The organism is Acidovorax sp. Leaf160, assembly GCF_001424265.1.
Lineage (GTDB): Bacteria > Pseudomonadota > Gammaproteobacteria > Burkholderiales > Burkholderiaceae_C > Paracidovorax.
Genome location: NZ_LMOV01000004.1, coordinates 1 through 94,838 on the forward strand (window position 1 = coordinate 1; position 94,838 = coordinate 94,838).

General features: G+C 69.7%; 81 protein-coding genes, 2 pseudogenes and 1 riboswitch. Of the genes and pseudogenes, 40 read left to right on the forward strand and 43 right to left on the reverse strand.

Annotated elements, in window-relative coordinates; translation table 11 throughout:
* The 3 genes and pseudogenes from ASF94_RS03715 to ASF94_RS03725 all read right to left on the reverse strand — a co-directional run.
* Window positions 1-297: pseudogene (locus ASF94_RS03715) on the reverse strand (peptidoglycan-binding protein); the annotation flags it as partial.
* Between the two features lie 89 nt (window positions 298-386).
* A complete protein-coding gene (locus ASF94_RS03720; protein ID WP_056661775.1) occupies window positions 387-1,166 on the reverse strand; it encodes a class I SAM-dependent methyltransferase in 780 nt (259 codons plus the stop codon).
* A gap of 222 nt (window positions 1,167-1,388) precedes the next feature.
* Window positions 1,389-1,787 carry a hypothetical protein gene (locus tag ASF94_RS03725; RefSeq protein WP_056661778.1) on the reverse strand — a complete coding sequence of 133 codons (399 nt, stop codon included), beginning with the start codon at window positions 1,785-1,787 and terminating at the stop codon, window positions 1,389-1,391.
* 530 nt (window positions 1,788-2,317) lie between these two features.
* Between ASF94_RS03725 and ASF94_RS03730 the strand changes: the two genes are divergently transcribed.
* The 3 genes from ASF94_RS03730 to ASF94_RS03740 all read left to right on the forward strand — a co-directional run bounded on the left by ASF94_RS03730 (window position 2,318) and on the right by ASF94_RS03740 (window position 4,527).
* Entirely contained in the window at window positions 2,318-3,085 is a 768-nt protein-coding gene (locus tag ASF94_RS03730; protein WP_082492964.1) for an extensin family protein, read from the forward strand.
* Between the two features lie 102 nt (window positions 3,086-3,187).
* The gene (locus tag ASF94_RS03735; RefSeq protein WP_056661781.1) at window positions 3,188-4,189 is read left to right on the forward strand and encodes a J domain-containing protein; all 1,002 of its coding nucleotides are present in this window, start codon (window positions 3,188-3,190) and stop codon (window positions 4,187-4,189) included.
* Window positions 4,186-4,527: a chaperone modulator CbpM gene (locus ASF94_RS03740; RefSeq protein ID WP_056661784.1), complete on the forward strand. Its 342-nt coding sequence runs from the start codon at window positions 4,186-4,188 to the stop codon at window positions 4,525-4,527. The genes ASF94_RS03735 and ASF94_RS03740 overlap by 4 nt, the downstream gene beginning before the upstream one ends.
* A 144-nt stretch (window positions 4,528-4,671) precedes the next feature.
* On the opposite strand, the gene ASF94_RS03745 is transcribed toward ASF94_RS03740, so the two are convergent.
* The 6 genes from ASF94_RS03745 to mnmG all read right to left on the reverse strand — a co-directional run bounded on the left by ASF94_RS03745 (window position 4,672) and on the right by mnmG (window position 10,484).
* Entirely contained in the window at window positions 4,672-5,631 is a 960-nt protein-coding gene (locus ASF94_RS03745; protein WP_056661787.1) for a ParB/RepB/Spo0J family partition protein, read from the reverse strand.
* A 20-nt stretch (window positions 5,632-5,651) separates the two neighbouring features.
* A complete protein-coding gene (locus tag ASF94_RS03750) occupies window positions 5,652-6,221 on the reverse strand; it encodes an alpha/beta hydrolase (protein ID WP_056661967.1) in 570 nt (189 codons plus the stop codon).
* Window positions 6,222-6,265: 44 nt separating this feature from the next.
* Window positions 6,266-7,063, reverse strand: a complete 798-nt coding sequence (locus ASF94_RS03755; protein ID WP_056661789.1) for a ParA family protein — start codon at window positions 7,061-7,063, stop codon at window positions 6,266-6,268.
* A gap of 63 nt (window positions 7,064-7,126) precedes the next feature.
* A complete protein-coding gene (locus ASF94_RS03760) occupies window positions 7,127-7,741 on the reverse strand; it encodes a LysE family translocator (RefSeq protein ID WP_056661792.1) in 615 nt (204 codons plus the stop codon).
* A gap of 80 nt (window positions 7,742-7,821) precedes the next feature.
* Complete coding sequence (gene rsmG / locus ASF94_RS03765) at window positions 7,822-8,502, reverse strand: 16S rRNA (guanine(527)-N(7))-methyltransferase RsmG (RefSeq protein ID WP_056661794.1); 681 nt, start codon at window positions 8,500-8,502, stop codon at window positions 7,822-7,824.
* Window positions 8,499-10,484: a tRNA uridine-5-carboxymethylaminomethyl(34) synthesis enzyme MnmG gene (gene mnmG, locus ASF94_RS03770; RefSeq protein WP_056661797.1), complete on the reverse strand. Its 1,986-nt coding sequence runs from the start codon at window positions 10,482-10,484 to the stop codon at window positions 8,499-8,501. The genes rsmG and mnmG overlap by 4 nt, the downstream gene beginning before the upstream one ends.
* A 378-nt stretch (window positions 10,485-10,862) precedes the next feature.
* On the opposite strand from mnmG, the gene gstA reads away from it, so the two are divergent.
* Entirely contained in the window at window positions 10,863-11,471 is a 609-nt protein-coding gene (gene gstA / locus ASF94_RS03775) for a glutathione transferase GstA (protein WP_056661799.1), read from the forward strand.
* Between the two features lie 45 nt (window positions 11,472-11,516).
* Here the strand turns inward: gstA and ASF94_RS03780 are convergent, their stop codons facing one another.
* The 3 genes from ASF94_RS03780 to tauA form a co-directional block, all read right to left on the reverse strand.
* Window positions 11,517-12,452 carry an ABC transporter permease subunit gene (locus ASF94_RS03780; protein WP_156382418.1) on the reverse strand — a complete coding sequence of 312 codons (936 nt, stop codon included), beginning with the start codon at window positions 12,450-12,452 and terminating at the stop codon, window positions 11,517-11,519.
* A complete protein-coding gene (tauB, locus tag ASF94_RS03785) occupies window positions 12,442-13,245 on the reverse strand; it encodes a taurine ABC transporter ATP-binding subunit (RefSeq protein ID WP_056661806.1) in 804 nt (267 codons plus the stop codon). The genes ASF94_RS03780 and tauB overlap by 11 nt, the downstream gene beginning before the upstream one ends.
* A 70-nt stretch (window positions 13,246-13,315) precedes the next feature.
* Entirely contained in the window at window positions 13,316-14,365 is a 1,050-nt protein-coding gene (tauA, locus tag ASF94_RS03790; RefSeq protein ID WP_056661808.1) for a taurine ABC transporter substrate-binding protein, read from the reverse strand.
* Between the two features lie 336 nt (window positions 14,366-14,701).
* Between tauA and ASF94_RS03795 the strand changes: the two genes are divergently transcribed.
* Window positions 14,702-15,832 (forward strand): alkene reductase, encoded by a 1,131-nt coding sequence (locus ASF94_RS03795; protein ID WP_082492965.1) that lies wholly within the window; start codon window positions 14,702-14,704, stop codon window positions 15,830-15,832.
* Between the two features lie 176 nt (window positions 15,833-16,008).
* On the opposite strand, the gene ASF94_RS03800 is transcribed toward ASF94_RS03795, so the two are convergent.
* Both ASF94_RS03800 and ASF94_RS03805 read right to left on the reverse strand, forming a co-directional pair.
* A complete protein-coding gene (locus tag ASF94_RS03800; protein WP_082492966.1) occupies window positions 16,009-17,487 on the reverse strand; it encodes a sensor histidine kinase in 1,479 nt (492 codons plus the stop codon).
* A complete protein-coding gene (locus tag ASF94_RS03805; RefSeq protein ID WP_056661811.1) occupies window positions 17,484-18,212 on the reverse strand; it encodes a response regulator transcription factor in 729 nt (242 codons plus the stop codon). Before ASF94_RS03805 ends, ASF94_RS03800 begins: the two co-directional genes overlap by 4 nt.
* Window positions 18,213-18,392: 180 nt before the next feature.
* On the opposite strand from ASF94_RS03805, the gene ASF94_RS03810 reads away from it, so the two are divergent.
* The 6 genes from ASF94_RS03810 to ASF94_RS03835 all read left to right on the forward strand — a co-directional run bounded on the left by ASF94_RS03810 (window position 18,393) and on the right by ASF94_RS03835 (window position 27,552).
* Complete coding sequence (locus tag ASF94_RS03810; RefSeq protein WP_056661815.1) at window positions 18,393-19,778, forward strand: TolC family protein; 1,386 nt, start codon at window positions 18,393-18,395, stop codon at window positions 19,776-19,778.
* An 80-nt stretch (window positions 19,779-19,858) separates the two neighbouring features.
* Complete coding sequence (locus ASF94_RS03815; RefSeq protein ID WP_056661818.1) at window positions 19,859-21,070, forward strand: efflux RND transporter periplasmic adaptor subunit; 1,212 nt, start codon at window positions 19,859-19,861, stop codon at window positions 21,068-21,070.
* Complete coding sequence (locus ASF94_RS03820) at window positions 21,067-24,168, forward strand: efflux RND transporter permease subunit (RefSeq protein ID WP_056661821.1); 3,102 nt, start codon at window positions 21,067-21,069, stop codon at window positions 24,166-24,168. Before ASF94_RS03815 ends, ASF94_RS03820 begins: the two co-directional genes overlap by 4 nt.
* A 426-nt stretch (window positions 24,169-24,594) precedes the next feature.
* Complete coding sequence (locus ASF94_RS03825; RefSeq protein WP_162244626.1) at window positions 24,595-25,224, forward strand: TRAP transporter small permease; 630 nt, start codon at window positions 24,595-24,597, stop codon at window positions 25,222-25,224.
* Between the two features lies 1 nt (window position 25,225).
* Complete coding sequence (locus ASF94_RS03830; protein WP_056661826.1) at window positions 25,226-26,491, forward strand: TRAP transporter large permease; 1,266 nt, start codon at window positions 25,226-25,228, stop codon at window positions 26,489-26,491.
* Between the two features lie 68 nt (window positions 26,492-26,559).
* Window positions 26,560-27,552 carry a TRAP transporter substrate-binding protein gene (locus ASF94_RS03835; protein WP_056661829.1) on the forward strand — a complete coding sequence of 331 codons (993 nt, stop codon included), beginning with the start codon at window positions 26,560-26,562 and terminating at the stop codon, window positions 27,550-27,552.
* Window positions 27,553-27,654: 102 nt separating this feature from the next.
* Here the strand turns inward: ASF94_RS03835 and ASF94_RS03840 are convergent, their stop codons facing one another.
* On the reverse strand, window positions 27,655-28,332 hold the full coding sequence (locus ASF94_RS03840) for a GntR family transcriptional regulator (RefSeq protein WP_056661830.1): 678 nt from the start codon (window positions 28,330-28,332) through the stop codon (window positions 27,655-27,657).
* A 227-nt stretch (window positions 28,333-28,559) separates the two neighbouring features.
* Between ASF94_RS03840 and ASF94_RS03845 the strand changes: the two genes are divergently transcribed.
* Window positions 28,560-29,504, forward strand: a complete 945-nt coding sequence (locus ASF94_RS03845; protein WP_056661834.1) for a dihydrodipicolinate synthase family protein — start codon at window positions 28,560-28,562, stop codon at window positions 29,502-29,504.
* Window positions 29,505-29,664: 160 nt separating this feature from the next.
* Here ASF94_RS03845 and ASF94_RS03850 read toward each other — a convergent pair whose 3' ends face one another.
* Entirely contained in the window at window positions 29,665-31,314 is a 1,650-nt protein-coding gene (locus ASF94_RS03850; RefSeq protein ID WP_056661837.1) for a methyl-accepting chemotaxis protein, read from the reverse strand.
* 131 nt (window positions 31,315-31,445) lie between these two features.
* The gene (locus tag ASF94_RS03855) at window positions 31,446-33,914 is read right to left on the reverse strand and encodes a cation-translocating P-type ATPase (RefSeq protein ID WP_056661840.1); all 2,469 of its coding nucleotides are present in this window, start codon (window positions 33,912-33,914) and stop codon (window positions 31,446-31,448) included.
* 134 nt (window positions 33,915-34,048) lie between these two features.
* Between ASF94_RS03855 and ASF94_RS03860 the strand changes: the two genes are divergently transcribed.
* Both ASF94_RS03860 and cueR read left to right on the forward strand, forming a co-directional pair.
* Window positions 34,049-34,246 carry a heavy-metal-associated domain-containing protein gene (locus tag ASF94_RS03860; protein WP_056661843.1) on the forward strand — a complete coding sequence of 66 codons (198 nt, stop codon included), beginning with the start codon at window positions 34,049-34,051 and terminating at the stop codon, window positions 34,244-34,246.
* The gene (gene cueR / locus ASF94_RS03865) at window positions 34,243-34,737 is read left to right on the forward strand and encodes a Cu(I)-responsive transcriptional regulator (protein WP_056661846.1); all 495 of its coding nucleotides are present in this window, start codon (window positions 34,243-34,245) and stop codon (window positions 34,735-34,737) included. The genes ASF94_RS03860 and cueR overlap by 4 nt, the downstream gene beginning before the upstream one ends.
* Before the next feature lie 106 nt (window positions 34,738-34,843).
* On the opposite strand, the gene ASF94_RS03870 is transcribed toward cueR, so the two are convergent.
* A complete protein-coding gene (locus ASF94_RS03870) occupies window positions 34,844-35,509 on the reverse strand; it encodes a TetR/AcrR family transcriptional regulator (protein WP_056661849.1) in 666 nt (221 codons plus the stop codon).
* 126 nt (window positions 35,510-35,635) lie between these two features.
* On the opposite strand from ASF94_RS03870, the gene ASF94_RS03875 reads away from it, so the two are divergent.
* From ASF94_RS03875 to ASF94_RS03910, 8 genes are all read left to right on the forward strand, one after another.
* Window positions 35,636-36,517: an ABC transporter ATP-binding protein gene (locus ASF94_RS03875; protein WP_056661852.1), complete on the forward strand. Its 882-nt coding sequence runs from the start codon at window positions 35,636-35,638 to the stop codon at window positions 36,515-36,517.
* Complete coding sequence (locus tag ASF94_RS03880; protein WP_056661855.1) at window positions 36,517-37,395, forward strand: branched-chain amino acid ABC transporter permease; 879 nt, start codon at window positions 36,517-36,519, stop codon at window positions 37,393-37,395. Before ASF94_RS03875 ends, ASF94_RS03880 begins: the two co-directional genes overlap by 1 nt.
* 90 nt (window positions 37,396-37,485) lie before the next feature.
* Window positions 37,486-38,523 carry a branched-chain amino acid ABC transporter permease gene (locus ASF94_RS03885; RefSeq protein ID WP_056661860.1) on the forward strand — a complete coding sequence of 346 codons (1,038 nt, stop codon included), beginning with the start codon at window positions 37,486-37,488 and terminating at the stop codon, window positions 38,521-38,523.
* A 24-nt stretch (window positions 38,524-38,547) separates the two neighbouring features.
* Window positions 38,548-39,747, forward strand: coding sequence for an ABC transporter substrate-binding protein (locus tag ASF94_RS03890; RefSeq protein ID WP_056661863.1), 1,200 nt, complete (start codon window positions 38,548-38,550; stop codon window positions 39,745-39,747).
* Between the two features lie 175 nt (window positions 39,748-39,922).
* Window positions 39,923-40,741 (forward strand): ABC transporter ATP-binding protein, encoded by an 819-nt coding sequence (locus ASF94_RS03895; protein WP_056661865.1) that lies wholly within the window; start codon window positions 39,923-39,925, stop codon window positions 40,739-40,741.
* 174 nt (window positions 40,742-40,915) lie between these two features.
* Window positions 40,916-42,715 carry a long-chain fatty acid--CoA ligase gene (locus ASF94_RS03900; protein WP_056661868.1) on the forward strand — a complete coding sequence of 600 codons (1,800 nt, stop codon included), beginning with the start codon at window positions 40,916-40,918 and terminating at the stop codon, window positions 42,713-42,715.
* Window positions 42,716-42,844: 129 nt separating this feature from the next.
* Complete coding sequence (locus ASF94_RS03905; RefSeq protein WP_082492967.1) at window positions 42,845-43,681, forward strand: enoyl-CoA hydratase/isomerase family protein; 837 nt, start codon at window positions 42,845-42,847, stop codon at window positions 43,679-43,681.
* Between the two features lie 114 nt (window positions 43,682-43,795).
* Window positions 43,796-44,986, forward strand: a complete 1,191-nt coding sequence (locus ASF94_RS03910; protein WP_056661870.1) for an acetyl-CoA C-acyltransferase family protein — start codon at window positions 43,796-43,798, stop codon at window positions 44,984-44,986.
* 135 nt (window positions 44,987-45,121) lie between these two features.
* On the opposite strand, the gene ASF94_RS03915 is transcribed toward ASF94_RS03910, so the two are convergent.
* The 3 genes from ASF94_RS03915 to ASF94_RS03925 form a co-directional block, all read right to left on the reverse strand.
* Window positions 45,122-45,370 (reverse strand): DUF3297 family protein, encoded by a 249-nt coding sequence (locus ASF94_RS03915; protein ID WP_056661873.1) that lies wholly within the window; start codon window positions 45,368-45,370, stop codon window positions 45,122-45,124.
* Window positions 45,371-45,463: 93 nt separating this feature from the next.
* Window positions 45,464-48,202 (reverse strand): methionine synthase, encoded by a 2,739-nt coding sequence (metH, locus tag ASF94_RS03920; protein WP_082492968.1) that lies wholly within the window; start codon window positions 48,200-48,202, stop codon window positions 45,464-45,466.
* Window positions 48,203-48,242: 40 nt separating this feature from the next.
* A riboswitch (S-adenosyl-L-homocysteine riboswitch) is annotated at window positions 48,243-48,349 on the reverse strand.
* Window positions 48,350-48,414: 65 nt separating this feature from the next.
* The gene (locus ASF94_RS03925) at window positions 48,415-49,185 is read right to left on the reverse strand and encodes a hypothetical protein (protein WP_056661876.1); all 771 of its coding nucleotides are present in this window, start codon (window positions 49,183-49,185) and stop codon (window positions 48,415-48,417) included.
* A 202-nt stretch (window positions 49,186-49,387) separates the two neighbouring features.
* On the opposite strand from ASF94_RS03925, the gene ASF94_RS03930 reads away from it, so the two are divergent.
* A complete protein-coding gene (locus ASF94_RS03930) occupies window positions 49,388-50,047 on the forward strand; it encodes a cysteine dioxygenase family protein (RefSeq protein ID WP_056661879.1) in 660 nt (219 codons plus the stop codon).
* Window positions 50,048-50,103: 56 nt separating this feature from the next.
* Here the strand turns inward: ASF94_RS03930 and ASF94_RS03935 are convergent, their stop codons facing one another.
* Together ASF94_RS03935 and ASF94_RS03940 are read right to left on the reverse strand one after the other, a co-directional pair.
* The gene (locus ASF94_RS03935; RefSeq protein ID WP_056661882.1) at window positions 50,104-51,504 is read right to left on the reverse strand and encodes an aminotransferase class V-fold PLP-dependent enzyme; all 1,401 of its coding nucleotides are present in this window, start codon (window positions 51,502-51,504) and stop codon (window positions 50,104-50,106) included.
* Window positions 51,504-52,415, reverse strand: a complete 912-nt coding sequence (locus ASF94_RS03940) for an amino acid ABC transporter substrate-binding protein (RefSeq protein WP_056661885.1) — start codon at window positions 52,413-52,415, stop codon at window positions 51,504-51,506. Before ASF94_RS03940 ends, ASF94_RS03935 begins: the two co-directional genes overlap by 1 nt.
* Before the next feature lie 192 nt (window positions 52,416-52,607).
* On the opposite strand from ASF94_RS03940, the gene ASF94_RS03945 reads away from it, so the two are divergent.
* A complete protein-coding gene (locus ASF94_RS03945; protein ID WP_056661979.1) occupies window positions 52,608-53,534 on the forward strand; it encodes a LysR family transcriptional regulator in 927 nt (308 codons plus the stop codon).
* Here the strand turns inward: ASF94_RS03945 and ASF94_RS03950 are convergent.
* A complete protein-coding gene (locus tag ASF94_RS03950; protein ID WP_056661888.1) occupies window positions 53,529-54,920 on the reverse strand; it encodes a PLP-dependent aminotransferase family protein in 1,392 nt (463 codons plus the stop codon). The two genes, ASF94_RS03945 and ASF94_RS03950, sit on opposite strands and share 6 nt — an antisense overlap.
* Window positions 54,921-55,084: 164 nt before the next feature.
* Between ASF94_RS03950 and ASF94_RS03955 the strand changes: the two genes are divergently transcribed.
* Window positions 55,085-55,318: a hypothetical protein gene (locus ASF94_RS03955; protein WP_056661891.1), complete on the forward strand. Its 234-nt coding sequence runs from the start codon at window positions 55,085-55,087 to the stop codon at window positions 55,316-55,318.
* 40 nt (window positions 55,319-55,358) lie between these two features.
* On the opposite strand, the gene ASF94_RS03960 is transcribed toward ASF94_RS03955, so the two are convergent.
* The 3 genes from ASF94_RS03960 to ASF94_RS03970 form a co-directional block, all read right to left on the reverse strand.
* Entirely contained in the window at window positions 55,359-56,144 is a 786-nt protein-coding gene (locus tag ASF94_RS03960) for a transglutaminase family protein (RefSeq protein WP_056661894.1), read from the reverse strand.
* Between the two features lie 113 nt (window positions 56,145-56,257).
* Entirely contained in the window at window positions 56,258-57,289 is a 1,032-nt protein-coding gene (locus ASF94_RS03965; protein WP_235505253.1) for a tripartite tricarboxylate transporter substrate binding protein, read from the reverse strand.
* Between the two features lie 72 nt (window positions 57,290-57,361).
* A complete protein-coding gene (locus ASF94_RS03970; protein WP_056661897.1) occupies window positions 57,362-58,618 on the reverse strand; it encodes a muconate/chloromuconate family cycloisomerase in 1,257 nt (418 codons plus the stop codon).
* Window positions 58,619-58,732: 114 nt separating this feature from the next.
* Here ASF94_RS03970 and cynR point away from each other — a divergent pair.
* Window positions 58,733-59,653: pseudogene (cynR, locus tag ASF94_RS20645) on the forward strand (transcriptional regulator CynR); the annotation flags it as partial.
* Here cynR and chrA read toward each other — a convergent pair.
* Complete coding sequence (gene chrA, locus ASF94_RS03975; protein ID WP_082492969.1) at window positions 59,646-61,106, reverse strand: chromate efflux transporter; 1,461 nt, start codon at window positions 61,104-61,106, stop codon at window positions 59,646-59,648. The pseudogene cynR and the gene chrA overlap by 8 nt on opposite strands.
* Before the next feature lie 377 nt (window positions 61,107-61,483).
* Between chrA and ASF94_RS03980 the strand changes: the two genes are divergently transcribed.
* Both ASF94_RS03980 and ASF94_RS03985 read left to right on the forward strand, forming a co-directional pair.
* On the forward strand, window positions 61,484-62,410 hold the full coding sequence (locus ASF94_RS03980) for a DMT family transporter (RefSeq protein WP_056661899.1): 927 nt from the start codon (window positions 61,484-61,486) through the stop codon (window positions 62,408-62,410).
* Between the two features lie 41 nt (window positions 62,411-62,451).
* A complete protein-coding gene (locus ASF94_RS03985) occupies window positions 62,452-62,970 on the forward strand; it encodes a hypothetical protein (RefSeq protein ID WP_056661902.1) in 519 nt (172 codons plus the stop codon).
* 20 nt (window positions 62,971-62,990) lie between these two features.
* Here ASF94_RS03985 and ASF94_RS03990 read toward each other — a convergent pair whose 3' ends face one another.
* The 8 genes from ASF94_RS03990 to urtA all read right to left on the reverse strand — a co-directional run bounded on the left by ASF94_RS03990 (window position 62,991) and on the right by urtA (window position 70,960).
* The gene (locus tag ASF94_RS03990) at window positions 62,991-64,019 is read right to left on the reverse strand and encodes an aliphatic amidase (protein WP_056661906.1); all 1,029 of its coding nucleotides are present in this window, start codon (window positions 64,017-64,019) and stop codon (window positions 62,991-62,993) included.
* A 58-nt stretch (window positions 64,020-64,077) separates the two neighbouring features.
* Window positions 64,078-64,443 carry a zinc ribbon domain-containing protein gene (locus ASF94_RS03995; RefSeq protein WP_056661909.1) on the reverse strand — a complete coding sequence of 122 codons (366 nt, stop codon included), beginning with the start codon at window positions 64,441-64,443 and terminating at the stop codon, window positions 64,078-64,080.
* A gap of 13 nt (window positions 64,444-64,456) precedes the next feature.
* Complete coding sequence (gene fmdA / locus ASF94_RS04000) at window positions 64,457-65,683, reverse strand: formamidase (protein ID WP_056661912.1); 1,227 nt, start codon at window positions 65,681-65,683, stop codon at window positions 64,457-64,459.
* A 22-nt stretch (window positions 65,684-65,705) separates the two neighbouring features.
* Window positions 65,706-66,395, reverse strand: coding sequence for an urea ABC transporter ATP-binding subunit UrtE (urtE, locus tag ASF94_RS04005; RefSeq protein ID WP_026432495.1), 690 nt, complete (start codon window positions 66,393-66,395; stop codon window positions 65,706-65,708).
* 262 nt (window positions 66,396-66,657) lie between these two features.
* Window positions 66,658-67,401, reverse strand: a complete 744-nt coding sequence (urtD, locus tag ASF94_RS04010; RefSeq protein WP_056661915.1) for an urea ABC transporter ATP-binding protein UrtD — start codon at window positions 67,399-67,401, stop codon at window positions 66,658-66,660.
* Window positions 67,402-67,428: 27 nt separating this feature from the next.
* Window positions 67,429-68,646: an urea ABC transporter permease subunit UrtC gene (gene urtC / locus ASF94_RS04015; protein ID WP_056661918.1), complete on the reverse strand. Its 1,218-nt coding sequence runs from the start codon at window positions 68,644-68,646 to the stop codon at window positions 67,429-67,431.
* A 43-nt stretch (window positions 68,647-68,689) separates the two neighbouring features.
* Window positions 68,690-69,604 carry an urea ABC transporter permease subunit UrtB gene (gene urtB, locus ASF94_RS04020; protein ID WP_056661921.1) on the reverse strand — a complete coding sequence of 305 codons (915 nt, stop codon included), beginning with the start codon at window positions 69,602-69,604 and terminating at the stop codon, window positions 68,690-68,692.
* A 111-nt stretch (window positions 69,605-69,715) separates the two neighbouring features.
* Window positions 69,716-70,960 carry an urea ABC transporter substrate-binding protein gene (urtA, locus tag ASF94_RS04025; RefSeq protein ID WP_056661924.1) on the reverse strand — a complete coding sequence of 415 codons (1,245 nt, stop codon included), beginning with the start codon at window positions 70,958-70,960 and terminating at the stop codon, window positions 69,716-69,718.
* Between the two features lie 271 nt (window positions 70,961-71,231).
* On the opposite strand from urtA, the gene ASF94_RS04030 reads away from it, so the two are divergent.
* From ASF94_RS04030 to ASF94_RS04040, 3 genes are all read left to right on the forward strand, one after another.
* Window positions 71,232-74,693 carry an ATP-binding protein gene (locus ASF94_RS04030; protein WP_056661927.1) on the forward strand — a complete coding sequence of 1,154 codons (3,462 nt, stop codon included), beginning with the start codon at window positions 71,232-71,234 and terminating at the stop codon, window positions 74,691-74,693.
* Window positions 74,680-75,603: a response regulator gene (locus ASF94_RS04035; RefSeq protein WP_056661930.1), complete on the forward strand. Its 924-nt coding sequence runs from the start codon at window positions 74,680-74,682 to the stop codon at window positions 75,601-75,603. Before ASF94_RS04030 ends, ASF94_RS04035 begins: the two co-directional genes overlap by 14 nt.
* Before the next feature lie 333 nt (window positions 75,604-75,936).
* Entirely contained in the window at window positions 75,937-77,079 is a 1,143-nt protein-coding gene (locus ASF94_RS04040) for a sensor domain-containing diguanylate cyclase (RefSeq protein WP_056661932.1), read from the forward strand.
* 82 nt (window positions 77,080-77,161) lie between these two features.
* Here the strand turns inward: ASF94_RS04040 and ASF94_RS04045 are convergent, their stop codons facing one another.
* Complete coding sequence (locus tag ASF94_RS04045; protein WP_235505254.1) at window positions 77,162-78,103, reverse strand: LysR family transcriptional regulator; 942 nt, start codon at window positions 78,101-78,103, stop codon at window positions 77,162-77,164.
* 125 nt (window positions 78,104-78,228) lie between these two features.
* On the opposite strand from ASF94_RS04045, the gene ASF94_RS04050 reads away from it, so the two are divergent.
* A complete protein-coding gene (locus tag ASF94_RS04050) occupies window positions 78,229-79,092 on the forward strand; it encodes a class III extradiol ring-cleavage dioxygenase (RefSeq protein ID WP_056661935.1) in 864 nt (287 codons plus the stop codon).
* 76 nt (window positions 79,093-79,168) lie between these two features.
* Here the strand turns inward: ASF94_RS04050 and ASF94_RS04055 are convergent, their stop codons facing one another.
* Window positions 79,169-79,675, reverse strand: coding sequence for a PACE efflux transporter (locus ASF94_RS04055; RefSeq protein WP_156382419.1), 507 nt, complete (start codon window positions 79,673-79,675; stop codon window positions 79,169-79,171).
* A gap of 72 nt (window positions 79,676-79,747) precedes the next feature.
* Here ASF94_RS04055 and ASF94_RS04060 point away from each other — a divergent pair, with 72 nt between their 5' ends.
* The 4 genes from ASF94_RS04060 to ASF94_RS04075 all read left to right on the forward strand — a co-directional run bounded on the left by ASF94_RS04060 (window position 79,748) and on the right by ASF94_RS04075 (window position 84,926).
* Window positions 79,748-80,644: a LysR family transcriptional regulator gene (locus ASF94_RS04060; protein WP_056661938.1), complete on the forward strand. Its 897-nt coding sequence runs from the start codon at window positions 79,748-79,750 to the stop codon at window positions 80,642-80,644.
* Window positions 80,645-80,868: 224 nt separating this feature from the next.
* Window positions 80,869-83,037, forward strand: a complete 2,169-nt coding sequence (locus ASF94_RS04065; protein WP_082492971.1) for a TonB-dependent siderophore receptor — start codon at window positions 80,869-80,871, stop codon at window positions 83,035-83,037.
* Between the two features lie 173 nt (window positions 83,038-83,210).
* A complete protein-coding gene (locus tag ASF94_RS04070; protein WP_082492975.1) occupies window positions 83,211-84,128 on the forward strand; it encodes a PPK2 family polyphosphate kinase in 918 nt (305 codons plus the stop codon).
* 144 nt (window positions 84,129-84,272) lie between these two features.
* A complete protein-coding gene (locus ASF94_RS04075) occupies window positions 84,273-84,926 on the forward strand; it encodes a DUF4197 domain-containing protein (RefSeq protein WP_056661940.1) in 654 nt (217 codons plus the stop codon).
* A gap of 83 nt (window positions 84,927-85,009) precedes the next feature.
* On the opposite strand, the gene ASF94_RS04080 is transcribed toward ASF94_RS04075, so the two are convergent.
* The gene (locus tag ASF94_RS04080) at window positions 85,010-85,954 is read right to left on the reverse strand and encodes a LysR family transcriptional regulator (protein ID WP_235505255.1); all 945 of its coding nucleotides are present in this window, start codon (window positions 85,952-85,954) and stop codon (window positions 85,010-85,012) included.
* Between the two features lie 78 nt (window positions 85,955-86,032).
* Here ASF94_RS04080 and ASF94_RS04085 point away from each other — a divergent pair, with 78 nt between their 5' ends.
* The 4 genes from ASF94_RS04085 to ASF94_RS04100 all read left to right on the forward strand — a co-directional run bounded on the left by ASF94_RS04085 (window position 86,033) and on the right by ASF94_RS04100 (window position 90,337).
* Window positions 86,033-87,037, forward strand: a complete 1,005-nt coding sequence (locus tag ASF94_RS04085; protein ID WP_056661944.1) for a tripartite tricarboxylate transporter substrate binding protein — start codon at window positions 86,033-86,035, stop codon at window positions 87,035-87,037.
* Window positions 87,037-88,071, forward strand: coding sequence for a hydroxyacid dehydrogenase (locus tag ASF94_RS04090; protein WP_056661947.1), 1,035 nt, complete (start codon window positions 87,037-87,039; stop codon window positions 88,069-88,071). Before ASF94_RS04085 ends, ASF94_RS04090 begins: the two co-directional genes overlap by 1 nt.
* Window positions 88,068-88,811 (forward strand): RraA family protein, encoded by a 744-nt coding sequence (locus ASF94_RS04095; RefSeq protein WP_082492973.1) that lies wholly within the window; start codon window positions 88,068-88,070, stop codon window positions 88,809-88,811. Before ASF94_RS04090 ends, ASF94_RS04095 begins: the two co-directional genes overlap by 4 nt.
* A 224-nt stretch (window positions 88,812-89,035) precedes the next feature.
* The gene (locus ASF94_RS04100; RefSeq protein WP_056661951.1) at window positions 89,036-90,337 is read left to right on the forward strand and encodes a Glu/Leu/Phe/Val dehydrogenase; all 1,302 of its coding nucleotides are present in this window, start codon (window positions 89,036-89,038) and stop codon (window positions 90,335-90,337) included.
* A gap of 188 nt (window positions 90,338-90,525) precedes the next feature.
* On the opposite strand, the gene ASF94_RS04105 is transcribed toward ASF94_RS04100, so the two are convergent.
* From ASF94_RS04105 to ASF94_RS04120, 4 genes are all read right to left on the reverse strand, one after another.
* Window positions 90,526-91,791: a hypothetical protein gene (locus ASF94_RS04105; RefSeq protein WP_056661955.1), complete on the reverse strand. Its 1,266-nt coding sequence runs from the start codon at window positions 91,789-91,791 to the stop codon at window positions 90,526-90,528.
* Window positions 91,792-91,937: 146 nt separating this feature from the next.
* Window positions 91,938-92,786 (reverse strand): hypothetical protein, encoded by an 849-nt coding sequence (locus ASF94_RS04110; protein WP_235505256.1) that lies wholly within the window; start codon window positions 92,784-92,786, stop codon window positions 91,938-91,940.
* Between the two features lie 210 nt (window positions 92,787-92,996).
* Window positions 92,997-93,578 carry a cytochrome b gene (locus ASF94_RS04115; protein WP_056661958.1) on the reverse strand — a complete coding sequence of 194 codons (582 nt, stop codon included), beginning with the start codon at window positions 93,576-93,578 and terminating at the stop codon, window positions 92,997-92,999.
* A gap of 65 nt (window positions 93,579-93,643) precedes the next feature.
* On the reverse strand, window positions 93,644-94,207 hold the full coding sequence (locus tag ASF94_RS04120; RefSeq protein ID WP_200933014.1) for a TetR/AcrR family transcriptional regulator: 564 nt from the start codon (window positions 94,205-94,207) through the stop codon (window positions 93,644-93,646).
* Window positions 94,208-94,838: the final 631 nt, after the last annotated feature.

A 94,838-nucleotide genomic window follows, 5' to 3' on the forward strand; every position in this document is an offset into this window, starting at 1 on the left:
TCGTTGCGCAGGATGGTGTACCAGCCGGCGTCCTGGTTCTCGACGAGGGTCGTTGCGCAGGATGGTGTACCAGCCGGCGTCCTGGTTCTCGACGAGGGAGACGGTGCCGAGGGGGGCGGCGCACTTTTGCAGCTCGCTGCTCTCGCCGGAGGCACTGGCGCCGCCGGCAGCGCCGGTGGCGACGGTCTTGGCGTCGGGGCTGCCCATGCGCATGTTGGTGGTCTCGCAGCCGGCCAGCAGCAGGGTGGCGGCGCAGGCCGTGGCCAGCAGGGTGAAGGTGTGCGTCTTCCGGGTCATGATCGATTCCTCTGATGGTGTTGGAATGTCTTGGTGAAAAGGTAGGCCGGCAGCCGCCGGGGCCTGCGGTCAGGCCGGGCGCGGCGGCATCATAGCCCTGGGCCGGGGCCACTCCCCCGTCGGCCCGGGCCGGCAGCAGCCTGGCCGACGCGGTACAGCCAGACGCGTTTGGCGCCGGGCCCGCCCTGCAGACAGGCGTCCGCCACCCGGCCGGGCACCTCGAACTCCAGGCTGACCAGCCAGCTTCCGGACGCCATTTCGGCCTCGGCCTTGGTAGCAGCGCGTTTCATGCTTTCCGGCCGTTGGAACAGATAGACGAGCGCATAGCCGCTCCAGCCGGCCGCCCAGATGTCGCCGCGCCGCACGCGCGCCCAGGGGCAGCGCAGCGCGCACAGGGCCCGCAGCGGCCAGCTCCATTCCAGCCCGTGCAGGCGTGCCTGCGGATAGGCCCTGCGCAGCGCGATCAGCCCGTCGCCCAGGCCGCAGCCGGCGTCCAGCACGGGCGCATCGGGCGGCAGGGGCGCCAGCGCGGCCAGGCCCTGCAGCGCCCCGCGCGGGGTGGGAAAGAGCGGCGCGTCGCGCCAGGCATTGAGGGGATAGACCAGCAGCAGCAGGGCCAGCGGCACCAGCCAGGCCCAGGCCGGCACGCCGGCGGCAGCGCCGGTCAGCGCGAGCGACAGCGGAAACCCCGCCGCGATCAGCCCGCGCCGCCACCAGCCCTGCCCCAGCAGGCTGGCCGCCGTGCCCAGGGCGCAGGCCAGCGCCAGCGCGAAGGCGGCGGGCAGCCAACGCTGCAGGCCGGCGTAGGCCAGCCAGGCGGCACCCCAGGCCAGCAGGGCCGGCAAGGGCCAGGGCAGCCAGCGGGTCATGGCCGGGGGTTTCCGGGCAGGCGCAAGGGCATGGGTAGGGGGCGGTCGCGGTGGAGGCGCATTTCCAGTGACCGGTCAGCTGATCGCTCGGCAGGTGCTTCGGTGCGCTGCATTCTAGTGAGGAGGAGTCTGGCATTTCGCCGCGAGGTTCTGGTGCGGTTGTCCGCTTCATCAGGGGCCTGCCTGTTTCCAGGACGAGCCATAGAAAATGTGCTGCATCCCTCAATCCGGCTTCGACTTGAACATCCTCCCAACGTTGTCATCGATAAATGGCAGCGCGAGAGCAACCCCCCAACTCGCGGTGGCAATAAGCGTCAAAGCCTGAGCCCAGGACGAACTGATAAATACTATTTGACTGCTTAATATGAAAGCCAGAAAACAAGCAGCGGTAATGAGATTGAGCATCGGCGCCCACGATAAAAATCTCATGGATCCGTAGAGCCCTGCGATCGCGCCCAAGATCGTGAGGACAAGAAAAAGGATCGTTTCGCCGTCGAGCGGAGCGGGGTGTCTTCCGCTGTAAGGGTACGCAAGCAGACCGAAAATCGAATCAATCCGAGCCGAAAGATGAAAAAGGATGAAAGACATGGCAACGAGTATCCGGTAGCGGTTTTTTGTCATGTCTTCCCCTGCTCTTGTGCAATTTGCAGGCAACCTTAACGGGGTTGTACAGCGATCATGCCGGATGAGCTGCGGATTATTGATGCCATGACAAATCACCACATTTGTGGAGGATGGCGGAGCACCCCAGCAGCGTCCGGGGGCAAAGCAGAAGCAGCGTGGAAACGGTCGCGGGGGAATAGCCTTGCAACGATCGTTCATGCCACAGGCTGAACCGGTTCTTCAAAGCGGCTCAAAGCACCGGGCAATGCGGTTCGGGCGTGCGCGTACCGCCCGATCCGGCGAGTCACGCCAGAAGGATGGTCTGAGCCGCCCTTGGCGCGGTGCATTCCAAAGCCGGCTTCTTGCTGACAGGCTGCGGCGCGGCTGTCCGCCCCGGTGTACGCGCCGCTCCGCCCACAATCGACCGCATAGCCACCGGACCGCCTCTGTGCCCCACCCCCTCCTTTGCCCCACCTTGCCGATGCCTCGCTCGCACCGCAGGCTCCGCATGCGGGCGTTCCGGGTGCCGGCTGCGTCGTGCCCCGTGCATGACTGACCCCGCCGTTCGATCCGCAAGAGGAGTCGGCCGCCTGTTCGGCGCGGCGCTCTTCAGCCTCGCCTGCGGCCTGATCGTCGGCTACCTGGGCGGCTGGGTGCCCGTACCGCCGCGTTGGGACCCGTTGGCGGCGCTGGACGTGACCGAGACGCCGAATATGCTGACCCCGTTCAAGATGCGCCGCACGCGCGCCGACCCCGACCAGTGCCTGGCCGCGCTGCGTGTGTCCGGCCTGCGCTTTTCTGCCGTGCCCGACCGTGCGCCGGTGCAGGGCTGCGGCTTCACGAACGCGGTGCGGCTGGAGGCCGGCCACCGCGTGCAGTTGAGCCGTGCCACGGTGCTCAGCTGCCGCGCCGCGCTGTCGTTCGCGCTCTGGGAGCGGCACGACCTGCAGGACGCCGCCCGTGCCGAGCTGGGCCAGGAGGTGCGCCGCATCGACCACCTGGGCAGCTACGCCTGCCGCGACGTGAACACCGGCGACGGGCGCGGCACCGGCCGACGCAGCCGCCATGCCACGGCCGATGCGCTGGACGTGAGTGGGTTCACGCTGTCCAATGGCCGGCGCATCCAGCTGCTGAGAGATGCGCCCCAGCCGTGGGAAGACGCCCAGGCGCTGCAGCGCGACCCGGTCGCCCGGTTTCTGCACGCCGCGCATGCGGGCGCCTGCCGCCGCTTCGACGGCACGCTGGGCCCGGGCTACAACCGGGTGCACCGCGACCATTTCCACCTGGAAGCGGGCGGCTGGCCCATTTGCCGCTGAGCCGATTGCGGCGTCGGCCGACTTGGCGGGCGCGGCGCCCTGCTCCACCATGCAGGCGATCCGTTCGCATCTCCTTCCCTCCACCTCCCTCATCGGAACACCATGGACTTCAAGGATTACTACAGCGCCTTGGGCGTGGACCGCAAGGCGTCGGCCGACGAAGTGCGCAAGGCCTATCGCAAGCTGGCCCGCAAGTACCACCCCGACGTCAGCCAGGAGGCCGATGCCGAGGCGAAGATGAAGGAGGTCAACGAGGCCTACGAGGTGCTGCACGACGCCGAAAAGCGTGCCGCCTACGACGCCCTGGCCGATCGCGTGGCCAGCGGCGCTGCGCACGGCTCAGCAGGCCGATCGGGCGGCACGCAGGGCTTCACGCCGCCGCCCGGCTGGGACGAGGGCTTCGACTTCAGCCGCGCCCGCCATGGCGGCACCGCCGGCCCGGCCGACGATGCGGACTTCAGCGATTTCTTTTCCTCCCTGTTCGGCGCGGCCCAGCGCCGCCAGGCACAGCAGCGCCAGCCGCGCATGCGGGGCGACGACCAGCATGCGGCCATCGAGGTGGACCTGCCCACCAGCCTGCGCGGCGGCGAACATACCTTGCAACTGCAGGCGATGGAGCTGGACGACGACGGCCAGCCGCAGCTGGTGCAGCGCACGCTGCAGGTGAAGATTCCGCCCGGCGTGCGGCCGGGCCAGCTGATCCGGCTGGCCGGCCAGGGCCTGCCCGGGCACGGCGGCGAGCCGGCGGGCGACTTGTTCCTGGAGCTGCGCCTCACGCCCGATGCGCGCTGGCGGGTCGAGGGGCACGATGTGACGATGAAGCTGCCGGTGACGCCCAGCGAGGCCGCCCTGGGCGCGCAGGTGCGGGTGCCGCTGCCCAATGGCGACGAGGTGGAGGTCACCGTGCCGCCCGGCTCCCGCCCCGGGCGCCGGCTGCGGCTGAAGGAACGCGGTTTTCCGGGCGCGACGCCCGGCCACCTGTACCTGGAACTGGAGCTGGCGCTGCCGCCCGCCGATTCCGACGCGGCCCGCGCGGCCTATGAGGCGCTGGCCCGCGCCAGCGCAGCCTTCAACCCCCGCAGCGCACTGGGAGCCTCCGCATGACCGCCACGACCTATGTTCGCCACACCAGCGTCACCATCACGCAAGCCCACCCGGTGGATGATGCCCACCCGCTGGGCACGATCGAACTGGCCCGCGCGGCGGGCGACCGCGAGGAATGGGTGGTCGCGCTGGTCGAAGCCGGCCTGATCGCGCCCGCCGTGCCCGGCGCGCCGCAGGCGCAATGGGTGTTCGACGGCGAGGCCCTGCGCTGCGCGCTGCAGGCGCGGCGGCTGCAGCGGGACTTCGACGTCGGGCTGGATGCGGCAGCGCTGATCATCGACCTGCAGCGCGAGGTGCGGCGGCTGCGGGCGCTGGTGGGGACTCGGCAGACGCCTTGAGCCCCATCGGCGCGGCGGGGGCCCTACCGGTCCGGGAAGAAAAGTCCGTCCCGGCTGGGCTGATCGAAGCCAAGGCGGGCAGCGGGCAGAGCCCTTCGGCCAGGCTCAGCGCAATCGCGGTTGAGCGGCTGAGCGGCTGACGCCCTATTTCCGCAGCCGGTCGATCAACCCGTTCAGCGCTTCCAGCGAACCGAACTGGATCGCCAGCTCGCCCATCTCCTCGGTCTGGCCGCCACGCTTGACGCGCTTCTTGATGCGCACTTCTACCTCGGCCATGAGCAGGTCGGACAGCTCTTCTTCCACGCGCTTCACGTCGCCCGACTTGGCGGCGGCATCCTTCTTGCCGGCGGCGCCGGAGGGCGCCAGGCCGAAGTCGGCGCCCAGCTTCTTCACCAGCGCTTCGGATTCACGCACCGACAGCTTGCGCGCGGCGATCTGGTTGCCGGCGGTGATCTGGGCGGCGCGGTCCAGCGCCAGCAGGGCGCGGGCGTGGCCCATGTCCAGGTCGCCGGCCATCAGCATGGACTGCACCGGCTCGGCCAGGTTCAAGAGGCGCAGCAGGTTGCTGGCGGCGCTGCGCGAGCGGCCCACGGCCTGCGCGGCCTGCTCGTGGGTCAGGCCGAATTCGCGGGTCAGGCGTGCCAGGCCCTGGGCCTCTTCCAGCGGGTTCAGGTCTTCGCGCTGGATGTTCTCGATGAGCGCCATGGCGGCGGCGGACTCGTCGGGCACGTCGCGCACCAGCACCGGCACCTCGGCCAGGCCCGCCAGGCGCGAGGCGCGGAACCGCCGCTCGCCGGCGATGATTTCGTACTGGCCGGCGTTTTCGCCCGTCGTCAGGCGCCGCACCAGGATGGGCTGCATGATGCCTTGGGCCTTGATGGACTCGGCCAGCTCGTAGAGCGCGCCTTCGTCCATGCGGGTGCGGGGCTGGTAGATGCCGGGCACCAGCGCGCTCAGGGGCAGCGTGGTGGGCGTGCTGCTGTTGGCGGCGGGCGCGTCGGGCGTGGCGGCGTTGGCGGCCGGCGCCGGCAGGGCGTCGGCGACCTTGGGGCCGAGCAGGGCTTCGAGTCCGCGGCCGAGGCCCTTGGGTTTCTTGGTGACCATGGTGGTTGTTGTCGTCGTCTTCAATTCGGAGGGTTGTTCTTCAATTGCGCGTCCGGGGCGTCCAGGGCTTGCAGCAGCTCCAGCCCCTCGGCCCAGTCGCCCAGGCCCGATTCGGCGTTCAGATGGCCGCGTGCGCCGGCGTCGTGCAGCCGTGCGCCCCAGGCGTCGGCCAGGGTCTGCGCGCGGTCGAAGCGGCAGTAGGGGTCGTCACGGCTGGCCACCAGCACGGCCGGGAAGGGCAGCGGCTGGCGGGCGATGGGGCTCCAGCCCGGCAGCAGCGGCGCGACCTCGGGGCTTTCGACGTCGCCGGGAGCGACCAGCAGCGCGCCCCGCACCCGGTGCGCATTGCGCGAATGCGCGGCCCACCAGGCGGTGAGGATGCAGCCCAGGCTGTGCGCGACCAGCACGACCGGGCCATCGGCATCGACCACGGTCTCTTCGAGCCGCGCCGACCAGTCGCCACGCAGGGGGCGCATCCAGTCGTGCTGTTCCACGCGGTGAAAGCCGTGCAGGGCCTCCCAGCGGGTCTGCCAATGGCCTTCGCCAGAATTCTGCCAACCGGGCAGGATCAACACACGGGACGGCTCCATCATGGTCATATGCTCACTTATTGATAGCTATAGGTGCTTATTTTTCAAGCGCTGGGGGCTGTTTTGGCATTCAATCCGGCCTGCACCCGCCGCACCATTTCGCGTGCGAACTCCACGAAGGCCTGGCTGCCACGGGCGTTGGGGTCGAACACCACGCCGGGCAGGCCGTAGCTGGGCGCTTCGGCCAGGCGCACGTTGCGCGGGATGACGGTGTCGAACACCTTGTCGCCGAAATGGTCCTTGAGCTGGGCGCTGACCTGCGCCTGCAGCGTGATGCGCGGGTCGAACATCACGCGCAGGAGGCCGATGATCTGCAGGTCGCGGTTGAGGTTGGCATGCACCTGCTTGATGGTGTTGACCAGATCGGTGAGCCCTTCGAGCGCGAAGTACTCGCACTGCATGGGCACGACCACGCCATGGGCGCTGCACAGGCCGTTCAGCGTGAGCATCGACAGGCTGGGCGGGCAGTCGATGAGCACGAAGTCGTAGTCGCCGTCCACTTCGGCCAGGGCGGCCTTCAGGCGGCGCTCGCGGTGTTCCAGGGTGACCAGCTCCACCTCGGCCCCGGCCAGTTCGCGGTTGGCGCCCAGCACGTGGTAGCCGCACTGTTCGGCATTCACGGCGGCTTCCTGGATGGACGCCGACTCGAGCAGCACGTCGTACACCGTCAACTCCAGCGCGCGCTTGTCCACGCCCGACCCCATGGTGGCGTTGCCCTGCGGATCCAGGTCGACCAGCAGCACGCGCTGGCCTACCTTGGCCAGCCCGGCGGCCAGGTTGACGGAGGTGGTCGTCTTGCCGACGCCGCCCTTTTGGTTCGCGATGCAGAAGATCTGGGCCATGGCTTGCGGGTGCTTTTCAGGAGAGAGTGCGAAAACGGGAAACGCGAGAGAAAAAAACGAAAACTACTTGGACAACGCCAGCTTCAGGCCGAAGCCGATCAGGAACACTCCTGCCGTCTTCTCCAGCGCCCGGGCCACCGCCGGGTGCGCGCGCATGCGGGCCGCCAGGTGGTGGGTGAGCAGGACGACGACGAGGCCGTAGAGGAACGTCAACGTGGCGATGGTGGCAGCCATCACGCCGAAGGTCAGCAGGCCCTGGTGCTGGACCGGGTCCACGAACAGTGGAAAGAAGGCCATGTAGAACACGATGGCCTTGGGGTTCAGCAGCGTGATGAAGGCGCTCTGGCGGAAGTACTGGCGCGGCTGGATGGTGATGGCGGGCGCATCGCCCGGCTTGGCGGTGAGCAGCTTGTAGCCCAGCCAGGCCAAGTAGGCCGCGCCCAGCCACTGCACCGCGTGGAACGCCGCCGGGTAGGCTGCAAGCAGCGCCGCCACGCCGGCAACCGCCAGCCACATCAGCACCTGGTCGCCCGCGATCACGCCCATGGTGGCGGCCAGGCCGGCGCGAATGCCGCCCTTGCCCGTGGAGGTGATCAGTGCAAGGTTGCCGGGCCCGGGAATGGCGAGGAACAGGACGATGGCCGCGACGAAAGCCCCGTAATCAGCAATACCGAACATCGAACACCCCCGGAGCGCAAAAGGATGCCGAGTTTACGCGACCGCCCTTCCGAAGCGACCCGGTGCGTCGTTTGCGCTGGTCAAGCGGCGGTAACAGGGCGCATCCAGACGATGCAGCGTTCGGCGTCCAGGCCCGGGACGGCCAACGGTTCCACGTGAAACACCGACACGCCGGCAGGCAGCGCGGCCAACTCATCGGCCGGATGCTTGCCCTTCATCGCCAGCCACACGCCGTCGTGCGACAGGGCCGCGCCGGACCAGGTGGTGAAATCCGCCAATGACGCGAAAGCGCGGCAGCTGACCACGTCGAAGGCCTGTGTCAGGCTCTCCACCCGGGCATGCAGGCCATGCAGATTCGGCAGGCGCAGCGTAGCCGCCGTCTGCTGGATGAAGGCCGCTTTCTTGGCAACGGTATCGACGCAGCTCACATCCAGCTCCGGGCAGCAAATGGCGAACACGACGCCGGGCAGGCCGCCGCCGGAACCCACATCCAGCAGCCGCAGACCGCCGCCCTGCCCTGGCCCCTGCATGCGCTGTTCCAGATGGCGCTGCAGGGGTCCTACGGCCGCCAGGCTGTCGAGCAAGTGGTGGGTCAGCATCTCCCCAGGATCGCGCACCGAGGTCAGGTTGTAGACCTTGTTCCACTTCTGCAGCAGTGCCAGAAAATCGAGCAACTGGCCGTGCTGTGCGTCGGTCAGATCCAGGCCCAGCGTTTGGATGCCCTGCTCGAGCGGTGCCCGTAGCAACGCGTGGGCGCTCATGCCGCCGCCTCGGTCGCATCGGCCGTGGCTTCGGCCGCCTGCCCGGCGAAGCCCTTGAAGCCACTCTTCTTCAAATACACCAGCAGCAGCGAGATGGCAGCGGGCGTGACGCCCGAGATACGGGAGGCTTGGCCGAGCGTCTCGGGGCGGTGCTTTTGCAGTTTCTGCCGCACCTCGATGGACAAGGCGGGCACCTGCAGGTAGTCGAGTGCGGACGGCAGGCGCAGCGTTTCGTAATACGCCGCACGCTGGACCTCGTCCTTCTGGCGATCGATGTAGCCGGCGTATTTGGCAGCAATCTCCACCTGCTCCAAAACGGGGGCAGTCAGGTCGCCAAGTGTTTCACGTGAAACGTCGGGCGAGCGGTACTTGCCCTCATCCAGAGTCATCAGGCTTTGGTAGGCCACGTCCGGACGGCGCAGCAGGTCGAACAGGTTGTATTCATGCTCGATGGCCTTGCCCAGCACGCGTACGGATTCGGTAGAAGGGAGGTTGCGTGGGTTGACCCAGGTGCTTTTCAGGCGCTCTGTTTCACGTGAAACAGCGTCGCGCTTGCGGCTGAACGCGTCCCAGCGTGCGTCATCCACCAGGCCCATGCGGCGCCCTGCTTCGGTCAGGCGCATGTCGGCATTGTCTTCACGCAGCTGCAGGCGGAACTCCGCGCGGCTGGTGAACATGCGGTAGGGCTCGGTCACGCCCTTGGTGATGAGGTCGTCCACCAGCACGCCCAGGTAGGCCTCGTCGCGGAGCGGCAACCAGGCGTCTTCGCCCCGGCATTGCAGCGCAGCGTTGATGCCGGCGAACAAGCCCTGGGCCGCAGCCTCTTCGTAACCGGTCGTGCCATTGATCTGGCCGGCAAAAAACAGGCCGTTGATCTGGCGCGTCTCGAAGCTGCTCTTGAGCGAGCGCGGGTCGAAATAGTCGTATTCGATGGCGTAGCCCGGCCGCAGGATGTGCGCGTTTTCCAAACCGCGCATGGACCGCACCAGGTCGTACTGCACATCGAACGGCAGGCTGGTGGAGATGCCGTTGGGGTAGAACTCGTGCGTGGTCAGGCCCTCGGGTTCCAGGAAGATCTGGTGGCTGTCCTTGTCGGCGAAGCGGTTGATCTTGTCTTCGACGCTCGGGCAGTAGCGCGGGCCCACGCCCTCGATCTTGCCGGTGAACATGGGGCTGCGGTCGAAGCCGGAGCGGATGATCTCGTGCGTGCGCTCGTTGGTGTGGGTGGTCCAGCACGGTACCTGGCGCGGGTGCATGGCCGCATTGCCCATGAAGCTGAACACGGGCACCGTGCCCTCGTTCACGCCGCCGGGCATGCCGTCACCGGGCTGTTCTTCCAGCTGGCTAAAGTCGATGCTGCGGCCATCGATGCGCGGTGGCGTGCCGGTCTTCAGGCGTCCTTGCGGCAACTGCAGTTCCTTCAGGCGCGCCGACAGGCTCACGGCGGGCGGGTCGCCTGCGCGGCCGGCGGCATAGTTGTTCAATCCCACATGGATCTTGCCGTCCAGGAAGGTGCCGGCCGTCAGCACCACGGTGCGGGAGCGGAAGGCAATGCCGACCTGCGTCACCGCGCCCACAACCCGGTCGCCCTCCACCAGCAGGTCATCGACGGCCTGCTGGAACAGCCACAGGTTCGGCTGGTTTTCCAGCATGCGGCGGATGGCGGCCTTGTAGAGCACGCGGTCAGCCTGGGCGCGCGTGGCGCGCACGGCCGGGCCCTTGGAGCCATTGAGAATGCGAAATTGAATGCCGCCTTCATCCGTGGCCAGGGCCATGGCGCCGCCCAGGGCATCCACCTCCTTCACCAGATGGCCCTTGCCGATGCCGCCGATGCTGGGGTTGCAGCTCATCTGTCCCAGCGTTTCGATGTTGTGCGTGAGCAGCAGCGTCTTGCTGCCCATGCGGGCGGCAGCGAGCGCGGCCTCGGTGCCGGCATGGCCTCCGCCGACGACGATGACATCAAATTCCTGGGGGTACAACATGCAACTGCTCCGAAACCTTGAACACGGGGAGCGGCCCGATGGCGGAAAGAGCGCACGCCGGGCCGCCAGCGGGCGCCTTGCCCGCCGGGCCGGCAGCATGCCGGTGACAGGTCGGGACAATGGGATCTGAAAAGGGGAAGGCCGGGATTTTCCCATGCCTGCCCTTGGCGCGCCACCTGCGCGCACCATCCCCTGCCCTGGGGGAGGGACAGGACTGCGCAGGCGATCCAGCACGTCGGCTCCCGCCGTTTGTTTCACGTGGAACACTGGCTGGCCACCACCGGTGGCCCTCACCTTCCGCGGCATCCTGGCCGACAGCGCCGGTCGGTGCTTCGCTAGTAGCATGGCAGGCTTGTTCCACTGTCTTCCGACCTGACCATGAAGCTCTACTACAGCCCTGGCGCCTGCTCGCTGTCGCCGCACATCGCCCTGCACGAAGCCGGCCTGGCGTTCACCCCCGTGCTTGCGAGCACCAAGAGCCACAAGCTGCAGGATGGCACGGACTTCTACGAGATCAACCCGCTGGGCTACGTGCCCGTGCTGGAACTCGACGACGGCACGCGCCTGCGCGAAGGCCCGGCCATCGTGCAGTACATCGCCGACCAGGCTCCGCACAAGAACCTGGCCCCGGCCAACGGTACGCTGGCGCGCTACCGCCTGCAGGAGTGGCTGAACTTCATCGGCACCGAATTGCACAAGGGCCACAGCCCGCTGTTCCAACCCAGCACGCCGGATGCCTACAAGTCGATCGTGCGCGAGAAGCTGATGTCGCGTTTCCAGTGGCTGGACGGCCAGCTCGAAGACAAGGACTACCTGCTGGGTGAACACTACTCGGTGGCGGATGGCTACCTGTTCACCGTGTGCAGCTGGGGCAAGCACGTGGGCGTGGACACCTCGGGCCTGCCGAACCTGCAGGCCTATCTGGCCCGCGTGGGCGCGCGCCCGGCCGTGCAGGCGGCGCTCAAGGCCGAGGGCCTGCAGAAGTAAGTCCCTTCCTGGGCTTCGGTCAGAAACGGCGGGCCTGCCTGGGTTTCAGGCCCGGCCCTTCCAGGGCACCGCGCGGGCTTCGATCCAGCGCAGGCCGGCATCGAACGCCCAGGCCACCAGGCCGATGACGAGGATGCCGGCCACCACCAGGTCGGTGCGCAGGAAGTTGGAGGCATTGAGCACCATCTGCCCGATGCCCACCGTCGCCGCCACCATTTCGGCCGCGACCAGCGTGGTCCACCCGAACCCAATGGCGATGCGCAAGCCGACCAGGATCTCCGGCAGCGCGGCCGGCAGGATCACGTGCCGCACCAGCTGCCAGCGGCCCGCTCCCAGCGACAGCGCCGCATGGATTTGCTCCACGCTTGCACTGCGCACGCCGGCCCGGGCGGCGAGCGCGATCGGGGCGAAACACGCCAGGTAGATCAGCAGGATCTTCGCCGTCTCGTCGATGCCGAACCAGATCACGATGAGCGGCAGATACGCCAGTGGTGGCAGCGGCCGGTAGAACTCGATGGGCGGATCGAACACGCCGCGCGCCACGCGGCTCACGCCCATCGCGATGCCCACGGGCACCGCCGTGGCGGCCGCGAGCGCGAACGCGCCGAAGACCCGGATGGTGCTCCACTGCAGATGCCGCCAGAGTGGCTCCCCGCCCTGGATATTTCCCTCCCAGGCATCGCGCAGGGCATGCAGCACGGCCTCGGGCGCAGGCAGGAAGAGCGGCTTGACCCACTGCTGCTGCGTGGCCAGCCACCAGAGCAGCGCCAGCGCGACGATACAGGCCACGCTCAGGCCCCGGCTCGGCCCCTGGCCCGGCAGGCGGTACGGCGCCACGGCGCGCAGGGACGGTGATGGCGACAGGGACGGTGACGGCGACGGCAAGGCCCGTGCGGGTGCCTGCGTCGAAGCAGTCCCGCTCTCTCGCCGCGGCTGCGCAGCCAACCGGTGGGGCGATGGCATCAAGGCTTCATCCGGCATGGTCGTGCTCCGGCAGCCGGGCTGCGGGTGACCAGGGCACGGGCGGCGCCACGGCATCCAGTACCCGCTCGCGCCAGCCGATGAACGCGGGGCTGGACTTCACGGCCCGGGCAGGCTGGCCTGCCAGGAACTGCCGGTTGAAATCCAGCGCATGCTGCTGCGCGATGCGGCCGGGGCGCGGTGTCATCACGATCAGGCGTGAGGCGAGGAACAGCGCCTCTTCCACGTCGTGGGTGATGAAGAAGATCGTTTTGCCGGTGCTTTGCCAGAGCCGCAGCACCAGCTCCTGCAGCGATTCGCGCGTGAAGGCGTCGAGCGCACTGAAAGGCTCGTCCATGAGCAGCACCTGCGGGTCGCTGGCCAGGGCACGGGCAATGCCCACGCGCTGCTGCATCCCGCCAGAGAGCTGCCAGACGGACGCCTGGGCAAAGCCTTCCAGCCCCACCTGCGCCAGCCGTTCGCCGGCCAGCCGCAGACGTGTTTCACGTGAAACACCGCGCAGCCGCAGGCCCAGCGCCACGTTGTCGATCACGTTCAGCCAGGGCATGAGCGCATGCTTCTGGAAGACCACGCCGCGCTCGGCACCCGGCCCCGTCACCGGCCGGCCATCGAGCGTGAGGGTGCCGGCGGAGGGCTCGGTGAAGCCGGCCATGCAATTCAGCAGCGTGGTCTTGCCACAGCCAGAGGCCCCCAGCGCCACGACCAATTCACCCGCGTCAATGTCGAGGTCGACGCCCTGCAGCGCCGGATGATCGGTGCCTTCGTAGCGCACGCTTACGCCGCGCAGAGACAATGCGCCGCCACCCGCGCAGCCACTGCTTCCTGCACGGCCGGCATGGCTGCCAGCGGCGTTCGCGCCCTGCTCAGCGTGCACGCTGCACCCATGTGGGATTCACGCCCACTGCGTAGTCGGGCAGCACGGACTGCACCGTCCCCTGCTCCTTCAGGAAGGCGGCCGTCGCGGCCAGCGACTTCGCCACGCCCGAATCCTGGGCCCCGCCCAGCCACTGGCCGCCGGCCTGCTCGGCCGGCGGCACGAAGGCGTAGAGCGCCAGGCTGGCGGGCACCGCCTGGGCTTCGGCGCCGGACCATTTCGCGATCGACTTCACGGGGGCGGCATCCGCCGTCCACGCGGCCTTGTCTGCGGCATAGGCCTTGTCGGCGTCGGCCAGCACCTGCACGAACTGCGTGAGGAAGGCATCGTGCGTGCGTGCGAATTCCTTGTTCACGGCCAGCGCGTCGAACGTGGCCTTGCCCGTTCTGGCCGCGATCTGGCCGGAGGTGGCGAGCACCTTGCCGCTCTGCTTGACCTTGGCGAGCACCGGGTCCCAGACGAAGGTGGCGTCGATGTCGCCCCGCTCCCAGGCGGCCAGGATCTCCGGAGGCCGCAGGTTGACGATGCGCACCGCCTTGGGATCGATGCCTGCATCCTGCAGCGCCACCAGCGCATGGAAGTGCGTGGTGGAGACGAAAGGCAGGCCGATCTTCTTGCCCTTCAGGTCGGCCAGCGACTGCACGCCCGAGCCGTTGCGCGCGACCAGCGCTTCCGCATCGTGGATGTTGTCCAGCACCCAGAAGACCTCGATCGGCACGCCCTGCGACAGCGCCGCCGCGACCGGGGACGAGCCCGCTTCGCCGATCTGGATCGCGCCGGAGGCCAGCGCGCGCACCACCTCGGCCCCGCTGCCGAGCTTGCGGTAGGTCACCTGGTAGCCGGTGCGCCGCTCGACCTCCTTCGTCTCCTGCGCATGGCGCCAGGGCACGACCATGTCCTGGTAGCCGATCACCACTTCCTTCCTGGCCTGCGCCAGGGCAGCGGTACTGCACAGCAGGCTGCCGGCAAGCATCAAGGCAGCGCCCTGCAACGTACGGCGGCGGGTGGACGGTGCGCTCTGGTCCGGCGGAAATGGCATCTGGATGACCCCTTTGTGGGATGGTTGTGGAGGAGTGGTGGTGCAGAAGGAAAAGCCAACCCGACGGGGGCCGGGCCGAGCCATCTTAGGAAGCGCCTTTCCGGCGGCGAAGTGCCGTTTGCGCGCATGACCATGCGGAAAACAGATAAGCCAAAAGCTGCGAGAGGACGGCCGCACGCCATCGGCTGCTGCGATTTCGCTAGCACGGCTCGCATATCCCGTCGCGGCGCAGTCCCACTGCAGGAAATCGGCAAACGCGGTAACGTCGCTTCCTGCCGTGAAAGGGCCCGGTCCGGGCCCTTGACCCACCCCCGTTTTGCCAAAGAGGTACTTCCCTTGTCCACTACGCTTTTCGATCCCGTCCAGGCCGGTGACCTGCAGCTCGCCAACCGCATCGCCATGGCGCCGCTCACGCGCAACCGCTCGCCGAATGCCGTGCCGAAGGACATCACCGCCACCTATTACGCCCAGCGCGCCACTGCAGGCCTGCTCATCACCGAAGCCACCGCCATCAGCCACCAGGGTCAGGGCTATGCCGACGTGCCGGGCCTGTACGGCAGCGATCAGCTCGATGGCTGGAAGAAGGTGACGGCCGCGGTGCATGAGCGCGGCGGCAAGATCGTCACCCAGCTCTGGCATGTGGGCCGCATCTCGCACGTGGACCTGCAGCCGGAGGGCGGCCAGCCCGTGGCGCCGTCGGCCATCACGGCCAAGGCCAAGACGTATCTCGTGGACCGCGACAGCGGCAAGGGCCAGTTCGTGGCCACCTCCGAGCCCCGTGCGCTGGATGCGTCCGAGTTGCCCGGCATCGTTCACACCTACGCCGCAGCAGCCCGCAACGCCGTGGAAACCGCTGGCTTCGACGGCGTGGAGATCCACGGCGCCAACGGCTACCTGCTGGACCAGTTTCTCAAGACCGGCGCCAACCAGCGCACCGACGACTACGGCGGCAGCATCGAGAACCGCGCCCGCCTGCTGCTGGAAGCGACCCGCGCCGTGGTGGACGCCATCGGTGGCGGCAAGGTCGGCATCCGCCTCTCGCCCGTCACGCCGGCCAACGACATCAGCGACGCCGATCCGCAGCCGCTCTTCGACTACGTGATTCGCCAGCTGGCGCCGCTGGGCCTGGCGTATGTCCACGTGATCGAAGGCGCCACGGGTGGACCGCGCGAAGTGGACGGCCGTCCGTTCGACTACGAGGCCATCAAGGCGGCCTACCGCGAAGCCGGTGGCCAGGGTGCCTGGATGGTGAACAACGCCTACGACCGCGCGCTGGCCATGGAGGCGGTCGAAAGCGGCCGTGCCGACATCGTCGCCTTCGGCAAGGCCTACATCTCCAACCCCGACCTGGTCGAGCGCCTGCGCAAGGATGCTCCGCTGAACGAGTGGGACCAGTCCACGTTCTACGGCGGCGGCGAGAAGGGCTACACCGACTACCCGACGTTGCAGCAGTCGAAGCAGGGCTGATGCCCGACACGGGGGGCCCCCACGAGGCGCCGCCCGATCCCCCAAGCCAGGCGGGCGACTGCCTGGCTTTTTTCATGGATCGGAATCCAGGGGTATGTGGGCCGTCAGCCATTGATCCGACTGGGTAGATTGCTATCGAAAAATGAGCAAATCGCCGCGAATGCTCCGATACGGGCTCAGGCTGGCTGCCGCACCCATACCATCCCGGCGCGCAGCCCCTGCCCGCCCGGCCCCGGGCCCAGCATCAGCCGGGCACCCAGCAGTTCCGCGTAGCGCGCCATGATGGCCAGGCCCAGGCCGGCGCCCTGCCCTAGGCGCTCGCCCTCGCGGCCCTGGGCCCAGCGCTGCATCAGATCCGCACGCTGGGTACGGGCGATGCCGGGGCCGTTGTCCACCACCGCCAGCGTCACGTTGCCCGCGCCGGGGGCGCCGTCGTCGTCTTCTTGGGTGATCTCCACCGTGATGCGCGGCGGCGGGCCGCCTTCGGCCGGGCGGCCGTAGCGCAGCGCGTTGTCGATCAGGTTGCCCAGCACGCCTTCGATCAGCAGCGCCTGGCCCTGCACCACCACGGGGTGTTCCAGTCCGCGGGCGCCCAGATCCACCCCGGCGGCATCGGCGCGTGGCAGGAAGCGCAGCACGGCTTCGCGCGCCAGCTCGTCCAGCGCGACCGGCTCGCGCGGCACCGCACCGCGCATCTCGTCGGCCAGCGCCAGCGCCAGCAGCTGGTCCACCAGGTGGCTCGCCCGCGCCTCGCTGGCGGCCACGCCTGCCAGCTGCTCGTGCCACACCGCCGGGTCCTTGTGCGAGAGGCCATATGCCGCCAGCGCCCGGATGCCTGCCAGCGGCGTGCGCAGCTCGTGCGCCACGTTGCCGGCGAATTCGCGCTGCGCCCGGACGCTCTCGGCCACGCGCGCCAGCAGGCCGTTGACGGCACCTTCCAGGCGTTGCAGGTCCCGCGTGGAAGCCTGCAGCGCGACCGGCTCCAGCCCGCGCGCATCGCGCTCGGCCAGCGCGGCCTGGAACGCCGCAAGCGGCTGCAGGTCGGCCTGGATGGCGCGCCGCAGCCACCAGGCCAGCGCGCCCAGCAAGACCAGCTGGGACACCACCGAATACAGCAGCACGCTGCGCAGCATGGCGCTGCGCGCATGCACCGTCTGCGCGGTGATGACCTCGAAGACCTGCGGCTCGCTCACCTGCACCCGTACCGCGCGCAGCGCACGCCCCCGGAAGTTGATGTCCGAGAACCGGTAGGCCTCTCCCTCCCGCGGTGGCGGCGCCGGCAGGCTGGCATTGCCCGACAGCACCGACCCGTCCGGCAGCACCACGGCGAAGTACACCGTCTCCACCTGATCGAACAGCACCGACTTCAGCTCGCGCGATGTCAGCGCCAGATCGAGTGCCCCGCCCTTCAGCCGCACATTCGCCGCGATGGCGTAGGCGTCGTCCAGCAGGGCGCGGTCGAAGGCGCGTTGGGTGAAGCCGTTGGCCACCAGCACCGAGATCGCCGTGCCCGCGAACCAGGTGAGGGCCAGCGGCACCAGCACGTGGCGCAGCAGGCGGGCGCGCAGCGACGGCGGCTCGGCAGGTGGCGATGCCGCAGCGCCCGGCGCGCGCGGGCTGTGCTCCGGCGCGGCGGCAGGCCGGCCGGGGTTCATGCGGACTCCTGCGGCGCGTCGCCGCCAGGGGCTTCGCTGCCCGCCTCCTCCAGCATGTAGCCCAGGCCGCGCAGCGTGCGGATGCCCGCCCCGCTGCCCTGCAGCTTCTTGCGCAAGCGCGAGATGAAGGCCTCCAGCGCGTTGTCGCCCAGCGTGTCGTCGAAGTCCGAGAGCTTGTCCGACAGCGTCCGCTTGCTGACCACGCGGCCCGGCGGGGTCATCAGCTCCCAGAGCACCTCGAATTCGCGTGCGGGCAGCTCGAACGGCAGGCCGTGCATGGTGAAACGGCGCGCCCGCCGGTCCAGCACCAGGGTGCCTGCGCGGGTGCGGTCGTCCGTGCCCTGCGTGCGGCGCACCAGGGCGCGCAGCCGGGCTTCCACCTCGGCCAGGTCGAACGGCTTGCCCAGGTAGTCGTCCGCGCCCGCGTCCAGGCCGGCGATGCGCTCCTCGGTGCGGTCGCGGGCGGTGAGCACCAGCACCGGCGTGCGGTCGCCCCGCGCGCGGGCCGCGCGCAGCACCGTGAGGCCGCTGCCCAGCGGGCTCGCCGCACCCGCGTCCTGCGGCAGGTTCAGGTCCAGCAGCACGGCGTCGAACGGCTGCACCTTCCAGAAATGGTCGGCCTCGGCCAGCGTGGCGGCCGCGTCCACGCGGTGGCCGGCATCGGCCAGGCTGCGCTGCATGACGCCGCGCAGCACGGCATCGTCTTCGACTACGAGGATGCGCATGGGCAGGGAGCGAAAAGCGGTGAAGAAATGAAGACAAGCACAGCGCCGGAGAGGCGCGGCCGGCGGCATCCGCCGCACCGTGGCGCGGACACCGCATTGTGTCTCGGCCGGGGCGCCCGCAGGCTCGGCGGTCAGGCCGTGGTCAGGCCGTGGTCAGGCTGGGCGGCGGATAAACATGCCATGCGCTCCCATCCTCCCTTTTCCACCCGGCGTGCCGGTGCCGTGCAGCGCCCGGCCGCCTCCCGCATCGCGGCAACCCTGCTGGCCTGCGGCGGTGTCTTCGCCGCCTGGCCGGCCGCACAGGCCCAGCCGGCCGCGCCCGCCGCCCTTGCGCTGCCCGTGCCCACGTCATCCGCGCAGCGCGGCGCCGCCTGGACGCTTGCCCAGGCGCTGGCCGCCGCACGCGACAACAGCGAGGTCAGCCAGGCCCGCCAGGAACTGGCCGGTGCGCGCGCCGACGTGCTGAGCGCCGACCATGCCCCCCTGCCCTCGCTGACCACCAAGGCCAGCTCCATCGACCTGCAGCACGGCCCCGGGCCGGGCAACGTATTCACGCGCAAGCGCATCGACAAGTCCATCGGCATCGACTGGACCTGGGAGCGCGGCGACAAGCGCGCGCTGCGCAAGAAGGCGGCGGAGAGCACGGCCAACGCCGCCGAGGCCGATGTGGCGGACACCCAGGTGCAGCAGCTGCAGGCCGCGCTTTCGGCCTACTACGACCTGCTGGCCGCGCAGGAGCGCCTGACCGAGGTGGCCGCCATCGAACGCAGCCTGGGGCAAGTGGCGGGCATGGCCGACCGGCGCGTGAAGGCGGGCGACCTGTCGGCGCAGGACGCTTCGCGCACCCGCATCGAGGCCGAGCGCGCCCGTGCCGACACGCGCGCGGCCGAGCAGGCGCGGGACGATGCCGCGCTGGCCCTGGCGCAGGTCACGGGCAGCACCGGCAGCCGCCTGGAGGCGGTGGACACGCCCTGGCCGGCCCTGGACGGCGACCGCCCCGCCACCGACGCCCACCTGGCGGACTGGGCCGAGAACCGCGCCGACGTGCGGGCCGCCCTGGCCCGTGCCCAGGCCGCCCAGGCGGCGCTGGACGGTGCCAACGCGCTGCGGAAATCCGACTGGACGGTGGGCGCCTCGGTCGATCACTACCCCGGCACCTCCACCCGCCAGGTCGAGCTGCGCGTGCAGATCCCGCTGCAATGGGGCTACCAGTACCAGGGCGAGATCGGCCGCGCGCAGGCCGACTACGCCCGCGCCCAGGACGCGCTGGAGAACACCCGCCGCCTCGCCCTGCTGGACCTGCAGCGGCTGCGCCAGACGATGGACAACGCCGCGCGCCGCGCCACCGACTACGACCAGGGCGTGCTGCCCCGCGCGCGCCAGGTGGCCGACAACGCCGAGCTGGCCTACCGCAAGGGCGCCATCGCCCTCACCGACCTGCTGGATGCGCAGCGCACCCTGCGCGCCACCGTGCTCGACGCCCTGGCCGCCCGCGCCGACTACGCCAAGGCGCGCGGCGCCTGGCTGCTGCGCACGCAGCCGCAGCTGCTCACCGGCATGCCGTGAGCGCGGGCCGCGCCGCCGCAGCAGTCCCCTCCGCACTCGCCTTTTTCCGACCCCGTATGCCTTCCCGGACCTTCCCGACCATGATGGTGCAACACCCCTCCCCTTCCACGCGGCGCCGCGCCGTGCGCGGCCTGGTGGCCGTCGCTGCCCTGGGCGCCGCCTGCGCCCTGCTGCCCGGCTGCGGCAAATCCGGCGCCGATGCCGCCGCCGCACCGCCCGAACCGGCACCGCCGGTCATCCAGTCGGGCCAGCTGCGCTTTCCCTCCGGCCATCCGCAGCTCGCCCTGCTGGGCACGGTGGACGCCCACGCCGCCAAGGACATGGCGGTGGACCTGCCCGCCCGGCTGGTCTGGAACGAGGAGCGCACCCAGCGCATCTATCCGGCCTTCGCCGGCCGCATCACCAGCATCCAGGCCGACCTGGGCCAGCCGGTCAAGGCCGGCGCACCGCTGGCCCTGCTGGCCTCGCCCGATTTCGGCCAGGCCCAGGCCGACACCGCCAAGGCGCAGGCCGGCCAGTCGCTGGCGCAGCAATCGCTCAAGCGCCAGCGCGAGCTGTTCGAGGCCGGCATCATCGCCCGCAAGGACCTGGAGCAGGCCCAGGCCGATGCGGCAGGCGCCCAAGCCGAAGTGGCCCGCGCCGCGGCCCGCACGCGCCTCTACGGCAGCGCCAGCGGCGTGAACCAGCAGCTGGCCCTCTCGGCCGGCATGGGCGGCGTGGTGGTGGAGCGCAACCTCAACCCCGGCCAGGAAGTGCGGCCCGACCAGTCCGGCCCCGCGCTCTTCGTGGTGACCGACCCGACCTCGCTCTGGGTGCAGATCGACGCGCGCGAAAGCGACCTGGCCTCGCTGCGCCCCGGCGACCCGATCGCGCTGCAGGTGCCGGCCTACCCCGGCGCCACGTTCACCGGCAAGGTCACGGCCACGGCCGATGCCATCGACCCCGGCACGCGCACGATCAAGGTGCGCGGCGTGGTGCCCAACCCCGACCGCCGGCTGAAGGCCGAGATGCTGGCCACCGCGCGCGTGCAGGAAAGCCGTGCCGGCGGCGTGATGGTGCCCGCCACCGCCATCGTGCTCGACGGTGTCCAGCACGTGGTCTACGTGCGCCGCGAGCCCGGCGTGTTCGAGCCGCGCAAGGTCGAGCTGGCCCAGGAAGGCCCGGCCGAGGTCATCGTGGCCAGCGGCCTGCAGCCCGGCGATGCCGTGGTGAACCAGAACGCGCTGCTGCTGTCCCGGCAGTTCCAGTCCATGACCGAAGACGCCGCCGCCGCGAAGAAGACGACCCCATGAAGCGCCTGATCCATTACGCGCTGCACCAGCCGCTCTTCATCGTGCTGGGCACGCTGCTGTTCGCGCTGGCCGGCGTCATCGCCTTCAAGAACCTGTCGGTGGAAGCCTTCCCCGACGTGACCGACACGCAGGTCACCGTGATCGCGCTCTTTCCCGGCCGCGCGCCGGAAGAAGTCGAAAAGCAGGTCACGCTGCCCATCGAGACCGCGCTGGCCGGCCTGCCCAACTCCATCCGCGTGTTCTCGCACACGCAGTTCGGGCTGTCGTTCACCGTGGTCACGTATGACGACGCGGCCAACGTGAACATCGTGCGCCAGCAGGTGGCCGAGCGGCTCTCCACCATCGACCTGCCGCAGGGCGTGCAGGCCGAGATCGCGCCCAACGCCACGCCGGTGGGCGAGATCATGCGCTACCGCCTGAAGGGCGACGGCCTCACCACCACCGATATCCGCACCCTAGAAGACTGGACGGTGGAGCGCGCGCTGCGCCAGGTGCCCGGCGTGGCCGACGTGGTCGCCATGGGCGGCGCGATCAAGCAGTACGAAGTGCAGCCCGACATGGACAAGCTGCGCGCGTACAAGGTGAGCTTCCAGAACCTGCTGGACGTGCTGGGCCGCGGCAACGCCAACGCGGGCGGCAGCTACGTGGCGCAGGGCGCGCAGCAGTACACCATCCGCGGCCTGGGCCTGCTGCGCTCGGCCGAGGACATCGGCCGCATCGTCGTGGCATCGCGCAACGGCACGCCGGTGCTGATCCGCGACATCGCCCAGGTGCGCATCGGCGCCGTGCCCCAGCTCGGCGTGGTGGGCCAGGACCAGGACGACGACATCGTCACCGGCATCGTGGTGATGCGCAAAGGCGAGAACCCGAGCGTGGTGCTCAAGGGCGTGAAGGACAAGATCGCCCAGCTGAACGAACGCGGCCTGCCGCCGGGCGTGAAGATCGTGCCCTTCTACGACCGCACTTGGCTCATGGACAAGACCCTCACCACCGTGTTCCACAACCTGGTGGAAGGCGCGCTGCTGGTGTCGCTGGTGCTCTACATCTTTTTGTCGAACCTGCGCGCCAGCCTGGCCGTGGTGGTCATCATCCCGCTCGCGCTGCTCTCCACCTTCATGGGCCTGAAGATCATGGGCGTGCCGGCCAACCTGCTGAGCCTGGGCGCGATGGACTTCGGCATCATCGTGGACGGCGCGGTGATCGTGATCGAGAACATCATGCACCGCCTGGCCGAGCGCGGCGAGAACATGGACGAGCGCGACCGGCGCGACACCATCATCGAAGCGGCCGGCGAAGTGGGCCGGCCCACGCTCTTTTCGATGCTCATCATCATCGCGGCGCACATCCCCATCTTCGCGCTGCAGCGGCACGAAGGCCGCATCTTCCAGCCCATGGCGCTGTCGGTCACCACGGCCCTCATCGGCTCGCTGATCTTCTCGCTCACGCTGGTGCCGCTGCTGGCCTACTGGCTGCTGCGCCGCAAGCTACCCCACGGCGACAACCGCGTGGTGACGCGCGCCAAGCGCATCTACGCCCCGGTGCTCGACTGGGCGCTGGAGCGCCGCCGCACGGTGGTCGTCATCGCGCTGGCCGTGTTCGGCCTGGCCATGGTGGCGGCCGCGCGCCTGGGCTCGGAATTCCTGCCCGAGCTCGACGAAGGCACGACCTGGGTGAACTTCAGCCTCTCGCCCAACGTCTCCACCGCCGAGGCCTCGCGCATCCTGCGCATGGCGCGCAAGGCGCTGCTGTCGGTGCCCGAGGTGCGCACCACCGTCTCCAAGGCCGGCCAGCCCGAGGACGGCACCGACCCCAAGACCATCTCCATGGCCGAAATCTTCGTGGACCTCAAACCCGAGGACCAGTGGCGCGCCGGCATGACGCGCGCGAAGATCACCGAGGAAATGGGCCGCGCGCTCTCCGCCATCCCCGGCATCGACCCGGCGTTCTCGCAGCCCATCCGCGACAACGTGCTCGAATCGATCTCCCAGATCAAGGGGCAGATCGTGATCAAGCTCGCGGGTGACGACCTGGTGGAAATGAAGCGCATCACGGAAGAGATCGCCCGCGAGGTCAAGCAGGTGCAGGGCGTGGCCCGCGCCGAGATCGACCGCGAAGGCCAGGTGCCGCAGCTGCTGATCGACATCGACCGCGACCGCGCTGCGCGCTACGGCCTCAACGTGAGCGACATCCAGGACGTGATCGAGGCGGCCCTGGCCGGCAAGGCCGCCACCAACCTCTGGGAAGGCGAGCGCAAGTTCGCCGTGGCCGTGCGCCTGCCCTCGGACGAGCGCACCATCGCCAACCTGCCGCGCACGCCCATCGCCACGCCGGACGGCGGCTATGTGCAGCTGGGCGATGTCGCGAAGATCCGCGAAAGCTCGGGCGCCATGAACATCGCCCGCGAGGCCGGCCGCCGCACCACGGCCATCGGCATCTTCATCGCCGGGCGCGACATGGGCTCCGTCGTGGCCGACATGAAGTCGCGCGTCGAGAAGAACGTGAAGATCCCGGACAACTACCAGGTCAACTGGTCGGGCGAGTTCGAGAACCAGGAACGCGCCATGAAGCGCCTCTCGGTGGTCGTGCCCATCTCGCTGCTCTTGATCTTCGTGCTGCTGTTCGACGCCTTCAAGTCGGTGAAGATGGCCTCGCTCATCCTGCTGAACGTGCCCCTGGCGCTCATCGGCGGCTTCGTGGCGCTCTGGATCTTCGGCATCCCGCTGTCGGTGTCCGCCGCCATCGGCTTCATCGCGCTCTCGGGCCAGGCCGTGCTCAACGGCGTGGTGATGCTCTCGGTCTTCCAGCAGCTGCAGGCCGGCGGCGCCAGCGTGGTCGAGGCCGTGCGCCAGGGCTCCATGCAGCGCCTGCGCACGGTGCTCATGACGGCGATGCTGGCCATGCTCGGCCTCCTGCCCATGGCGCTCTCGCACGAGATCGGGTCGGAGACGCAGCGGCCCCTGGCCATCGTGGTCATCGGCGGGCTGGTGACGGCCACCATGCTCACGCTGGTGGTGCTGCCGGCGCTCTACGTGGCCTGGTTCGGGCCCAGGAAAGGGCAGGCGCCCGACCCGGTGGCGCCCGGCGTCGGCGTGGCCTGAGCCCCGGCGTTCATCGCCCTAACGCCCGGACCGATCCGATCGGTCCGGGCGTTTTTCTTTGGCACGGCGCGCGGCCGTCGAGGCTGCCTTCGCCTTTGCCTTCGTCCGGCGGCAGCCCTGGCTGGCGGCCCGCGCGGGGGCCTGACCCCACATGGCAGCAGCTTGATGTCACTTCCAGGGCGTGTTCGCACCCCTGTGGGGCCATTCGCACGGGCGCGGTGCATGCAGCTCACTCGCTTGTCACAGAACCGAATGGGCCGCTAGGCATGGTTTACGCTGATGCCTCCGCAGAATACTGTAAATATATTAGTGGCTGAGGCCAGGGCGTTCCAGCCGCACGGTCTGGCATCCAACTTGCTTTCGGCAATACCACAAATATATCCACCGTATCTTCAAACGGACGAACCGCACCATCGCATGCCGCCCATGGAAGCCTCCGACAGCCCATCTCCCACCACCCCGCCGCACCTTGTGGTGCGCTGGGTCCTCGATGCCTCCGGCGCGCTGCTCGGCCTGGAGCGGTGGCTCATCGCCGGCCTGATGACACTGCTCACCGTGCTGGTGCTGCTCAACGTGGTCACGCGCTATTCCGGCATGCCGCTCTACTGGGTGGACGAGGCCTCGGTCTACGCGGTGGTCTGGCTCACCTTCGTGGGCGCTTCGGCGATGACGCGGCTGCGCATGGACTTCGCGGTCACCATGCTCACCGACAAGCTGGGCCCGCGCAGCGCCCGCGTCGCCAAGGTGATGGCGACCTCCGGCGTGCTGCTCTTCGCGCTGGCGCTGCTGGCCATGTGCTGGATCTGGATGGACCCGATCGGCATCGCGCGCAAGGGCTTCGACGCCAAGGAATACGCGGCCGAGTCCTTCAACTTCCTCTACACCGAGCACACGCAGACGCTGGAATGGCCGATGTGGGTGCTGCAGCTGATCATGCCGATCTTCGCGCTCTGCATGAGCCTGCACGCCCTGGCCAACCTGCTGGAAGACTTGCGCCTGGCGCCGCAACGCAAACACCCGGCCTTCGACGCCGCCAATCCGGAAGCGGTGAACTGACATGATGACCTCGCTCTTCTTCGTGGCCATCATGCTGGTCGGCGTGCCGATCGGCCTGTGCCTGTGCCTCTCCGGCATCTTCTACATCTACAGCATCGAGAACCCGGTGCTGCTGCAGTCCTACGCGACGCAGATGTTCGCGGGCGTCGACAGCTACGGGCTGATCGCGATCCCCCTCTTCATCCTGATCGGCGAGGTGATGAACAGCGGCGGCATCACGCGCCGGCTGGTCGACCTGTCGATGGCCTTCGTCGGCTCGGTCAAGGGCGGCCTCGCCTACGTCAACATCCTGGCCAACATGCTGGTGTCGTCGATCATCGGCTCGGCCACCGCGCAGGTCGCGATCATGGCGCAGGTGATGGTGCCCGAGATGGAGAAGCAGGGCTACGACAAGACGTTCGCCGCAGGCCTGACGGTCTACGGCGGCATGCTGGGCCCGATCATCCCGCCCTCGGTGATGTTCGTGGTCTACAGCGTGCTGGCGCAGGTGGCGGTGGGCGACATGCTGATCGCGGGCATCCTGCCCGGCGTCCTGCTGACGGTACTGTTCTTCGTGGTGATCGCCGGCATGGGCTTCATCTACAACTACCCGCGCAGCCCCAGGCGCACGCTGCGCCAGCGTGCCCACACCGTGCTGGTGTCGAGCCCGACGCTGTTGATCCCGCTGGTGATCGTGGGCTCGATCCTGACCGGCCTGGCCAACCCCACCGAGGCCGCCGCCGTGGGCGCGGTGAGCGCGGTGCTGGTGGGCCGCTACGTGACCCGCGAATTCAGGCTCGGCGACCTGGGCGCGATCATGCTGCGCTCGGGCATCTATTCCGCCATCGTGCTGTTCCTGGTGGCCGCCGCGTCGGTGTTCTCGTGGCTGCTGATCTACGGCAAGGTGCCGCAGGTGGTCGCCGAATGGATCCAGACCGTGGCCAAGGACCCGATCACCTTCCTGCTGCTGGTCAATGTGATCCTGCTGGTGATCGGCACCGTGATCGACGGCATCCCGGGCCTCATCATGACCGCGCCGATCCTGCTGCCGATCGCGACCGAGGTCTACCACATCGACCCGCGCCACTTCGGTGTGGTGATCGTGATCAACCTGGTGCTGGGGCTGATGACGCCGCCGGTGGGGCTGAGCTTCTTCGTCGCCTCCGCGGTGACCGGCGCCAAGCCCGGGAAGATGTTCATCGTCACCCTGCCCTTCTTCATCATCAGCTGCGTCGCGCTGGTGATGCTCTCGCTGTTCCCGAGCCTGTCGCTCGGCCTGCTGAAGTAGGCCCGCCCTCTGCGCTCGCCCGTTTTCGTTTCCGATTTCGTTCCCCCATCGTCATCCCGGAGCACGCCATGCCCTTGAACCGCCGCCATTTCCTCCAGGCCTCGGCCGCCGCCGCCGCGCCCCTGGCGTTCGTGACCCCGTCTCGCGCCGCCGCCCCCAAGGAATTCCGCCTGGGCGTGATCACGCCGGCGGGTCACTCCTGGAACCGCGCCGCGCTGCAGTTCGGCAACGAACTCAAGAAGGCCACCGATGGCCGGCTGACGGTCACCGTGTTCCACTCGGGCCAGCTCGGCAACGAGTCGGTGATGATGCAGCAGATGCAGTCCGGCGCCCTCGACATGGGCTGGATCCAGGCCGCCGAATTGGGCACCCGAGTGCCCAGCGTGGCCTCGATCAATGCGCCCTACCTGGTGCGCTCCACGGCCGCTGCCGGCAAGCTGGTCAAGATGCCCGCGGCGCTCAAGTTGCTGGAAGTGCTGCCGCGCGAGACCGGCTGCGTCGGCCTCGGCTGGGGCATCACCGGCATGCGGGTGGTGTTCTCCACCAAGGACATCAAGACGCCCAACGACCTGAAGGGCCTGAAGCTGCGCATCAATCCCACGCCGGTCTACCGCGACTTCTACCAGTACTTCGGCGCGGCACCCACGCCGATCCCGACCCCGGCGGTGTTCGACGCGATGACCAACGGCCAGGTCGACGGTCTGGAAGCCGACGTCGAGTTCTCGTGGAACCAGCGTTTCGACAAGGTCTCCAAGGTCATGATGCCGATGAACGCGCTGTTCATGCCCTTCGCGCCGCTGTTCTCCGGCCGCGTCTGGCAGACGCTCGACGCCAAGGACCGGGACCTGATCCGCCAACTGACGGCCCAGGTGCTGGATGCGCAGATCAGCGACATCGTCATGACCGAGGCGGGCCTGCTGGAGAAGCTGCGCAAGGAGCCGATCGCGATCCGCGAACTGAGCAACTTCGACACCACGCCGGCCATCGAGGCGTTCGACAAGCTCTGGCTGCCCAAGGCGCCGCAGATCGCCGAACTGCGGGCGGTGGGCGCCAAGCTCTGACGCTCGGGCCGCATCCGCCGCAGAGCCCCAGAAAGCGCCTCGCCTCACCACCTCCACCACCGGATGTGCCAGGGTCCGGGGCGCCGCCCCTTCTCTCACTGCTCAGGAATTGATGATGCGGTGCGTGAAGCGAGCCAGATAGCGCATCAATTGCTCGGCGCCCTCCTCGGCGGCGGCGGCGTCGCTGGAGGCGATCGCTTCGGCCATCGCGAGGTGGGCCTGCGCGCCTTCGCTGATCTCGCCCTCGTGCTGGTAGGCATACCAGAAGCGTCGGCACTGCACCACCAGCGGCAGCACCGCACCGACCGCCGATGCGTTGCCGCAGGCAGCATGGTTGATGTGGTCGAGCTCCTGGTCGGCCTGCATGTAGGCATCGAGGTTGTCCTTCTCGGCCGCCTTCATCATCTTCTGCGCCGCCGCCACCAGTGCCTTGCGCTGCTCGGGTGTGGCCCGGCGGGCCGAGGCCGAGGCGATCAGCCGCTCCAGCACGCGGCGCGTCTCGACCACGTCGAGATGGTCGGACACGTCGATGCTGGAGACCACCAGGCCACGCCGCGGCTGCTGCGCGACCAGCCCGATCGACACCATGCGCATCAGCGCCTCGCGCACCGGAGTCCGGCCCAGGCCGGTCATCTCGGCAATGTCGGCCTCCACGACTGGTGTGCCCGGGGCGATCTCCAGCCGAGCGATGAGCGACTCGATCTTGTCGTAGGCGATGTCGGCGGCCCGGCGCTTGGGCGTCGGCTTGGCGGAGAGCTTCTTCTTGCCGGGGGAGGACATGGGGATGAACGTGGGGGTCGGTGGAATCGGGCAGGCAGGTGCTGCAGCAATATATCGCGAATCTATTCCGGCGCGTTCGCCACCGTTGCGCGCTCGGTGCTTGTGCAAAAAGCGCGCAGACCCTATGCTCGGTTCCGGCATATCGCTAATATATTTACAGCCTATTAAAAGGCAGTCAATTTTCCCGGCCCGTGGGCCGATCCGATTGTTTCAACTGGCAGAACCTTATGACCGACAACATCTTCACCGGCACCATCCCCGCGCTCATGACCCCGTGCACGCCCGACCGCCAGCCCGACTACGACGCCCTGGTGGCGCAGGGCCGCGCGCTGATCGATGCCGGCATGAGCGCCGTCGTCTATTGCGGCTCCATGGGCGACTGGCCCCTCCTGAGCGAAGCGCAGCGGCAGGAAGGTGTAGCCCGCCTGGTGGCCGCCGGCGTCCCCACCATCGTCGGCACCGGTGCGGTCAATTCGCGCGAAGCGGTGTCGCATGCCGCGCATGCGGCCGAGGTCGGCGCGCACGGCTTGATGGTGATTCCCCGGGTACTGTCGCGTGGCAGTTCCGCCACCGCGCAGAAGGCGCACTTCTCGGCCATCCTCGCGGCTGCGCCGCAACTGCCGGCCGTGATCTACAACAGCCCCTACTACGGCTTCGCCACGCGCGCCGACCTGTTCTTCGAGTTGCGCGCCGCCCACCCGAACCTGATCGGCTTCAAGGAATTCGGCGGCGCCGCCGACCTGCGCTACGCGGCGGAAAACATCACCTCGCAGGACGAGAACGTGACGCTGATGGTGGGCGTGGACACGCAGGTGTTCCACGGCTTCGTCAATTGCGGCGCCACCGGCGCGATCACCGGCATCGGCAACGCCCTGCCGCGCGAGGTGCTGCAGCTGGTGGACCTGTGCAAGAAGGCCGCGAAGGGCGACGTGGTGGCGCGCCGCCAGGCCCGCGAGCTGGAAGCCGCCCTGGCCGTGCTCTCCTCCTTCGACGAGGGCTCCGACCTGGTGCTCTACTACAAGTACCTGCTGGTGCTCAACGGCCAACAGGAATACACGCTGCACTTCAACGAGACCGACGTGCTGACCGACGCGCAGCGCCATTACGCCCAGAACCAGTACCAGCTGTTCCGCGACTGGTATGCGGGCTGGTCGCAGGAACTGGCTGGCTGACAAGCCTTCGGCGCATCGCCCGCAGGCGATGCCGGCGCCGCGCCGGATGCATGAAGCGTGCTCCTGGCGCTCCGCCAACAAAAAACGCCCGGACCGATCGCATCGGTCCGGGCGTTGTGCTTTGCAGGTGGAGCAGCGGCCACCCGGGCCGCTGGCGCCTTCAGGCCGGCAGCAGCGCCGGCTCGCGGCCCGCGCCGGCCAGCACGCGGCTGGCGGGCTGGGGCACTGCGTGGGCGGTGCTGCCGCTGTCGCCCAGGTGGAACTGCTGCACGATCTGCGAGAGCCGGGCGGCCTGCTCGCGCAGCGATTCGGCTGCGGCGGCGGATTCTTCCACCAGGGCCGCGTTCTGTTGCGTCATGCGGTCGATCTCGCCCACCGAGCCGTTGACCTGGCCGATGCCGCCCGCCTGCTCGGTGGCGGCCGCGTTGATCTCGCCGATGATGTCGGAGACGCGCTGCACGCTGTCCACGATCTCGGTCATGGCCCGGCCGGCGTCTTCCACGTGGCGCACGCCGCCGTTCACCGCCGTCACGCTGGAGCCGATCAGGCTCTTGATCTCCTTGGCCGCCTCGGCGCTGCGCTGCGCCAGGCTGCGCACCTCGCCCGCCACCACCGCGAAGCCCCGGCCCTGCTCGCCGGCCCGCGCCGCTTCCACGGCGGCGTTCAGCGCCAGGATGTTGGTCTGGAAAGCAATGCCGTCGATCACGCCGATGATGTCGCCGATCTTGCGGCTGGAGGTCGAGATCTCGTGCATGCTGGAAATGGCCTGCTGCACCACCGAGCCGCTGCGCGTGGCGATGCCGGAGGCCGAACTGACCAGCTGGTTGGCCACCTGCGACGACGACGCCGTCTGCTGCACCGTGGCGGTGAGCTGCGAGAGCGAGCCCACGGCTTCCTGCGCGTTGCTGGCCGTCTGCTCGGTGCGGGAGGACAGATCCTGGTTGCCGGTGGCGATCTCGGCGCTGGCGGTGGCGATGTTGCCGCTCGCGTCGCGCACCTGCCCGACCAGCGCGGCCAGGCGGTTCTGCATGTCCACCAGCGAGCGCTGCAGGTCGGCCACTTCGTCCTGGCCTTCCACCTGCAGGCGCTGCGACAGGTCGCCGCTGGCGATCGACTGGGCCAGGCTGCGCGCGGTGACCATGGGGCGCACGATGGACACCATGTTCAGCAGCGTGAGCGGGACCACCACCAGCACGGTGATCAGCACCGCCAGCAGGAACAGCCACTTGGTCTGGGCGGAAATGCCGTTCTGCTGGTCGATCACTCCCTGCACGTCGGCCCGCAGGCTGGCATCCAGCGCGGCGAGCTGCTTGTCCGCCTCGGCGAATTCGGCGATGGCCTTGCCGCTCATGCGATAGGCGATGGTGGCGGTGTCGTAGCCGCCCGCTTCCAGCTGGCGCGCCACATGGGCGAACTGGTCGCGGTAGCTGTCCAGCCGCTTGGCGATGCCGGCGGCCACGTCGTCCCGGGCCCCTGCCGAGGTCTGCTGCAGCCCGGCCGTGATCTTCTTGGCCCGCTCCAGCGCGCCCATCCATTGCGCGTGGGCCGCCTTCACGCCCTCGGGCTTTTCGTACTGGATGATCATGTCCTTCTCGTTCTGGCGAATGGCACCCATCTCGCCCCGCAGCTGCGCCAGATGGCCGATGGCCGTGTACTCGTTGGCGATGAACTCCTCGCTCATGTCGTGGATGCGGAACATGCCGAGCATGCCCGCGCCCCCCAGCAGCCCCAGCAACACCAGTACGACCGCTATGGCACCGATCATGCGGAAACGGATGGTGAAACGCCTCATGAGGCTGAAGAAATTCATGACTGTCGTCCTGTAGGGTGATGGGTGGGCCGGCGATGCGGGCGTGCCGATGCCGTGTCAAGCACCAAGAAGTGCTATTGACATTTAGTTGCAGTTTGCCAGACAAGACGCCCGTCGGGGCAATGTAACTATCAAACGCGCCAGCGCTTCAATAGCAATGCGTTCGCCATCACACTCAGCGAACTCAGCGCCATGGCCGCCCCCGCCATCACCGGGCTCAGATAGCCCAGGGCCGCCAGGGGAATGCCGGCCACGTTGTAGATGAAGGCCCAGAACAGGTTCTGGCGGATCTTCGCCACCGTGCGCGCCGAGATGTCCAGAGCCGCCGCCACCAGCCGCGGGTCGCCGCGCATCAGGGTGATGCCGGCCGCGTGCATCGCCACGTCGGTGCCGTTGCCCATGGCCAGGCCCACGTCGGCCGCCGCCAGCGCCGGTGCGTCATTGACGCCATCGCCCACCATGGCGACGATGCGGCGGGGGGAGGCCGAGGCGCTGGCACCCTGCCCCATCGCTGGTTCGGCTGGTTCGGCCGTGTCGGCGGTGTTGGCCGGGGCGCCCAGGGTGCCCAGGGCGCGCGAAACCGTGCCGCCAGCCGGGCCCGCAGCGCCGCGCTGCAACCCGGCCACGGCGGCGGCCTTCCCTTCGGGCAGCACCTCGGCCAGCACTTCTCCCGCCTCCGGGTCCAGCCCCAGGCGGCGGGCCATCGCTTCGGCCGCGCCCCGGTTGTCGCCCGAAATCATCACCGTGCGCAGCCCGCGTGCGCGCAGCGCAGCCAGCGCCTCGCGGGCGCCCGGCTTGGGTTCGTCGCCGAAGGCCAGCAGCGCGCGCACCATCCAGGCGCTGCGGCCCGCCGCGTCCTGCCGGGCCACGGCCGATACCGTGGCGCCCTCCCCCTGCAGCGCGGCGGCGCGGTCCGCCAGCGGGCCGAGCGGCGCGCCCAGCTCCTGCATCCAGCGCAGGCTGCCGACCACCCACCGCTCGCCGTGCACCGTGCCTTCGGTGCCCCGGCCGGGCACGGCGGCCACTGCCGTCACCGCGTCGCCCGGGGGCGGGGTCACGCCGCGGCTGCGGGCGGCTTCGAGGGCGGCACGGGCCAGCGGGTGCTCGCTGCCGGCCTGCACGCCCGCCACGGCAGCCAGCACGGCGGCTTCGCCTGCTGCGGCCGTGGGGGCCGGGGCCCCTTCCGGCGCGAGAACCATCGCCGTCAGCCGTGGCCGGCCCGCAGTCAGCGTGCCGGTCTTGTCGAAGGCCACCGTATCGACCCGGTGGGCACGCTCCAGCGCCTCGGCGTCCTTGATCAGGATGCCTTCGCGCGCGGCTGCGCCCGTGCCGGCCATGATGGCGGCCGGCGTGGCCAGCCCCAGCGCGCAGGGGCAGGCGATCACCAGCACCGCCACGGCATGCACCAGCGCGGCCTCGGCGCCCGCGCCGGCCGCCAGCCAGCCCAGCAGCGTCAGCAGGGCGATCACCAGCACCACCGGCACGAAGACGGCCGCCACCTTGTCCACCAGCCGCTGGATGGGCGCCTTGGCGGCCTGGGCGTCTTCCACCAGCCGGATGATGCGGGCCAGCACCGTCTCTGCCCCGACGGCCGTCACCTGCAGCAGCACGCGTCCGTCGCCGTTGACCGAGCCGCCGGTGAGCGCATCGCCCGCCGCACGCGCCACCGGCAGGGGCTCGCCGGTCAGCATCGACTCGTCCACCTGCGTGGCGCCTTCCTGCACCACGCCGTCCACCGGCACGCGCTCGCCCGGCCGTACCACGATGCGGTCGCCCGCCATCACCTCGGCCACGGGCACGTCCACCTCGCCGTCCCGCCCCAGCAGGTGCGCCACGTCGGGCCGCAGGGCGTGCAGCGCGCGGATGGCGGCGGTCGTCTGCCGCTTGGCGCGGGCCTCCAGCCATTTGCCCAGCAGCACCAGCGTGATGACCACGGCCGACGCCTCGAAGTAGAGGTGCGGCGCATGCCCGGGCGCGGCGGTGAGCCACAGCGACAGGCCGAAGCCGGCGCTGGTGCCCAGCGCCACCAGCAGGTCCATGTTGCCCGACAGCGCCCGCGCCGCATGCCAGCCCGCCCGGTAGAAGCGCGCGCCCAGCACGAACTGCACCGGTGCCGCCAGCGCGAACTGCAGCCAGGGCGGCAGCAGGGCATGCGCGCTGCCGGTCATTCCCGTCAGGCTGGCGGGCAGCAGGTCCAGCACCATCGGCAGCACCAGCGGCGCCGACAGCAGCAGGCCCGCCGCCACCGGGCCGAAGCCTGCCCAGGGCGATGCATCGCCCTCGGCCGCATCGGCCGCCTGGTCCTGCAGCGACCGCGGCTCGTAGCCCGCGTTGCGCACCGCGCGGCGCAGCACGGCGCCCATGTCCGCGCCAGCGCCGGCGCCCGCGTCGCCGGAGGGCGCGACGTAGGCGATGTGGGCGCGCTCGGTCGCCAGGTTCACGGTGGCGTCCTGCACGCCGGGCACCTTGCGCAAGGCCCGCTCGACGCGGCCCACGCAGCTGGCGCAGGTCATGCCGGCAATGCCCAGGTCCAGCGTGGCGGGTGTCGTCGCGGAGAGGGGCTGGACGGGCGCGGGGATGGGGGAGGAGGCAGCAGTCATGGCGGCATCTTGAACCTTGACGCCATGGCAAGGTCAAGGGCCACCCGAGGCCCTGTCCGGCAAGCCGCGCGGCTTGACTTTGACATGATGGCAAGGTTGACACTCGCCCATCCGCCACTTTTCAGGAGACCTCCATGCAACACACCTTCCAAGTCCAGGGCATGACCTGCGGCCACTGCGAGCGCGCCGTGGTCCATGCGGTGCGCCAGGTCGACACCGATGCCAGCGTGCAGGTCGATCTGCCCACCGGCCGCGTCGCGGTGGAGAGCGACCACCCGCGCAAGGCGCTGGCCGCCGCCATCACCGAAGAGGGCTACACCGTCGCGGCATGAGCGCCGCTCCGCCCGCCGAGCGCAGCAGGCGCAGCGGCCGCCGCGCCGAGGCCACCGCGACGTCGACCCCCACCTCCGCCTTCGGCTGGCCGGTGCCCATCAGCACCGCCGCCGAGCGCGCCGGCGTGTCGCCGCGCATGCTGCGCCACTATGAGTCGCTGGGCCTGTTGGCCGGCGTGGCCCGCACCGACAGCGGCTACCGGCAGTACACCGAGTCCGACGTCCACACCCTGCGCTTCATCCGCCGCGCGCGCGACCTGGGCTTTTCCATCCAGGAGATCGCCACCCTGCTCGGCCTCTGGCAGGACCAGCACCGCGCCAGCGCCCAGGTCAAGCAGATCGCGCAGGCCCACATCGACGACCTGGGCCAGCGCATCGCCGCCATGCAGGCCATGCAGCGCTCGCTGCAGGCGCTGGTGGGCTGCTGCCAGGGGGATGGGCGGCCGGAGTGCCCGATCCTCGATGACCTGGCCGGGCCGCCACGGGCTTGACGCTATTGTTTTGATAGCTGCCTGCGCTGGTGCAGTCAGCGCAGAGGCCTGAAAAGAGCGTGAACCCGGGGGCAGGTTCGTCCAGCGCCCCGGTGCCGGTGGCGCCCTAAGGGGTCGGGTGCCGCAGAACGCCGGCCAGCAGCGTCGCGATGCATTTTTCCGCCACCTCGTCGGCGCTGTATTCGCCGCCAGGCTGGTACCAGCGGCCGATCCAGCTCAGCGCCCCGGCAATGACGAAGGCCGTCATCTTCGGGTCGCACTCCGCCACCGACCCTTCCTGCACGCCCGCCGCCACCAGGCGCCGGAACTCCTGGTCGATGGACGACTTCAGCCGGCGCAGCTCCTTGCGGCTTTCGGCCGGCACCTGCTCGTCGCCCACGCGGATGAGGCACATGCCGAAGTCCATGGTGACGATGCGCGCATAGACGCGCATGCACGCCTGCAACTGGTCGATGGCCTTGCCACCCGCCTGCCGCGAGGCCTCGATGCCCTCCAGCGTCATGGTGAGCCCGCGCCGCACGCACTGCAGCAGGATCTCGTCCTTGTTCTTGACGTAGTAATAGAGCGTGGGCTTGCTGACGTGCAGCCGCGCCGCGATGTCGTCGAGCGACGTGGCATGAAAACCGCGCTCGTTGAAGAGCTGCGCAGCGGTGGACAGCACGGCATCGCGCTTGGCTTCGCGCTGCTCGGCACGCGCCGGGGCATCGGCCCAGGGCGAGGCCACCGGGGTGGCGGAGGCCACTCGTTTCTTCTTTCTGGCAGATGGCGTCATGCGTCAGTGTCAGCGGGAAAGTACCAATGTCGCATGGTGGGGTGCACTCCAGAATCTACTCACAAGTAAGAAGTCTACGTACCAGTAGACCCCCGTCCGGTTCGCAAAAACCCGTAGAGGAAGCCGATGGAGACGAGACAACAGGCTGGAGGCGCCCAAGGCGACGCATCGCCCGACCCCTTGCTGCAGGTGGACGGTGTGACGCTGGCCTTCGGTGGCGTGAAGGCGCTCACGGGCGTCAGCTTCGGCGTGCAGCCGGGCTCGATCACTGCCGTGATCGGCCCGAACGGCGCGGGCAAGACATCGCTGTTCAACACCATCTCGGGCTTCTACCGTCCCACGGCCGGGCAGATCCGCTTCCAGGGCGAAGACATCACCGGCGTGCCCGCGCCGCAGCGCGCCAGGCGCGGCCTGGGCCGCAGCTTCCAAAACATCGCGCTCTTTCGCGGCATGACGGTGCTGGACAACATCAAGCTCGGCCGCCACGCCCACCTCAAGAGCAACGTGCTCGACGCGCTCTTCTACCTCGGCCGCGCCCGCCGCGAGGAGGCCGCGCTGCGTGCCGACATCGAGGAGCGGATCATCGACTTCCTCGAGATCGACCACATCCGCCACGCGCCGGTGGCGGCCCTGCCCTACGGTCTGCAGAAGCGGGTGGAAATGGCCCGCGCGCTGGCCATGCAGCCGAAGATCCTCATGCTGGACGAACCCGTCGCCGGCATGAACCGGGAGGAAACCGAGGACATGGCGCGGTTCATCCTCGACGTGCGCGAGGAGTGGGGCGTCACGGTGCTCATGGTGGAGCACGACATGGGCATGGTGATGGACCTGTCGGACCACGTGGTGGTGCTCAACTTCGGCCAGGTCATCGCCCAGGGCACGCCGGCTGCCGTGCAGGCCGACCCCGAGGTGATCCGCGCCTACCTGGGCTCGGGCGACGTGGGCGACCTGCGCGCCCGGCTGCACGGCGGCCATGCCGCCGCGCCCGTGCTGCAGGGGGCGGTGTGATGGACTGGGCCTATCTCTTCGAGATCAGCCTCACCGGGATGGCGGGTGGCGGGCTGTATGCGCTGGCGGCGCTGGCCTTCGTCATGGTCTACAAGGCCACCCGCGTGGTGAACATCGCCATCGGCGAGCTCCTGATGGTGGGCGCCTACCTGTTCTTCACCTTCGCCTCGATGTTCGCGCTGCCGCTGTGGATTGCCATTCCCGCGGCGGTGATCGGCACCGGGCTGCTGGGCGCGCTGATCGAGCGCACCATGATCCGGCCGCTGCTCGGCGAGCCGCCCATCTCCGTCTTCATGGTCACCGTCGGGCTGGCGTCCGTGCTGGTGGGGCTGGTGGAGATGATCTGGACGGCCGACCAGCGCCGCCTGATCGACTTCATGCCCACCCGGCCCATCGTCATCGGCGACGCCTTCCTGGCGCCCAAGGTCGCCTGGGGCGCGGTGGTGGCCGTGGTGTTCATCGCCGCCGTGCTGCTGGTGTTCCGCTTCTGGCGCGGCGGCGTGGCGCTGCGGGCCACGGCCAGCGACCAGGCGGCGGCGTATTCGGTGGGCATCAACGTGCCGCGCGTCTTCTCGCTCGCCTGGGTGGTGTCCGCCATGATCGCGGCCGTCTCCGGAATCATCGTCGGCTCCATCGGCGGCATCTCGTCGAGCATGGGCGTGTTCGGCCTGTCGGTGCTGGTGGTGGTGATCGTGGGCGGGCTCGACAGCGTGCTGGGCGCCCTGGTCGGCGGCCTGCTCATCGGCCTGATCGAAGCGCTCGCTGGCGCCTACCTGGGCGGCGAATACAAGTTGCTGGCCACCTTCATCGTGCTCGTGGCCGTGCTGCTGGTGCGGCCCTACGGCCTGTTCGGCACCCACGAGATCGAAAGGCTTTGAAACCATGCGTGCCCACGGTCGTCACTTCGTCCATTCACCCACCTCCGGGCAGGCGCCGGCCGCCCCCGGCGTGTCGCGGCAGGAGGCCTGATGCGCATCGGCACCCTGAAGGAGTCCTACGTCGCCGATGCGGCGCTGTTCGACTCGCGCACGCAGAAGGTCTGGCTGGCCGTGGCGGCCGCCCTGCTGCTGCTGTTTCCCTTCATGGCCAGCGACTACTGGCTGTACCTGGCGTGCCTGGTCAGCATCAACGTCGCCAGCGCCACCGGGCTCAACATCCTGACCGGCTACACCGGCCTGGTGAGCCTGGGGCAGGCCGCATTCATGGGCCTGGGCGCCTACACCGTGGCCGTGCTGGAAACGCGCCTGGGCACGCCCTTCCTGCTCAACCTGCTGGCCGGCGGCATCGTCGCCATGCTGGGCGGCATCGTGGTGGGCATTCCCTCGCTGCGCGTGAAGGGGCTGTACCTGGCCATCGCCACCATCGCCGCGTCGTTCATCGCGCATTTCATCTTCGCCAACTGGAAGTTCACCGGCGGCACGGCCGGCCTGAGCGTTCCACCGGCCCGGCTCTTCGGCCTGCCGCTCGACACCTCGTTCCGCCTCTACTGGGTGATCGTGCCGGTCACCGTGCTGATGCTGCTGGGCGCGGCCAACCTGTTCCGCACGCGCGTGGGCCGGGCCTTCATCGCCATCCGTGACCGCGACATCTCGGCCGAGGTGCTGGGCATTCCGCTCTTGCGCTACAAGCTGCTGTCGTTCGGCCTGTCGTCGTTCTACGCCGGCGTGGCGGGCGGGCTGTGGGCGTATTTCTTCCGTGTCGTCACGCCCGAGAGCTTTCCGCTGCTGATGTCGATCTTCTTTCTCGCGGCCATCATCGTCGGCGGCATGGGCTCGATCCTGGGCGGCATCCTGGGTGCCGTCTTCATGACCATGGTGCCCGAGCTGCTCAAGCTGGTGGTCGACCTGCTGCCCGGCGGCAACGAGCTGACCGTCTTCCTCTCGCCGGTGCGCACCGTCATCTTCGGCCTGCTGATCATCGGCTTTCTCGTCTTCGAGCCCCACGGCCTGGCCGAAGTGTGGCGGCGCATCCGCCGTTTCTTCCATCTCTGGCCTTTCCGCAACTGACAACACTCCAGGAGACAGACAACCATGGAACAGCAAGGCACTTTCCCGCAGCAGCCGACCTCCCCGCAGCGCCGCAGCCTCGTGCTCGGTGCGGCGGCGGCCGCCGCACTGGCGCACCCGCTGTCGGTGCTGGCACAGGCCGGAGACGACATCGTCATCGGCGGCTCCATCCCCATGACGGGCGTGTTTGCCTTCGCCGGCGTGGGCATCAATGCCGGCATCCAGGACTACGTGAAGATCGTCAACGACGCGGGCGGCATCAAGGGCCGCAAGGTCCGCTACGTGCCAGAGGATACGGGCTACAAGGTCGATGTGTCGGTGGCTGCGTTCAAGAAGATCACCAGCCAGAACAAGGTCAACCTCTACTACGGCGATTCCACCGGCTTCGCCAAGACCATCAACCCCGAGCTGGACCGCAACGGCGCGATCCTGATGGGGGGCGCCTCGTTCGCCTCCGAACTGAACGACCCGAAGAAGTACCCGAACCAATTCCTCGTGGGGCCCGACTACACGGAGATGTTCGGCATCCTGCTCAAGCACATCGCCAAGGAAAAGCCCGGCGCCAAGGTCGCCTTCGTCTATTCGGACTCCGAGTTCGGCCGCGACCCCATCGAGCGCAGCGAGGCCGCCGCCAAGGCGCTCGGCCTGTCGGTGCCGATCAAGATCATGACCCCCGCGGGCAGCGTGGACGTCTCGGGCGAGGTCATCAAGCTGCGCCGCGCAGCGCCCGACTACACCATCTTCCACGGCTACATCCTCGCGCCCATTCCGGAGTTCATCACCCAGGGCCGGCAGCAGGGCATGACCAGCCAATGGATGGGCACCTTCTGGACGATGGACAGCTCCACCGTCATGAAGATGGGCGAGGCCGCCGACGGCTTCATGGGCGTGATGCCCTACCGCTACTACTACGACACCGAGAAGGCGCCCATGCTGGAGAAGATCCGCCAGATGCGCCCGGATTACCAGAGCACGGCCTACACGCAGGGCTTTCTCGCCGCGATGCTGTTCGTCGAATCCGCCAGGCGATGCCTGGATGCGGGCAAGCCGCTCGACGGCAAGAACCTCAAGGCCGCGCTCAACAGCATCAAGGACTTCGACACCGGCGGCCTGATCGGCGTGCCGATCACCATCGCCGGCAACTCCATCCCGGTGGGGCGGGTCTATCGCGCCGACATGAAGGCGCAGAAGATGGTCGCGGCCTCGGACTGGATCAAGCTCTGATGCGGACCATCCCCCTGAGCGGCTTCGCCGCTTTTCCCTTCTCCCGCACCGCTCCGCGCTGCGGGAAGGGGGGCGGCACCCTCGCAGCGGGGCGGCCCTTGCCCGGTGCCCCGCGCGCTGGCCGTGCAACCAACGCAGCCGGCTCGACGTGCGCAACGACCTGTCGGTAGTGCCCATGACAAACGCCGACCCCACCCACATCCTCGAAGTCAACAACATCGAGGTCATCTACAACAAGGTGGTGCAGGCGCTGCGCGGCCTGTCGCTGGCCGTGCCGCGCGGGCAGATCGTGGCCTTGCTGGGCAGCAACGGCGCGGGCAAGAGCACCACGCTCAAGGCCGTCTCGGGCCTGCTCGCGCTGGAGGACGGCGCGCTGGAGTCCGGCAGCATCCGGTTCAACGGCGAGGACACGGCGGCCCTGGCGCCGCAGAACCTGGTGCGCAGCGGCCTCAGCCACGTCATGGAGGGCCGCCGCGTCTTCGAGGACCTGACGGTGGAGGAGAACCTGATCGCCTCCACCTACGCCCTCACCGGCCGGGGCCAGGTGGCGCCGGACTTCGACCTCGTCTACAGCTACTTCCCACGCCTGCACGAGCGCCGCAAGGGCCTGGCCGGCTATCTGTCGGGTGGCGAGCAGCAGATGCTGGCCATCGGCCGCGCGCTCATCGCGCAGCCCCAGCTGATCCTGCTGGACGAGCCCTCGCTGGGCCTCAGCCCCAAGCTGGTGGAGGACATCTTCACCATCATCGCCCGCATCAACGCCGAGCGCGGCACCAGCATGCTGCTGGTGGAGCAGAACGCCACCGTGGCGCTGGCCGTGGCGCACCGCGGCTACATCATGGAGAACGGCAAGATCGTGATCGATGGCAGCGCCCAGCGGCTGGCGAACGACCCCGACGTGCGCGAGTTCTACCTCGGCATGGGCGGCGGCGGCGAAGCGAAGAGCTTCAAGGACATCAAGCACTACAAGCGCAGGAAACGCTGGTTGTCATGAAGAGCATCGCCCTGAGGCCCTGCGTGCCCTCCCCCCTTCTCTCGCCCGCTGCGCGGTGCGGGAAGGGAGACGCAGCCGGTGCGGCCGGTCGGCCCGGGCACGGCGGCCCCGGCCCGGACAGCGCCTGCAGCCCAGGCCGTGCCGATGGACGGCACAGCGCAACGGACGACGCACATGACCCTCACTGACCTCACCCTGCCCCAGATGCTGCGCGAGCGCGCCCGCACCGATGGCGAGCGCGTCGCCATCCGGCAAAAGGACTTCGGCATCTGGAAGCCCGTCACCTGGGCGCGCTATCACGAGCGTGCCTGCCGGTTCGGCCTGGGCCTGCGCGCGCTCGGCCTGCCGGCCGGCGGACATGTGGGCGTGATCGCGGAAAACCGCATCGAATGGGTCGTCGCCCAGATGGGCGCGGGCCTGGTGGGTGCCGTCACCGTCGGGGTGTACCCCACCAGCCCGACCAGCGAGGTGGCCTACGTGGTGGGCCATGCGGACATCGAGATCATGGTCTGCGAAGACCAGGAGCAGACCGACAAGCTGCTCGCCGCGCTGCCCCAGCTGCCGCGCATCAGGAAGATCGTCGTGATGGAGACCAAGGGCCTGCGCAGTTACGCGCCCGAGGTGCGCCAGTGCATCGCCACCTTCGACGAAGTGGAACAGCTGGGCGCCGCGTCCGGCGCGCAGGGACTGATCGACGAGGCCCTGGCCCGCCAGACGCTCGACGACGTGGGGCTGATGATCTACACCTCCGGCTCCACCGGCAAGCCCAAGGGGGCGATGATCAGCTACCGCAACATCCGGGGCGTGGTGCCGGGCATCGTGGACCGGCTGCAGCTCGGCCGCGGCACCACCCACCTGTCGTACCTGCCCCTCTGCCACGTGGCCGAGCAGATGCTGACCAGCTTCGTGCCGGTGTACCTGGGCTCGCAGGTGAACTTCGGCGAATCGATCCGCACCGTGCAGGAAGACCTGCGCGAGGTGGCGCCCAGCATGTTCCTGGGCGTTCCGCGCATCTGGGAGAAGCTGCACGCCGCCATCAGCATCAAGGTGCAGGAAACGGGCGGCCTGCGCCGCGCGCTGTTCCAGCGTGCCTTCCAGGCCTGCCTGCCACTGGCCGAAAAGCCGCGCAGCCAGTGGAGCGTGGGCGAGCGCCTGGCCTTCGCCGCCAGCTACTGGACGGTGTTCCGCGCCCTGCAGAACTTCATCGGCCTGCGCAACGCACGCGTGGCGCTCACGGGGGCAGCGCCCATTCCGCCCGACGTGGTGCGCTTCTTCCGCGTGCTGGGCGTGCCGCTGATCGAGGTCTATGGCCTGACCGAATCCACCGGCATGGTCACCGGCCACCGGCTGGACGACGTGGCCGTGGGCACCGTGGGCGTGCCGACGGTCGGGGTGGCGCACCGCATCGGCGAGAGCGGCGAGCTGCAGCTGCGCGGCGACATGGTGTTCCTCGGCTACTACAAGAACCCAGAAGCCACGGCGCAGACCCTCCAGGACGGCTGGCTGCACACGGGCGACGTGGTGCGCGAAGAGCGCGGCCAGCTGAAGATCGTCGACCGGCTGAAGGACATCATGATCACCGCCGGCGGCAAGAACCTCACGCCGTCCGAGATCGAGAACACGATGAAGGGCAGCCCCTACATCAAGGAATGCATCATCGTGGCCGAGGGCCGCAGGTTCGTCGGCGCGCTGGTGCAGATCGACTACGAAACCGTGGGCCAGTGGGCCGAGGCGCGGCGCATCGCGTTCACGCATTTCCGCTCGCTCGCCGAGCACCCCGAGGTGCGCGGCCTCATCGACGCCGAGATCGCGCAGGGGAACGCGCGCCTGGCGCAGGTCTCGCAGATCCGCCGGTTCCACCTGCTGACCAAGGAGCTGGACCACGACGACGGCGAGGTGACGGCCACCATGAAGGTGCGGCGTTCGTCCATCTACAAAACCTATGCGGCAGAGATCGAAGCGCTCTACGCCTGAGCGCGGTGTCTGCCATTTCACTATCAAAACCATAGCTGCCTGCGCTCATTCTGCCAACGCGTGCGGGCCCTTCGTGCTGCAAGTCCAGTCAACACAAGCGCAAGCCGCTACTGAATTCGGAGCAAACGGATGTCCAGCCCCTCGTCCCCCGGTGCCGACCCTGCCACGGCGGGCCTCAACGCCAGCCCACTGATCAGCCCACTGATCGTGGAGCGCGACGGCCCCATCGTCACGCTGCAGTTCCACCGCCCCGACGCGCTCAACGCCGTCGACGTGCCCATGGCCGCCGCCCTGCGCGATGCCGCCCGCCAGATCGCCGCCGACCGCAGCGTGCGCGCGGTGGTGCTGCGCGGCGCGGGCAAGGGCTTCATGGCGGGGGGCGACCTGGCCACGCTGCGGGCGAGCCCCGCGCAGGGCGCGGCCGACCTGCTCGGGCCGCTGAACGAGGCGGTGGTGCTGCTCTCGTCCATCGACGCGCCGGTGATCGCGCAGGTGCACGGCGTGGCGGCCGGGGCCGGCATGAGCCTGATGCTGCTGGCCGACTTCATCCTGCTGGCCGAGGGCACGCGGCTGAACCTGGCCTACATCAACCTGGGCACCAGCTGCGACGTGGGCGCCTCATGGGCGCTGCCGCGCCAGGTGGGCCTGCGCCGGGCCCTGGAGATCGCGCTGCTGGGCGACACGCTCACGGCGGCCGACGCCCTGCGCCTGGGCCTCGTCAACCGCGTGCTGCCGGCGGACGAGCTGGACGGCGCCGTGCGCGAACTAGCCCAGCGCCTGGCCGCCGGCCCCACCGTGGCGCTGGGCCACATGCGCCGCCTGATGCGCGCCAGCTTCGACCGCGACCTGCCCGCGCAGCTGGTGGCCGAGGCGCAGGCCTTCAACGCCTGCGCGCAGACGGCCGACCTGCCCGCCGGCATCGAGGCCTTCTTCGCCAAGCGACCCCCCGCCTTCCAGGGCCGCTGACACCCACGCGCCAGCCCTGGGGCGCCGGCGGGCCTACGATGGATGGCCTGGCGCCGCCCGCACGCCGTGCCCACATTTTTTCTTCCTTCACGCATTCTCGAAAGACCTGCAGCCATGACCACCCGCGACGTCTTCATCGCCAGCATCGCCCGCACCGCCATCGGCACCTTCGGCGGATCGCTGAAAGAGATTCCCAACACCCAGCTCGCCACCACCGCCGTGCGCGCCGCCATCGAGCGCAGCGGCATCGCGGCCGACGCCGTGGGCCATGTGGTGATGGGCAACGTCATTCCCACCGACACGAAGGACGCCTACCTCTCGCGCGTGGCCGCCATCGACGCGGGCTGCCCCATCGAGACGCCCGCCTTCAACGTCAACCGCCTGTGCGGCTCGGGCCTGCAGGCCATCGTGTCGGCGGCGCAGGCCATCGCCCTGGGCGACTGCGACGTGGCCATCGGCGGGGGCAGCGAATCGATGAGCCGGGGCCCCTACTTCGACACCGCCGCGCGTTGGGGCGCGCGCATGGGCGATGCCAAGAGCATCGACTACATGCTGGGCATCCTGCACGACCCGTGGCAGAAGATGCACATGGGCATCACCGCCGAAAACGTGGCCGAGCGCTACCGCATCAGCCGCGAGCAGCAGGACCAGCTGGCCGCCGAAAGCCAGCGCCGCGCCGCTGCCGCCATCGAGGCGGGGTATTTCAAGGAGCAGATCGTCCCGGTCGAGATTCCCGGCCGCAAGGGCAGCGTGACGCAGTTCGACACCGACGAGCACGTGCGCGCCGCCACCACGGCCGAGGCGCTGGCCGGCATGAAGCCCGCGTTCAAGAAGGACGGCGGCACGGTCACCGCCGGCAACGCCTCGGGCATCAACGACGGCGCCGCCGCCGTGGTGCTGGTGGCGGGCGAGCGCGTCGCCGGGCTGGGCGCGAAGCCGCTGGCGCGCCTGGTGGGCTACGCGCATGCGGGCGTGGACCCGGCCTACATGGGCATCGGCCCGGTGCCCGCCACGCGCGCGGTGCTGCAGCGCACGGGCCTCAGCATCCAGGACATGGACGTGATCGAAGCCAACGAAGCCTTCGCCGCGCAGGCCTGCGCCGTGATCCAGGAGCTGGGTATGGACCCGGCGAAAGTGAACCCGAACGGCTCGGGCATCTCGCTGGGCCACCCGGTGGGCGCCACCGGCGCCATCATCACCGCCAAGGCCGTGGCGGAGCTGCACCGCACCGGCGGGCGCTACGCGCTGGTGACGATGTGCATCGGCGGCGGGCAGGGGATCGCGGCGGTGTTCGAGCGGGTGTGAGGGTGGGGCCGCGCGCAGCGCGGCGGTGCGATCTTCTGGCCTGCGGAGGCCAGGTTGACTCGCGTTCGCGCCCTGGCTTCGACAGGCTCAGCCCGAACGGACGGTCCGTGTCGATCCGCCAGCGCGCACGGGCACTCACTTGTAGAACGCTTCCACCGTCCCCTTGAGCGTGATCATCAGCGGCCGGCCCTTGCGGTCCAGCGTCTTGCCGGCCGGCACCTTGATGAAGCCTTCGCTCACGCAGTATTCCTCGACGTCGAAGCGCTCCTTGCCGTTGAAGCGAATGCCGATGTCGTGCTCGAACACGGCGGGAACATGGAACTTGCTGCGCGGATCGACGGAGAGGTGGTCGGGCAGTTCGGGGCGTTGCGTGGCGTCGGTCACAGGGTGTCTTCTCTCTACTACGGGTGGAACATCAAAAGGGCAAAAGGGCAACAGGGCGACAGGGCAAAACGGGTGCGGCAGGCGGGGCGCCGCTCAGAGATTCGGCGCCAGCAGCCGCGCCAGCGCGGCTTCTTCCATGCCGCGCCGCCGGGCCATGTCGTGCAGCTGGTCTTCGCCGATCTTGCCGACGTTGAAGTAGGCGCTCTCCGGGTGGCCCAGGTAGAAGCCGCTCACGCTGGCGGCCGGCATCATGGCCAGGCTTTCCGTCAGCGTCATGCCGATCTCATCGCACTGCAGCACGCGGAACAGCTCCGTCTTGGCGCTGTGGTCGGGGCAGGCCGGGTAGCCCGGCGCGGGGCGGATGCCGCTGTAGCGCTCGGCGATCATCTCGTCGTTGGTGAGCGATTCGCCCGCCGCATAGCCCCAGAGGTCGGTGCGCACGCGCTGGTGCAGGCATTCGGCAAAGGCTTCGGCCAGGCGGTCGGCCAGGCTCTTGAACAGGATGGCCGAATAGTCGTCCAGCGCGTCGATGAAGGCTTTTTCCTTCTTCTCCACGCCCAGGCCGGCGGTCACGGCGAAGAGGCCCGCGTAGTCGGCGATGCCGCTTTCCTTGGGCGCGACGAAGTCGGCCAGGCACCGGCTCGGGCGCGTCACGCCGTCGATGGTGTGCTTCTCGGCCTGCTGGCGCAGGCCATACCAGGTCATGGCGACTTCGGTGCGCGTCTCGTCGGTGTAGAACTCGATGTCGTCGTCGTTCACGGTGTTGGCAGGCAGCAGCGCCATCACGCCGCTCGCCGTGAGCCAGCGGCCCTCGATGATCTTCTTCAGCATGGCCTGGCCGTCGGCGAACACGCGCGTGGCTTCCACGCCCACCACTTCGTCGGTCAGGATGGCGGGGTACGGGCCGGCCAGGTCCCAGGTCTGGAAGAACGGGCCCCAGTCGATGTAGCGGGCCAGCTCGGCCAGGTCGAAGTTCCTGAACACGCGACGGCCCAGCGCACGCGGCACGGTGGGCTGGAAGGCCGCCCAGTCGACGGGCGTCTTGTTGGCGCGCACCTTGGCCAGCGGCCAGAGCGGGGTCTGCTTCTTGTTGGCGTGCTGGGTGCGCACCTTGTCGTAGTCGGCGTTCAGCTCCTGCACGTAGCTGTCCACGCCGTCGCCCAGCAGGCTCTGCGCCACGCTCACGCTGCGCGAGGCATCGGGCACGTAGACGACGGGGCCTTCGTAGTGCGGCGCGATCTTGACGGCGGTGTGCACGCGCGAGCAGGTGGCGCCGCCGATCAGCAGCGGAATCTTCTTGATGCGGAAGTGCTCGTCCTTCTGCATCTCGCCGGCCACGTACTGCATCTCTTCGAGGCTGGGCGTGATCAGGCCCGACAGGCCCACGATGTCCGCGCCCTCGACCTTGGCGCGCGCCAAAATTTCGTGGCAGGGCACCATCACGCCCATGTTCACCACCTCGAAGTTGTTGCACTGCAGCACCACGGTGACGATGTTCTTGCCGATGTCGTGCACGTCGCCCTTCACGGTGGCGATGACGATCTTGCCCTTGCTGCGCACGTCGCGGCCAGCGAGTTCGTCCTGGCGCTTTTCTTCCTCGATGTAGGGGATCAGGTGCGCCACGGCGGACTTCATCACCCGCGCGCTCTTCACCACCTGCGGCAGGAACATCTTGCCCGCGCCGAACAAATCGCCCACCACGTTCATGCCGTCCATCAGCGGGCCTTCAATCACGTGCAGCGGGCGGCCGCCCTTGGCCAGGATCTCCTGGTAGGCCTCTTCCGTGTCTTCCACGATGAAGTCGGTGATGCCGTGCACCAGCGCGTGCGAGAGGCGCTCGCCCACGGTCTTCGGGTGCTCGGGCGTGCCGCGCCATTCGAGCTTCTTGCTCTCGTCCTTGGCGCCGCTCCTGGCCGTCTCGGCGATCTCCACCAGCCGCTCGCCGGCGTCGGGGCGGCGGTTCAGCACCACGTCTTCGACGCGCTCGCGCAAGGTGGGCTCCAGGTCGTCGTACACGCCCACCATGCCGGCGTTGACGATGCCCATGTCCATGCCCGCCTTGATGGCGTGGTAGAGGAATACGGTGTGGATGGCTTCGCGCACCGGGTCGTTGCCGCGGAAGCTGAAGGAGACGTTCGACACCCCGCCCGACACCTTGGCGCCCGGCAGGTTCTGCTTGATCCAGCGCGTGGCCTCGATGAAATCGACCGCGTAGTTGTTGTGTTCCTCGATGCCCGTCGCCACCGCGAAGATGTTCGGGTCGAAGATGATGTCCTCGGGCGGAAAGCCCACCTCGTCGACCAGCACGCGGTAGGCGCGCTCGCAGATCTCGATCTTGCGGGCGTACGTGTCGGCCTGACCGACCTCGTCGAAGGCCATCACCACGGCGGCGGCGCCATAGCGCTTCACGAGGCGCGCCTCGTGCTTGAACTTCTCCACGCCCTCTTTCATGCTGATGGAGTTGACGATGCCCTTGCCCTGGATGCAGCGCAGCCCGGCCTCGATCACGTCCCACTTGGAGCTGTCCACCATGATCGGCACGCGCGCGATGTCGGGCTCCGAGGCGATCAGCTGCAGGAAGCGCACCATGGCCGCACGGCTGTCGAGCATGGCCTCGTCCATGTTGATGTCGATCACCTGGGCGCCGTTCTCCACCTGCTGGCGCGCCACGGCCAAGGCCTCTTCGTACTGGCCGTTGAGGATCATGCGCGCGAAGGCCTTGGAGCCGGTGACGTTGGTGCGCTCGCCGATGTTGACGAACAGCGTGCCCTCGCCGATGGAGACGGGCTCCAGGCCGGACAGCTTCATGGGGGGGACGGAAACAGCGGACATCAGGCTCACCTGTGCAATCGGTTCGGGAATGGGAACAACAAACAGGTGAGCGTCGTTGGGGGGCGGTGCCAGCTCCAGCCCGAGCCTGACGCCGCCGCGTCCGGCGGAACACGGGACGGGGCGGGCGCTGCAACGCTCCTCGGGGGGAAGGCGGAATTTTAAGTGAAGCCGCAGGGCGCGATGCCGCGCCGTGCGGGCCGCCGGTGCCGGGCTCAGCGCACCGGCAGGAACTGCAGGAAGGTGCCGCCCACCAGCCCCTGCACGTAGCTGATGGCCGCGCGGCGCAGCTTCTCGGCCACCACGCCGGCCAGCAGGTCGAGGCGGGCGATGATCTTGCCGAACTCGCGCTCGAAGCTCAGGTTGCGGCCGTCGGGCCCGATCTCGTCGGCCAGCAGCAGCGGGCGGCCGTCGGCGCCCCGCCGCTGGGCGATCAGCCACACGGCGCTTTCCACGTTGCGCGCGGCGTTGTAGAGGTGCTGCGCATCCAGGCTGTCGATCAGGAAGAATTCGGTCTTGCCGCCGTGCGCGGTGATGAGCATGTCGGCCGTGGCGCAGGTCACCGCCGCCACCCGGTCGCCGGTGAATTCGGGGCTGAGCGCCAGCGCCAGGGCGGCGATGTCGCGCCGGCCCTGCAGCGCCGGCCAGGGCGTGCGCTGCTCGACGGCGTCGCGCACGCGCTGCCCCGCCAGGATGCGCCCCGGCAGCTGGCCGGGCTCCAGCCCCTTGCGCCATTCGGCCGGGTTGCGGCGGTAGAGCTTGTCCATCAGCAGGTAGAGGCTGTCGAGGTTGGCGCGCATGGCGATGGTCGCCATGCGGTTCACGTCGGACTGGGCCAGCTCGGTGGGCGAGATCGCGGCCGCCTGCACCTCGCCGCGGCTGGTGGTCGCGGGCGTGCCGCAGCCGGCCAGCAGCGGGCCGGCCAGCACGCAGCCCGGCCACAGCAGGCATCGGCGGCGGGACAGCAGGGGTGGCGTGGACGACATGAGCGCCGCATTATCGGCAGGTGCCTGGGGCGGGCCGCGCCCCGGGGCCGGGCGGCTAAGAATCGTTGAATAATTTGCCGGTGCGGTGACGCGCTGCCTGCAACCACCACGCTCCTGGCCCGGCGTGCGGCCGGCCGACTGGGCGGCGCCACCGCCCGCATTGCCGCCTTGTCCGGTTCACCATTCGTTCGGAGGCTCCTGCATGACCGGTATCCCCTTCGCCACCGCCGCCGCTTCGTCCCCTGCGCCGGCCAGGGCAGATCAGCGCCGCCAGGCCGTCGCTGCCGTGCTGGCCGACGTGCGCCGCCTGACGGCCACCGCCACTGTGCCCTACCGCGCCACGCTTGCGGCCATCGCGGCCCGGCTGGAGCAACTGGCCGCCCGCGACGACCTGTTCACCCACGCCGACTTTCCCCCGCCCGCCGTGACCGAAGGCGTGGGCGCTTCCACCCGCTACCGCCTCAACCCCGAGGACGGCGATGCGGGCCTGGCGCTCTATCTCAATGCCATCAACCCCGGCAAGACCACCGCGCCGCACAACCACACCACCTGGGCCGTGATCGTGGCGGTGCGGGGCCAGGAAGTGAACCGCCTGTATGAGCGCACCGACGACCGCAGCGACCCGGCCCGCGCGCGGATCCAGCTGGCGAGCGAAGTGACCGTGCAGCCCGGCACGCCCATCGCCTTCCTGGGCGACGACATCCACAGCATCGCGGTGGTGGGCACCGAGCCCACGCTGCACTTCCACCTGTACGGCCAGCCGCTGGAGACGCTGACCGAACGCCTGGCCTTCGACCCGGACACGGGGGCGGTGAAGAACTACAACGCCGCGTACTTTCGCCCCAGCCAGCCGGTGGCCTGAAGCGGGGTCGGCGGGCGCGGCAGGCATCATGCTATTAAAATAATAGCATGATGCCCTTATTGCACCAGCGCTGAAGCCCGATTCGATTCAAAAACAGGCGCCCCTCGCTGCGCCTGTACGATCTCCTCGGTCACCCGCAGGAAGGCGTCCACGTCGCCGGCCGTGTGGCAGTGCAACGGCGACACGCGCACCGCGCCGGTCAGCCCGAACGAATCGAGCATGCGCCGCGAATAGAGGCTCGCCACGCTGCGCTCATACACCGTCACGCCGCGCAGGCCGTATGCGTGCACGGCCTGCGTGCAATCCACGCCGTCGATGCCGATGGCGATGATCAGATCGCGCAGCGTCAGGTCGGGATGGTCCAGGAACACCTGCACGCCGGGCATGCCGCGCAGGCCGGGGCGGGCGGCGCCGTCGCCCTCCAACAGGCGCGCCAGCAGGGCGCGCTCGTGCAGCATGATGCGTTCGATGCCGGCCGCGAAGAGGGCCCGGCGCGAGGGCTCGGCGGCACCGTCAGGCTGCAGGGCAGCGGCCAGCTCCGGCAGCTCCCGCAGCGCCTCCCGGCCCAGCCAGCAGACGTAGTCGGCGATCTCGGTCACCACGGCGAACTGCCAGGGCGAGGAGCTGCCCAGGTCCCAGAAGCCTTCCGGCTTGGCCGACAGCTTGTGGTGCGGCAGCGCGGCGGCACGCCGAGACAGCCACGCCAGGCCCGAGCCCCGGCAGCCGAAGAACTTGTAGGGCGCGATGTTGATGCCGTCCACCGGCGTCTTCTGCAGGTCGATCAGGCCGTGCGGTGCGTGCTGCACGGCGTCCACCACGATGTAGAGGTCGGGCTTGATGGCGCGGGCCGCGGCCACGATGCGCTCCAGGTCCAGCTTGGCGCCCGAGATGTTGGAGGCGTAGATCACGTTCAGCAGCGTGGTGTCCGCATCCACCAGCCGCACCACGGCGTCCACGTCCACGCCGCCCGTGGCCGGGTTGCTGGGCGCCACGCGCAGCTCGCGCCCGGTCTCGGCAGCGTAGCGCTCCATCGCGTCGTACGACGAGGGGTGCTCCAGCACCGTGGTGACCAGGTTGGTGCCCGGCACGTTCAGCGCGATGGCGCGCACCATCTCGAACATGGCGCCCGAGGCCGTGAGCGCCGCATGCACGCTGCCGCCCTGGGCGTTGAGCATCATGCGCAGGTCGTCGGAGCCGGCGGCCTGGATGGCCTGCAGCTCGCGCGCCACCGGGTGGATGCGCTCGGTGTTGTCGGGCACGGCGTCGATCTGCGCGAAGCGCTCCACCGCCGCCTTCAGGCGGAACGAGCCGCCCGCGTTGTCGAAGTACATGCGCGGCCGCCCCGCATGGTTGTGGTCCACCTGCAGGAAGCGTTCGCGCACCTGGCGCATCACCGCTTCGGGGAACAGCAGGCCCTGCGGGTAGCGGGCCGCGATCGCGTCGTCGTGGCCGGCCATCACACGCCCTTCTTGCTGGGGTTGCGGAAGGCCTCGCGCACGGCGTCCGTCATGGGGAAGTTCAGGTTCACGTTGGCCGGCGGGATGGGCTGGGTGAACCAGCGGGCGTAGAGGCGGTCCATCTCGCCGCTCTTCATCAGCTGCGTGACGGCCTCGTCCACCACGGCCTCGAACTGCGGGTCGTTCTTGCGCATCATGATGCCGTAGGGCTCCTGGCGCAGCACCACGTCGCGCAGCATGCGGTAGTCGCCCGGGTTGGGCGAGGTGGCGATCAGGCCGGCCAGCTGCACGTCGTCCAGCACGTAGGCGTCGGCGCGGCCGTTGGCCAGCAGCAGGAAGGCGTCGGCCGTGTCCTTGCCGGTGATCTCGCGCACGTCCACCGCCTCGGCCCGCTTGAAGGTGCGCAGCAGCTGCACCGAGGTGCTGCCCGACACCGTGGCCACCGTCTTGCCGGAGAGGTCGGCCAGCGTGTTGATGCCCGAATCCTTCTTCACCGCCACGGTGATGCCCGCCACGAAATGGCTGGGCGCGAACGCCACCTGCTGCTGGCGCACCACCGAATTGGTGGTGGTGGCGCAGTCCAGGTCCACCGTGCCGTTCTGCATCAGCGGAATGCGGTTGAGCGAATTGAGCAGCGTGTACTGCACCCGCAAGGCCGGCAGGCCCAGCCTGGCCTTGATCGCATCGACCACCTTCAGGCAGATGTCGTTGGAGAAACCCACCGGCTCGCTGCCGCCCTTGGGGGTGTACGAAAACGGAATCGAGCTGTCGCGGCTGCCGATGGTGATGACACCGGTCTGCTTGATGCGCGCCAGGGTGTCGATGTCTTGCGGCTGCGCGGCGGCGGGGCCCAGCAGGCAGGCGCCCAGCAGGGCGGCCAGGGCGGAGGAAGCGAGGCGGCGGGAGGTCATGGGACGAAGCTCCGGTAGGGGCCCGCGATGGGGACGGTGCGGCCGGCGGGCCCGGTGGCGTGAAGGCCGTGCGCCGCAGGGGGCGCGAGCACGGGATGGATGCAGCCCATTGTGGAAGTCGCCCAACGTTTCAAAAAGCGATTTTTTGTGCTCGAATCGCATGAGTAAAAGCGATCGTTTGAACCCGCCATGATGACCTACAAGCAGCTCGAAGCCCTCTACTGGATCGCCCAGCTGGGCGGCTTCGCGCCGGCGGCGCGCAAGCTGCACACCACGCAGTCCGCCATCTCCAAGCGCGTGCACGAGCTGGAGCAGAGCTTCGACACCGCCCTCTTCGACCGCAGCCAGCGCACCGCCCGGCTCACCGAAAAGGGCGAGGAAATGTTCATGCTGGCGCGCAAGCTGCTGCGCGAGCGCGACGCGGCGGTGGAGCAGTTCGGCAAGCCCGAGGTGATCGAGCGGCGCCTGCGCATTGGCGTGACCGAACTCACCGCCATGACCTGGCTGCCGCGCCTGGTGGGGCTGGTGCGCGAACACTATCCCAAGGTCACGCTGGAGCCCGACGTGGACGGCAGCCTGCCCCTGCGCGACAAGCTGCTGGCCGACGCGCTCGACCTGATCATCGTGCCCGACGCCTTCACCGACGGCCGCCTGTCCACCCAGCCCGTCGGCCAGGTCGAAAGCGCCTGGATGTGCCGCCCCGGCCTGGTGCCCGTGCCGCCCAGGCGCCGGCCCGTGCGCCTGCACGACCTGGCCGCCCATCGCCTGCTGGTGCAGGGCAACGCCTCCGGCACCGGCCGCCTCTACGACGCCTGGCTGCGCGAACGCGGCGTGGAGCCGGCCGACACCCTGGTGGTCAGCAACCTGATCGCCCTGGCCGGGCTGACCGTGTCCGGCCTGGGCGTGAGCTACCTGCCCCGCCACTGCCTGGCTCCCCTGGTCGCCGCCGGCATGCTGGCCGAGATCGACGTGCACCCGCCCCTGCCGCCCGTGCCCTATGTGGCCATGGTGCGGGGCGACCAGCGCAGCGCGCTGGCGGGGTCGGTCATCATGCTGGCGCAGTCGTGCTGCGATTTCACGCGGGTGTTCCAGGTGGGGCTGGAGGGGGTGGGGTCATGACGGCGCGGCTGTCTGCAGCGGGCCGGGCTGCCGGGCCAGCAGATCGGACAGCCTGCCAAGAGCCGCCCGCAGGCGTTCGCGGTGCTGCACGCTGCCCAGCGAGATCCGGATGGCGTTCGACGCCCCGCCCGCGCTGCCGGCCTTGAACGCCTCCGCCGGCATGACGGCAATGCCCTCCTCGCGGCAGGCCTGCGCCAGCTGCGAAGGACTCCAGTACCCCGGCAACTCCAGCCACGCATGCAGGCCGTCGCCGCCGCCGCTATAGCGCCCCGCCAGCACGTCGCCCGCCATGCGGTGGCGCAGGCGCGCCTCCTGGCGCACACCCGCCACCAGCCGGGCGGCCGAACCATCCAGGATCCACTGCGTCGCCAGGGCGGCGGTCAACGGCGTGGCCATCAGCGCGAAGGACCTGAGCGCGGCGAGGAAGCGGCTGCGCTCTTGCGGGTCGCGCAGCAGCACGAAGGCCACGCGCAGGCCCGGCGTCAGGCACTTCGACAGGGTCGAGAGATACACCGCTTGGTCCGGCGCCAGCGCGGCGATGGGCGGGGGAGGGGCCTCGGCGAGCAGCCAGTACGGGTCGTCCTCGACGATGCGGACCTGGCAGCGCCGGGCGATGCCCGCGAGCGCCTGGCGCCGGTCTTGCGGCATGGTGGCGGCGGTCGGGTTCTGCAGCGTCGGGTTCAGGTACAGCAGCCGCGGCCGGTGCTGGCGGCAGGCCTGCTCCAGCCGGTCGGGCAGCATGCCGTGCGCGTCTGCGGGCACCGGCTCGACACGGCGGCCCAGCTGGGCCGCTGCGGCCATCAGGCCGGGGTAGCCGAAGGGCTCCGCCAGGATCACGTCGCCCGGCTCCGTCAGCGCCAGCATCAGCGCGGCAATGGCCGCCTGCGCACCGGGGCAGACGACCACCTCGCCTTCATCCACCGTGCCCAGCATGGGGCGCAGCCACTGCGCGCCGGCGCGGCGGTCGGCCTCGCTGCCGCCGCCCAGCTGGTAGGTCATCAGCAGGGCGCTGTCGGCTCCCAGCAGCACCTGCGACAGGCCCTGCCGCACCAGCCCGTCGAAGTCCACGCCCTCCGGCGGTGGCGGAATGTTCATGCTCAGGTCCAGCAGCAGGCCCCGCTCGAACCGGGGCGCGGCGACGTAGCTGCCGTGGGCGCCCCGCCCTTCCAGCAGCTGGCGGCGCCGGGCCTCGTCGTAGGCGCGGGTGATGGTCGTCAGGTCCACGCCCAGCTGCAGCGCCAGCTGGCGCTGCGGCGGCAGCCGGTCGCCCGGCCGCAGCGCCCCGATTTCCACGGCCGCCTGCAACGCATCGGCGATCTGCAGGAAGCGGGGGCCGCCGTGCGCGGCCAGTGTCGGCAACCAGAGGGGCGGGCGGTCGTCTTGCATGGGGGGGGGTGGGCGGATGGGTGGCTGGCGTCGTTGTCTGGCAATGTATGGATCTTGCCTCTCCGTACCATGTCACGAAACCGCAGCGGCGCTGGCCCGCTGGGGCATTCCCGCCCTCACGGCGTCCCCTTCCCCGCTGCCCACCTCACAGAGCCTCGCATCCCATGATCGACTGGATCCCGGTAGTTTTCGTGACGTTCAAGGTGCTCGTCTTCGGCACCTGCATGTTCTTCGCCGTCAAATGGCATTACGACCAGGACAAGAAGAAGACGGACAAGCGCGCACTGCTCATCACCGCCGCCAAGCTGGGCGTGGCCTTCCTGGTGGCGCTCGCGCTGCTGCTGTGGCTGGCGTTCGCGCTGGCCAGGCATCTGGGGATGGATCTGAGCCTGCCGTGACGGCAGGGCCGGCGCCGGCCGAAGGCCCTGCGACGCGGGCCTACACCTTGCTCACTTCCACCCTCATCGCCGTGATCTCCAGCGGCCGCTTGCCGTAGTCGGAGATGAACGCCACATCGGCCGCGTCCCGTCCGTAGGCCAGCACGATGCGCCCCGCCTTCGGCTGGGGCTGCGTCGCGTCGAAGGTGTACCAGCGGTTGCCCACATAGGCCTCGAACCAGGCATGCATGTCCATCGGGTCCAGCTCGTGCAGGTAGCCCACCACCATGCGCGCCGGAATCTTCAGCGCCCGGCACAGCGAAATGCCCAGGTGCGAGAAGTCGCGGCAGACGCCCGTGCGGTCGGCCAGGGTGTCGCAGGCGTCGGTGGTAGAGGTGCTCGTTCCGTACGCATAGCGGATGTTCTCGTGGATCCAGGCGCGGATGGCCTCCACCTGGCGGTAGCCGCTCGGCTGGTCGCCCACGATCTCCCAGGCCTTCTCCTCCATCTTGTCGCTGGGGCAGTAGCGGCTGGGCAGCAGGTAGGCCAGCGCTTCGTCGGGCAATTCGGACACGGGCACCCAGGCGGCTTCCTCATCCACCGCCAGCTGGTCTTCGACCATGACGGTCATCTCCACGCCGACCTGGATGCCCTCGGGCGCGACGATGAAGCGCTGGCAGAGATTGCCGAACGCGTCCACGAATTCGGAGCACGGGACCCAGGGCTCCAGGCTGTACTTCTCGTGTTCGAGCCACTGGGCGGTGCCGCTGCGCGGCCGGAGGATGGCCACAACGGGCGTGGGATGCGACACGCGCAGGGTGAGGGTGCAGGAGGCTCGTAATTTCATCCGGCGGAGTGTCGGCGCCGCACGGCTGCGCGCGCATCGGAGGGGGGCTCTCCCGCTTGTCGGACAGCCCACCGGGGCCGGCGCCAGGCGCTCCCGCCCACGCCCGCCCCCGCTCAATCCATGCGGATGTTGCGTTCCTTGATCAGCTTGCCCCAGCGCGCCATTTCCTTGTCCACATGGGCGGCCAGCTCGGCGGGCGTGCTGCCGATGGGCTGGGCGCCGATGGCGTCGAAGCGGGCCTGGGTGTCGGGCTGCTTCATCGCGTCCAGCAGGGCGGTGTTGAGCTTCTGCACGATGGGCGCGGGCGTGCCGGCCGGGGCGAACACCGCGAACCAGGGCGAGACTTCGTAGCCCGGCACGCCCGCTTCGGCGATGGTCGGGACGCCCGGCAGCGTGGCCGACCGCCTGGCGCTGGTCACGCCCAGCGCGCGCAGCTTGCCGGACTGGATGTGCGGTGCGGCCGAGGTGATGCTGTCGAACATCAGGTCCACCTGCCCGCCCAGCATGTCGGTGACGGCCGGACCGCTCCCCTTGTACGGCACGTGCAGCAGGTTCAGCCCGGCCATGGACGCGAACACCTCGCCCGCCAGGTGGATGGATGTGCCGTTGCCGGCCGAGGCGTAGGTGAGCTTGCCCGGATCGCGCCTGGCGTGCGCGATCACGTCGGCCACCGTCTTGTCGGGGCTGTTGGCATTCACCACCAGCACGTTGGGCACCACGGCCAGCAGGCTGATGGGCGCGAAGTCCTTCACCGGGTCGTAGCTGAGCTTGGCGTAGAGCGCCTTGTTGGTCGCCATGCCGATGGAGGTGATCATGATGGTGTAGCCGTCGGCCGGCGACTTGGCCACGGCGTCCGCGCCGATGTTGCCGCCCGCGCCGGGGCGGTTCTCGATCACGAAGGGCTGTCCCAGGGCGCGGCCGGCGCGCTCGCCCAGGGTGCGGGCGATCACGTCCATGGCGCCGCCGGGCGGAAAGGGCACGACCCAGCGGATGGGCTTGGCGGGCCAGGCCGCCGCGTCCGCCGGCTGTGCGTGGACCGGGGCGGGCAGGAAGGCTGCCGCAGCGACGGTGGCGACCGCGCCGGCTGCGAAAGCCAGGGTGCGGCGGCGGCTGGGCCGGGAATCGGGGGTGATGAACGGGGCCATGGTGCTTGTCTCCAGAGGGATGGGTCGTTGATTTGTTTTGCAGGGGGGGCGCGGCTGCCGTGCCGCCGGCCCTCAGTTCGTGGGTGCGTGGGCCGGGGTCGGGGCCGGGGCCGGGGCCGGGCCGGCCGGCGCCGGGGCGCCCGCGGTGTGGCGGCCCATGTCCACGTGCACCGCGGCCAGCCCTTCGCGGGCGCGGTCGAAGCGCTGCAGCGCTTCGGGCAGCACTTCCACGCCGAAGCCGGGGCCGTCGGGCAGCTGCAGTGCGAAGTCGCGCACCTCCATGGGCGCGGCGACGATGTCGTCGACCAGCAGCTGGGGGCCGAACAGCTCGCAGTTGTGGTGCGTGCCGGCCAGGGTGGCGAAGACGTGGGCCGACGCGGCGCTGCCGAGCGAGGTCTCCAGCATGGTGCCGCCGTACCAGCCGATGTCGGCCGCCTCGGCCACCGCGGCGACGGCGCGGGTGCGCAGCAGGCCGCCATGCTTGGCCACCTTCAGCGAGAAGACGTGGCAGGCGCCCTGCCGGGCCAGCAGCATCGCGTCCTGCGGCGTGCAGACGGTCTCGTCGGCCATCACCAGCGCGCCGGCGGGCAGGCCGGCGGTGAGCTGGCGCAGCGCCTCCACGTTCCACTGCGCGACGGGCTGCTCGATCAGGCTCACGCCTGCGTCGATGAGCTGCGGCACGTAGCGGCGCGCGGTGTTGCCGTCCCAGGCCTGGTTGATGTCCACCGTCATGTCGGCGCGCCCGTCCAGGCCGCGCGCGATGCGCGTGACGTGGGCCACGTCGTCCGCCGGTGCACGCGCGCCGATCTTGAGCTTGAAGATGCGGTGGCGGCGCGCGGCCAGCATGCGCTCGGCCTCGTCCACGTCGCGGGCCGAATCGCCGCTGGCGAGCGTCCAGGCCAGCGGCAGGCTCTCGCGCTGCTTGCCGCCCAGCAGCTGCCAGGCGGGCAGGCCCAGCGAACGCGCCACGGCGTCGATGGCAGCCATCTCCACCGCGCTCTTGGCGAAGCGGTTGCCCTTGCAGACCGCGTCCATGCGCGCCAGCAACTGCTCGAAGCGGCCCGCGTCCTGCCCGGCCACGGCGGGGCCCAGGTACTGCGTGATGGCGTGCAGGATGGATTCGGGCGATTCCTCGTTCCACGACGGGCCGCCGATGGTGGCGGCCTCGCCGAAGCCGCAGGCGCCGCCCGCCAGCCACAGCTGCACCACCACCGGGCTCTGGCGGTGGATGGCGCCGAACGAGAACTTGTGCGGCCGGATGGTGGGGATGTCGAGGATGCGGGCCTCGATGCGCTCGATGCGCAGGCCGGCAGGAAGCGAGGTGGTCATGGTGGGTCACCTTATCGCCAGGCCACCCCGTGTTCCAATGATATATATGGGACGCATCGTTCGATGGCATCGAATGGTGGACGCTCCACCCATTTCCCCCATCAGGAGGCTTGCATGGAACTGCGCCAGCTGCGCTATTTCCTGAACGTGGCCGAGACCGAGCACCTCACCTAGTCGGCCGACGCGCTCTTCGTCACCCAGTCCACCCTGTCGCACGGCCTGCGGCAGCTGGAGGCCGAACTCGGCCTGCCGCTCTTCGACCGGCTGGGGCGGGGGCTGAAGCTCTCGCAGGCCGGCATGGCCTTCCGCAGCCACGCGGCGCGCGCGCTGCAGGAGCTGGAAGCCGGCCGCATGGCGCTGGCCGACATGGCGGGGCTGCAGGCCGGCACGCTCACGGTGGGCGTCATTCCCACCTTCCTCACGCACCTGGTGCCCGACGCGGTGGCCGCCTTCAGCGCGGCCTACCCCGGCGTGCAGGTGGTGGTGCGCGATCTGCGGGGCGGCCCGATCGAAGAGCAGCTCATCGCCGGCCGGCTCGACGTGGGCATCTCCTTCCACCCCGCGCACCGCAGCGAGATCGAGGCCGAACCGCTGTTCGACGAGCGGCTGCAGCTGGTGGTGCACGACGGCCACCCCCTGGCGCGCCGCCGCAGCCTGCGCCTGCGCGAACTGGCCGGCGTGCCGCTGGCGCTGCTGCCGCAGAGCTTCGCCACGCGGCGCATGATCGACGCGGCCTTCGCGCAGGCCGGCATCGCGCCGCTGGTGCGGGTGGAGATGGAATCGGTGGACGCGCTGCTGCATGCCTGCCGCAGCGGGCCGCTGGCCACCATCGCGGCCGAGCGGGCTGCCGGCCAGGCCGGCCCGGGCATGCGCGCCATCGCGCTGACCGACCCCGCCACCGTGCGCCGCGCGGGCGTGCTGTGGCGCCGGGGCGCTTCGCGCAGCGCGGCGGCGCGGGAGTTCGTGGCGCGGCTGCGGCCCGCCGTGGGTGCCGCCGCCGCCACGGCGGCCGCCGGGGCCGGGGCCGTCAGCCGCCCGCCAGCAGCATCCGCCAGCCCACGCCGGCCAGCCCCGCCAGCGCCAGCACCGGCAGCACGCCCCACTTCAGCCGCATCAGCGCCACGCCGGCCAGCACGCCGATGACGGCGCTGGCCGTGTCGAAGCGCCCGCCCAGGCCCTGCGGCCACAGCACATGCACGGCGAAGAACACGGCCAGGTTGACGATCACGCCTACCACGGCGGCGGTGATGGCCGTGAGCGGCGCCGCGAAGCGCAGCTGGCCATGGGTGGATTCGATGAACGGCCCGCCCAGCAGGATGAACACGAACGAGGGCAGGAAGGTGAAGAAGGTCACCACGATGGCGGCCGCCGCGCCGGCCAGCGGCAGGGCGCCCGGGCCGAACACGGCGCTCGTCCAGCCGCCCACGTAGGCCACGAAGGCCACCACCATGATCAGCGGGCCGGGCGTGCTTTCGCCCAGCGCCAGCCCGTCCATCATCTGCGTGGCGGTGAGCCAGTGGAAGTGCTCCACCGCACCCTGATGGACATAGGGCAGCACGGCATACGCGCCGCCGAAGGTCAGCAGCGCGGCCTTGGTGAAGAACCAGCCCATCTGCGTCAGCGTGCCCTGCCAGCCCTGCAGCGCCACCAGTGCGGCCATGGCCGCCAGCCACAGGCCGCCGCCCAACAGCAGCACGGCGCGGCAACGCGGCCAGCTGAAGCGCGCGTGCGGCGGCGTGGGGGTGTCGTCGTCGATGAGGGCGGGAAGCGCTGCAGGAGCGCCCTGCCCCGCGCCGCCGCCGCCGCCACTGCTGCCGCTGCCCGCCATGAACGATCGCGGCGCGAACCTGCCGCCCAGGTGCCCGATCAGCGCGGCGCCCAGCACGATCAGCGGGAACGGCAGCTCCAGCGCGAAGAGGGCGACGAAGGCCGCCACGGCGATGCCCCAGAGCCAGCCGTTCTTCAGCGTGCGCCCGCCCACCCGCCAGGCGGCCTGCACCACCAGCGCGGTGACGGCGGGCTTGATGCCGTAGAACACGCCCGCGACCACCGGCACGTCGCCATGCGCCATGTAGAGCCACGACAGGCCGATGAGCAGCACCAGCGAGGGCAGCACGAACAGCGCCCCGGCCACGATGCCGCCCCCGGTGCGGTGCAGCAGCCAGCCGATGTAGGTGGCCAGCTGCTGCGCCTCGGGGCCGGGCAGCAGCATGCAGTAGTTGAGCGCGTGCAGGAAGCGCCGCTCCGAGATCCAGCGCCGCCGCTCCACCAGCTCCTCGTGCATCAGCGCGATCTGCCCGGCCGGCCCGCCGAAGCTGATGCAGCCGAGCTTGAGCCAGAAGCGCCAGGCCTGCGCGAGTGGCGGGAACGGCGGGGGCTCCTGCGCCAGCGCAGTGGCGGCTGCGGACGGCGGCGGAGGGGGCGTGGCGGGGCGCCGGGCGGGGTCGCACGCGGTGTCGCCACCGGGGCGTGGGGGAGGTTGGGACATGGCCGGGGCGAAGGCAATTGCAGGAGGGGGACTCGGGCGGGCGCATGGTGCCACAGTGCGTAACCGCGGGTGACCACCCCAAATCAAGCGTCCAATCGGGCTCCTGCGCTTGATAAATAAGGCGATATAGCTATCAAAATAATAGCAGAATGCCGGATCGCTCGGGGCGGGGATTCCGTGCAGCAGGCTGACGCGTGTGGGCGCGGCCAGTTGTCGTACAACTACCTAGAATGCTCCTACTCCGGGCCTGTGCGCCCGGCCGAAAGCGCCTGCCTGTGTCCTCTTCCGTCGCCCCTGCCCCGCCCTCGTCACCGGCCCCTGCCGCCGCCGCCACCGCCGCTGCTGCCGCTTCCACGGTCTTCACCCGGCGCGGCACGGTGTTTCTGCTGGCCCTTTTGTGCTGCCTGCTGTGGGGCAGCTCGTTCCCGGCCATCAAGTCGGGCTATGCCCTGCTGGGCATCGCGGGGGACGACATCCCGTCCAAGCTGGTGTTCGCCGGCTGGCGCTTCCTGGCCGCGGGCCTGATGCTGCTGGCCTGGGGCGCGGCCACCGGCCGGCGGCTGGGCGGCTGGCCGCCTTCGGTGTGGCGCCAGCTCGTCGTGCTGGGCCTGCTGCAGACCAGCGTGCAATACGTGTTCTTCTACATCGGCCTCGCGCACACCACCGGCGTCAAGGCCTCGATCATGAACGCCACCAGCACGTTTTTCAGCGTGCTGATGGCGCACTGGCTCTATCACAACGACCGCCTCACCTGGCGCAAGTCGCTGGGCTGCGCCGCAGGGTTCGTGGGGGTGATGGTGGTCAACCTGGGCGGCCTGGGGGGCGGCTGGGCGGGCGCGCTCACGGGCGTGGAATTCACGCTGCTGGGCGAAGGCTTCGTGGTCATCGCGGCGCTGGTGCTGGCCGTGGGCGGCATCTACGGCAAGGGCATCTCGCAGCACATGGACCCGGTCGCCATGACCGGCTGGCAACTGGTGGTGGGCGGCGGCGTGCTGCTGGCGGCGGGCTACGCGCTGGGCGGCTCGCTCGGGCACGTCACGCCGGCCTCGTCGGCGCTGCTGGTCTACATGGCGGTGCTGTCGGCGCTGGCGATCTCGATCTGGAGCCTGCTGCTCAAGCACAACCGCGTGAGCCTCATCACCGCGTTCAACTTCATGATCCCGGTGTTCGGCGCCCTGCTGTCGGCCCTCTTCCTGGGCGAAAGCATCCTGGAATGGCGCAACGCCATCGCGCTGGTGCTGGTGTGCTGGGGCATCTGGCTGGTGACGCAGGCGCCTGCGGCGGGCCGGCCAGGCCGGGGCTGAGGCCGACGGGGCGGCCGGCCCCCGTGCCGGACAATCGGGCGATGAACGATTCCACCCTGCCATCCGCCGACGAGGCGGCACACGACACCCCTGGCGACGCACCCATCCAGGAAGCGCGCCTCTGGCGCGACGAGCGCTGGACGGCCGAAGTGATCAAGAACGAAGACGACGACGGCTGGGCCGTGTCCATGACGCTGCGCGGCGAATCCGAGCCGGCGCTGGTCGGCCCCTGGACGATGGGCCGCGACAAGAAGAACCCCAAGCCGCTGGACGTGGCGGCCTTCCACACGCTGGTCAAGACCGCGTCGGAAGTGCTGCGCCGCCACGAGCAGCAGCTGCATGCGCAGCTGCACAAGGCGGTGACGGTGGGCGCGGGCGACGAGCTCGTGCGCGTGGCGCTGCGCATCGTGCCCGACGAGGAATATCCGTACGCCGTGCTCACGGCCCACGACGACGCCGGCCAGCTGCTGGGCGAGGCGCGCGTGGAAGCGAACTACAAGCTCAGCCAGGCCAGCGCGCTGGCCTGGGTCGAGAGCGATTATTCGCCCCGGGGGCGGTAGGCGCGGGAAATGCGCCCGGTCTATTCCTCGCCGTGGGGAATGCCGTCGACAGGGCATTGCGCCGTGCCCACGGCAGCGCGCGTGACGGCCTCGGCCGTGCGGCGCGCGGCCGCCGGGTCGGTCACCCACTGGCGGTAGAAGCCGTAGGGGCAGTCCGCCACGCCCTGCTCGCCCTCGCCCGAATTCAGCACGCCGGTATAGCCCCGGTGCAGCAGCTTGAAGAGGTGGTTCTCGCTCTGGCCGTGCCGGCGGAAGTCGCGGATCAGGTGCTTGGAGAGCGCTGCGTACTGCACGCCCATTTCCTCCTCGCCGCATTCGCCCAGCGTGCGGCCGTCGAAGCCGATCAGCGCGCTGTGGCCGAAGTAGCTGTAGACGCCGTCGAAGCCGGCCGCATTCGCCACCGCCACGTAGCTGTTGTTGGCGAAGGCCATGGCCTTGCTCATCAGGATCTGCTGCTCCTTGGCCGGGTACATGTAGCCCTGGCAGCGCACGATCAGCTCGGCCCCCTGCATGGCGCAGTCGCGCCAGATCTCGGGGTAGTTGCCGTCGTCGCAGATGATGAGGCTGATCTTCAGGCCCTTGGGGCCGTCGGTGACGTAGGTGCGGTCGCCGGGGTACCAGCCCTCGATGGGCGTCCACGGCATGATCTTGCGGTACTTCTGCACGATCTCGCCCTGGTCGTTCATGAGGATGAGCGTGTTGTAGGGCACCTTGCGCGGGTGCTCTTCATGCCGCTCGCCGGTGAGCGAGAACACGCCCCACACCTTGGCCTTGCGGCAGGCGGCGGCGAAGATCTCCGTTGCCTCGCCAGGGATGGTGGCGGCCGTGTCCATCATCTCCTGCCGGTCGTACATGATCCCGTGGGTGCTGTACTCGGGAAAGATGACCAGGTCCATGCCCGGCAGGCCGGTCTTCATGCCGACCAGCATGTCGGCGATCTTGCGGGCGTTGTCCAGCACCTCGGCCTGGGTGTGCAGCCGGGGCATCTTGTAGTTGACGACCGCGACGCCGACGGTGTCGTCGCTGCTCGAAATATCGCCGTGGATCATGGCGTGGGCTCCAGGGGAAGAGGGGTCGGTGGACGAAAGGGTGGCTCGGGCCCGGTGCTCAGTGGCTGATCATCCAGGGCCGCTTCGACGGGAAGGCCTTGGCGCCGTTGGGCGCGGTGACGGTGGCGCTGCGCTTGCCGCCACCCCCGCCGCTGCAGCAGCCGCAGCCCGCGGGGTGGCGCAGGCGGCCGTAGCTGCCGGCCTCGGTGTCGCGCGAGGAGCGGGGCGCGTGGCGCGCGCGCTCGTTGGTGTCGTGGGCCCGGCGCTGCTCCGGGCTCACGCACGCGAGGTGCGGCGCGCTCGCGAAGACGCGCGGCGAGGCCGCGCTGCACACCGGGCAGGCGGCGGGCTCGTTGCGCTGCGCCAGGCTGCGCAGCGCGTCGAAGCCGCCGCAGGCGGGGCACTGGTAGTCGTAGGTCGGCATGGGCGCGGCGCTTTCAGGCGAGGTCGGGCGACAGCGGCATGTCGATGCTGCCGTCCAGCATCTTCTGCGGGCCGGCGGCCGTGGGGTTGATGTCGAAGTCGAAGATCTGCGTGGGCAGCCAGAGCGTGGCGCAGGCGTTGGGCACGTCCACCACGCCGCTGATGTGGCCCTGCACCGGCGCCGTGCCCAGGATGGAATAGGCCTGCGCGCCGCTGTAGCCGAACTTCTTCAGGTATTCGATGGCGTTCAGGCAGGCCTGGCGGTAGGCCACGTTCACGTCCAGGTAGTACTGCTTGCCGGCCTCGTCCACCGAGATGCCCTCGAAGATCAGGTAGTCGTTGTAGGTGGGCACGATGGGGCTGGGCTTGAAGATCGGGTTCTTGATGCCGTACTTGGCCATGCCGCCCTTGATGAGCGTGACCTTCATGTGCACCCAGCCGGCCATCTCGATGGCGCCGCAGAAGGTGATCTCGCCGTCGCCCTGGCTGAAGTGCAGGTCGCCCACGCTCAGGCCCGCGCCGTCCACATAGACCGGAAAGTACACCTTCGATCCGCGCGACAGGTCCTTGATGTCGCAGTTGCCGCCATGCTCGCGTGGGGGCACGGTGCGGGCGGCCTCGGCGGCGGCCTTGTCGCGCGCCTCGCCGGTCATCTTGCCCATGTGGGCCGTGCCGGGCGACGGCGGGTTGGCCAGGCCCGCGGTCGGGTCGCTGTCGATCAGTGCCTGCTCGCGGGCGTTCCACTGGTCGAGCATGGCCTTGTCGGGCAGGCAGCCGATCAGGCCGGGGTGGATGAGACCCGCGAAGTTCACGCCCGGAATGTGCCGCGAGCTGGTGAACATGCCCTTGAAGTCCCAGATCGACTTCTGCGCCTCGGGGAAGTGCTCGGTCAGGAAGCCGCCGCCGTTCTTCTTCGAGAAGAAGCCGTTGAAGCCCCAGAGGCTGTCCTGCTTGGCGCCGATGTCCAGCAGGTCCACGACGAGCAGGTCGCCGGGCTCGGCACCCTTCACTCCCACCGGGCCGGAGAGGTAGTGCACGGTGGTCAGGTCGATGTCGCGCACGTCGTCGGCGCTGTCGTTGTTCTTGATGAAGCCGCCGGTCCAGTCGAAGGTCTCCAGGATGAAGTCGTCGCCCGGGTTGACCCAGCAGGCCATGGGAATGTCCGGGTGCCAGCGGTTGTGGATGTTCTCGTTCTCGGTGGGCGACTTGGTGAGGTCAACTTTGATGAGGGTGTCGGTCATGGCAGGCTCCTTCGTTGGTGGGTCAGACAGAGAGGTAGGACTTGATGCGCTGCTGGTCGGTGTCGGCGCGGGTGGTCTCGTGCACCAGCCGGCCGCCTTCGATGACGAAGAGCCGGTCGGCCACGTCCATCGCGAAGCTCAGCACCTGTTCGGACACGACGATGGTGAGCTGGCGCATCTTCCGAATCTCGTTGAGCGCCTTCGCGATGTCCTTGATGATCGAAGGCTGGATGCCTTCGGTGGGCTCGTCGAGCAGCAGCACCTTGGGGTCGGTGACGAGGGCGCGGGCGATGGCCAGCTGCTGCTGCTGGCCGCCGGAGAGGTTGCCGCCCTTGCGGCGGCGCATGTCCCAGAGCACGGGGAAGAGCGCGTAGATTTCGTCCGGGATGCGCTTGTCCTTGGCGTTCTCCAGGCCGGTCTGGATGTTCTCCTCCACCGTGAGGGTGGGGAAGATCATGCGGCCCTGGGGCACGTAGGCGATGCCCTTGGCGACGCGACGGAAGCTTTCGTCGCGCGTGACGTCCTGGTCCGCCACGCGGATGCTGCCGCTCTTGGTGGGCAGCACGCCCATCAGGCTCTTGAACAGCGTGGTCTTGCCCATGCCGTTGCGGCCCATGATGGCGACGGTCTCGTTGGCATGGCCTTCGAACGAGATGCCGTGCAGCGCCTCGCTCTGGCCGTAGGCGACGTGCAGGTCGGTGACTTTCAGCATGGGATGGCTCCTGGGACGTCCGTTGGCTTCATGGCGTTCGTGGTGGCGGGTGCAAAGGCTGAGGGGGTAGACAGGCGCGAGGTCTGCGCACGGGCCGGGACCGCCGGGTGGCCCCTTCCGCGAATGTCCCCCGGCTTCGCCTCCTCCTTGACTTCGCTGCAGGGGCTACCCGGCACTCCCGGCCGGTTCAGCGCTCTGCCGTGCCGGGCCTGGGACTGGCAGGGGGCCTGCCGCCGCTCTGGATCAGGTTCGCGCCGCATGGTCAATGCCCCAGATAGACGTCGATGACCTTGGGGTCGGCCTGCACCTTGTCCATCGGCCCCTCGGCCAGGATCTTTCCCTGGTGCATCACCGTCACCTTGTGCGCAATGCGCTTGACGAACTCCATGTCGTGCTCGATCACGATCACCGCGCGGTTGCGGCAGATGCGCTCCAGCAGTTCGGCCGTCAGCTCCCGTTCGCGGGCGCTCATGCCGGCGATGGGCTCGTCCAGCATCAGCAGCTCGGGCTCCTGCATCAGCAGCATGCCGATCTCCAGCCACTGCTTCTGGCCGTGCGACAGCAGCCCGGCCTCGGTCTCCAGGCGGTCGGCCAGGCCGATGTCCTGCGCCACGGCCTGCACGCGCTCCTTCACCGCATCGGTGCAGCGGAAGGCCAGCGCGCCGAACACCGTGCGGCCGGTGGGGTAGGACACCTCCAGGTTCTGGAAGACCGACAGGTTCTCGTAGATCGACGGCGTCTGGAACTTGCGGCCGATGCCCAGGCGCACGCGCTTGTGCTCGGCCATGCGGGTCAGCTCCTCGTTCTTGAACTTGATGCTGCCGCCCGTGGCGCGGGTCTTGCCGCAGATGAGGTCGAGCAGCGTGGTCTTGCCGGCGCCGTTGGGGCCGATGATCACGCGCAGCTCGTTCCTGTCCACGTACAGCGTCAGGTTGTCGATGGCCTTGAAGCCGTCGAAGGAGACGGTGAGGTCTTCCACGGCCAGGGCGAAGTCGGTGTTGCTCATGAAGGGGCTCCTGCGCGGTGTGCGTGTTCAGACGCCCTGCTGGCGCGTGCCTGGCGGCAGCGGCGCGGCGGGGTGCGACGGGGCGGTGGCGGGCGCTGGCGGCTGCGCATCGGCGGCGGCGTTGGGCCAGGGCACGGGCGGCGGCACGGCGGCGCGGCGCAGGGCCTCGCGGCGGCCCTTCCACCAGGGCACGATGCGCTCTTCCCAGAGGCCGGCCAGCCCCATCGGGAAGGCCATGGTCACGCCGATGAAGAGCGCCGCCATGAGGAACAGCCACAGGTCCGGGAAGCTCTCGGAAAAGTACGTCTTGCCCGCATTCACCAGCAGCGCGCCGTAGACCGCGCCCACCAGGCTCATGCGCCCGCCCACGGCGGCATAGATCACCATCTCGATCGACGGCACGATGCCCACGAAGCTCGGCGACATGAAGCCCACCTGCAGCGTGAACAGCGCGCCGCCGATGCCCGAGAGCGCCGCCGCCAGGCAGAAGGTGAAGACCTTGAAGTTGGCCACGTCGTAGCCCGAGAAGCGCACGCGGTCTTCCTTGTCGCGCATGGCCAGCAGCAGCGTGCCCAGCTTGCTGGTCTGGATGTAGCGGCACAGCACGATGGACGCCACCAGCAGCGCCACGCAGACGTAGTAGAGGATGACCTTGGCGCTGTCGGTGCGCGTGTCCCAGCCCCAGAGGGTCTTCAGGTCGGTCATGCCGTTCACGCCGCCCGTGTAGCCCTGCTGGCCGATGATGAGCACCGTGCAGATCAGCGCCACCGCCTGCGTGATGATGGCGAAATAGACGCCGCCCACGCGGCGCTTGAACATGGCGAAGCTCACGATCCAGGCCAGCAGCGTGGGCACCACCACCACCGCCGCCAGCGCGAACGGCAGGCTCTTGAACGGCACCCAGAACGCGGGCAGCGCCGTGATCTGGTTCCAGTCCATGAAGTCCGGGATGCCGGGGGTGGACTGGATCTTGGTGCTGATGGGGTCGGAGGCCTCGAGCTTCAGGAACATGGCCATCGCGTAGCCGCCCAGGCCGAAGAACACGCCCTGGCCCAGGCTCAGCACGCCGCCGTAGCCCCACACCATCACCAGGCCGATGGCCACGAAGGCGTAGGTCAGGTACTTGCCCACCAGGTTCAGGCGGAAGACGTCGAGGGCCAGCGGCAGCACCACGGCCAGCAGCACGGTGAGCAGCACCAGGCTGGCGAGCTGGTAGCGCTGGACCCAGGCTTTGAGGGCGTTCATGGGAAGACTCCGGTAGGGGCGAAAGGATCGGAAGCGCCGCGGTTCAGCGGCGTACCTTGGAGGCGAACAGGCCCTGCGGCCGCACCATGAGGATCAGCACGATCAGCGAGAGCGTGATGACCTTGGCCATGGAGCCGGCCAGGAAGAACTCGGTGATCGACTGCGTCTGCGCGATGCCGAAGGCCGACACCACCGTGCCCAGCAGGCTGGCCGCGCCGCCGAAGGTCACGACGAGGAAGGCGTCGACGATGTAGAGCGAGCCCGAGGTCGGCCCCGTGGAGCCGATGGTGGTGAAGGCCGCGCCCGCCACGCCGGCGATGCCGCAGCCGATGGCGAAGGTGAGGCGGTCGGTCTTCTTGGTGTCGATGCCGATGGCGTTGGCCATCACGCGGTTGCTCACGGTGGCGCGCACCCGCAGGCCCCAGCGGCTCCTGTGCAGCGCGATCAGCACGCCGGCCGTCACCACCACGGTGAGCGCCAGCACGAACAGGCCGTTGATGGGAATGTCCAGCCCTTCGGCCGGCGCCCAGGAGCCCATCAGCCAGTCGGGCAGCGTGGGGCTGACTTCCTTGGGGCCGATGAAGGTGCGAAAGCACTGCTGCAGCGCCAGGCTCACGCCCCAGGTGGCCAGCAGCGTGTCCAGCGGGCGCTTGTAGAGGTGGCGGATCAGGCTCCACTCCACCAGCCAGCCCGCCACGAAGGCAAAGCCGAATGCGGCCACGATGGCCAGCGGGAAGTAGAACGGCATGAAGTCGGGCGCGTACTGCGCCGTCAGCGTCGAGCCCAGGTAGATGGTGTAGGCGCCGATGGTCATGAACTCGCCATGCGCCATGTTGATCACGCCCATCTGGCCGAAGATGATCGCCAGGCCCAGGCCCATGAGCAGCAGCACCGCGAACAGGCTCAGGCCCGCGAAGCCCTGCATCAGGCCGATGTTCATCATTTCGGAGAAAGTCATGGTGCAGCTCCTGCGTGCAAGACCATCGGGGAAGAGGGAAACGGTGCATGCAGCGGCCCGCCCGCCGGGGCGGCAGGCCGCTGCGCATCACCTGCCTGATCGGGGCAGGACTTACTGATAACCCTTGGGGAATGGATCGGGCTTGATGAGTTCGGGCGATTCGGAAACCACCTTGAACGTGCCGTCCGGCTGGCCGACCGCGATGCGCGACTTGCTCCAGAGGTGGTGGTTGGCGTCCACCTTCACGTAGCCCTCGGGCGCGGTCTTGAGCTCGATGCCGGGCGATGCCGCCACCACCTTGTCCACGTCGAAGCTCTTGGCCTTTTCCACCGCGGCCTTCCAGAGCCAGGGGCCCAGGTAGCCCGCCTGCGTCACGTCGCCGATGACGGCGTTGGGGCCGTACTTGGCCTTGAAGGCGGCCACGAACTTCTTGTTGTTCTCGTTGTCCAGCGACTGGAAGTACTTCATCGACGAATAGAAGCCCGCGAAGTTCTCGCCGCCCACGCCGGTCATCTCGTCCTCGGTGACCGACAGCGTCACCAGCAGCTGCTTGTCGCCGGTGATGCCGGCGGCCTTCAGCGCCTTGTAGAAGGCCACGTTGGAGCCGCCCACCACGGCCACGAAGATGCAGTCGGGCTTTTGCAGCTTGATCTTGTTCATCAGCGAGCCGAAGTTGGTGCTGCCCAGCGGGTAGTACTCCTCGCCGACGACCTTGCCCTTCTGGAAGTTCTCGATGTGCTTGCGGGCGATCTTCATCGAGGTGCGCGGCCAGATGTAGTCCGAGCCGATCAGGAAGAAGGTCTTGGCCTTCTTTTCCTTCTGCGCCCAGTCCAGGCTGTAGAGGATCTGCTGCGTGGCTTCCTGGCCGGTGTAGATCACGTTCTTGGACTGCTCCAGGCCTTCGTAGAACGTGGGGTAGTAGAGCAGGCCGTTTTCCTTCTCGAACACCGGCAGCACGGCCTTGCGCGAGGCGCTGGTCCAGCAGCCGAACACGGCGGCGCAGTGGTCGTTGATGAGCAGCTTCTTGGCCTTCTCTGCGAAGGTGGGCCAATCGGAGGCGCCGTCTTCCTTGATGACCTTGATCTTGCGGCCCAGCACGCCGCCCATGGCGTTGATCTGGTCGATGGCCAGCTGCTCGGCCTGGATGGAGCCGGTCTCCGAGATCGCCATGGTGCCGGTGGCCGAGTGCGTCACCGCCAGCTTGGTGGTGTTGACCTGCGCAGTCGGCTGCGCGAAGCCCCAGGCCGGCAGGCCGGCGACGGACGCAGCGCCCATGGCTTGCAGCAGGCGGCGCCGGCCCGCGTCGGCGGTGACGGGGGCGGCAGAAGGGTTGCGGGGGTCGAGAGGGTGCTTCATGAAGGCGCTCCTTGCGTCTGGCGGGGGATGAACGGCGACGGATCTGTCGTCCGGGCAGCGGGATGGCCGCGCTGGAATGAAGATTAGGGAGAACCCTGGGCGAAGCCCATACGTCAATTAACGTAGAGCGTTCGCCTTCGCCTTCGCGCTTGCCGCTGCCGCTGCCGCTGCCGCTGCCGCTGCCGCTGCCGCTGCCGCTGCCGCTGCCGCTGCCGCTGCCGCTGCCGCTGCCGCTGCCGCTGCCGCTGCACTGCTGCATGCGCTCCGGGCCATGCCTTCGTCCCCCGACGCCCCCGCCGCAACGCAGACGATCTTTCGCTTCCGCCGCGAATACAACACCTGGGTGGCCGACGAGACCATGGAGGACTACGCCCTGCGCTACACGCCCAAGGCCTTCCGCCGCTGGAGCGAATGGCGGGTGGCCAACACGGCGTTCGGCGCGCTGTCGTTCCTGGCGCTCGAAGCCATCGGCGGCGCCATCGCGCTCAACTACGGCTTCGCCAACGCCCTGTGGGCGATCCTGGCCGTGGGCGTGGTGATCTTCCTCACCGGCCTGCCCATCGCCTATTACGCGGCGCGGTACGGGCTCGACATGGACCTGCTCACGCGCGGCGCCGGCTTCGGGTACCTGGGCTCCACCATCACCTCGCTGATCTACGCGGTGTTCACCTTCATCTTCTTCGCGCTGGAGGCAGCCATCATGGCGCTGGCCCTGCAGCTGGTGGTGGACTGGCCGCTGCAGTGGTGCTATGTGCTCTCGTCCATCGTCATCCTGCCCTTGGCGATGCGCGGCATCACGCTCATCTCGCGCCTGCAGGCCTGGACGCAGCCGCTCTGGCTCTTCCTGCTGCTGCTGCCCTTCGTCTGGATCGCTCTTGCGCAGCCGCAGCTCTACCGCGACTTCGCCAGCCTCTCGGGCCTGCGCAGCGGCAGCAGCGCCTTCGACGGCCTCATGTTCGGCGCGGCCTGCGCGGTCATCTTCTCGCTGGTGGTGCAGATCGGCGAGCAGGTGGACTTCCTGCGCTTCCTGCCGGAGCGCACCGCCGCCAACCGCTGGCGCTGGTGGGGCGCGGTGCTGGTCGCCGGGCCGGGCTGGATCGTGATGGGCATGCTGAAGATGGCGGGCGGCGCCTTCCTCGCCTTCGCGGCGCTGCAGTTCGAGGTCGGCACGCACCGCGCGGCCGAGCCCACGCAGATGTTCCTGGCGGGCTTCCAGCAGGTCATGCAGGCCTTCGGGCTGCCCGGCCTGGCCGTGGCCGTCACCGTGGTGTTCGTGGTCGTCTCCCAGGTCAAGATCAACGTCACCAACGCCTATGCCGGCTCGCTGGCCTGGTCCAATTTCTTCGCCCGCGTCACCCGCAGCCATCCGGGGCGGGTGGTGTGGCTGGTGTTCAACGTGGGCATCGCCACGCTGCTCATGACGCTGGGCGTGTTCGGCGCGCTCGAACAGGTGCTGGCCATCTACAGCAGCGTGGCCATCGCCTGGGTGGGCGCGCTGGTGGCAGACCTGGTCATCAACAAGCCGCTGGGCCTGTCGCCCCAGGGCATCGAGTTCCGGCGCGCGCACCTGTACGACTTCAATCCCGTGGGGCTGGGCGCCATGCTGCTGGCCGCCGGCGTGGCCAGTTGCGCGCATGCCGGGCTGCTGGGCGACGCGGCGGCCGCGTTCTCGCCCTTCATCGCCCTGGCGATGTCGATGGCCCTGTCGCCGCTGCTGGCCTGGGCCACGGGCGGCCGCTACTACCTGGCCCGCCCGCCCGACGCGCAATGGCGGCCGGGCGAGGTGGTGCGCTGCGCCGTGTGCGAGAACGCCTTCGAGTCGGAGGACATGGCCCGCTGCCCGGCCTACGGCGCCGCCATCTGCTCGCTGTGCTGCTCGCTCGAATCGCGCTGCCACGACCGCTGCAAGACCGGCTCGCGCGCGGGCGAGCAGCTGCGGGCGCTGGCCGCGCTGATGTTGCCCCGCGCCTGGGCGCTGCGCGTGAACGTGCGGCTGGGCCACTACCTGATGGTCTGGGTGTCGCTCTGCGCCGTGATCGCCTTCCTGGTGGGCGTGGTCTACGCGCAGGAGGCGCTGGACACGCCCGCGCAGTTCCTGCGCATGCCGTTCCTGAAGATCTGCGCCCTGCTGGCGCTGCTGGCGGCCGTGTGCGCCTGGTGGGTGGTGCTGAGCACCGACAGCCGGCGCATCGCGCAGGACGAGTCGGAGCGCCAGACCCAGCTGCTGCTGCAGGAAATCGAAGCCCACAAGCGCACCGATGCCGAGCTGCAGGCCGCCCGCGACCGGGCCGAGTCCGCCAACATGGCCAAGACCCGCTACGTCGCCGGCATGACGCACGAGCTGCGCTCGCCGCTCAACAGCATCCTGGGCTACACGCAGATCCTGCTGAGGAACCCGCCCGATGCCGCCGCGCTGCGCGACGCGCTCTCCACCATGGAGCACAGCGGCCGCCACATGCACGCGCTGATCGACGACTCGCTGGAGCTGGCCCGCATCGAGGCCGGCCGGCTGCGGCAGGACCTGGCGCCCCTGCCGCTGGCCGAGCTGGTGCGCGACGTGGAAGGCATGCTCCGGCCGCAGGCCGAGGCCAAGGGCCTGGCCTTCGCGGTGGAGGTGCTGGGCTCCATGCCCGCATGGATCCGCACCGACGCCAAGCGGCTGCGGCAGATCCTCATCAACCTGCTCTCCAACGCCGTGCGCTTCACCCAGCGCGGCGAGGTGCGGCTGCGGCTGGACTTCCGCGCCCACGTGGCCCGCATCGAGGTACAGGACACCGGCATCGGCATCGAGCCGCAGGACCTGGAGCGCATCTTCCTGCCCTTCGAGCGCGGCAGCGCTGGCCGCCGCGCCAGCGAGATCGGCACCGGCCTGGGCCTGACCATCACCCACCTGCTGACCGAGCTGATGGGCGGCCAGCTCAGCGTGCGCAGCACCGCCGGCCAGGGCAGCACCTTCACCGTGCGCCTGTACCTGCCCGGCATCGCGCCCGACCCGGCCTGGAGGCCGGCGCAGGCCGTGGCGCTGCGCCCGGTGGTGGGCTTTCTGCCGCCGCACCGCACGCTGCTGGTGGTGGACGACCAGCCCCTGCAGCGCCAGCTGCTGGCGGGCCTGCTGGTGCCGCTGGGCTTCACCGTGCAGGAGGCCGCCAGCGGCCGGGAATGCCTGGAGATCGTGCGCCAGTCGCCGCCCGACCTGGTGCTGCTGGACATCAGCATGGACGATATCGACGGCTGGCAGACCGCCACCCTGCTGCGCGCCCGCCTGCCCGCCGCCGAGCTGCCCATCGTGTTCGTGTCGGCCAACCAGTTCGACGCCGACCCCGCCCGCGTGGCCGCCCACGGCTGCCAGGGCTTCGTGGGCAAGCCGGTCGTCGAGTCGGAACTGCTGCAGGCGCTGCAGTCCGCGCTGGGGCTGCAGTGGGTACACCACGTGGCGCCCGCGGCGGCGGCCGATGCCCGCGCCGATGCCGCTACCGCACCGGCATCGCACGCCGCAAGGCCTGCGCCCGAGGGCCTGCTGCCGGAGGCCTTGCGCAGCGAGCTGCATGCGCTCGCCCGCTCGGGGCAGGCCGCCGCGCTGCGCGAACGCCTGCGCCACGCGCGCGCGGCAGGGCCGGCGCACGAGACCCCGCTGATGCGCCTGCAGACCCTGGCTGACGCGCTCGACTTCGACGAGTTGACGCGGCTGCTGCGCGAACCCGAACCCGATGTCGATACCGATGAGCTCCACTGAACCTTCCCCTGCCCTTGGCCCGCATCCGGCGCAGCGCGTCATCCTGGTGGTGGACGACGACCTCGCCACGCTGCGCATGCTGGGCGATGCGCTCACAGCCGAGGGCTACGCCGTGCTGGCCGCGCGCGATGCCGACGAGGCGCTGCGGCGGCTCGACCTGTCCGTGCCCGACGGACTGCTGCTGGACGCCGTCATGCCCGGCATCGACGGTTTCACGCTGTGCGAACGCATCAAGGCCACACCGCCCTGGTCGCACATTCCGGTGGTGTTCATGACGGGGCTGTCGGAAACCGAGCAGATCGTGCGCGGCTTCGCCGCCGGCGGGGTGGACTACGTGGTCAAGCCGCTGCGCCTGCCCGAGGTGCTGGCGCGCCTGGCCACGCACATCGCCAACGCCCGCGCCGCCCGCCTGGCCCGCGATGCGGTGGACGTGGCCGGCATGGGCGTGGTGGTGCTGGACGGGCAGGACCGCATCGCCTGGCGTTCTCCCCAGGCCACCCGCTGGCTGGAGGCCGCCTTCGCCGCCGACCCGGCGCCGGCGCGCGCCATGGCCCGCTGGCTGGCCGAGGCGCAGCGCCAGCAGGGCGAGGGCGCCGTGCCGCTGCTGGAAGGCCAGCGTCTGTCGGCGCGGCCGCTGGGCGCCAGCGGCCTCGGGGAAACCATGCTGCTGCTGTCGGTGGACGCCGCCGGAGCCCAGGCGGCCGGTCGCGCGCCCCCCACCCCGCTCACGCCGCGTGAAACCGAGGTGCTGTCGTGGATCGCCAAGGGCAAGACGAACCGCGACATCGCGGAGATCCTGGGCATGAGCCCCCGCACCGTGAACAAGCACCTGGAGCACATCTTCGAGAAGCTGGGCGTGGAGACGCGCACCGCCGCGGCGGCGCTGGCGGGGCAGCTGCTGCAGGACTGACTGGGGAGTACGAACGCGGCGTGTGCGCCCGTTCGCCCTTGCGGGCGGTGCAGGGCGGGGTCAGGACGTGCCGGATGGCGCGCCCATTTCCTGCCTTTTGCGCCTCCAGCGCCCATCCTGCAAGCGCGGGCAGCTATCATTTTTGATTTTGCCTTCTCCGGCAGGGCGGGGCGCAGAAGCCCCTGCCAAAACCGGCTGCCCTGCCGATCGCCGAAAATGCCGGGTTGTGCCAGGGGCTGCGGTCCCGATCCGGCGGCAGAGGGGAACCACGGCAAGGTCATGGAGCCTGGCGGCTCGCCACACAGCTCGCCCGTGCTGCTTCATCCATCGACCATGGTTCTCGACCCCTTCACCCTCCTCGTCCTCACCGCGGCCATGGCCAGCGCCTCCGCGCTCTACCTGGCCGTGGAGTGGAGCCATGTGCGCGAACGCTCCCTGCTGCTGTGGGGCGTGGGGTTCGCCATCGTCGCGGTGGGCAGCCTGATGGCGCTGCTGCGTTCCGGCGGCCATGTGCTGGTCGGGATCTGGTTGCCCAACGGCCTGCTGATCGCCGCCCACTGGCTGTTCCTGGCGGGCGTGGCCCGTTTCACCCGCACCCGGCTGCCCCGCACCTGGTGGCTGCTGGCCGTCGCCTGGCTGGCGATGCTGCTGCTGCCCGACGGGCCCGCGTGGTCCCGCGCGATGCTCGGCATCCAGTCGCTGCTGATCGCCATCGTCACCCTGGGCGCCGGGCTGCTGCTGCGCCCGCACGACGGCGCGCTGAACGTGGGCGCCGCCCAGCTGCGCGCCGTGCTGCTGGCGCACGGCCTGTTCTACCTGGCCAAGGCCGGCTCGGCCGTGATGCTGGGCGCTTTCGTCAACCTGGCCAATTTCCGGGGCACGGTCATCCTGGTGTCGCTGGTGGAAGGGGCCATCGCCATCATGCTGCTGGCCATGTCCATGATCGGCACCGAGCGGCATCGCCGCGAGCAACGCATCGCGCAGATCGCCGCCCGCGACCCGCTGACCTCGCTGGACAACCGCCGCGCGCTCTATCTGCGCGCGCCGGAACTGCTGGCACAGGCTTCTGCCGCCCAACCCGGCGCGCTGCTGCTTATCGACATCGACCATTTCAAGCAGGTCAACGACCTGTACGGCCACGATGCCGGTGACCGCCTGCTGCTGGCCCTGAGCGACTTCGTGCGCAGCGCGCTGCCCGCCGGCGCGCTCGCGGCGCGTCTGGGCGGGGACGAGTTCGTCATCCTGCTGCGCAACGCACCGGGCGCGGCCGCGCAAGCGCTGGGCCAGAGCCTGCGCGAGACATTCGCCCTGCACGCACGGACGATGTTTCCCACGCCGGACCCCGTGTCCCTGAGCATGGGCGTGATCTTGTTCGACCAGCCCGGCCTGGAGCTGTCGCACTGCCTCAAGCGCGCCGACGACGCCCTCTACGCATCCAAGCGCAACGGGCGGGACCGGATGGAAATCGTCTCTTGACCTTGCTGTGACGTTGCCGCGTGACGTTGCCGTGACGTGCGCTGGCCGCGCGCTTAGGCTCCAGCGCGCCATCCCGCAGCGGTCACGCTGCCAGCCGCTGCGCCAGGAAGTCGATGAAGCTGCGCAGCTTCAGCGGCATCTGGCGCCGGCTGGCGTACACCGCGTGCAGCGTGCGGGCGCCGCCGGTATCCACCGGCAGGCGCAGCAGCCGGCCGTGGGCCAGGTCGTCCTCCACCAGCCAGGCAGGCATGAAGGCCGCGCCGATGCCCGCCTGCGCGGCGTGGTAGCTGAGCGTGGTGTCGCTCGACTGCATCACCGCCTCGATGCGCCGGCCGAGCGCCTGCTGCAGCCCGGCGGTCAGCCGGTCTGGCGACACGTAGTTGGGCAGGATGACCGGCAGGGGCGGCGGTGCAGCAGCAGCAGAGGCCGCCGCAGAGGCAGCAGGCACCGCAGGGGCCGCGGTGCCGCCCGGGATGCCGGCGGCGGGCAGGCCCTGCAGCAGCCCGGGCACCGCGACCCAGTGGAACGCCATGGCGCAGAGCGGCCGCGCGATGAGCTGCGGCGCCGGCTCGGCAGTCATGCGCAGCGCCACGTCGAACCCGCCGGACACCAGGTCCACCATGTGGTTGTCCAGGTGCAGGTCGAGTCGCACCGCGGGGCAGGCGCGCCGGTAGTCCGCCAGCAAGGCGGCGAAGCGCGGCGTGGCGCACCACACCGGCGCGCTGATGCGCAGCTCGCCCTGGGGCTGCTGCTGGCCCTGGCCGACCGAGACGGTGGCGGCATCCAGCAGCTCCAGCGCCTGCCGGCTTTGCTCGTGGAAGGCGGTTCCTGCCTCGGTCAGGCGCATGCTGCGGCTGGTGCGGTGCAGCAAACGCGCGCCCAGCGCGCGCTCCAGCCGCGCCATGTGCTTGCTGACCATGGGCGGGGCCATGCCCAGCCGGTCGGCAGCGGCGGCGAAGCTGCCGGCTTCGACGATCGCATGGAACACGCGCATGCTGGTCAGATCGATCTCGGGTGCGGTCATGGTTGCCTGCATGGGAAACATTGCCATCACTCTACCGTCATCGATTTCCCGCGCGGGAAACCTTAAATTGGAGGCAACCCTTCCGACAACCCGCTGCACCCTGCGGCATCTGCTGGAGCCCTCCCGTGAACGCACCGTCCCCCTCCGCGACCACCCTCCCGGCGTCTTCCGCTGCTTCGGCGCCGTTGCCCACCTACTTCATCTCGCACGGCGGCGGGCCCTGGCCCTACGTGCCGGAAATGCGCCGCAGCCTGCATGCGCTGGAGTTGTCGCTGCAGGACATTCCCCGCCAGATCGGGCAGCGCCCGCGCGCCGTGCTGGTCATCTCGGGCCATTGGGAAGACGACGTCTTCGCGGTCATGGCGCACCCGCAGCCGCCCATGGTGTACGACTACTCCGGCTTTCCGCCCCACACCTACGAGGTGCGCTACGCCGCGCCGGGCGCGCCCGCGCTGGCCGACCGGGTGGCCGCGCTGATCGCCGCCGCCGGCCTGCCCACGCGGCTGGACGCCGAGCGCGGCTTCGACCATGGCACCTTCTCGCCGCTGGAGGTGATCTATCCCGAAGCCGATGTGCCGGTGCTGCAGGTATCGCTGCAGCGCGGGCTGGACCCGGCCCTGCACCTGGCGCTGGGCCGCGCCCTCGCCCCGCTGCGCAGCGAAGGCGTGCTGATCCTGGGCAGCGGGCTCAGCTATCACAACCTGCGCCGCTTTGGCGACGCGGGGCGCGCGCCCTCGGCCGCGTTCGACCAGTGGCTGCAGGACGCGCTGGTGCATGCGGCCCCCTCCGAGCGCCCCGCCCGCCTGCTGGAGTGGGCCGGCGCGCCCGCCGCGCGGCTCGCCCATCCGCGCGAAGACCATCTGATTCCGCTGATGGTGGCGGCCGGCGCAGCCGAGGGCGAGCGCGCCGACTGCGTGTATCACGAGGTGGGGGTGTATGGCGGCGTCACCGCCTCCAGCTTCCGCTTCGGCGCCGCTGCGGGCGCCTGAGCGGAAGAAAGAAGAGAGAAGGAAAGAAGGAACGAACGGCCGGCCGGCGACCGGCCGGCCCGCTTCGGCAGCGCGGTCAGGCGGCGGCGGGCGTCGCGCCCTCGGGCGCGGCCAGCGCCGATGCGGGCAGGCCGAACACACGGTCGAAGCCCCAGTTGAAGACGAAGGTGTAGACCAGGAAAAACACCAGGAGGCCGAGGTCCATCAGCAACGCCTGCCACAGGCTGACGCCGAACCACCAGGCCAGCACCGGCACCAGAACGCAGGCCAGGCCGCCCTCGAAGCCGATGGCATGGACCACCCGGCGGCCCACGGTGCGATGGCGCGATGCCTGGCGCGACTCCCAGCGCTCGAATGCCCAGTTGAAGGCCACGTTCCAGACGATGGCGATGGCCGACGCCATCACCGACACCACGCCCGCATGCCCGGCGCTCTGGCCGGTGAACACCGACAGCCCGAGGGTCGCCACGGCGATGGCGATGGCCTCGTACAGCGCGACGTAGACCACGCGGCGGCGAACGCCCTGCAGGCCGGGCGCGGCAGGAGGGGACACAGGGGAGGAGGATGCAGAAGGAACAGCCATGGGGCGCACTGTATGTGTCTGCGGCTGACATATAAAGTCAGCTTGTTTCAGTTTTTCTGATAGACGGACCCCATGGCTTTCTCTTCCGACAACGTGCACGTCTTTCTGGCGGTGCTCGACCACGGCTCGTTTTCCGCCGCCGCGCGGGCGTTGTCGCGCGTGCCCTCGGCCGTGAGCATGACCATCGCGCACCTGGAGGCCGAACTCGCCGTGCAGCTCTTCGACCGCGCCGGCCGCGAGCCGCGCCCCACGCCCGCCGCCCGGGCGCTGGAGCCCCAGGCCCGGCTCCTGGCGGGGCAGCTGCTGCAGCTCAACGCGCAGGCGCTGGCCCTGACGCAGGGCCTGGAAGAGCGCCTGACCATTGCCATCGCACCCGAGCTGCTGGCCGGGCACTGGACGGGGCCGCTGGCCGCGCTGGCTGCCGACCATCCCCTGCTGCAGGTCGAGGTGCTGGCCGCACCGCAGGCCGACGCCGTGGCCCTGCTGCACGCGGGCCGCGCCCAGCTGGCGCTGGTGTTCGAGCGCCCCAGCATCGACGGCCGCGAAGGCTTCCACGAAGTGGGCAGCGAGACGCTGGTGGCCGTCATCGCCCCGCAGCACCCGGTGATGCAGGCGGCGGGCGGCACGGCGTTGAGCGAGGTGCACCTGACGACCACCCGCCAGATCGTGGTGGCCAGCCGCGACCTGGCGCAGACCGACCCGCGCTTCGTCTTCGCGCGCCACCACTGGCGCACCGACAACCACCTGGCCGCGCTCGGTCTCATCGAGGCCGGCCTGGGCTGGGGCTGGCAGCCCCGCGCGCTGGTGGAGCCGCGCATCCAGGCCGGCACGCTGGTCGAGATGCCGTTCACCAACCTCAGCAACGGCGTGGCGCTGTGGGTGGACGTGGTGTGGTCCAAGGAGCGGCCGCAGGGGCTGGGCGCGCGGCGCTTCGTCGAGCTGATGGGGCGCGTGGCCGGCAACGGCTGACGAGCGGGTCGGCGCTGCGGTGCCGCCGGCGGCCCCCGGGGCGCGGGCCAGGGCGCGTCCCGGGGCGCGTGCGGGGATGGGCGCAGGGACTGTGGTTTTCCTGCATCAGGCAATGCGAGTATTTCTCATTTGCAACTTACAATTCCGCCCCGTCCGTTCCCTCACCTTCCACCACTCCAACCCTCTGCCACGCGCAGGCGCCTTGCGCCGCTGCGCATACGTCCATGTCCGTCCTCTCCGCTTTCCGCGCCCCCCAGGCCGCGCGCACGCCCTGCGTTTCCTTCACCCACACCGCGCAGGCCGCGTTCGTGCTCTGCGCCGGCTGGGCCGCCCTGGCCGCCCAGGCCGCAGAACCCGCCGCCGACGCGGCCACCGCCACCCTGCAGGAAGTGCGGGTGCAGGACGCCACCGATGCCGGCAGCTACCAGGGCGCGCAGCGCAACACCGCCGCCACCCGCACCGACACGCCCCTGATCGAAACGCCGCAGGCCGTGCGCGTGGTGTCCCGCCAGCTGATCGAGGACCTGGGCGCCAACCGGCTGGCCGACACGGTGGACTACGTGAGCGGCGTCACCCGCCTGAACGACTTCGGCGGCACCTGGGACAACTACGCCATCCGCGGCTTCAGCAACACCGACGGCGGCTCGCTGCTCAACGGCTTCGCCTCGGGCCGCGGCTACGGCCCCATGCGCGACATGGCCACAGTGGAGCGGGTCGAGTTCCTCAAGGGCCCGGCGGCCGCGCTCTACGGCAGCAGCGAGCCCGGCGGCACGCTCAACATCGTCACCAAGAAGCCGCAGTTCACCGCCGCGCACAAGGCCGGCCTGGAGATCGGCACGCTGGGCATGCGCCGCGCCACGCTGGACACCACCGGCCCCATCACCCAGAACCTGGCGTACCGCCTGAACGTGGCCGCCGAGGACGGCGCCAGCCGCACCAGTCTGGTGGACAGCCACAAGTACGTGGTCGCCCCGTCGTTCGCCTGGACGCTGAACGCCGACACCGTGCTGCAGTACGAGGCGGAATTCATCCGCATCCGCACGCCGCTGGACCGCGGCACCATCCAGATCGGCGGCAACGCCCTGGCGCTGCCCGGCGACCGCTTCCTGGGGGAACCCAACCGCGGCAAGCTGCATGTGACGGGCGACACGCACCAGCTCACGCTGGACCACGATCTGGGCCAGGGCTGGCGCACCCGCCTGGGCGCGTCGTACCGTGAAACCGAGTTCTACGGCGACGCGATCGACCTCAACAGCACCCTGCTGGCCGACAACCGCACGCTGCGCCGGCGCGACAGCTGGCGCACCCTGCCTTCGCGCGACGTGTCGCTGCAGGCCGAGGTGGAAGGCAAGGTCACCACCGGCAGCCTGCGCCACACGCTGCTGGCGGGGGTGGAGTCGTGGCGGCTCTTCGCCGGCCAGTACGGCATCTATTCCAACCCGGCCACCGCGCCCTACGCCATCGACGTCTATCAGCCCACCTATGGCGTGGGCCGCACGGCGCCGCTCGCGCCGCTCTTCGACACGGTGGACCACCAGCGCGCAACGGGCCTGTTCCTGCAGGACCAGATCGATCTGACCGAGCGCTGGAAGCTGCTGGCCGGGGTGCGCTTCGACCGCTTCCACCAAAGCCTGGACGACCGCCTGGCGCGGACGAACACCTCGCAGCAGCACTCGTCCACCTCGCCGCGCGTGGGGCTGAGCTATCTCTTCACGCCCGACACCTCGGTCTACGTCTCCTACGGCCGCTCGTTCCGTCCCAACGCCGGCGGCGACGCGGCCGGCAACGCCTTCGCGCCCACCGAAGGCAAGGCGCTGGAAGCGGGCGCCAAGTGGCAGTCGGCCGACCAGCGCCTGAGCGCATCGACGGCGGTGTTCGACATCCGCAAGACCAACGTGCTCACGCGCGACCCGAACAACGCCAACTTCAGCGTGGCGGCCGGCGAGGTGCGCAGCCGCGGCATCGAGGCCGACGTGTCCGGCAAGCTGGACGCGCACTGGCGCCTGACGGCCAATGCCGCCTACACGGACACCGAAGTGCTGCGCGACAACAACCCCGCGCTGCTGGGCAGGCGCCTGCTGGGCATTCCCCGCGTGAGCGGCGGCGTCTTCGCCATCCGGGAAGACCGCCTCGCCTCCGGCGGCCGCTACGGTGTGGGCGGGGGCCTGGTGCATGTGGGCGAGCGCACCGCCACGGCCACCGACACCTACCGCCTGCCGGCCTACACCACCGCCCGCCTCACGGCCTATTGGCAGATCGACCCGCGCACGCGGCTCACGCTGGACGTGCACAACCTGTTCGACAAGCACTACGCCGCTTCGTCCTGGGGCGCACTCACCGTCATGCCGGGCCTGGGCCGGCAGGTGGTGGCGGGGCTGCAGTACAGCTTCTGACGTACGGGCGGACAGACGGGCGGGCGGGCGGTTGGGGCGAAATCACCCGCTTGCGCCCGCCATCAAAGGGTCGTGTGCTATATATCTAATAGCATGTGGCCGCGTCCGTGGCGCTACCGCTGCCGGCCCGCGCCGACAGCGCATCGCCCCCGGCCCGCGCCACAATGGCCGGCATGAAAAAAGCCGCTTCCGCCTCCTCACCGTCGCCTTCCCCGTCGCCTTCCCCCCAGCTGTTCCCCGCGTTCGCGCTGCCCGATGACGCCCTGGCGCAGCGCTGGCGCGACTGGCAGCCGGGCCGCCCGGGCGCGGTGGACGGCGACTTCGACCTCTCCGCCTTCGACCCCTCCGCCAAGCCCTTCTCGCAGGGCGCCAAGGCCGGCGACAAGGCGGCGGTGCTGGACCTGGCGGATGCGCTCGACGGCCTGCAGAACCTGTTCTACGCCGACCGGCGCTTCAAGCTGCTGGTGCTGCTGCAGGGCACCGACACCTCCGGCAAGGACGGCACGGTGCGCGGTGTGTTCGGCCGCACCAGCCCGCTGGGCGTGCGCGTGGTCGGCTGGAAGGCGCCCACCGAGGTCGAGCGCGCGCACGACTACCTCTGGCGCATCCACGCGCAGATGCCGGCGGCCGGCGAGATGGTGGTCTTCAACCGCAGCCACTACGAAGACGTGCTGGTGCCCGTGGTGCAGGAATGGATCACCCCGCAGCAGCACGCCCAGCGGCTGGCGCACATCAACGACTTCGAACGCATGCTGGCCGAGACCGGCACCATCATCCTCAAGTTCATGCTGCACATCGGCAAGGACGAGCAGCGCGAGCGCCTGCAGGCGCGGCTGGACGACCCCGCCAAGCACTGGAAGTTCGAGATGGGCGACATCGCCGCACGCAAGCAGTGGGACGGCTACCAGCGCGCCTACCAGACGCTGCTGGCCGCCACGCACACGCCCTGGGCGCCCTGGACCATCGTGCCCGCCAACTCCAAGACCCACCGCAACCTGATGATCGCCACCGTGCTGCACGCGGTGCTGGACAACCTGGGCCTGCGCTACCCCGACGGTGACCCGGCACTGGCGGATTTCAAGGTGGAGTGAGGGCGCAGCGGCCCGGCACCGGCGTCGCCCCGGGGCGCGGCGGTAACGCCCTGCCGCGGCGCACGGCCCTGCCGCGGGGCGGCCACGCCCGCGCGGCGCAGAATGGCAGGCCTGCCCCTGTCCCTGTTCCGAGGAGCCTCCGCCATGCCCTTTTTTCCGCGTGCCCTCTCGCTGCCCGCCGTCGCCATCGTCGCCTGCGCCGCGCTCGCCCTACCGGCGGCGGCGCAACTGCCCAGCTTCGGCATCAAGCCGCTGCTGGGCCAGGCGTCCGACGCCGCACTCGACAAGCTGGCGCAGCCCGGCGCCTTTTCGTCCGACGCCGCCATCCGCATCGCCCTGCCCGCCGCCGGCCACAAGAACGTCGGCAAGCTGCTGGAACTGGCCCAGCAGTCGGGCCTGTCGGCCAACCTCGACGCCGCCCTGAACCGCGCCGCCGAACAGGCCGCCGCGCAAGCCAAGCCCATCTTCCGCGCCGCCATCGACTGCGCCACCCTGAACGATGCCATCGACATCGCCCGGGGCGGCGCCACCGGCGCCACCGACTATCTGCGCAAGAGCACCGGCCCGCAGATCGCCGCCCAGCTGCAGCCGCTGGTGCGCAGCGCGCTGCAGGGCAGCGGCGTGCTGCAAAAAACGGCGCAGCTCTCGGCCCTGGGCTTCGACGAGGCGCGGCTGACCGACTACGTGGCCGGCAAGACGGCCGACGGCATCTTCACCTACGTCGGGCGCGAGGAAACCCGGCTGCGGCAGGACCCTATCGGCGCGGGCACGCAGTTGCTCAAGGGGTTGAAGTTCTGAGACGGCCGGCTCCGCGTCATGCGCCACTGCGTGGGCAGCAGCGGATGGCGGATGGCAGAGGCCGGATGGTGGATACGGGGGCGTCACGAACAGCCCTCTGCGATCAGCGCCTCGCCACGCGACCGCAGCAGCGTCACCAATCGCCGCGCGGCAGGCGAGAGGTAGCCTCCCCGGCGGTGGGTGACCCCCAGTGTGCGAATCAGCGTGGTGGCAGCAAGCGGCACCTCGCGCAGCGCACCGTGGCGGGCTTCCGCCAGCGTGCGGCGTGACACGAAGCTCAGCAGCCCCGTGCGCGCAATCAGCGCCGGAAGCAAGGGAATCGAGTTGGCGCTGACTTGCACGCGGGGGGCGGCCAGGCCGTGCGCCTGGAACACCGCCTCCAGCCACTGGCGGCTCGGAATGCCCGCCGCCGGCAGAGCCCAGGGGTAGTCCAGCAACGCGGCCAGCGTCACCTCCGGCAAGGCGAACACCGGGTGGCCGGGGTGGCTCGCCACCACGACCGCGTCCTCAAAAATGGGGTGCGTCTCGAAATGGGTGTCGGACAGGGGCACTAGGCCAATCAGCAAATCGATGCCGCCTTCGGCGAGGCGCTGGCGCAGCTCCATGCTCGGTCCCACGGCGATGTCGATGGTGGTGCGCGGCGCTTCCTGCAGCAGCAGCTGGCAGAGCGCGGGCAGCACCCGGTCGGCGGCGATGGGGCCGCTGCCGATGCGCACGTGGCCCGCGTTGCCCTGGGCGAAATCGGTCACCTCGCGCAGGGCCTCGTCACTGGCACTGCGCAGCACACGGGCGCGCGCCTGCAGCACCTCCCCCACGGCCGTCAGGCGAATGCCTCGCCCGGCGCGTTCGAACAGCGGCGCGCCGAAGGCCGCTTCCAGCCGCTGGATGGATTTGGTGAGGGCCGGTTGCGTGCGGCCCAGGCGATCGGCCGCCTGGCCCAGATGGCCCAGTTCTGCCACTACCTCGAAGTAGCTCAGATCGCGCAGGTTCACGGCCATGGGATTCATCACCAAAAAGAATGGGTGCATGAATCTTATCCAATGGACGGGAATGAATCGCCCTTCCAGAATGCGCCGCACAACCAACCACCAACGGAGACAACCGCCATGGCCATCCAACGCCGCGCCTTTCTCGGCGCATCTGCCGCCCTGCTGGGCGCCAGCGCCGCCACACCGTGGCCCGCATGGGCGCAGCCTGCCGCAACGGGCGCCTGGCCGCAGCGCCCCATCCGCCTGATCGTTCCCTTTCCTCCGGGCGGCAGTGCCGACTTCCTGGGGCGCCTGGTGGCCGACCGTCTGAACATCACCGCCGGCTGGACCGTGGTGGTGGACAACCGCGCGGGCGCTGCGGGCAACATCGGGCTGGACGCGGTGGCCCGCTCGGCGCCCGACGGCTATACGCTGGGCATCGGTCAGACGGCCAACCTGGCCATCAACCCATCGCTCTACGCCAGGATGCCGTTCGACCCGCTGAAGGACCTGGTGCCGGTGGCCCTCGTCGCGTCGCAGCCGATGGTGGTGACCGTCAAGGCCGATTCGCCCCACCGCACGCTGGCCGCGTTGCTGGCCGCGGCGAAGGCGGGCAGCGAGCCGCCCCGTGTGGCTTTCGCCGGCAATGGAACGGTGGCGCACCTGACTATCGAGCTGATCGAGCGCCGCGCGGGCGTGCGCTTGGTGAACGTGCCGTACAAGGGTGCCGGCCCGGCGGTGAACGACCTGCGTGCCGGGCATGTGGACTTTTTCATCGGCAACACCGTGGCCGTGCTCGGGCCGATCCAGGGTGGCAGCCTGCGGGCGCTGGCGGTCACCTCACCCGCGCGGCTGAAGACGCTGGCCGACGTGCCCACCATGGCCGAGTCCGGCTTCCCCGGCTTCGACGCGCAGACCTGGTCGGGCGTGGTGGCGCCGGTCGGCGTGCCTCCCGCCATTCTGGAGCGCGTGCATGCGGAGGTGAACCGCGTCATCACGCAGCCAGAGGTACTGGCCAAGTTCGCTGCAGAGGGCAGCACGCCGGCAGCCGGGCAGAGCATGCAGCAGTTCGCCGCGCTGGTGCGCGAGCAGCACCGCACCTGGGGCGACCTGGTGCGCCAGGCGAAGATCCAGATCGAATGATGGACGGCGCCTCTCATTCCACCCCGACGCGTGCCTTCACGGTGCTGGTGACCGCGCCAGCGCTGGCGCCTTCGGGCGCCGCACTGCTGGCCGATGCTGGCTGCCACGTGCTGTACCTGTCCGCGGATGGCGAGGCTGGCGATGCCGATCTCACCCGCCTGCTGGCGACCGTGGCGGTCGATGCCATCATCTCCCGCACCGCCATGCTCACGGCCGCGCAGCTGGGCTCCTGCCCCACGCTGCGCGTCGTCTGCAAGCATGGCGTGGGGGTGAGCAATATCGATGTGGCGGCCGCCAGTGCGCTGGGCATTCCGGTGTGCGTGACGCCCGGTGCCAACGCGCAGTCGGTTGCGGAGCTGACGTGGGGGCTGATCTTTGCCGCGGCGCGCCGCATCGCCTGGATGGATGGCGAGTTGCGTGCGGGCCGCTGGTCGCGCGCGCAGGACGGCCTGCAGCTGCAGGGGCGCACGCTGGGTCTGGTGGGCCTGGGAGACGTAGGCCAGCGTGTGGCGCGCGTGGCACTGGCGCTGGGCATGCCGGTCGTCGCCTTCGACCCGGCTCGGCGCACCCTGCCTGCCGGACTCGAGGGCGTGCACCTGCTTGCGGCGATCGACGACGTGGTACGGGCAGCCGATGTGCTGAGCCTGCATGTGCCCTTGAACGCGGCCACGCGCGGGTTGATGCATGCGGAACGCATCGGCCGCATGCCCAGGGGCGCCGTGCTCATCAACACCGCCCGCGGCGAGGTGGTGGACGAGCCCGCCCTGATCGCTGCGTTGCAAAGCGGCCACCTGTTCGCCGCCGGGCTGGACACGATGGCCACCGAACCCTTGCCTGCGCACAGCCCGCTGCTGTCGCTGCCGCAGGTCGTGCTGTCTCCGCACGTGGGCGGCTCCACGCCTGCCGCGCTGGATGCGATGGCCAGCGGCGCGGCGCGCACGGTGCTGGCCGCATTGACCCAGGGCCGCATCGATCCTGCCTGCTGCGTCAACCCACAGGTCCTTTCCCTATCCTCTTGCCGAGCCATGCCATGACGACCCGATCCATCGCCTCCTCTGCCTCCATCGCCCCCACTGCGCCCGGCGCCTCGACGGGTGACTGGCCGCCCGGCTACCGCATCGGCCCCAGGGCACCCCGCCTGCCGGACGAGCTGATCGCGGCTTTCAGAACCATCCCGGTCGCCGTCGCCGGGGACTGCATGGGCCGCAGCGTGGGCGCCACCGGACTGCATGGCTATCACGAAGACCTGGGTGCCGTGCTGTGCGGGCCGGCTGTCACCGTGCGTGTGCGCCCGGGCGACAACCTGATGATCCACAAGGCGCTGATGCTGGTGCAGCCGGGCGACGTGCTGGTCATCGACGGCGGCGGCGACGTGACCCAGGCGTTGATGGGAGGGCTGATGCGCACGACCTGCCTGGTCAAGCAGCTCGGTGGACTGGTGATCGACGGCGCCCTGCGCGACCGTCTGGAATGGGCCGAGGGTGGCCTGCCCGTGTTCGCGCGTGGCCACACGCACCGCGGGCCTGCAAAGGAAGGGCCGGGCGAGATCAATGTGCCCGTGGCCTGCGCGGGCCTGTCCGTGCTGCCAGGCGATCTGGTGCTGGGCGACGCCGACGGGGTGATCGCGATTCCTGCTGCCGATGCAGCACTGGTACTGCAGCGCGCCCGGCTCCACCTGGAAAAGGAAGCGAGCATCCGCGCTGCCAACCTCGCCGGCACGTCAGACCCGGAACGATTCGACGCCGCGCTGCGCGCCAAGGGGCTGCCGGTCTGAGGACGGAGAGCCGCTGGCAAGTCGCCTGCAGCAGGCCACGAACGCCCGCCCCGCCATCACTCGGTGCTATCAAGTTGCAGCGCTGGGCCGGCTGGCCGACCGCCGGATGGGAAGTCGCAGGGTTATGCGTCAGGTGCATAACCCTGTAACACTCCGGCCTTGGACAGGGTGAAACGGCAGGCATACAGTCCCTCCCACCACAACCTCCGATCCGCAAGGAACCCATGTCGAACACCCCCGACACCCTGGACCAACACCCCGTGCCCTCCTACCTTCAGGCCGACCATCTCGGCCCCTGGGGCAACTACCTGCAGCAGGTGGATCGCGTCACGCCGTACCTCGGCAGCCTGGCGCGTTGGGTGGAAACGCTGAAGCGCCCGAAGCGCATCCTGATCGTCGACGTGCCCATCGAACTGGACAACGGCACCATCGCCCACTACGAAGGCTACCGGGTGCAGCACAACCTGAGCCGCGGCCCCGGCAAGGGCGGCGTGCGTTTCCACCAGGACGTGACGCTGTCCGAAGTGATGGCCCTGTCGGCCTGGATGTCGGTGAAGAACGCCGCCGTGAACGTGCCGTACGGCGGCGCCAAGGGCGGCATCCGCGTCGATCCCAAGAAGCTCTCGCGCGGCGAGCTGGAGCGCCTGACGCGCCGCTACACCAGCGAGATCGGCCTGCTGATCGGCCCCTCCAAGGACATTCCCGCTCCTGACGTGAACACCAACGGCCAGGTCATGGCCTGGATGATGGACACGTACTCGATGAACGTGGGCGCCACCGCCACTGGCGTGGTCACCGGCAAGCCGGTGGACCTGGGCGGCTCGCTCGGCCGCGTGGAAGCCACCGGCCGCGGTGTCTATACCGTGGGCGTGGAAGCCGCCAAGCTCACCGGCCTGCCCATCGACGGTGCGCGCGTGGCCGTGCAGGGCTTCGGCAACGTGGGCGGCATCGCGGGCAAGCTGTTCGCCGAGGCGGGCGCCAAGGTCGTCGCCGTGCAGGACCACACCGGCACCATCCTCAACCAGGGCGGCATGGACGTGCCCGCGCTGCTGGAGCATGTGAAGAAGACCGGCGGCGTGGGCGGTTTCGCTGGTGCCGAGGCCATGGCCAAGGAAGACTTCTGGGGCGTTCCGTGCGAGATTCTCATCCCCGCCGCGCTGGAGAACCAGATCACCAAGGACAACGCGGGCCAGATCAAGGCCAAGCTGGTGATCGAAGGCGCCAACGGCCCCACCACCACCGAGGCCGACGACATCCTGGCCGACAAGGGCGTGCTGGTGCTGCCCGACGTGATCGCCAACGCCGGCGGCGTGACCGTGAGCTACTTCGAGTGGGTGCAGGATTTCTCCAGCTTCTTCTGGAGCGAGGACGAGATCAACGCCCGCCTGGTGCGCATCATGCAGGAGGCCTTCGCCGGCATCTGGCACGTTGCCCAGGAGCACAAGGTGACGCTGCGCACCGCCACCTTCATCGTGGCCTGCCAGCGCATCCTGCACGCGCGGGAGATGCGCGGCCTGTATCCATGATTCCCTGATTCCCTGATTTCCCGATCCGTGGACGCCGCCGGTGTCGATGTCTCCATCGACACTGCGGCGCAGGTCGCCAGGCAAGCCGCGCAGGCTTCGCCCGGTGCATCGACCGCCAGCGCCTTGCCAGGCCTGGCGGTTTTTTTCTGGCCCACACCCTGCGGCATGCCGCAAGGCGGGGCTGGGATTCAAGGCGAGCGGGTCGGCGGGTTTTCCAGCCGCTGCACTTCACCCGCAGGCGCCACGCGCATCGCGAGGCAGAAGGGCTGCAGGCACGCCGCCCGGCCGGCATAGGGGCAGCCGGGGGCGTCGCAGTTTTCGGCGCGGCGGCCCGGGTCGTCGTCGCCCTCGGGCGGGCGCCAGCCGCCGGCCTGCAGCGCGGCCATCTGCAGCCAGGGGTCGGCCAGGCGCGGGTCGCGTCCGTAGACGGTGGCGGCCTGGCTGGCGAGCCAGGGGGCGAAGTCGACCGACAGCAGCGCGCTGGTCGCGGCGTTCGGACTGCCGCGCCCTGCTGCAGCGTCGGCCGACTGCAGCACCAGGGCATACAGGCCCGAGGTGAGCGCCTGGGGCCGGCCGGCGAAGGCTGCGGTCAGCCCGCCCTGCGGGGCCGCAGCAGCGCCGCCGCCACTGCTGCCGCTACCGGGGGCTGCGGCCATGCGCGCATCGTTCCCGGGGGCCGCAGGCGCCCGCGTAGCGGCCTGGGATTCCGCCCAGGCGGCCGGTACGCGCAATGCCAGGGAAAAGGCCCGCGAGCCTTCTGCCGTGTGCACCGCGCCCTGCCCCACCAGCCAGGTGCGCAGCGGCGGCAGGCCAGCAGGGTCGTCCGCCAGCCACTCCGGCAGGCCTGCCGGCCAGGGCTGCGCGGCCACGATCCGCTGCGCCGGGCCGGTCGCGGTCAGCTGACGCACCAGTGCGTCCAGCATCTGGCGCACCGGCGCGGCGACGCCCGCCGTGGGCCACCCGGCGCCACGCAGAGCGGCGGTTGGCAGGCCGGCGGCGCCCGGCGTGACGGAACTGCGGTCCGCCCCTCCGGTCGACGGCGCGGCACGCCGGCCGGCCGATCCGCCCGATCCACGTGCGGCAGCGTCGCCAATGGTGATGGAAGGCAAGGCCGAAGCGGTCATCGTCATGCCGCTGCGGGGCTGCCCGGGCAGGCCCGCCTGCCGGGCCTCCTCATCCCGCAGGCTTCCCTGTGCCTGCGCTGACAGGCTGACGCGGTCGGCCTGCGCGGGCACCGGCAAGGGGGGCGGCACGGCAGCCGTCGCCACCGACGGTGTCGGCGCGCCCTGCGGCAGCGCGGTGAAGGCAGGCTCCGCGGCTCCCGCCTGCGCGCCTTGGCCTGCGCCGCCGGAACGCTGCGCAAGCAACAGGGTCTGCCGCTGCAGCGCGGCTTCGGCCAGCGCCAGGGCGGCCGGCGCAGCGGGCGTGCGGGGTGGGTCGATGGAAGAGGCCATGCGGTTCGGTAGGCGGCGCGGACGACGACGGGTCGGGGCAGCAGCCCCTACCATGCCTGGCGCCGCCCTGCGCCGCAAGCCCTGCCGCGCAGTCAGGCGGCGAGGCCCTCCCGCAACCGGCCCCCAAGAGGCCGGGGACGGGTGCGTTACTGGACGATCCCGAACTGCGCCAGGTAGCTGATGTGGTCCAGCAGCGCAGCCGGGTTGCCAGGCTCTGCGTCGGCATCCTTGTAGACGATCCCGGTGCCCTTGCCGCCGGGCGTGGTGATTCGGCGCACCGACAGCATCTGTTGCGTGCTGCTCGAAGACGCCACCGAGTAACCCTCGCCCTCGTTGACGCTGTAGACCATCAGATAGGAGCGCAGCAGCGTGCCCGCGCTGCTCACCTTCACGCACAGCACGCTGCCTGCCAGGCTGCCGCTCACCTGGTGCTCGCAGCCGAAGCGGCCCGCCGAGTCCGCCATGAGGCCGTTGCCGGTATCGGTGCGCCGCAGCGGAACCCGCAGCTCGACAAAATCGGTCTGCAGCCCCTCGGAGCCCATGGAGTTGAACGTCCAGAGGCCACGCAGGCTTTCCTGAACCGCGCCGTAGCCGAAGTTGAAGCGGCTGATGGCGACTTCCCGCTCGCCTGGGAACGTGATGAAGCCGGTGATGCCCGAGGTGAACCGCACGGTGACGTTGCCCGGGCTGCCGGTCTGCACGCCGGAACGCGCGCCGCTGCCGAAGGAACGGCCGTTGCGGTACTGGTTCAGCGGCGCGGTGACCGTGTCGTTCACCATGTCGCCGACGGCCAGATAGAAGGTGGGCTGACCCGAGGCTTCATAGGCGTACATCTGCATGACGAACGTGTTGCTCTGCACGTCGATGCTGAGGCCCCGGCCAGGCTCGCCATTCAGTTCGGAACTGACCACCCAGGTTCCGGCCTGCGGCGCGAACGCCTGAGCCACACCTGCAAAAGCCAACAGCGCTGCAGCGCCCATTTTTTTTGAAATCACATCTTCTCCTTGTTAAGCCTCCCTACGAGGCACAACATTTATACCGGAGGATTTCATTTTGTTGCAATCGGGATTTGCGGTCGATTGGCCGGGCCTATGGCCGGGTCTAGGACTGGATCTATGGCTGGGCCATGAACGAGTCGGTGTCGGAGCGCCATCTGGTGGATGCGGCGGATGCGGCGGACGGATCCCCGGCGGTCCGACGACCGCTCAATCCCGCCCGGGCAGCATGCGCACCAGCACGTCGTCGCGCCGCACCCGGTGGTGGTAGAGCGCTGCGGCCACATGCAGCAACACCACGGCCCAGGCCACGTACTGGCCGATGAAGTGGTGTACGGCGTCGACAGGCGCCTCGAACGTTTCCCAGTCCATTCCCCAGGTGCGGCTGATCCAGCCGAAGAGGGCGGTGTCATTGAAGCCGGTCACGGTGAAGAGGCCGAAGTCGGTCGGTGCGCCGGTGCCGATATAGCCGGTGAGCGGCATCACGATCAGCAGGCCGTACAGCCCCAAGTGCGCGGCATGAGCCAGGGCGTGTTCCAGCGGCGGCCCGGGCGGGTCCTGCGGCTGGGTGTCCCACAGCCGCCAGAACAGCCGCGGCAGCACCAGGAAGCCGACCAGCAGGCCCAGCACCCAGTGGATGTTGAGCACCGGCAGCGAGGCGTCCGACGTGTCGTCCATGAACCAGATCACGTAATAGACCACGGCGTAGGCGCCGATGAAGGCCGCCGCGCTGGTCCAGTGGAAGAATTTTGCAAGCGTCCCGAAGCGGGTCGCGGTATTGCGCAACGGCATGGCGGTGTGTTCCTGGGGGAAGAAAAAAAGGTGAAGGAATGCGGTCCGCGCCGATGCGGGCGCCCTCAGCGGGCCAGCAGCCCGCCCAGCAGTCGGTCGAGCCCATCGAGCGACTGGGCCAGGCGCACGGCCGGATCGCCGTCGGGCTCGGCGATCCAGAAAGACGCCTCGGTCACCGCGCCGTACAGCATCCGGGCCGTCACCCCCGCGTGCACGGGGGCCACGGTGCCTGCCGCCACCAAACCCTGGATCGCATCTTCCAGCGCCGCGATGGCGACCGACTGCGCGACCTGCGGCACGTCGCCAAAGACGGCGCGGGCATCCTGCAGGATGATCCGCCGGATCTCGGGCACCAGCGCCAGTTCCAGGTAAGTGCGGCAGCGGCGGCGCAAGCCTTCCCACGGGCTCGGCGCCGCATCGGACACCGCGCGCAGCCGCTCGCCCACCTCGGCCTCGATCTGCTCGATGACCGCCGCGAGCAGGCCCTGCTTGCTGCCGAAGTGGTGATAGAGGGCGCCGCGGGTGAAGCCGGCCTCCCCTGTGAAATCGTCCATGGAGGTCGCGGCATAGCCGCGCTCTGCGAACGCCCGGCGTGCTGCGGCCACCAGGCTGGCGCGCGTCTCCGCCATCGTCTCGGCGCGCTTGCGGCGCTGGGGCTTCAAGGGGGTCGCGACGGAGGGCAGTGCATCTGGCATACGGTTCGTATGTTAATTCACATACGCAGCGTATGCCAGATCATTCGGGAGGTAGCCCGTGCATTCACTCCCACACCCCCGACCTTCGGCGCGTTTCTCCATCAGGCGGAGCGCTTGGCTACTTGAAGTTGAAGTCGCGCGCGATCAGCACGCCCTGCGGCAGCACGATGTAGAGGTGACCGTCCACACCGTATTTGAGATGTTGCACCGTAGGCAGTCGATACTTCGAAGGCTCGTTCAGAAAGTCTCCCGGCGTGGCGGCGGTAGCAGTGCCCGTGAGACGTGTTACCACGCCGCTGCTAGTCACCCGATAGAGGATGCTTTCGGTTGCCATCCAATCACGCATGGCTAGGACGATATCGTCGCCGACGACCGTGAAGGTTTCGATGGTCTTGGGGACTCCAGGAAACGTGTAGTCAACAAGCCCGAAATCTACTTTTTTGCCATCGGCCAGCCTGTGCCATGTGGGAACCTCTCAAAACCCTGCCACTCCCTTGTTCACCGACAAGACCTGAGCCGTCCTCCTTGCCATGATCTCTCCTCGCAGCGCCTTGAAGTTCGATCG

Excerpts from the sequence above, each read along its gene's own strand:
- ASF94_RS04060 (WP_056661938.1), top strand. The coding sequence starts at position 79,748 with ATGGCTTTCTCTTCCGACAACGTGCACGTCTTTCTGGCGGTGCTCGAC.
- ASF94_RS04075 (WP_056661940.1), top strand. The coding sequence starts at position 84,273 with ATGCCCTTTTTTCCGCGTGCCCTCTCGCTGCCCGCCGTCGCCATCGTC.
- ASF94_RS03885 (WP_056661860.1), top strand. The coding sequence starts at position 37,486 with ATGCGCATCGGCACCCTGAAGGAGTCCTACGTCGCCGATGCGGCGCTG.
- urtE (WP_026432495.1), bottom strand. The coding sequence starts at position 66,395 with ATGCTGAAAGTCACCGACCTGCACGTCGCCTACGGCCAGAGCGAGGCG.
- ASF94_RS03730 (WP_082492964.1), top strand. The coding sequence starts at position 2,318 with ATGACTGACCCCGCCGTTCGATCCGCAAGAGGAGTCGGCCGCCTGTTC.
- ASF94_RS04070 (WP_082492975.1), top strand. The coding sequence starts at position 83,211 with ATGAAAAAAGCCGCTTCCGCCTCCTCACCGTCGCCTTCCCCGTCGCCT.
- ASF94_RS03930 (WP_056661879.1), top strand. The coding sequence starts at position 49,388 with ATGACCGGTATCCCCTTCGCCACCGCCGCCGCTTCGTCCCCTGCGCCG.
- ASF94_RS03815 (WP_056661818.1), top strand. The coding sequence starts at position 19,859 with ATGATGGTGCAACACCCCTCCCCTTCCACGCGGCGCCGCGCCGTGCGC.
- ASF94_RS03855 (WP_056661840.1), bottom strand. The coding sequence starts at position 33,914 with ATGACTGCTGCCTCCTCCCCCATCCCCGCGCCCGTCCAGCCCCTCTCC.
- ASF94_RS03725 (WP_056661778.1), bottom strand. The coding sequence starts at position 1,787 with ATGACAAAAAACCGCTACCGGATACTCGTTGCCATGTCTTTCATCCTT.
- ASF94_RS03720 (WP_056661775.1), bottom strand. The coding sequence starts at position 1,166 with ATGACCCGCTGGCTGCCCTGGCCCTTGCCGGCCCTGCTGGCCTGGGGT.
- ASF94_RS03985 (WP_056661902.1), top strand. The coding sequence starts at position 62,452 with ATGAACGATTCCACCCTGCCATCCGCCGACGAGGCGGCACACGACACC.
- ASF94_RS03960 (WP_056661894.1), bottom strand. The coding sequence starts at position 56,144 with ATGAAATTACGAGCCTCCTGCACCCTCACCCTGCGCGTGTCGCATCCC.
- ASF94_RS03780 (WP_156382418.1), bottom strand. The coding sequence starts at position 12,452 with ATGCCGGATGAAGCCTTGATGCCATCGCCCCACCGGTTGGCTGCGCAG.
- ASF94_RS03955 (WP_056661891.1), top strand. The coding sequence starts at position 55,085 with ATGATCGACTGGATCCCGGTAGTTTTCGTGACGTTCAAGGTGCTCGTC.
- ASF94_RS03825 (WP_162244626.1), top strand. The coding sequence starts at position 24,595 with ATGGAAGCCTCCGACAGCCCATCTCCCACCACCCCGCCGCACCTTGTG.
- ASF94_RS03970 (WP_056661897.1), bottom strand. The coding sequence starts at position 58,618 with ATGACCACCTCGCTTCCTGCCGGCCTGCGCATCGAGCGCATCGAGGCC.
- urtC (WP_056661918.1), bottom strand. The coding sequence starts at position 68,646 with ATGAACGCCCTCAAAGCCTGGGTCCAGCGCTACCAGCTCGCCAGCCTG.
- ASF94_RS03890 (WP_056661863.1), top strand. The coding sequence starts at position 38,548 with ATGGAACAGCAAGGCACTTTCCCGCAGCAGCCGACCTCCCCGCAGCGC.
- ASF94_RS03820 (WP_056661821.1), top strand. The coding sequence starts at position 21,067 with ATGAAGCGCCTGATCCATTACGCGCTGCACCAGCCGCTCTTCATCGTG.
- urtB (WP_056661921.1), bottom strand. The coding sequence starts at position 69,604 with ATGACTTTCTCCGAAATGATGAACATCGGCCTGATGCAGGGCTTCGCG.
- ASF94_RS03935 (WP_056661882.1), bottom strand. The coding sequence starts at position 51,504 with ATGGCCGGCCACGACGACGCGATCGCGGCCCGCTACCCGCAGGGCCTG.
- ASF94_RS03750 (WP_056661967.1), bottom strand. The coding sequence starts at position 6,221 with ATGGAGCCGTCCCGTGTGTTGATCCTGCCCGGTTGGCAGAATTCTGGC.
- ASF94_RS03950 (WP_056661888.1), bottom strand. The coding sequence starts at position 54,920 with ATGCAAGACGACCGCCCGCCCCTCTGGTTGCCGACACTGGCCGCGCAC.
- ASF94_RS03945 (WP_056661979.1), top strand. The coding sequence starts at position 52,608 with ATGACCTACAAGCAGCTCGAAGCCCTCTACTGGATCGCCCAGCTGGGC.
- ASF94_RS04095 (WP_082492973.1), top strand. The coding sequence starts at position 88,068 with ATGACGACCCGATCCATCGCCTCCTCTGCCTCCATCGCCCCCACTGCG.
- ASF94_RS03805 (WP_056661811.1), bottom strand. The coding sequence starts at position 18,212 with ATGCGCATCCTCGTAGTCGAAGACGATGCCGTGCTGCGCGGCGTCATG.
- ASF94_RS03800 (WP_082492966.1), bottom strand. The coding sequence starts at position 17,487 with ATGAACCCCGGCCGGCCTGCCGCCGCGCCGGAGCACAGCCCGCGCGCG.
- gstA (WP_056661799.1), top strand. The coding sequence starts at position 10,863 with ATGAAGCTCTACTACAGCCCTGGCGCCTGCTCGCTGTCGCCGCACATC.
- chrA (WP_082492969.1), bottom strand. The coding sequence starts at position 61,106 with ATGTCCCAACCTCCCCCACGCCCCGGTGGCGACACCGCGTGCGACCCC.
- ASF94_RS03845 (WP_056661834.1), top strand. The coding sequence starts at position 28,560 with ATGACCGACAACATCTTCACCGGCACCATCCCCGCGCTCATGACCCCG.
- ASF94_RS03755 (WP_056661789.1), bottom strand. The coding sequence starts at position 7,063 with ATGGCCCAGATCTTCTGCATCGCGAACCAAAAGGGCGGCGTCGGCAAG.
- ASF94_RS04120 (WP_200933014.1), bottom strand. The coding sequence starts at position 94,207 with ATGGCGGAGACGCGCGCCAGCCTGGTGGCCGCAGCACGCCGGGCGTTC.
- tauA (WP_056661808.1), bottom strand. The coding sequence starts at position 14,365 with ATGCCATTTCCGCCGGACCAGAGCGCACCGTCCACCCGCCGCCGTACG.
- ASF94_RS04090 (WP_056661947.1), top strand. The coding sequence starts at position 87,037 with ATGGACGGCGCCTCTCATTCCACCCCGACGCGTGCCTTCACGGTGCTG.
- ASF94_RS03990 (WP_056661906.1), bottom strand. The coding sequence starts at position 64,019 with ATGATCCACGGCGATATTTCGAGCAGCGACGACACCGTCGGCGTCGCG.
- ASF94_RS04035 (WP_056661930.1), top strand. The coding sequence starts at position 74,680 with ATGAGCTCCACTGAACCTTCCCCTGCCCTTGGCCCGCATCCGGCGCAG.
- ASF94_RS03870 (WP_056661849.1), bottom strand. The coding sequence starts at position 35,509 with ATGACGCCATCTGCCAGAAAGAAGAAACGAGTGGCCTCCGCCACCCCG.
- ASF94_RS04040 (WP_056661932.1), top strand. The coding sequence starts at position 75,937 with ATGGTTCTCGACCCCTTCACCCTCCTCGTCCTCACCGCGGCCATGGCC.
- cueR (WP_056661846.1), top strand. The coding sequence starts at position 34,243 with ATGAGCGCCGCTCCGCCCGCCGAGCGCAGCAGGCGCAGCGGCCGCCGC.
- ASF94_RS03880 (WP_056661855.1), top strand. The coding sequence starts at position 36,517 with ATGGACTGGGCCTATCTCTTCGAGATCAGCCTCACCGGGATGGCGGGT.
- ASF94_RS04080 (WP_235505255.1), bottom strand. The coding sequence starts at position 85,954 with ATGCACCCATTCTTTTTGGTGATGAATCCCATGGCCGTGAACCTGCGC.
- ASF94_RS03760 (WP_056661792.1), bottom strand. The coding sequence starts at position 7,741 with ATGTTCGGTATTGCTGATTACGGGGCTTTCGTCGCGGCCATCGTCCTG.
- ASF94_RS03835 (WP_056661829.1), top strand. The coding sequence starts at position 26,560 with ATGCCCTTGAACCGCCGCCATTTCCTCCAGGCCTCGGCCGCCGCCGCC.
- metH (WP_082492968.1), bottom strand. The coding sequence starts at position 48,202 with ATGTCCGCTGTTTCCGTCCCCCCCATGAAGCTGTCCGGCCTGGAGCCC.
- ASF94_RS03875 (WP_056661852.1), top strand. The coding sequence starts at position 35,636 with ATGGAGACGAGACAACAGGCTGGAGGCGCCCAAGGCGACGCATCGCCC.
- ASF94_RS04100 (WP_056661951.1), top strand. The coding sequence starts at position 89,036 with ATGTCGAACACCCCCGACACCCTGGACCAACACCCCGTGCCCTCCTAC.
- ASF94_RS03925 (WP_056661876.1), bottom strand. The coding sequence starts at position 49,185 with ATGTCGTCCACGCCACCCCTGCTGTCCCGCCGCCGATGCCTGCTGTGG.
- ASF94_RS03900 (WP_056661868.1), top strand. The coding sequence starts at position 40,916 with ATGACCCTCACTGACCTCACCCTGCCCCAGATGCTGCGCGAGCGCGCC.
- ASF94_RS03830 (WP_056661826.1), top strand. The coding sequence starts at position 25,226 with ATGATGACCTCGCTCTTCTTCGTGGCCATCATGCTGGTCGGCGTGCCG.
- ASF94_RS03735 (WP_056661781.1), top strand. The coding sequence starts at position 3,188 with ATGGACTTCAAGGATTACTACAGCGCCTTGGGCGTGGACCGCAAGGCG.
- ASF94_RS04105 (WP_056661955.1), bottom strand. The coding sequence starts at position 91,791 with ATGGCCTCTTCCATCGACCCACCCCGCACGCCCGCTGCGCCGGCCGCC.
- ASF94_RS03895 (WP_056661865.1), top strand. The coding sequence starts at position 39,923 with ATGACAAACGCCGACCCCACCCACATCCTCGAAGTCAACAACATCGAG.
- ASF94_RS04085 (WP_056661944.1), top strand. The coding sequence starts at position 86,033 with ATGGCCATCCAACGCCGCGCCTTTCTCGGCGCATCTGCCGCCCTGCTG.
- ASF94_RS04030 (WP_056661927.1), top strand. The coding sequence starts at position 71,232 with ATGCCTTCGTCCCCCGACGCCCCCGCCGCAACGCAGACGATCTTTCGC.
- ASF94_RS03740 (WP_056661784.1), top strand. The coding sequence starts at position 4,186 with ATGACCGCCACGACCTATGTTCGCCACACCAGCGTCACCATCACGCAA.
- ASF94_RS03965 (WP_235505253.1), bottom strand. The coding sequence starts at position 57,289 with ATGGCCCCGTTCATCACCCCCGATTCCCGGCCCAGCCGCCGCCGCACC.
- ASF94_RS03860 (WP_056661843.1), top strand. The coding sequence starts at position 34,049 with ATGCAACACACCTTCCAAGTCCAGGGCATGACCTGCGGCCACTGCGAG.
- ASF94_RS03910 (WP_056661870.1), top strand. The coding sequence starts at position 43,796 with ATGACCACCCGCGACGTCTTCATCGCCAGCATCGCCCGCACCGCCATC.
- ASF94_RS04055 (WP_156382419.1), bottom strand. The coding sequence starts at position 79,675 with ATGGCTGTTCCTTCTGCATCCTCCTCCCCTGTGTCCCCTCCTGCCGCG.
- fmdA (WP_056661912.1), bottom strand. The coding sequence starts at position 65,683 with ATGACCGACACCCTCATCAAAGTTGACCTCACCAAGTCGCCCACCGAG.
- ASF94_RS03745 (WP_056661787.1), bottom strand. The coding sequence starts at position 5,631 with ATGGTCACCAAGAAACCCAAGGGCCTCGGCCGCGGACTCGAAGCCCTG.
- urtA (WP_056661924.1), bottom strand. The coding sequence starts at position 70,960 with ATGAAGCACCCTCTCGACCCCCGCAACCCTTCTGCCGCCCCCGTCACC.
- ASF94_RS03850 (WP_056661837.1), bottom strand. The coding sequence starts at position 31,314 with ATGAATTTCTTCAGCCTCATGAGGCGTTTCACCATCCGTTTCCGCATG.
- urtD (WP_056661915.1), bottom strand. The coding sequence starts at position 67,401 with ATGAGCAACACCGACTTCGCCCTGGCCGTGGAAGACCTCACCGTCTCC.
- ASF94_RS04065 (WP_082492971.1), top strand. The coding sequence starts at position 80,869 with ATGTCCGTCCTCTCCGCTTTCCGCGCCCCCCAGGCCGCGCGCACGCCC.
- ASF94_RS03995 (WP_056661909.1), bottom strand. The coding sequence starts at position 64,443 with ATGCCGACCTACGACTACCAGTGCCCCGCCTGCGGCGGCTTCGACGCG.
- rsmG (WP_056661794.1), bottom strand. The coding sequence starts at position 8,502 with ATGAGCGCCCACGCGTTGCTACGGGCACCGCTCGAGCAGGGCATCCAA.
- ASF94_RS03905 (WP_082492967.1), top strand. The coding sequence starts at position 42,845 with ATGTCCAGCCCCTCGTCCCCCGGTGCCGACCCTGCCACGGCGGGCCTC.
- ASF94_RS03940 (WP_056661885.1), bottom strand. The coding sequence starts at position 52,415 with ATGACCTCCCGCCGCCTCGCTTCCTCCGCCCTGGCCGCCCTGCTGGGC.
- ASF94_RS03810 (WP_056661815.1), top strand. The coding sequence starts at position 18,393 with ATGCGCTCCCATCCTCCCTTTTCCACCCGGCGTGCCGGTGCCGTGCAG.
- ASF94_RS04045 (WP_235505254.1), bottom strand. The coding sequence starts at position 78,103 with ATGACCGCACCCGAGATCGATCTGACCAGCATGCGCGTGTTCCATGCG.
- ASF94_RS03840 (WP_056661830.1), bottom strand. The coding sequence starts at position 28,332 with ATGTCCTCCCCCGGCAAGAAGAAGCTCTCCGCCAAGCCGACGCCCAAG.
- mnmG (WP_056661797.1), bottom strand. The coding sequence starts at position 10,484 with ATGTTGTACCCCCAGGAATTTGATGTCATCGTCGTCGGCGGAGGCCAT.
- ASF94_RS04115 (WP_056661958.1), bottom strand. The coding sequence starts at position 93,578 with ATGCCGTTGCGCAATACCGCGACCCGCTTCGGGACGCTTGCAAAATTC.